General features: G+C 67.2%; 120 protein-coding genes and 3 pseudogenes (2 of these 123 running past the window's edge). 42 read left to right on the forward strand and 81 right to left on the reverse strand.

Translation table 11 applies throughout. The annotated features are described in order from the left end of the window. From ON20_RS23130 to ON20_RS23185, 12 genes are all read right to left on the reverse strand, one after another. A partial coding sequence (locus ON20_RS23130; RefSeq protein WP_169332373.1) for a histidine phosphatase family protein occupies nt 1-613 on the reverse strand: 613 nt, incomplete at its 3' end. Nucleotides 614-774: 161 nt separating this feature from the next. Further along, complete coding sequence (gene hemL, locus ON20_RS23135) at nt 775-2,112, reverse strand: glutamate-1-semialdehyde 2,1-aminomutase (RefSeq protein ID WP_040838872.1); 1,338 nt, start codon at nt 2,110-2,112, stop codon at nt 775-777. A gap of 121 nt (nt 2,113-2,233) precedes the next feature. Further along, the gene (locus ON20_RS23140) at nt 2,234-2,521 is read right to left on the reverse strand and encodes a hypothetical protein (RefSeq protein ID WP_157228961.1); all 288 of its coding nucleotides are present in this window, start codon (nt 2,519-2,521) and stop codon (nt 2,234-2,236) included. Beyond that, on the reverse strand, nt 2,514-2,780 hold the full coding sequence (locus ON20_RS23145; protein ID WP_040838563.1) for a hypothetical protein: 267 nt from the start codon (nt 2,778-2,780) through the stop codon (nt 2,514-2,516). The genes ON20_RS23140 and ON20_RS23145 overlap by 8 nt, the downstream gene beginning before the upstream one ends. Beyond that, a complete protein-coding gene (gene mce1N, locus ON20_RS23150) occupies nt 2,777-3,289 on the reverse strand; it encodes a transport-regulating membrane protein Mce1N (protein ID WP_040838564.1) in 513 nt (170 codons plus the stop codon). The genes ON20_RS23145 and mce1N overlap by 4 nt, the downstream gene beginning before the upstream one ends. A 407-nt stretch (nt 3,290-3,696) precedes the next feature. Then, on the reverse strand, nt 3,697-4,170 hold the full coding sequence (locus ON20_RS23155) for a hypothetical protein (RefSeq protein WP_040838565.1): 474 nt from the start codon (nt 4,168-4,170) through the stop codon (nt 3,697-3,699). Between the two features lie 2 nt (nt 4,171-4,172). Beyond that, entirely contained in the window at nt 4,173-5,150 is a 978-nt protein-coding gene (gene hemB, locus ON20_RS23160; protein WP_040838874.1) for a porphobilinogen synthase, read from the reverse strand. A gap of 532 nt (nt 5,151-5,682) precedes the next feature. Further along, nucleotides 5,683-7,245, reverse strand: coding sequence for a bifunctional uroporphyrinogen-III C-methyltransferase/uroporphyrinogen-III synthase (locus tag ON20_RS23165; protein WP_040838567.1), 1,563 nt, complete (start codon nt 7,243-7,245; stop codon nt 5,683-5,685). Beyond that, nucleotides 7,242-8,288 (reverse strand): hydroxymethylbilane synthase, encoded by a 1,047-nt coding sequence (hemC, locus tag ON20_RS23170; protein ID WP_040838875.1) that lies wholly within the window; start codon nt 8,286-8,288, stop codon nt 7,242-7,244. The genes ON20_RS23165 and hemC overlap by 4 nt, the downstream gene beginning before the upstream one ends. 26 nt (nt 8,289-8,314) lie before the next feature. Beyond that, entirely contained in the window at nt 8,315-9,748 is a 1,434-nt protein-coding gene (locus ON20_RS23175; protein WP_040838569.1) for a glutamyl-tRNA reductase, read from the reverse strand. Beyond that, nucleotides 9,745-10,788: a redox-sensing transcriptional repressor Rex gene (locus tag ON20_RS23180; RefSeq protein WP_040838570.1), complete on the reverse strand. Its 1,044-nt coding sequence runs from the start codon at nt 10,786-10,788 to the stop codon at nt 9,745-9,747. The genes ON20_RS23175 and ON20_RS23180 overlap by 4 nt, the downstream gene beginning before the upstream one ends. Nucleotides 10,789-10,992: 204 nt before the next feature. Continuing rightward, nucleotides 10,993-11,241 (reverse strand): glutaredoxin family protein, encoded by a 249-nt coding sequence (locus tag ON20_RS23185; protein WP_174361929.1) that lies wholly within the window; start codon nt 11,239-11,241, stop codon nt 10,993-10,995. 202 nt (nt 11,242-11,443) lie between these two features. Here ON20_RS23185 and ON20_RS23190 point away from each other — a divergent pair, with 202 nt between their 5' ends. Next, a complete protein-coding gene (locus ON20_RS23190) occupies nt 11,444-12,412 on the forward strand; it encodes an HAD family hydrolase (RefSeq protein WP_040838877.1) in 969 nt (322 codons plus the stop codon). 27 nt (nt 12,413-12,439) lie between these two features. Here ON20_RS23190 and ON20_RS23195 read toward each other — a convergent pair whose 3' ends face one another. The 9 genes from ON20_RS23195 to ON20_RS23230 form a co-directional block, all read right to left on the reverse strand. Further along, complete coding sequence (locus tag ON20_RS23195; RefSeq protein WP_040838572.1) at nt 12,440-13,450, reverse strand: lysophospholipid acyltransferase family protein; 1,011 nt, start codon at nt 13,448-13,450, stop codon at nt 12,440-12,442. Continuing rightward, nucleotides 13,447-14,478, reverse strand: a complete 1,032-nt coding sequence (locus ON20_RS23200; RefSeq protein ID WP_051163211.1) for an NAD-dependent epimerase/dehydratase family protein — start codon at nt 14,476-14,478, stop codon at nt 13,447-13,449. The genes ON20_RS23195 and ON20_RS23200 overlap by 4 nt, the downstream gene beginning before the upstream one ends. A gap of 220 nt (nt 14,479-14,698) precedes the next feature. Next, on the reverse strand, nt 14,699-14,800 hold the full coding sequence (locus ON20_RS34745; protein ID WP_003402602.1) for a 30S ribosomal protein bS22: 102 nt from the start codon (nt 14,798-14,800) through the stop codon (nt 14,699-14,701). Between the two features lie 267 nt (nt 14,801-15,067). Then, complete coding sequence (locus tag ON20_RS23205) at nt 15,068-15,298, reverse strand: helix-turn-helix domain-containing protein (protein ID WP_086009055.1); 231 nt, start codon at nt 15,296-15,298, stop codon at nt 15,068-15,070. 163 nt (nt 15,299-15,461) lie between these two features. Continuing rightward, nucleotides 15,462-16,280: a pyrroline-5-carboxylate reductase gene (proC, locus tag ON20_RS23210; protein ID WP_040838575.1), complete on the reverse strand. Its 819-nt coding sequence runs from the start codon at nt 16,278-16,280 to the stop codon at nt 15,462-15,464. Between the two features lie 65 nt (nt 16,281-16,345). Further along, the gene (locus ON20_RS23215; protein WP_083865158.1) at nt 16,346-17,236 is read right to left on the reverse strand and encodes a thioesterase family protein; all 891 of its coding nucleotides are present in this window, start codon (nt 17,234-17,236) and stop codon (nt 16,346-16,348) included. 117 nt (nt 17,237-17,353) lie between these two features. Beyond that, the gene (locus ON20_RS23220; protein WP_051163146.1) at nt 17,354-18,304 is read right to left on the reverse strand and encodes a sugar phosphate isomerase/epimerase family protein; all 951 of its coding nucleotides are present in this window, start codon (nt 18,302-18,304) and stop codon (nt 17,354-17,356) included. An 11-nt stretch (nt 18,305-18,315) separates the two neighbouring features. Beyond that, nucleotides 18,316-20,019, reverse strand: a complete 1,704-nt coding sequence (locus ON20_RS37665) for an Rv0497 family membrane protein (protein ID WP_040838577.1) — start codon at nt 20,017-20,019, stop codon at nt 18,316-18,318. Further along, nucleotides 20,016-21,047 (reverse strand): Ppx/GppA family phosphatase, encoded by a 1,032-nt coding sequence (locus ON20_RS23230; protein WP_051163148.1) that lies wholly within the window; start codon nt 21,045-21,047, stop codon nt 20,016-20,018. Before ON20_RS23230 ends, ON20_RS37665 begins: the two co-directional genes overlap by 4 nt. A gap of 65 nt (nt 21,048-21,112) precedes the next feature. Here ON20_RS23230 and ON20_RS38050 point away from each other — a divergent pair, with 65 nt between their 5' ends. From ON20_RS38050 to ON20_RS23240, 3 genes are all read left to right on the forward strand, one after another. Continuing rightward, complete coding sequence (locus tag ON20_RS38050) at nt 21,113-21,301, forward strand: hypothetical protein (RefSeq protein WP_218002595.1); 189 nt, start codon at nt 21,113-21,115, stop codon at nt 21,299-21,301. Between the two features lie 140 nt (nt 21,302-21,441). After that, complete coding sequence (locus tag ON20_RS23235) at nt 21,442-22,302, forward strand: DUF3109 family protein (protein ID WP_051163150.1); 861 nt, start codon at nt 21,442-21,444, stop codon at nt 22,300-22,302. Nucleotides 22,303-22,405: 103 nt separating this feature from the next. Further along, nucleotides 22,406-22,753, forward strand: a complete 348-nt coding sequence (locus ON20_RS23240) for a hypothetical protein (RefSeq protein WP_040838579.1) — start codon at nt 22,406-22,408, stop codon at nt 22,751-22,753. Between the two features lie 67 nt (nt 22,754-22,820). Here the strand turns inward: ON20_RS23240 and ON20_RS23245 are convergent, their stop codons facing one another. The 5 genes from ON20_RS23245 to ON20_RS23265 all read right to left on the reverse strand — a co-directional run bounded on the left by ON20_RS23245 (nt 22,821) and on the right by ON20_RS23265 (nt 30,638). Then, the gene (locus tag ON20_RS23245; protein ID WP_040838581.1) at nt 22,821-23,510 is read right to left on the reverse strand and encodes a winged helix-turn-helix domain-containing protein; all 690 of its coding nucleotides are present in this window, start codon (nt 23,508-23,510) and stop codon (nt 22,821-22,823) included. Then, nucleotides 23,507-24,760 (reverse strand): sensor histidine kinase, encoded by a 1,254-nt coding sequence (locus tag ON20_RS23250; RefSeq protein WP_040838583.1) that lies wholly within the window; start codon nt 24,758-24,760, stop codon nt 23,507-23,509. The genes ON20_RS23245 and ON20_RS23250 overlap by 4 nt, the downstream gene beginning before the upstream one ends. 252 nt (nt 24,761-25,012) lie before the next feature. Beyond that, entirely contained in the window at nt 25,013-27,067 is a 2,055-nt protein-coding gene (locus ON20_RS23255) for a CocE/NonD family hydrolase (RefSeq protein WP_040838585.1), read from the reverse strand. Nucleotides 27,068-27,789: 722 nt separating this feature from the next. Next, entirely contained in the window at nt 27,790-29,373 is a 1,584-nt protein-coding gene (locus ON20_RS23260; protein ID WP_218002596.1) for an NAD(P)H-hydrate epimerase, read from the reverse strand. Nucleotides 29,374-29,405: 32 nt separating this feature from the next. Further along, nucleotides 29,406-30,638 carry a helix-turn-helix domain-containing protein gene (locus ON20_RS23265; RefSeq protein ID WP_083865160.1) on the reverse strand — a complete coding sequence of 411 codons (1,233 nt, stop codon included), beginning with the start codon at nt 30,636-30,638 and terminating at the stop codon, nt 29,406-29,408. Between the two features lie 128 nt (nt 30,639-30,766). Between ON20_RS23265 and ON20_RS23270 the strand changes: the two genes are divergently transcribed. From ON20_RS23270 to ON20_RS23275, 4 genes are read left to right on the forward strand one after another with little or no spacing between them, the layout of a single operon-like run. Continuing rightward, a complete protein-coding gene (locus ON20_RS23270; protein ID WP_040838589.1) occupies nt 30,767-30,985 on the forward strand; it encodes a hypothetical protein in 219 nt (72 codons plus the stop codon). After that, nucleotides 30,982-31,134 (forward strand): hypothetical protein, encoded by a 153-nt coding sequence (locus tag ON20_RS36685; RefSeq protein ID WP_157228962.1) that lies wholly within the window; start codon nt 30,982-30,984, stop codon nt 31,132-31,134. Before ON20_RS23270 ends, ON20_RS36685 begins: the two co-directional genes overlap by 4 nt. Then, complete coding sequence (locus ON20_RS36690; RefSeq protein WP_157228963.1) at nt 31,134-31,283, forward strand: hypothetical protein; 150 nt, start codon at nt 31,134-31,136, stop codon at nt 31,281-31,283. The genes ON20_RS36685 and ON20_RS36690 overlap by 1 nt, the downstream gene beginning before the upstream one ends. Then, on the forward strand, nt 31,280-31,639 hold the full coding sequence (locus ON20_RS23275; protein ID WP_040838590.1) for a hypothetical protein: 360 nt from the start codon (nt 31,280-31,282) through the stop codon (nt 31,637-31,639). The genes ON20_RS36690 and ON20_RS23275 overlap by 4 nt, the downstream gene beginning before the upstream one ends. 61 nt (nt 31,640-31,700) lie before the next feature. Here the strand turns inward: ON20_RS23275 and ON20_RS23280 are convergent, their stop codons facing one another. The 5 genes from ON20_RS23280 to ON20_RS23300 all read right to left on the reverse strand — a co-directional run bounded on the left by ON20_RS23280 (nt 31,701) and on the right by ON20_RS23300 (nt 36,451). Further along, a complete protein-coding gene (locus tag ON20_RS23280; protein ID WP_040838891.1) occupies nt 31,701-32,438 on the reverse strand; it encodes a phosphoglyceromutase in 738 nt (245 codons plus the stop codon). Nucleotides 32,439-32,626: 188 nt separating this feature from the next. Further along, nucleotides 32,627-33,517 (reverse strand): ROK family protein, encoded by an 891-nt coding sequence (locus ON20_RS23285; protein ID WP_040838592.1) that lies wholly within the window; start codon nt 33,515-33,517, stop codon nt 32,627-32,629. Nucleotides 33,518-33,592: 75 nt separating this feature from the next. Further along, on the reverse strand, nt 33,593-34,105 hold the full coding sequence (locus tag ON20_RS23290; protein ID WP_040838894.1) for a type III secretion system chaperone family protein: 513 nt from the start codon (nt 34,103-34,105) through the stop codon (nt 33,593-33,595). Between the two features lie 26 nt (nt 34,106-34,131). After that, nucleotides 34,132-35,490 (reverse strand): D-inositol-3-phosphate glycosyltransferase, encoded by a 1,359-nt coding sequence (gene mshA, locus ON20_RS23295; protein ID WP_040838594.1) that lies wholly within the window; start codon nt 35,488-35,490, stop codon nt 34,132-34,134. Nucleotides 35,491-35,629: 139 nt separating this feature from the next. Then, nucleotides 35,630-36,451, reverse strand: coding sequence for an alpha/beta fold hydrolase (locus ON20_RS23300; protein ID WP_040838595.1), 822 nt, complete (start codon nt 36,449-36,451; stop codon nt 35,630-35,632). Nucleotides 36,452-36,572: 121 nt separating this feature from the next. Here ON20_RS23300 and ON20_RS23305 point away from each other — a divergent pair, with 121 nt between their 5' ends. Beyond that, on the forward strand, nt 36,573-37,310 hold the full coding sequence (locus ON20_RS23305) for an SDR family NAD(P)-dependent oxidoreductase (RefSeq protein WP_040838596.1): 738 nt from the start codon (nt 36,573-36,575) through the stop codon (nt 37,308-37,310). Between the two features lie 71 nt (nt 37,311-37,381). Here ON20_RS23305 and ON20_RS23310 read toward each other — a convergent pair whose 3' ends face one another. After that, on the reverse strand, nt 37,382-38,458 hold the full coding sequence (locus ON20_RS23310) for a UDP-N-acetylmuramate dehydrogenase (protein ID WP_083865184.1): 1,077 nt from the start codon (nt 38,456-38,458) through the stop codon (nt 37,382-37,384). A gap of 57 nt (nt 38,459-38,515) precedes the next feature. Here ON20_RS23310 and ON20_RS23315 point away from each other — a divergent pair, with 57 nt between their 5' ends. The 4 genes from ON20_RS23315 to ON20_RS23330 all read left to right on the forward strand — a co-directional run bounded on the left by ON20_RS23315 (nt 38,516) and on the right by ON20_RS23330 (nt 41,318). Further along, nucleotides 38,516-39,019, forward strand: coding sequence for a DUF2505 domain-containing protein (locus tag ON20_RS23315; protein ID WP_040838597.1), 504 nt, complete (start codon nt 38,516-38,518; stop codon nt 39,017-39,019). A gap of 128 nt (nt 39,020-39,147) precedes the next feature. Beyond that, nucleotides 39,148-39,663 (forward strand): DUF2505 domain-containing protein, encoded by a 516-nt coding sequence (locus ON20_RS23320; protein ID WP_040838598.1) that lies wholly within the window; start codon nt 39,148-39,150, stop codon nt 39,661-39,663. After that, nucleotides 39,633-40,544, forward strand: coding sequence for a class I SAM-dependent methyltransferase (locus ON20_RS23325; RefSeq protein WP_245547418.1), 912 nt, complete (start codon nt 39,633-39,635; stop codon nt 40,542-40,544). Before ON20_RS23320 ends, ON20_RS23325 begins: the two co-directional genes overlap by 31 nt. 45 nt (nt 40,545-40,589) lie before the next feature. Next, nucleotides 40,590-41,318, forward strand: a complete 729-nt coding sequence (locus tag ON20_RS23330; RefSeq protein ID WP_051163154.1) for an LmeA family phospholipid-binding protein — start codon at nt 40,590-40,592, stop codon at nt 41,316-41,318. 47 nt (nt 41,319-41,365) lie between these two features. Here the strand turns inward: ON20_RS23330 and deoC are convergent, their stop codons facing one another. After that, the gene (gene deoC, locus ON20_RS23335; protein ID WP_040838600.1) at nt 41,366-42,034 is read right to left on the reverse strand and encodes a deoxyribose-phosphate aldolase; all 669 of its coding nucleotides are present in this window, start codon (nt 42,032-42,034) and stop codon (nt 41,366-41,368) included. A gap of 202 nt (nt 42,035-42,236) precedes the next feature. On the opposite strand from deoC, the gene ON20_RS23340 reads away from it, so the two are divergent. Together ON20_RS23340 and purU are read left to right on the forward strand one after the other, a co-directional pair. Then, on the forward strand, nt 42,237-42,794 hold the full coding sequence (locus tag ON20_RS23340) for a GNAT family N-acetyltransferase (protein WP_040838601.1): 558 nt from the start codon (nt 42,237-42,239) through the stop codon (nt 42,792-42,794). A 67-nt stretch (nt 42,795-42,861) separates the two neighbouring features. Continuing rightward, nucleotides 42,862-43,752, forward strand: coding sequence for a formyltetrahydrofolate deformylase (gene purU, locus ON20_RS23345; RefSeq protein ID WP_040838900.1), 891 nt, complete (start codon nt 42,862-42,864; stop codon nt 43,750-43,752). Between the two features lie 13 nt (nt 43,753-43,765). Here the strand turns inward: purU and ON20_RS23350 are convergent, their stop codons facing one another. The 10 genes from ON20_RS23350 to ON20_RS23395 form a co-directional block, all read right to left on the reverse strand. Next, nucleotides 43,766-44,329 (reverse strand): vitamin K epoxide reductase family protein, encoded by a 564-nt coding sequence (locus ON20_RS23350; RefSeq protein ID WP_040838902.1) that lies wholly within the window; start codon nt 44,327-44,329, stop codon nt 43,766-43,768. Continuing rightward, nucleotides 44,329-45,054: a DsbA family protein gene (locus ON20_RS23355; RefSeq protein ID WP_040838602.1), complete on the reverse strand. Its 726-nt coding sequence runs from the start codon at nt 45,052-45,054 to the stop codon at nt 44,329-44,331. The genes ON20_RS23350 and ON20_RS23355 overlap by 1 nt, the downstream gene beginning before the upstream one ends. Nucleotides 45,055-45,250: 196 nt before the next feature. Next, entirely contained in the window at nt 45,251-46,093 is an 843-nt protein-coding gene (locus tag ON20_RS23360; protein ID WP_040838603.1) for a polyphosphate kinase 2 family protein, read from the reverse strand. A gap of 30 nt (nt 46,094-46,123) precedes the next feature. Next, complete coding sequence (locus ON20_RS23365) at nt 46,124-46,879, reverse strand: ESX secretion-associated protein EspG (protein ID WP_040838605.1); 756 nt, start codon at nt 46,877-46,879, stop codon at nt 46,124-46,126. Then, complete coding sequence (locus tag ON20_RS23370; protein ID WP_040838607.1) at nt 46,876-47,442, reverse strand: hypothetical protein; 567 nt, start codon at nt 47,440-47,442, stop codon at nt 46,876-46,878. The genes ON20_RS23365 and ON20_RS23370 overlap by 4 nt, the downstream gene beginning before the upstream one ends. Next, complete coding sequence (locus ON20_RS23375) at nt 47,435-47,869, reverse strand: hypothetical protein (protein ID WP_051163156.1); 435 nt, start codon at nt 47,867-47,869, stop codon at nt 47,435-47,437. Before ON20_RS23375 ends, ON20_RS23370 begins: the two co-directional genes overlap by 8 nt. 144 nt (nt 47,870-48,013) lie before the next feature. Next, entirely contained in the window at nt 48,014-48,643 is a 630-nt protein-coding gene (locus ON20_RS23380) for a class I SAM-dependent methyltransferase (RefSeq protein WP_040838609.1), read from the reverse strand. Further along, complete coding sequence (locus tag ON20_RS23385; protein WP_040838610.1) at nt 48,640-49,896, reverse strand: saccharopine dehydrogenase family protein; 1,257 nt, start codon at nt 49,894-49,896, stop codon at nt 48,640-48,642. The genes ON20_RS23380 and ON20_RS23385 overlap by 4 nt, the downstream gene beginning before the upstream one ends. 24 nt (nt 49,897-49,920) lie before the next feature. Further along, nucleotides 49,921-51,324 carry an ABC1 kinase family protein gene (locus ON20_RS23390; RefSeq protein ID WP_040838906.1) on the reverse strand — a complete coding sequence of 468 codons (1,404 nt, stop codon included), beginning with the start codon at nt 51,322-51,324 and terminating at the stop codon, nt 49,921-49,923. Between the two features lie 127 nt (nt 51,325-51,451). After that, nucleotides 51,452-52,174: a TetR/AcrR family transcriptional regulator gene (locus ON20_RS23395; RefSeq protein ID WP_245547422.1), complete on the reverse strand. Its 723-nt coding sequence runs from the start codon at nt 52,172-52,174 to the stop codon at nt 51,452-51,454. 227 nt (nt 52,175-52,401) lie between these two features. On the opposite strand from ON20_RS23395, the gene ON20_RS23400 reads away from it, so the two are divergent. The 5 genes from ON20_RS23400 (at nt 52,402) to ON20_RS23420 (ending at nt 56,590) form a co-directional block, all read left to right on the forward strand. Beyond that, nucleotides 52,402-53,745, forward strand: a complete 1,344-nt coding sequence (locus ON20_RS23400; protein WP_040838908.1) for a DUF445 domain-containing protein — start codon at nt 52,402-52,404, stop codon at nt 53,743-53,745. 162 nt (nt 53,746-53,907) lie between these two features. Then, entirely contained in the window at nt 53,908-54,399 is a 492-nt protein-coding gene (locus ON20_RS23405) for a helix-turn-helix domain-containing protein (protein ID WP_040838613.1), read from the forward strand. Then, nucleotides 54,396-55,070, forward strand: a complete 675-nt coding sequence (locus tag ON20_RS23410; RefSeq protein ID WP_040838614.1) for a heparin-binding hemagglutinin — start codon at nt 54,396-54,398, stop codon at nt 55,068-55,070. The genes ON20_RS23405 and ON20_RS23410 overlap by 4 nt, the downstream gene beginning before the upstream one ends. Nucleotides 55,071-55,163: 93 nt before the next feature. Continuing rightward, nucleotides 55,164-55,460, forward strand: coding sequence for a DUF2516 family protein (locus tag ON20_RS23415; RefSeq protein ID WP_086009056.1), 297 nt, complete (start codon nt 55,164-55,166; stop codon nt 55,458-55,460). A 92-nt stretch (nt 55,461-55,552) separates the two neighbouring features. Next, nucleotides 55,553-56,590 carry an alpha/beta fold hydrolase gene (locus ON20_RS23420; RefSeq protein ID WP_040838615.1) on the forward strand — a complete coding sequence of 346 codons (1,038 nt, stop codon included), beginning with the start codon at nt 55,553-55,555 and terminating at the stop codon, nt 56,588-56,590. 75 nt (nt 56,591-56,665) lie between these two features. On the opposite strand, the gene ON20_RS23425 is transcribed toward ON20_RS23420, so the two are convergent. From ON20_RS23425 to aceA, 5 genes are all read right to left on the reverse strand, one after another. Further along, on the reverse strand, nt 56,666-57,736 hold the full coding sequence (locus ON20_RS23425; RefSeq protein WP_245547424.1) for a S1C family serine protease: 1,071 nt from the start codon (nt 57,734-57,736) through the stop codon (nt 56,666-56,668). A gap of 214 nt (nt 57,737-57,950) precedes the next feature. Then, nucleotides 57,951-59,003: an NAD(P)-dependent alcohol dehydrogenase gene (locus ON20_RS23430; RefSeq protein ID WP_040838618.1), complete on the reverse strand. Its 1,053-nt coding sequence runs from the start codon at nt 59,001-59,003 to the stop codon at nt 57,951-57,953. A 217-nt stretch (nt 59,004-59,220) separates the two neighbouring features. Beyond that, the gene (metE, locus tag ON20_RS23435) at nt 59,221-61,557 is read right to left on the reverse strand and encodes a 5-methyltetrahydropteroyltriglutamate--homocysteine S-methyltransferase (RefSeq protein WP_040838620.1); all 2,337 of its coding nucleotides are present in this window, start codon (nt 61,555-61,557) and stop codon (nt 59,221-59,223) included. 98 nt (nt 61,558-61,655) lie between these two features. After that, nucleotides 61,656-62,531 (reverse strand): 3-hydroxybutyryl-CoA dehydrogenase, encoded by an 876-nt coding sequence (locus ON20_RS23440; RefSeq protein ID WP_040838622.1) that lies wholly within the window; start codon nt 62,529-62,531, stop codon nt 61,656-61,658. 260 nt (nt 62,532-62,791) lie between these two features. Further along, nucleotides 62,792-64,078: an isocitrate lyase gene (aceA, locus tag ON20_RS23445; protein ID WP_040838624.1), complete on the reverse strand. Its 1,287-nt coding sequence runs from the start codon at nt 64,076-64,078 to the stop codon at nt 62,792-62,794. Nucleotides 64,079-64,858: 780 nt separating this feature from the next. On the opposite strand from aceA, the gene ON20_RS23450 reads away from it, so the two are divergent. Continuing rightward, nucleotides 64,859-65,863 carry an XdhC family protein gene (locus ON20_RS23450; RefSeq protein ID WP_040838625.1) on the forward strand — a complete coding sequence of 335 codons (1,005 nt, stop codon included), beginning with the start codon at nt 64,859-64,861 and terminating at the stop codon, nt 65,861-65,863. A gap of 81 nt (nt 65,864-65,944) precedes the next feature. Further along, the gene (locus ON20_RS23455) at nt 65,945-66,877 is read left to right on the forward strand and encodes a hexose kinase (protein ID WP_083865186.1); all 933 of its coding nucleotides are present in this window, start codon (nt 65,945-65,947) and stop codon (nt 66,875-66,877) included. Here the strand turns inward: ON20_RS23455 and ramB are convergent. The 14 genes and pseudogenes from ramB to lpdA all read right to left on the reverse strand — a co-directional run bounded on the left by ramB (nt 66,870) and on the right by lpdA (nt 78,114). Beyond that, nucleotides 66,870-68,276, reverse strand: coding sequence for an acetate metabolism transcriptional regulator RamB (gene ramB, locus ON20_RS23460; protein ID WP_040838626.1), 1,407 nt, complete (start codon nt 68,274-68,276; stop codon nt 66,870-66,872). The genes ON20_RS23455 and ramB overlap by 8 nt on opposite strands. A gap of 64 nt (nt 68,277-68,340) precedes the next feature. After that, the gene (locus ON20_RS23465; RefSeq protein ID WP_040838627.1) at nt 68,341-70,170 is read right to left on the reverse strand and encodes an acyl-CoA dehydrogenase; all 1,830 of its coding nucleotides are present in this window, start codon (nt 70,168-70,170) and stop codon (nt 68,341-68,343) included. Between the two features lie 170 nt (nt 70,171-70,340). Then, the gene (locus ON20_RS23470) at nt 70,341-70,541 is read right to left on the reverse strand and encodes a hypothetical protein (protein ID WP_040838629.1); all 201 of its coding nucleotides are present in this window, start codon (nt 70,539-70,541) and stop codon (nt 70,341-70,343) included. Further along, nucleotides 70,514-71,404, reverse strand: a complete 891-nt coding sequence (locus ON20_RS23475) for a nuclease-related domain-containing protein (RefSeq protein ID WP_051163158.1) — start codon at nt 71,402-71,404, stop codon at nt 70,514-70,516. Before ON20_RS23475 ends, ON20_RS23470 begins: the two co-directional genes overlap by 28 nt. A gap of 96 nt (nt 71,405-71,500) precedes the next feature. Further along, complete coding sequence (locus tag ON20_RS38055) at nt 71,501-71,752, reverse strand: hypothetical protein (protein ID WP_218002597.1); 252 nt, start codon at nt 71,750-71,752, stop codon at nt 71,501-71,503. Further along, entirely contained in the window at nt 71,749-72,126 is a 378-nt protein-coding gene (locus tag ON20_RS23485; protein ID WP_040838632.1) for a VOC family protein, read from the reverse strand. Before ON20_RS23485 ends, ON20_RS38055 begins: the two co-directional genes overlap by 4 nt. 165 nt (nt 72,127-72,291) lie before the next feature. Continuing rightward, complete coding sequence (locus tag ON20_RS23490; RefSeq protein ID WP_040838917.1) at nt 72,292-72,837, reverse strand: carboxymuconolactone decarboxylase family protein; 546 nt, start codon at nt 72,835-72,837, stop codon at nt 72,292-72,294. 110 nt (nt 72,838-72,947) lie between these two features. Continuing rightward, a complete protein-coding gene (locus tag ON20_RS23495) occupies nt 72,948-73,643 on the reverse strand; it encodes a polysaccharide deacetylase family protein (protein ID WP_040838634.1) in 696 nt (231 codons plus the stop codon). A gap of 12 nt (nt 73,644-73,655) precedes the next feature. Then, a complete protein-coding gene (locus tag ON20_RS23500) occupies nt 73,656-74,498 on the reverse strand; it encodes a patatin-like phospholipase family protein (protein ID WP_040838635.1) in 843 nt (280 codons plus the stop codon). Nucleotides 74,499-74,761: 263 nt separating this feature from the next. After that, complete coding sequence (locus ON20_RS23505) at nt 74,762-75,547, reverse strand: ADP-ribosyltransferase (protein WP_040838636.1); 786 nt, start codon at nt 75,545-75,547, stop codon at nt 74,762-74,764. Nucleotides 75,548-75,801: 254 nt separating this feature from the next. Next, nucleotides 75,802-75,960 (reverse strand): annotated as a pseudogene (locus ON20_RS39130) (oxidoreductase dimerization domain-containing protein); the annotation flags it as partial. 30 nt (nt 75,961-75,990) lie between these two features. Then, nucleotides 75,991-76,107: pseudogene (locus ON20_RS40650) on the reverse strand (polysaccharide deacetylase family protein); the annotation flags it as partial. A 113-nt stretch (nt 76,108-76,220) separates the two neighbouring features. Beyond that, nucleotides 76,221-76,619, reverse strand: a complete 399-nt coding sequence (locus ON20_RS23515) for a hypothetical protein (protein WP_051163160.1) — start codon at nt 76,617-76,619, stop codon at nt 76,221-76,223. 94 nt (nt 76,620-76,713) lie between these two features. Next, nucleotides 76,714-78,114 carry a dihydrolipoyl dehydrogenase gene (gene lpdA / locus ON20_RS23520; RefSeq protein WP_040838639.1) on the reverse strand — a complete coding sequence of 467 codons (1,401 nt, stop codon included), beginning with the start codon at nt 78,112-78,114 and terminating at the stop codon, nt 76,714-76,716. 266 nt (nt 78,115-78,380) lie between these two features. Between lpdA and ON20_RS23525 the strand changes: the two genes are divergently transcribed. Then, the gene (locus ON20_RS23525; RefSeq protein WP_040838921.1) at nt 78,381-80,465 is read left to right on the forward strand and encodes a prolyl oligopeptidase family serine peptidase; all 2,085 of its coding nucleotides are present in this window, start codon (nt 78,381-78,383) and stop codon (nt 80,463-80,465) included. Here ON20_RS23525 and ON20_RS23530 read toward each other — a convergent pair. Then, nucleotides 80,425-81,672 (reverse strand): MFS transporter, encoded by a 1,248-nt coding sequence (locus tag ON20_RS23530; protein WP_040838640.1) that lies wholly within the window; start codon nt 81,670-81,672, stop codon nt 80,425-80,427. The two genes, ON20_RS23525 and ON20_RS23530, sit on opposite strands and share 41 nt — an antisense overlap. Nucleotides 81,673-81,828: 156 nt before the next feature. Between ON20_RS23530 and ON20_RS41265 the strand changes: the two genes are divergently transcribed. The 3 genes and pseudogenes from ON20_RS41265 to ON20_RS41275 all read left to right on the forward strand — a co-directional run bounded on the left by ON20_RS41265 (nt 81,829) and on the right by ON20_RS41275 (nt 83,052). Further along, entirely contained in the window at nt 81,829-82,329 is a 501-nt protein-coding gene (locus ON20_RS41265) for a helix-turn-helix domain-containing protein (RefSeq protein ID WP_245547426.1), read from the forward strand. A 142-nt stretch (nt 82,330-82,471) separates the two neighbouring features. Further along, nucleotides 82,472-82,876 (forward strand): annotated as a pseudogene (locus ON20_RS41270) (RNA-guided endonuclease TnpB family protein); the annotation flags it as partial. Between the two features lie 17 nt (nt 82,877-82,893). Then, nucleotides 82,894-83,052 (forward strand): zinc ribbon domain-containing protein, encoded by a 159-nt coding sequence (locus ON20_RS41275; RefSeq protein ID WP_498043798.1) that lies wholly within the window; start codon nt 82,894-82,896, stop codon nt 83,050-83,052. Between the two features lie 127 nt (nt 83,053-83,179). Here the strand turns inward: ON20_RS41275 and ON20_RS23540 are convergent, their stop codons facing one another. The 12 genes from ON20_RS23540 to ON20_RS23595 form a co-directional block, all read right to left on the reverse strand. Beyond that, on the reverse strand, nt 83,180-83,839 hold the full coding sequence (locus tag ON20_RS23540; protein WP_040838641.1) for a hypothetical protein: 660 nt from the start codon (nt 83,837-83,839) through the stop codon (nt 83,180-83,182). A 9-nt stretch (nt 83,840-83,848) separates the two neighbouring features. After that, nucleotides 83,849-84,049 carry a hypothetical protein gene (locus ON20_RS23545; RefSeq protein WP_218002598.1) on the reverse strand — a complete coding sequence of 67 codons (201 nt, stop codon included), beginning with the start codon at nt 84,047-84,049 and terminating at the stop codon, nt 83,849-83,851. 599 nt (nt 84,050-84,648) lie between these two features. Then, a complete protein-coding gene (locus tag ON20_RS23550) occupies nt 84,649-85,509 on the reverse strand; it encodes an alpha/beta hydrolase family protein (protein WP_040838924.1) in 861 nt (286 codons plus the stop codon). Nucleotides 85,510-85,613: 104 nt separating this feature from the next. Continuing rightward, nucleotides 85,614-86,246 carry a TetR/AcrR family transcriptional regulator gene (locus ON20_RS23555; RefSeq protein WP_040838644.1) on the reverse strand — a complete coding sequence of 211 codons (633 nt, stop codon included), beginning with the start codon at nt 86,244-86,246 and terminating at the stop codon, nt 85,614-85,616. A gap of 1,258 nt (nt 86,247-87,504) precedes the next feature. Further along, entirely contained in the window at nt 87,505-87,921 is a 417-nt protein-coding gene (locus tag ON20_RS23560; protein ID WP_040838646.1) for a PIN domain nuclease, read from the reverse strand. Beyond that, complete coding sequence (locus ON20_RS23565; RefSeq protein WP_040838926.1) at nt 87,918-88,136, reverse strand: type II toxin-antitoxin system VapB family antitoxin; 219 nt, start codon at nt 88,134-88,136, stop codon at nt 87,918-87,920. Before ON20_RS23565 ends, ON20_RS23560 begins: the two co-directional genes overlap by 4 nt. 236 nt (nt 88,137-88,372) lie before the next feature. Continuing rightward, the gene (gene groL / locus ON20_RS23570) at nt 88,373-89,998 is read right to left on the reverse strand and encodes a chaperonin GroEL (RefSeq protein ID WP_040838928.1); all 1,626 of its coding nucleotides are present in this window, start codon (nt 89,996-89,998) and stop codon (nt 88,373-88,375) included. A 212-nt stretch (nt 89,999-90,210) separates the two neighbouring features. After that, nucleotides 90,211-90,504: a DUF222 domain-containing protein gene (locus tag ON20_RS23575; protein ID WP_040792852.1), complete on the reverse strand. Its 294-nt coding sequence runs from the start codon at nt 90,502-90,504 to the stop codon at nt 90,211-90,213. A 95-nt stretch (nt 90,505-90,599) separates the two neighbouring features. Next, the gene (locus tag ON20_RS23580; RefSeq protein ID WP_040838648.1) at nt 90,600-91,406 is read right to left on the reverse strand and encodes a Clp protease N-terminal domain-containing protein; all 807 of its coding nucleotides are present in this window, start codon (nt 91,404-91,406) and stop codon (nt 90,600-90,602) included. Between the two features lie 57 nt (nt 91,407-91,463). Next, the gene (locus tag ON20_RS23585; RefSeq protein WP_040838650.1) at nt 91,464-92,402 is read right to left on the reverse strand and encodes a CDP-alcohol phosphatidyltransferase family protein; all 939 of its coding nucleotides are present in this window, start codon (nt 92,400-92,402) and stop codon (nt 91,464-91,466) included. Next, nucleotides 92,402-93,127 carry a phosphatidylserine decarboxylase gene (locus ON20_RS23590; RefSeq protein ID WP_040838651.1) on the reverse strand — a complete coding sequence of 242 codons (726 nt, stop codon included), beginning with the start codon at nt 93,125-93,127 and terminating at the stop codon, nt 92,402-92,404. The genes ON20_RS23585 and ON20_RS23590 overlap by 1 nt, the downstream gene beginning before the upstream one ends. Before the next feature lie 133 nt (nt 93,128-93,260). Beyond that, the gene (locus tag ON20_RS23595) at nt 93,261-93,533 is read right to left on the reverse strand and encodes a GlsB/YeaQ/YmgE family stress response membrane protein (protein ID WP_040838930.1); all 273 of its coding nucleotides are present in this window, start codon (nt 93,531-93,533) and stop codon (nt 93,261-93,263) included. A gap of 231 nt (nt 93,534-93,764) precedes the next feature. Here ON20_RS23595 and ON20_RS23600 point away from each other — a divergent pair, with 231 nt between their 5' ends. Beyond that, on the forward strand, nt 93,765-94,811 hold the full coding sequence (locus ON20_RS23600) for a beta-ketoacyl-ACP synthase III (RefSeq protein ID WP_040838652.1): 1,047 nt from the start codon (nt 93,765-93,767) through the stop codon (nt 94,809-94,811). Here the strand turns inward: ON20_RS23600 and ON20_RS23605 are convergent. After that, complete coding sequence (locus ON20_RS23605) at nt 94,786-95,238, reverse strand: SRPBCC family protein (RefSeq protein ID WP_040838654.1); 453 nt, start codon at nt 95,236-95,238, stop codon at nt 94,786-94,788. The two genes, ON20_RS23600 and ON20_RS23605, sit on opposite strands and share 26 nt — an antisense overlap. Before the next feature lie 200 nt (nt 95,239-95,438). Between ON20_RS23605 and ON20_RS36700 the strand changes: the two genes are divergently transcribed. The 10 genes from ON20_RS36700 (at nt 95,439) to mnhG (ending at nt 105,167) form a co-directional block, all read left to right on the forward strand. After that, nucleotides 95,439-95,597, forward strand: coding sequence for a hypothetical protein (locus ON20_RS36700; RefSeq protein WP_157228964.1), 159 nt, complete (start codon nt 95,439-95,441; stop codon nt 95,595-95,597). 171 nt (nt 95,598-95,768) lie between these two features. Next, a complete protein-coding gene (locus tag ON20_RS23610; protein ID WP_040838656.1) occupies nt 95,769-96,122 on the forward strand; it encodes a UBP-type zinc finger domain-containing protein in 354 nt (117 codons plus the stop codon). 112 nt (nt 96,123-96,234) lie between these two features. After that, nucleotides 96,235-96,699 (forward strand): hypothetical protein, encoded by a 465-nt coding sequence (locus ON20_RS23615; protein ID WP_040838658.1) that lies wholly within the window; start codon nt 96,235-96,237, stop codon nt 96,697-96,699. A gap of 37 nt (nt 96,700-96,736) precedes the next feature. Further along, nucleotides 96,737-98,986: an AAA family ATPase gene (locus ON20_RS23620; protein ID WP_174361925.1), complete on the forward strand. Its 2,250-nt coding sequence runs from the start codon at nt 96,737-96,739 to the stop codon at nt 98,984-98,986. Between the two features lie 182 nt (nt 98,987-99,168). Next, complete coding sequence (locus tag ON20_RS23625; RefSeq protein WP_040838662.1) at nt 99,169-101,985, forward strand: Na+/H+ antiporter subunit A; 2,817 nt, start codon at nt 99,169-99,171, stop codon at nt 101,983-101,985. A 52-nt stretch (nt 101,986-102,037) separates the two neighbouring features. Continuing rightward, nucleotides 102,038-102,439 carry a Na(+)/H(+) antiporter subunit C gene (locus tag ON20_RS23630; RefSeq protein ID WP_040838663.1) on the forward strand — a complete coding sequence of 134 codons (402 nt, stop codon included), beginning with the start codon at nt 102,038-102,040 and terminating at the stop codon, nt 102,437-102,439. Beyond that, a complete protein-coding gene (locus ON20_RS23635; RefSeq protein ID WP_040838665.1) occupies nt 102,436-104,031 on the forward strand; it encodes a Na+/H+ antiporter subunit D in 1,596 nt (531 codons plus the stop codon). Before ON20_RS23630 ends, ON20_RS23635 begins: the two co-directional genes overlap by 4 nt. A gap of 16 nt (nt 104,032-104,047) precedes the next feature. Then, on the forward strand, nt 104,048-104,566 hold the full coding sequence (locus ON20_RS23640; RefSeq protein WP_040838932.1) for a Na+/H+ antiporter subunit E: 519 nt from the start codon (nt 104,048-104,050) through the stop codon (nt 104,564-104,566). Further along, a complete protein-coding gene (locus ON20_RS23645; protein WP_040838666.1) occupies nt 104,563-104,823 on the forward strand; it encodes a monovalent cation/H+ antiporter complex subunit F in 261 nt (86 codons plus the stop codon). The genes ON20_RS23640 and ON20_RS23645 overlap by 4 nt, the downstream gene beginning before the upstream one ends. Further along, nucleotides 104,820-105,167, forward strand: a complete 348-nt coding sequence (mnhG, locus tag ON20_RS23650) for a monovalent cation/H(+) antiporter subunit G (protein ID WP_040838668.1) — start codon at nt 104,820-104,822, stop codon at nt 105,165-105,167. The genes ON20_RS23645 and mnhG overlap by 4 nt, the downstream gene beginning before the upstream one ends. On the opposite strand, the gene ON20_RS23655 is transcribed toward mnhG, so the two are convergent. The 5 genes from ON20_RS23655 to napA all read right to left on the reverse strand — a co-directional run bounded on the left by ON20_RS23655 (nt 105,127) and on the right by napA (nt 109,489). After that, entirely contained in the window at nt 105,127-106,452 is a 1,326-nt protein-coding gene (locus ON20_RS23655) for a phosphatase PAP2 family protein (protein WP_051163218.1), read from the reverse strand. The genes mnhG and ON20_RS23655 overlap by 41 nt on opposite strands. 128 nt (nt 106,453-106,580) lie before the next feature. Beyond that, entirely contained in the window at nt 106,581-107,729 is a 1,149-nt protein-coding gene (locus ON20_RS23660; protein ID WP_040838670.1) for a glutamate--cysteine ligase, read from the reverse strand. Between the two features lie 11 nt (nt 107,730-107,740). Then, a complete protein-coding gene (sodC, locus tag ON20_RS23665; protein ID WP_040838672.1) occupies nt 107,741-108,421 on the reverse strand; it encodes a superoxide dismutase[Cu-Zn] in 681 nt (226 codons plus the stop codon). Between the two features lie 111 nt (nt 108,422-108,532). Continuing rightward, nucleotides 108,533-109,123, reverse strand: coding sequence for a LytR C-terminal domain-containing protein (locus ON20_RS23670; protein WP_040838674.1), 591 nt, complete (start codon nt 109,121-109,123; stop codon nt 108,533-108,535). 18 nt (nt 109,124-109,141) lie between these two features. Beyond that, nucleotides 109,142-109,489: a nucleoid-associated protein NapA gene (gene napA / locus ON20_RS23675; protein WP_040838676.1), complete on the reverse strand. Its 348-nt coding sequence runs from the start codon at nt 109,487-109,489 to the stop codon at nt 109,142-109,144. A 352-nt stretch (nt 109,490-109,841) separates the two neighbouring features. On the opposite strand from napA, the gene ON20_RS23680 reads away from it, so the two are divergent. Further along, nucleotides 109,842-110,429, forward strand: coding sequence for a peptide deformylase (locus ON20_RS23680; RefSeq protein ID WP_040838678.1), 588 nt, complete (start codon nt 109,842-109,844; stop codon nt 110,427-110,429). Continuing rightward, nucleotides 110,422-111,429, forward strand: coding sequence for an N-acetylglutamate synthase, CG3035 family (locus ON20_RS23685; protein ID WP_051163162.1), 1,008 nt, complete (start codon nt 110,422-110,424; stop codon nt 111,427-111,429). The genes ON20_RS23680 and ON20_RS23685 overlap by 8 nt, the downstream gene beginning before the upstream one ends. A gap of 46 nt (nt 111,430-111,475) precedes the next feature. Then, nucleotides 111,476-112,312 carry an exodeoxyribonuclease III gene (locus ON20_RS23690; protein WP_040838681.1) on the forward strand — a complete coding sequence of 279 codons (837 nt, stop codon included), beginning with the start codon at nt 111,476-111,478 and terminating at the stop codon, nt 112,310-112,312. A 109-nt stretch (nt 112,313-112,421) separates the two neighbouring features. Continuing rightward, a protein-coding gene (locus tag ON20_RS23695) for a homogentisate 1,2-dioxygenase (RefSeq protein ID WP_040838683.1) crosses the window boundary here: on the forward strand, nt 112,422-113,599 show its 5' portion. 19 nt of this gene lie beyond the right edge of the window; 1,178 of the gene's 1,197 nt are visible here — the first part of the coding sequence; the start codon lies at nt 112,422-112,424; the stop codon falls past the right edge of the window. Next, on the forward strand, nt 113,588-113,599 hold the start of the coding sequence (gene fahA, locus ON20_RS23700; protein WP_245547429.1) for a fumarylacetoacetase. 1,239 nt of this gene lie beyond the right edge of the window; the window shows 12 of its 1,251 coding nt (coding positions 1-12); the start codon lies at nt 113,588-113,590; its stop codon lies beyond the right edge, outside the window. The genes ON20_RS23695 and fahA overlap by 31 nt, the downstream gene beginning before the upstream one ends.

The following is a 113,599-nucleotide window of genomic DNA, read 5'->3' on the forward strand; positions in this document are numbered from 1 at the left end:
CCCCGGTCACCCTGGGGTTCGAACCGCCCGCGGGCTCGGAGTAGACGATATCCACGAGCGTCTCCCCGTGGTACACCAGGGAAGTGAGCGAGGCCAGCGAACACTGCCGCTGCCGCGGATCGTGCCACAGCCGCTGTCCCTGCAGGAACCGGCGCAACGTCCAGACCGGCAGCTGATGCGAGACCAGCACCGCCTCCCGACCGACCGCCTCGACCCGCGCCTTGTTCACCGCGGCCAGCATGCGGTGCGCGATCTGCAGATACGGTTCGCCCCACGACGGGGTGAACGGGTCGCGCAGCTTCCACCAGTGCCGCGGTTTGCGCAGCGCCCCGTCCCCGACCGACACCCGCAGACCCTCGAAGGTATTGCCCGCTTCGATCAGGTTCTCGTCGGTGCGCACCGACAGACCGTGTCGGGCGGCGATGGGTTCCGCGGTTTCCTGGGCGCGCTGCAGCGGCGAGGCGATGACCACGGCGATATCGTGGTCGGCCAATACCCGAGCGACGGCCCCGGCCTGAGCGCGCCCGGCGACCGACAGACCGAATCCCGGCAACCGGCCGTACAGGATTCCGCGGGGATTGTGTACCTCGCCGTGCCGGAGGACGTGCACGATCGTCTCGACGGCCTCCGGGTCGGTGCTGTCACCGACCGCCGCCCGTACCGGGTCGGCGGAGACCTCGGCGGCGGTACCCGCGGCGATCGGACCGGGGTGGCCGGTATCGCCGGATTCGATGTCGGTGGACAGGGCGGGTTCGCGCTCGGAATCGGACTGGCTCACGCGCGGGTTCCTTCGGGTGTCGCGCTCGCGGCCGCTCGAGCGGCGGCGGGCAGGGCTGCGGCGATACGGTCGAATGCGTCTTCGTCGAGCGCCGCGGACACGAACCATGCCTCGAACGCGCTCGGCGGCGCGTACACCCCACCGTCGAGCAGCGCGTGGAAAAAGGCCGGATAACGCCAGGTCTGACTCGCCTTGACGGAGGCGTAGTCGTGAACCGGGGTATCGGCGAAGAACACGCTCACCATATTGCCTGCGAACTGGACCCGGTGCGGCACCCCCGCGTCGGTGAGCGCCTCGGTGAGCAGAATGCCGAGCCGTTCGCTGTGCCGGTCCAGTGCCGTGTACACCGCGTCGTCGGCGGCCCGCAGCGTGGCCAATCCGGCCGCCACGGCCACCGGGTTACCCGACAGGGTGCCCGCCTGGTAGACGGGGCCGAGCGGAGCCAGACGATCCATCACCTCGGCGCGGCCGCCGAACGCCGCCGCGGGGAGACCGCCGCTCATCACCTTTCCGAAGGTGAACAGGTCGGCATGCACCGATTCCAGGCCGTACCAGCCCGAACGGCTCACCCGGAAACCGGTCATGACCTCGTCCATGATGAGCAGGGCACCGTGTTCGGTGGTGAGCCTGCGCAGACCGGTATTGAATCCGGGCAGCGGCGCGACCGCGCCCATATTGCCCGCCGCGGCCTCGGTGATCACGGCGGCGATCTCCCCCGGATACGCGGCGAACGCGGCGGCCACGGCGTCGAGATCGTTATAGGGCAGCACGATGGTGTCGGCCGCCTGGGCGCCGGTGACCCCGGGCGAGGTCGGCAGACCGAAGGTGGCGACCCCGGAGCCGGCCTCGGCGAGCAGCGCATCCACATGCCCGTGGTAGCAGCCGGCGAACTTGATGATCTTGGCGCGTCCGGTGTGGCCGCGGGCGAGCCGGACGGCGCTCATGGTGGCCTCGGTTCCGGAGTTCACCAGCCGTACCTTCTCCACCGGCGCGACCCGTTCGACGATGAGTTCGGCCAGCTCCACCTCCGCTGCGGTCGGGGCACCGAACGACAGCCCGTCCACCGCGACCCGCCGCACCGCCTCGATCACTTCCGGATGAGCGTGCCCCAGGATCATGGGACCCCAGGAACACACGAGATCGACATACTCGTTGCCGTCGGCATCGGTGAGGACGCAACCCCGGGCCGAGTTGATGAAACGTGGGGTACCGCCCACCGAACCGAAGGCCCGAACCGGGGAATTCACCCCGCCGGGGACAACTGATTCGGCTCGTCGGAAGAGCTGATCGGAAACCGGCACCTTTACCTCGGCCGCGCGCGGAGAAGAACTCACGGCCTCCAGTTTGGCAGCCTGGCTCCGCGACGTCGACGACAGGGTGTAGTGCGAGTGACACGCGTCGCGGTCCATTGTCCGCGGACGCCGAGGAACGCGGCCCGTACCGTCCGCCCGGCGTCTAGGTGTATCGACAGGGCGCCGCCGCCCAGACGGTACGCAGCCGGCACATGAGGTCGTTGTGGACCGCCGCCGACCCGGTCTCGGGCAGCAGCCCCGGTGCGGCCGTTGTCGGCTCCGGGCACGGCACGGCGAGCGGCCCCGGTGCGGCGGTCGCGAAGCCGGCGCCGCACCCGAGCACGGCGGCCATGGCCGTCATCGCGGCGCAGCATCCGAAGGACACGGCCGGATATCGCACCGCCGACAGACCGCGCCCGGCCGCGACGAAGGCGCGGATGCCCCTAGACATTCGGCATACCCCCGCTACCGCGTACCGGCCGTACCGCTCGGATGAGCGTGTCGAGCGCGAACAGGGCGGCACCCGTCGCCAGTGCCACCGCTGCGAACAGCCAGGGACCCGCGTACCGGGCGGCGGCGAAAGCCGGGATATCGCCCCGGACCGGGAACTCGGTGACCTGCACACCCCGACTCCAACACAGCACCGCGCCGACGCCGCAGAGTACCGCGACCGCGAACTCGAGGGCCGTCACGACAGCGGATCTGTTCACCGGTCTTCTCCTCGCTCTTCGATCGGTTTCTCCGAGGTGTCGACAGTCGATGCCTCGACCAGCGTGGTGAGCGCGGCACGGAGGTCGCGATGGTCCCTGGCCCAGGTCCGCACGAGCGCCCCGTCGGTCCGGCGCAGCCCGATACCGGTGCGCCGACGGGGCACCCCGGACAGTTCGCCGAGCACCCGCGCGTCCTCCCACGATCCCTCGCCGGGCCGCAATTCCGCCGTCGGGGGCAGAACCGCCGCGATCGAACTCACCGGCAGCGTTTCGGTGCCGTTGCGCAGGGTCGTCTCGGTGAGTTCGACGCCGACATGGGTGCGAGCCGCGATCACCTGCACCACGACGAAACCCGCGATGAGCACCGCGCAGAAGGCCAGGGCGAACCAGTGCGGCCTACCGCCGGTCGCGAGTTCCAGCAACAGAATGAGCAGGCACAGCATGGGACCGTAACAAACGGTGCGCCAACGACCACCCGGCTCATAGAAGAGCACCCTCTCGACGACCACAGTCCCGCTTCCCCCGCGAGCACGACTCACGCATACCCTCCGATTCCCCGCAGTCGAACTCTCCAGCGACGACCACATCTGTGCCACCGGAACACGAGACCTGGAAGCCGCGAACATGGCGCGCCGAAGGCGCGGCCATACTACTGTCAGCCGATCAGACCTGGAATCAACAGCACCGCCACGGTGAGGAGTCCGAACAGGATCAGCAGGCTCAATACGAGCAGATCCCGCCGAATGCTCTGTGGCTGCTGGATCACCACTCGCATTGCTGCCTCCGATCCCCGGACCCGGACCACTGTCCCTACGGACAGACGACCGACCACCGGCTGCGCGTCTCCTGTGACAGCCCTCACTGTACATCCAGGAATATCCGAAACAAACTTCGCGTTCGGTATCGGGGATACCCATCAGCGGCGGGCTTGGAACCAGTTCGCCGCATCTTTGCGGTGACACAGGTAGATCGCCCCGCCCGCCAAGACGGCCTGAACGATCGACGCGGCGCCCGCGACCAGCGACGCGAGCCCGCCGATCGCCTCGATGGCGAGCAGCGTGCCAATGCCCGTGAGCACCAGCCACACCCCGGCGAAGGTCAGCACCGTCCGGGCCCACATCCGTCCCTTGCCGAGTTGGTGCACGATCAGGACACCGAGCGCAGCGAACCCCAGGCCGAACACCCCGGCCAGGACGAACGCCATGGTCACCAGCAGATCGACACCCGCCGGAGTGAACTGCGCGTCGGTCGTACGCAGCTGCTCCACCATATCCGCGACGAATTCCTCCCGCCGCCCCACCGCGTCCGCGAGCGACGCGATCAACTGAACCACTCCGAGACCTATAACCCCCCACCACAATTGGCGCGCGGTGGCGACATCCGCCGGCATACTCACGACAGCCAGCGCGCAGCCTCGGCGGCCCAGTAGGTGAGCACGATGTCCGCGCCCGCCCGGCGGATACCCACCAGTGATTCGAGGATCGCGGCGCGGCGGTCGATCCACCCGTGCTCGGCGGCGGCGGTGATCATCGCGTACTCACCGGAGATCTGATAGGCCGCGACCGGGACGGTGGAGCGATCCGCGACGTCGCGCAGAATGTCCAGATAGGACATGGCCGGTTTGACCATCACGATATCGGCGCCTTCGGCCAGATCCAGCTCCAGTTCCCGGATGGATTCCCGGCGGTTCGCGGCATCCTGCTGATAGGTGCGCCGGTCGCCCTGCAGCGATGAGGCCACCGCTTCCCGGAACGGACCGTAGAAGGCGGAAGCGTACTTGGCGGCATAGGCGAGGATGCCGGTGTCGATCCATCCGGCAGCGTCCAGGCCCTCCCGGATCGCGCCCACCTGGCCGTCCATCATGCCGCTGGTACCGAGCAGGTCCGCCCCGGCCTCGGCCTGCGCCACCGCCATCTCCACATACCGCGCCACCGTGGCGTCGTTGTCCACCGCGCCCGCGGCGTCCAGCACCCCGCAGTGGCCGTGGTCGGTGAACTCGTCCAGACACGTATCGGCCATGACGACCGTCGCCTCGCCGACCTCGGCGGACAGAGCGCGTAACCCGCGGTTGAGAATGCCGTCCGGATCGGACGCCCGGCGGCCGAGCGGATCCTTGTCCTCGGGCCGGGGTACGCCGAACAGCATGAGCCCTCCGATACCGGCGCCGACCGCCTCGGCCGCGGCCCTGCGCAGCGAATCCATCGAATGCTGGTAGACGCCGGGCATCGACCCGATCTCGCGCGGTTCGGCCAAACCATCGGCGACGAACATCGGCAACACCAGGTGCCGCGGCTCCAGGCCGGTCTCGGCGACCAGCCGCCGCAGCGCCGGGGTGCGCCGCAGCCGCCGCGGCCGTTCGATTCCCGTCATCATGGCTGTATCTTATGGCTGTGTTGTTTGGCCCGCGCATTCGCGCGGGCGGGTTCGCGGCCTCCAGGTCTCGTGTTTCGGCGCCCGAGACTCGTGTTTCGGCGCATGCGCTTCGGGCGCCGAAACACGAGACGACCCCATACGGGGCCGCGACGGCGCGGCCCCGTGTGGGGTCGGTTTCTGTACGGACCTTGCGTTGCGGTGTGAAGGGGCGGGGCCGCGAGGGCGTTCGGCGGCGTAGGGATATGGTCGGCCTTCTCCGCCTTGGGTATGGTCCGCTCGACCTGCTGGTGGAGGGGGCTCCATGGTGTGGGCGTTGGTTGGCAGTGGTCGTGCGGGCGGGGGCAGGCCGTAGCCGTCGAGCGGAGGGTTCGACGGCTACGGGTCCCACATCTTTCCCGGCGATGAATCTGCGCCTGGCCACTCCGTCGAGCGGAGGGTACGACAGCGCGGACGGCGGGCAGGTTGTGACCGGTGCTCGCGAGCGGTCGATAGAGCACGCCTGCGTGGGTAGGGCTCGGCAGGGCGACGCTTACCGACTGCGGCGGCTCTTCTTCCGCGGCGGGGGCAGCAGGCCCTCGGCGCGGAGTCGGGCCGCGTGCTCGGCCAGGGCTTCCACCAGCGGGCCGACCTGGGCGACCTCGGGCTGCACATCCACCCGCAATCCGAACTCGACCGCGGTTTCGGCTGTTTTGGGGCCGATACAGGCGACGATCGTGCGCGCGTGCGGTTTGCCCGCGATACCGACCAGGTTCCGGACCGTCGACGAGGAAGTGAACAGCACCGCGTCGAAACCGCCGGTCTTGATCATTTCGCGGGTCTCGGCGGGCGGCGGCGAGGCGCGCACGGTGCGGTAGGCGGTGACATCATCGATTTCCCAGCCGCGGTCGCGCAGACCCTCGGCCAGGGTTTCGGTGGCGATATCCGCGCGCGGCAGCAGCACCCGGTTCACCGGATCGAACACGTCGTCGTAGGGCGGGAAATCGGCGAGCAGCCCCAGCGAGGATTGTTCCCCGCTGGGCAGCAGTTCGGGCTTGATGCCGAACGAGCGCACCTTGTCGGCGGTGGCCTCGCCGACGCAGGCGATCTTCACTCCGGAAAACGCCCGAGCGTCCAGACCGAACTCGGCGAACTTCTCCCATACCGCGCGGACGGCGTTGGTGGAGGTGAACACCACCCACTGGTAACGACCGTCCACCAGGCCCTTGACCGCGCGCTCCATCTGGGCGGGGCTACGCGGCGGCTCCACCGCGATGGTGGGCACTTCCTTCGGGATCGCGCCGTGCATGACCAGCCGCTCGCTCATCTCCGCGGCCTGGTCCTTGGTGCGTGGCACCAGCACCGTCCAACCGTAGAGGGCGCGCGATTCCCACCACGACATCTTCGACCGCTGCGATACCGCCTTGCCGATGGTCACCACCAAGGGGCCGACCAGTTCGGACGCGGCACTGTTCAGAGTGGCCAGCGTGGCTTCGATGGTGCGCTGCTGGCGGGTGGTACCGCGGATGGTCACCGCCACCGGGGTCTGCGGGGCCATTCCGTGTTCGACCAGTGCGCTCGCCGTTTCGGCCAGATGCCCGGAGGTGGCGTGCAGTACCAGCGGGCCGGGCGCGGCGGCCAGCGCGGCCCAGTCGACCTCACCGCGCACATCGGCCTCGGTATGGCCGGAGCCGAGGGCGATACCGGCGTAGGCCGGCACCGCGGAACCGGCGGGCAGCCCCGGCAGCACCTCGAAGACGATATGCGAGCGGGTGACAGCGGTGACCTCGGCGATCACCGCATCGGTGGTGAGCGGGTCACCGGAGACCACACGCACCACATCGTGTCCGGCCTTGGCCTCCGCGATCAGCGTTTTGGCCACCTCGGCCGGCTCGCCCAGCGCGGGGCGCACGTCCACCAGAGGCTCCCCCTCGGGTCCCGGCTCCACCGCCGTCCCGATCAGGGCTAGTACGCCGGCATCCACATCGGGATCGGTGAACGCGAGCGTGGCCCGGCCGAGCACCTCACGTGACCGGAGGGTCAGCAGGGCCGGATCGCCAGGGCCCGACCCGACGAAAAGGATCCGCCCCGGATGCTTCTTGCTGGCTCGACTCATCGGTTGTTCTCCATGGGACTGGGTTCGGTGAAGTCCGTGGCGGTGTTCTCCCCCGCCGGGAGGGTGCCGGCCTCCGCCGGTTCGAGTGCGGTCGCGAGCAGTTCGCGAGCACCTAGATCCAATAGTTCACGGGCCAGTGCACGACCGAGCTCGGCCGCGTCGGCGGGTGTGCCGACCACCGAGGCCCGCAGCACATCGGAACCGTCGACGGCGACGGCACAGCCGCGCAGCGACAGCTCCTCGACGATCCGCCCCTCGTCGTCGAGCGATTCGACGACCTCGGCGATCGCCCCGACGGGCGCGGTGCACCCCGCCTGCAGTTCGGCGAGCAAGGCCCGCTCGGCCTCGACCGCCGCACGGGTGGCCGCGTCGTCCAGACCGGCCAGCACCGCAATCAGCTCGCTGTCGTCGGCCCGGCACTCCACGGCGAGCGCTCCCTGCGCCGGAGCGGACAGCATCTGTACCGGCTCCAGCGCCTCGGTGACCGCGTCCAGCCGGCCGATCCGGGCCAAACCGGCCCTGGCCACCACGACGGCGTCCATTTCGCCCTCGCCGACCTTGCGCAGTCGGGTGTCGAGGTTCCCGCGCAGCGGAACCACCTCCAGGCCCAGGCCGAGGGCCCGCAGCTGCGCGGCCCGCCGCGGCGACGACGTTCCCACGACGGCGCCGGGCGGCAGTTCGCCCAGTACCAGCCCGTCCCGGGCGACGAGCGCGTCACGCGGATCCTCCCGGGACGGGATGGCGGCGATGGTGAAACGGGGATCGGGGGCGGTCGGCAGGTCCTTGTACGAATGGACCGCGATATCGATCTCTCCGGCGGCGAGTTTGTCCCGCAACGCGGTGGTGAACACCCCGACGCCGATGTCCTGGACCGGTCCGCCGACCAGGTCGCCCGCGGTTTTGACCAACACCAGCTCAGCAGATTGGCCGGCCGCGATCAACGCATCGCGTACGGTGCCCGCTTGGGTGCGCGCGAGCAGGCTGGCCCGGGTACCGATACGCCACGGCCCGCGGCCGAATGGTGTCGTCGGCGCGGCGTCCATCACATCGCCTTCGCCCTGCACGATGGTCATACCGACTGCTCCTGTCCATCGTTGCCATGACCGGGGGTGAAATCATCGGCGAGAGCGACCCCGCCGTCCAGGCCCGGCCGGCCGACCCCGCCGTGCTCGGCACCGCGCGGACTGATCTCCATGGGCGCCGCCACCGCCTGCACCGCGCCCGGCTTGAGCTCGAACAGCTCTCGCAGCGCCTCGGCGTAGCTGTCACCACCGGGAGTGGTGGCCAGTTGTTTGACCCGGACCGTCGGGGCGTGCAGCAGCTTGTCCACCACCCGACGCACCGTGCGCGCTACCTCGTCGCGTTCCGGATCGGGCAGGCTCGGCAGCCGGGAGTCCAACCGCAACAGTTCGGCCTCGACCACTTCGGCGGCGCGCTGGCGCAGTGCGGCGACGGTCGGGGTGACCTCGGCCATCCGCTGTCCGGCGAGATACTTCGCGAGCTCATCGGCGACAATGGCCCGGGCCGCGGCGGTATCGCCGGCGGCTGCACCGGCGGCCGGGTCCCGCTGCAGGGTTTCGATATCGATCACGCTCACCCCCGGCAACCCGGCGACCGCGTGCTCGACGTCGCGGGGAAGCCCCAGATCGCAGAAGACCAATGGTCCCTGCCCGGATCGTTCACGGTCGGTCAGCGCGCGGTGGGTGTCGGCCAGCGTCACCACCGCGCCGACCGCGCCGGTACAGGTGACCACCACATCGGCCGCCGCCATGGCCTCGGTGAGCCGCGACAGCTCGCAGGCCTGCGCCGACACCCCGTGCGACTCCGCGGTGGCGGCCAGCCGCCGAGCCCGTTCCGGGGTGCGGTTGGCCACGATGATCCGGCCGATACCGGCCCGCGACAGATGCGCCACGGCCAGCCCTCCCATGGCCCCCGCGCCGACCACGGCCGCGGTCCGTCCGACCAACGACCCGAGCACCGCGGTGGCACGGTCCAGCGCGACCGATACCACCGACGCACCCGCCCGGTCGATCCCGGTCTCCGAGTGCACCCGTTTGCCGACCCGCAGCGCGTGCTGCGACAGTTCGTGCAGGGTGCGGCCGACCGCCTGCTGGGCGTCGGCGCCGGCGTACGCGCTGCGGATCTGGCTGAGCACCTGCTGCTCGCCGACCACCATCGAATCCAGACCGCTGGCCACCGCGAACAGATGTTCGGCGGCGGCCTCGCTGTAGCGGACATAGGCGTGGCGGGTGAGTTCGGGCAGCGGCAGTCCGGAATGCTTGGTCAGCAGCTCACCGACCTCGGCCAGACCGCCGTGGAAGGCGTCGACCACGGCATAGACTTCCACCCGGTTGCAGGTGGACACGATCATCGCCTCGGAGATATGGCTGGACGCGAGCATGCGGTCGATCAGCTTGGGGCGGTCGGTATCGGTGACCGCCACCTTCTCCAGCACCGACACGGGGGCGCTGCGATGAGATATGCCGACGAGAAGAACGCTCATGGTGTGCACACCGATCCCTTGCTGGTTGGCTCCGTTGCCGAATGCGAGGTCAACTGGGCGGACGGCGCCGCACAGGGGGTATGTCCGGCGGGCCCTGGTGTTGGATGCGCGGGCACCCGGCGGGCGATGCGGCCGGAACCGGTCAGCGGATGCGCCGCGGCGGCATCACCCCGGTCGGTCGCGCGTTCCGGTACAACACCCTCCGCGGTCGCATTGTTCGCACGTGAGGGGGAGTTTTTCGCCACACCGTCCCGGCTCGGCACCGCCCCGCGCGGATTTCGCCCGGCGCTGTGGGTCCCGGCCCCGGCTTCGTCCGGTTCGGCCGCCAGGTGCTCGGGGTCGGCGTTGCGCACCCGCTCGAACGACAGCATCTGCATCTCCACCGCGAGATCCACCCGCCGGATCTCCACATTCGACGGGGCCACCAGCGCCCGGGGAGCGAAGCTGAGAATGGACTGCATCCCGGCGGTCACCAATTCGTCACACACCCGTTGGGCCGCGTCGTCGGGCACCGCGATCACCGCGATCGTCGGACGCAGGGACCCGACCGCCGCGGCCAACTCGGCGACGTCGCGAACCCGCAGTCCGGAGATCTCCTGGCCGATCACGGCCGGATCGTTGTCGAGCAATCCCACCACGGTGAACCCGCGCCGCCGGAACCCGCGATAGCCGACCAGCGCCCGCCCCAGGTTCCCGGCACCGATCAGCACCACCCGGTGTCCGTCGGACAGCCCGAGAACGTCCTCGATCCGGGCACGCAGCCGGGCCACGTCGTAGCCGACACCGCGTACCCCGTTGGGTCCGAGGAAGGAGAGATCCTTGCGAAGCTTGGCGGAATTGACACCCGCTGCGACAGCGAGTTCTTCACTCGATACGATGGCCACACCGTCGTCGCTCAGAGCGGCGAGGACCCGAAGATAGGTGGCCAACCGGCCCACCGTGGCCTGGGGGATATTCCGCGAACTGCCGCCTTCGGGGCCGACGCTCGGCTGCAGAGCCCTGCGGGAGACGCCACTCGGCGTCTCATGCTGCTCTGTCACGTCCTCGGCTCCTCATCCGGCCCGACCAGGGCTGGGATCGTCGGCGACCTCCGCCGCGAGCGCACTGCGGTGGCGGGGTCGGGTATCGGGTTGATTCACCGCGAACCGGCGGTCTGGGTATCGCCCGGCCCGCGGGTCGCGTGCCACCACCGTAACCGCTTGTGAAGCCCTGCACAAAGTCGGTGAAATTGGCCTCATTTTCGCTCAGCGGCTCAGGTCGGTGCGCAATCGCGCCTCGTCGACATCGAAATAGCTGTGTTCCCGACCATCGAGCAGTACCACCGGCAGCCGGTCGCCGTACTCCGCGCGCAGCGCCGGATCGGTAGCGGCGGCCACATCCACGTCCACAGTGTTCACCGTCACTCCGAATTCGGAGCAGATCACACGCAGCTGTTCCAGTGCTCGATCGCACATACCGCAGCCGGCTCGGGTCAGCAGGGTTACCTCGTGCACTGTCGGATTGGTACCGGTCCGATTGGTCATAGCGCTATTAAAACGCTCGGAGACCCGGGGGTGGGCGTGCCATCCGTACCTGACCGGCACCGAATCCGGTTAGTGTGGACGTGGTTCGCGCGAATGGGCGGAGGTACTGGTGCCGGAACGATCAAAGGCGGTAAAGACCGGATTCATCGCGGGCCGGTTCGGTGAGTTTCCGGTGCGCTGGAATCTGGGGCCGCTCGGTCAGGGGCTGACCGAGCAGCTGGCGCGTATCTCGCGCAGTCCCTTCGGGCCGAGCGAGGAAGAGGTCCGAGCCAATCTCGCCGGCGAGGCCAGCGCCGATGCCGCGCTGGCGCTGCAGGACGCCGAACGCGCCGGCGGTATGGGACCGGAGCGACCGGAGGTGCCGCGGGACCTGACCGCGGCGGCATTCTTCGACGTGGACAACACCATGGTGCAGGGCGCGTCGATCGTGCATTTCGCCCGCGGCCTGGCCGCCCGCAATTATTTCAAAACCTCGGATCTGGTGGATATCGCGTGGAAACAGGTGAAGTTCCGCGTCACCGGCAAAGAAAACAGCACCGATATGGCGTCGGGCAAGGAGAAGGCCCTGGCCTTCATCGCGGGCCGCTCCACCGCCGAACTCGCCGCCCTCGGCGAGGAGATCTACGACGAGATCATCGCGGACAAGATCTGGCCGGGCACGCGCGCGCTCGCACAAATGCATCTCGATGCCGGCCAGCAGGTGTGGCTGGTCACCGCCACTCCGGTAGAGCTGGCGCAGGTGATCGCCAAACGACTCGGTCTGACCGGCGCCCTGGGCACGGTGGCCGAAAGCGTGGACGGGAAATTCACCGGCCGGCTGGTCGGCGATATCCTGCACGGCCTCGGCAAGGCCCATGCGGTCCGCGCCCTGGCCATCCGCGAGGGGTTGAACCTGAAACGCTGCACCGCCTACTCGGACAGCCATAACGACGTGCCGATGCTCTCACTGACCGGCACCGCCGTCGCCATCAACCCGGATTCGGACCTTCGCGAGGTCGCCAAGGCCCGCGGCTGGGAAATCCGCGATTTCCGCACCGGCCGCAAAGCGGCGAAGATCGGCGTGCCCACGGCGCTGGCCCTGGGCGCCGCGGGGGGCGCGGTCGCGGCGGCAGTCACCCGCCGCCGCGAGAAAAGCCTCTGATCGGCACAGCGATGCCGCGTAGGTCTCTCAGCCGGTGAAGACGTTGCGGCGCCTGGTGAGAAGTTTGTAGAGCGTCTGCTGGATGGTTTCCCGCACCTGGTCGGTGACCTCGAACATCGTCATCGGATCGTCGGCGTCCTCGACCTCGAAATGGCCGGTGGTGATCGGGGTGCCGAATTCGATGTACCACTTCGACGGCAGCGGGATCGCGCCGAGCGGTCCGAGATGCGGGAACAGCGGTGTCACCGGGAAATAGGGCAGTCCGAGCAGCCGGGCCAGCGGCTTGATATCGGCCAGTTTGGGATAGATCTCCTCGGACCCGACGATCGAGCACGGGATGATCGGCACCCCGGTACGCACCGCGGCGGCGACGAATCCGCCGCGGCCGAAACGCTGGAGTTTGTACCGGTCGGTGTACTTCTTGCCGACGCCCTTGAATCCCTCCGGGAACACCCCGGTCAGTTCGCCGGAGCGCAGCAGGCGTTCGGCATCGGGGCGGCAGGCCAGGGTATGTCCGGCCTTACGGGCCAGCGCACCGAGCACCGGCAGTTCGAAAACCAGATCGGCGGCGAGCAGGCGCAGCGCGCGCTGTTTGGGATGGTGGTCGTGGACGGCCAATTGCAGCATCAGCCCGTCCAACGGGACCGTGCCCGCGTGGTTGGCCACGATCAGTGCCCCGCCGGATTCCGGGACATTGTCCATTCCGCTGACCTGCACGCGGAACCAGTGTTCGGCGAGTGGGCGCAGCGCGGGCAGCAGCGCCGATTCGAGCAGATGCTCGTCGAATCCGAATTCGTCCACCTGGTAGTCGCCGGTGAGGCGTCGGCGGGTGAATTCGGCCGTCTTGGAGATCTGCTTCCCGAGTGCGCCGCGCATCAGATCCGATAGTGAATGCGGCTCCGCCGGCTCCTTGGGCAGACGCTCGGTCAGCGAGGTGACCGGCTTGGCGGACCGCCCCTGCCAGTCGCGCGCCGGAGGACGGGGCCGCGGCGCGGAGGTGAGATCGTGCAGTTTGATGACCTTGGCTGAATGGCTCATGAATGTGCTCCCGTACCGGCCCCGAGCAGGCCGAGCAGTTTCTGTTCTGCGGCATCGATCCATGCGGGATCGATGACGGGTCGCAACGCTGCGCCCCCTATGAGGTCGTCGAACGCCTGGACCGATGTCCAGCGCGGCGCGAAATCGAGCTCGACGCGCATACGCGTGGTGTCCAGACCACAACCGAAATGAAAGTAGTCGAGCTGTTCGGCACTGAAGTCACGCATCACCGGACCCATCAGTGTTCGCCCTACGGTGCGGAACATCGCCCACGGTACCGGCAATGGCACCCGGCCGGACCGACGTACCGCCTGCGAGAGCGCGAGCGCACCGTCACCAGCAATATTGTAAGTGCCGCCCGGGCCGTGGAAAACCGCGTGTACCAAGGCGGCGACGGCATCCTCCTCGTGCAGGAACTGCAGCCGCGCGTCCCGGCCCAGGACAGTGGGTGTCAGCGGGGAACGGAGATACTCGGCGGCCCGGCCGGCCAGCCCCGGTCCCACCACCGGGGCCAACCGCAGCGTCAGGGTGGCGATATCGGGGCGGCGACGCGCCAGACCGCGCAGATAGCCCTCGATTTCGATCATGTCCCGGGCGAACCAGCCGCGAGGCGGCACACGGGCGCTCATTTCCTCGGTGAATTTCACCGGGTCCCGGGCGCTTCCCCCGTATACCGCCGAACTGGAGCGCAAAACCACCCGGCGCATGGTGGGCGTTTTCTGGCAGGCCGCGAACAGTTGCATCGCGCCGAGGACATTCATATCCTTCATTGCTGCCCGACCGCCGCCGGACCGGGGCTGCGACAGTATCGCGGTATGGACCACGGTATCCACGTCGTATCGCCCTATCACCTTGCGGATCAAAGGATTACGAATATCGGCGCGTACGAATTCGGCGCGGCCCATTTTACGTCGCAGCTCGGGGCTCGGCGAAACCACATCGACCGCCACGATCCGTTCGATATCGGATCGCTGGGCGAGTCGACACACCACATTGCCGCCGAAGAACCGACTCGCGCCGGTCACCATCACGACATCGGGCGTGTATATGGGGTTGTCTTCACCGTTCACCTGCACCGAACCGTCCCACCTCGAGCATCGAACCCCCGCTCACTAGTCCGTTACCAGAGTAGTCATCACGTGCACCGCCGCAGAGGGCATTAACCAGGTTCTAACGCCGACTTCAGCGGCTGGAAATACAACGAAAAACCCGCCACCAGATGGTAGCGGGTTCTCCGGCTCATCGGGCCTACTTGCCGAGTTTGCGCCGCTGGACGCGGGTACGACGAAGCAGCTTGCGATGCTTCTTCTTCGACATACGCTTACGGCGTTTCTTGATCACAGAACCCATAGGGCGTTCCTCGCGTTCTCTCTACTGTGTCGAATTGGCGGCTTCGCTACCCCTTCGCGGTTACGCGTTGCTACCGACTCAGGGGCCGACGCTCAGCCACCACGCGCACGCGCTCGCGTACGCCAACGGTCCGGCTGCTCGGCAGGCCTCATTCTCGGTGTTCACCGCCGCACGACACGCACAACCCGGGCTGCGCGATGGATAGGCGCGCGAACACGAAACCGAAGATCTATCGTACCGGCCTGCCGAGCCGGGTCGGAAATCGGATCATCCTGCGTCGAAGTAGGACGTTTCGAGATATTCGTGGACCGCCTTGGCGTGTACCCGGAACGATCTGCCGACGCGGACCGCCGGCAGTTCTCCCGAGTGCACCAGCCGGTACACCGTCATCTTGGACACCCGCATCAGATTCGCCACTTCGGCGACGGTGAGAAATTGCGTACCACCGCCGAGTATCGGTTGCCCTTGCGACGAACCACCGCTGCTGTTCGCAGACATCTTGTTCGAAGACATCATCGCACCACTGACCTCCGGCACGTCCGCGCCGCCGGCTTCCCCACCAGCGGAACAGACACGCACGTGCTCACTGAAGCTTAGCGGGACCAGTGGGGTTACTGCGACGGGAGTGAGAAAACCGGTTCATACGCTGGGCACCGGTCGGTCACTCGGCGGACGCGCCCTGTTCCACGGAACGCTGTTTGGCCGCATGCAGCGCCTCCATGAAGGCCGAGCGGATGCCGGCGCGCTCGAGTTCCCGCACGGCCGCCGCGGTGGTTCCCGCCGGGGAGGTGACCGCCGCCCGTAGGTCCACCGCGGTCTGACCCGATTCCTCCAGCATGGCCGCCGAGCCGAGCATGGTCTGCACGACCAGACGGGATGCGGTGTCGCGGCTCAGTCCCAGACCGACCGCGGCTTCCACCATCGCCTCCACCACGAGGAAGAAATAGGCCGGTCCCGAACCGGACACCGCGGTCACCGCGTCCATCTGTGTCTCGGACACCACCGCGACCTCGCCGACCGCCTCCAGCATCTCGGTGACCAGTTTCATTTGCTCACCGGTGGCGTATCGGCCCGCGGCCGCCACACTCATTCCCTGTCCCACCAGCATCGGGGTATTGGACATCACCCGGACCACCGGGAATCCCGCGGGGAGTTTGGCCTCCAGCCGGGCCGTGGGCACACCGGCCGCCAGCGATACCAGGACCTGATCCCGGTCTCCGCCCAGTTCGGATTTCGCGAGATCGGTGAGCACCCCCTCGACGTCGAGCGGTTTGACCGCGATCACCAGCAGGTCGGCTCCCACCGCCGCGTCGTCCACCGCACCGGTCACCCGCACCCCGAACCGATTCGCGATCAGTTCGGCCCGGTCCGTGTGTGTCTCCACCACGACCAGGTTCTTCACCGCGTATCCGGCCTCGAGCAGCCCCGCGACCAGCGCCTCGCCGATCCGACCGCCACCGATCACCGCAATTCTCGTCATGGGGACCAAGGCTAGTCGGGTGGCGGTCGAATGCCGGCCCCGGAGGCGGAACCCCGGGTAGCCGCTCAGCTCGAGGGGAGAAAGGCGAGCTGGCGACTCTGCGCGACCAGGGCCCCGGTGGAGTCGAGAACGATCTGGTCACAGTCGAACATCCGGCCGCCGATCTCGTGTGCGGTCGCGATGACCCGCAGCCATCCGGGGGCGGGCCGGCGCCGCAGATAGGTGGTCATCTGCACGGTGGGCGCCCATCCGAAATGCCCGAGGTTCATCGGCACCGGCGGACTTATATCGGCGACCATCATGGCCAGATAGGCCGCGATATCTGGGGCGGCCTGGTCGCCGGCTCGGGGACGCACCCACATCCGCATCCGCGGCACACCCTGCTCCGCATCGATGAACGGGGCCCATTCCCGGTCCAGATACAACTCCATCCCGCGGGCGACGTGCACGATCCGGCCCATGGACGACCCCGGTTCGTAGCCGATGGCGTCGGGGCCGGGCTCGACCGGCAGATCGGTATGTTCGGGGGCGTACTGCGGCGGGGCCTGCGCGTCGTCGAGCCGGCCGAAGGTGAAGGCGGTGCGCACCAGGGAGCGGTCCCGCTGGATCAGCTCCACATCGGCGAGGCAGATCTGCCGGCCCACCTTGCGGATGTTCACCTCGAAGTCGACCTCGCCGGGTTCCGGGGCGCCGAGGAAGTCGGCGCTGGCGGCAATCGGTCCCATATCCGCGCGGTCCGGTTCGACGGTGCGCAGCCATCTGGTGGCGGCGGCGGCCGAGGTGGCGACCATGGTGCCACCGTGCACCTTGGAGCCGATGGTCCAGATATCGTCGATGAAACCGCGGTAGCGTCCGACACCCGGCTCGGCCGCGGCCAGTTCGGTCAATGTGCACACCCGGCCGAACGGCGCGTCAGGGCTCACCACATCGATATCGGGGCTCAGCTCCGTCGTCATCGGCACTCCTGTTTCGTCGGACCGCTCTCCGTTACCGGGGGTTCGTACGCCTTCCAATCTTGGTACAGGCCGGCTTCCGTGTCTCGTATGGGCCCCGTGTCCTCCATCACGAACGCGTTATCCGGCGGTATCATGTTCCGGCTCGGGCACTTTCGGTTCACTCGACAGCGATACCGGGGCGGGCCCGGGGTCCAGATGGGTTCGGGCGAAGGTCAGGGTTCGCCGCAGCATATCCGCTCGATCAACGGCGGTACGCGCGTTCTGAGTATTGATCTCGGCGACCACATGACCGGTGAAACCGGTCCGGGCCAGCGCCGCGCACACCTCGGCGCACGGCTGGGTGCCCTCCCCGGGCACCAGATGTTCGTCGTGCGCGGCCCCGCGCCCATCGGCCAGGTGCAGGTGAACCAGGCCCGAACCCATCCGCGCAGCCAATGCCGAGGCGTCCATTCCAGCGGTCGCCGTATGCGACAGATCCAATGTGTAGTGCCGGAACCCGGTATCGGTCGGGTCGTAGGACGGGCTGAACGCGGTGACGGCGAGACCGGGACCGCCGCGACGTTCCATACGCCGCATCGCCCCCTTCCGGCGACCGAACAGCGTATCGGCCCGCATGGGAAACATATTCTCCACCGCCACCGACACGGAACTGTCGCGCTCCAATTCGGCCACCTGCGCGGCGAAACCCTCGGCATAGCGCCGCTGCCAGCGAAACGGCGGATGCACCACCACGGTATCGGCGCCGAGTGCCTCGGCGGCGCGTACGCTGCGCGCCAGCTTGGACACCGGGTCCGCGCCCCAAACCCGCTGCGAGATCAGCAGGCACGGCGCATGCAACGCGAGCACCGGCATCCCGTACTTGTCCGCGTAACCCCGCACGGCGTCGATATTCTGGCTGGCGGGTTCGGCCCACACCATCAATTCGATGCCGTCGTAACCGATTTCGGCGGCATAGCGAAAAGCCGCCTCGGTGTTCTGCGGATAGACCGAGGCGGTGGACAGACCGACTTTTATGCGCCGCGATGCCACCGTATTCGTACCGTCACCCGGCGAGAAATTCGCCACCATCGCTCCCTCACTCAGCCCGTACTGAGCAGAAAGGCCAGCGGTCCCAGCGTCACGAAAACGCCGACGAACACCGCGATGACGGTGCTGAGAATATCGTCGGTGCCACGCAGGATACGCACCAGCGCCACCAGACCGAGAATCACCACCATCGCCAGTGCGAGCGCCACCCACGGCAGCATCTCCCACATCTGCTCGAAGCCCTTGAACAACAACATGCCCGCGATCGCCGCCCCCAGGCTCTGGCCGCCGAGCACCAACCACTGTCGGCGCGTGTCATCGGAGGCGACCTGCCGGGATTCCGATCGGTTCGTGAGTTTGGACCGAGTGACGGCGAACCTGTCATTCCACGACGACATCGCCTGTGATACCCGCCCGAATCGCCCCGTCCCGGTGTCCTCGAACGAATCCAGGTCGAACTCACCGGAGTCGTCATCGTGGATTCGGCGCCGGCCAGGCCGGCCGAGTACCTCGGTCGCGTAGGTATCGGGATATCCGGACTCGGCGAAATCCGCGTCGAGGAGATCGGGGTCTTCGTCCACTACGGCCGGAACGGGGCCGCCGCCCCGCCCACGCGGACCCCGGCCCGGCCCGATCCGGCCGGCCTGTTCGCGCAGCAGTTCGCCCGCGACCGTATCACCGGCGATGAGCTGCTGGCCGTGGTCCTCCATCGACCACGCGGCGGTGGGTTCACTCTCGAACCGTCCGGACGGTTCGTCGACCGGCGCATCGAGACGGCCGTCATGCGCCGGCCAGTGGGGTGGTTCGCTGTCCAGAGGCGGGGGAGTGTCCGCGCGTCGACGCCGTGGCAGTGCCGGACGCGGATCGCTCTCGGGGCCGAAACCGGGGGTCCACGGTTCATCGGCCCCGTCCGGATCGGACCCGTACGCCGGGGGCGGCGGGTCCACCGGCCCCGGTTCCGGACCGAAACCGCTGTCATCCTGGGCGGCTTCGGCCGCCTCCGCGGCGCGCCTGCGGGCCGCACGACCCCCGCCGGGCGGTTCGGGCGGACCGGTTTCCCACGGCACGGGTGCCTCGGCGGCGCCTTCCCACCCGTCCGCGTCGAATTCGGTGGCCCCGTATTCGTCGAGGTCGTCGTCGGGGTCGGCACGCCGACGACGTCGCCCTCCCGGACGGGAACCGTCATCCGCCGACCCGTACGACTCGATCCCGAAGTATTCCGGGGTGAAGGCCTGTGGGACGCTGTCGAATTCGCCATCCCGGTACCGGGAGCGCCGCGACCTCGTGGACGGTTCCCCGGACTGTTCGGTGGAATCCGATGGATACGGTGCAAGCGGGTCGTACCGGGCGATCGGGCCGGACATAGGTGACATTCCCGAGTCCGGCAGGTCGTACAGGCCCGTGGGCCCCCTATTGCCGTCCGTTCCGGGCGCGGCATGGGAGCCGCGCGCGGAGTCCGTCCCCGGCGTGCCGTAACCGGACGAGACCTCCCCGCCGATACCGGTGGCGCCGTACCCGCCGGCGGCATCGGCGTCGTGGTCGGAGTCCGTCCGATGCGACGACGAGGCGTCGTCGTCGTTGTCGGGCGCCGAATGCGCCGAACGCCGGCCACCCCCGGACCGGATATCGCCGGCCAGATCGGCCACCGAGATGCCGCGTCCGGCACGGCGCCGCCGACCACCCCCGGACGCCGCGCCCGACTGTCCATTGCGCGCGAGTAGTTCCGCGACGGACAGCTGTTGGGATTCCTCACTCATGACGGCACCGTTTCGATCGGGCCCTGCGACACGCCATCGCCGGGTATCAGCTCGCTGCCCTCGGCGGCCGATCCCGGTGCGCTCGCCATCGGCAGTCCACCGTCCATATCCATATCCAGTTTGCGCAGAATCAGCCCTTCGCGCAGCGCCCAGGGACAAATCTCCAGGCTATCCAGTGACAGCGCTCGCATACCCGCCTCCGCAACCAGGGCTCCGGCCACCAGTTGCTGTGACCGGTCGGCGCTGACGCCTTCCAATTCCGCGCGGTCCGCCGCCGTCATCCGGGAGATGAAGGCGATGAGCTGGCGCAGCCCCGAAATGGTCAGTGTACGGCGCACCCGGGGTCCGGCGCCCGACGGCGCGGCACCGGTGAGCCGGGCCAGCGACCGGAAGGTCTTCGAGGTTCCGACGGCCAGGTCGGGTTTTCCGGCAGCGGACAGCTGCTTGGCGGGTTCGCCCAGTTCCGCGTTGAGCCAGTCGCGCAGTATGGCGATCCGCCGTTTACTCGGCGGATCCTCGGGCAGCCATTTGCGGGTCAACCGACCCGCGCCCAGTTGCAGGGACAGCGCCACATCGGGTTCCTCGTCCCCGCCGTTGCTCATCTCCAGCGAACCGCCGCCGATATCCAGATTGAGGATGCGTCCCGCGCTCCAGCCGTACCAGCGACGTACCGCCAGGAAGGTGAGCCGGGCCTCGTCCACCCCGGACAACACCCGCAGGTCCACACCGGTTTCGGCCCGTACCCGAGTGAGCACCTCGTCGGAGTTGTTCGCCTCACGCACCGCCGAGGTGGCGAACGGCATGAGCTCGACACAGTCCGAGGTCTTGGCGAGCGCGGCCAGATCGGCCACGGTATCGATCAGTCGGCGGGCTCCTTCGGCGGTTATCCGCCCCTCGTCGTCCATGTTCTCCGACAGCCGCAGCGTCGCCTTCGTGGAGCTCATCGGCATCGGGTGACCACCTCGGTGCGCGTCCACCACCAGCAGGTGAACGGTATTGCTGCCGACATCGAGTACCCCTAGACGCACATGAACACGGTACTGGGTGAACCTGAACCACTGCCCGGGCGGCCGAAGTGCTAGCGTCAAGGGTTGTGACCAGCGAACGTAGCGCGCAAGCCTCCGCGTTCGGGTGGAAGTTGGCGCATCCGGCCACCTTCGGACACGCTGCACTTGTCGCCGCCGGGCGGGCGGAGACGCTGAACGCCTGGGGAGGCCAGGTAAAACCATTGTCCGCTATGGCACCGGCCGGTGAGGCAGGAACCCATCGAGGTGCCACGTGAGCGGCACGGCAGAAACCCCTGGCCTTCGGACCGGAGAGGATGTCGAGTCAGGCGCAACCGCGAGCGGCGACCGGACCAGTGCCTCCTCCGGTGACCGGACCGGCAGGGATCCCGTCCGGTCGCCGGCTCGGGCCCCCAAGATGCGGCCCTCGCAGGAGGTGCCGCTGGACTTCCCGCGTGAATGGCTCGAGTTCCTCGATCCGGCCGATGACGAACACCTGATCGTCGCCGACCTGACCTGGTTGACCTCCCGCTGGACGTGTGTTTTCGGCACGCCCGCCTGCCAGGGCATCCTCGCCGACCAACCGAACGCCGGCTGCTGCACCCACGGCGCGTTCCTCACCGACTCCGACGACCGCAAACGGCTGCGGGAAGCGGTGAAAATGCTCACCCCCGACGACTGGCAGCTGATGGAGCAGGCCCGGAACGAGAAGGGCAAGATCGGCCGCAAGGGCTATCTCGAAAGGGACGAGCTGCCCACCGGACCGGCCGAGCGGACCCGCCGGGTGGATAACGCCTGTATCTTCCTGAACCGACCGGGTTTCCCGGGCGGCGTGGGCTGCGCCCTGCACATCATGGCCCAGCGCCTCGGTGTCCCACCGCATACCGTCAAACCGGATGTGTGCTGGCAGCTGCCGATCCGCCGCGTCCAGGAGTGGGTGACCCGACCCGACGGGGTGGATATCCTGCGCACCACCATCACCGAATTCGATCGTCGCGCATGGGGGCCGGGCGGCGTCGATCTCGACTGGTACTGCACCGGCTCACCCGACGCGCATATCGGTAACCGCCCGGTCTGGCAGGCCTACGGCCCCGAACTGACCGAACTGATCGGCGAACCCGCCTATCGAGAACTCGTCCGGCAGTTGCAGCGGCGCAAGGGCCTCGACATCATCGCGGTGCATCCGGCCACGGTACGGGCACAGCGCAAGGAGGCAGCGCGCGAAGCGGGTAGTAAACGGGCCCGGCCGGTGAAGATCATCGGGCTCGAGCCGCGCTAGCGGCCGGATGGTGCCCGTGCGCCCCTGGACACCGGCCCCCGCACCCGATCGATACGACCAGGCCCTGCGACGCCGTATCGATGCCAACCCGTAACGTAGTGGTATGACCCGCGTCGCGTCGATCATGGCCGCAGCCGTATTGACCACGGCCGGCGCCACCCTGTCCATGCTTCCTACGGCAGCCGCCGACCCGGAGGCGTCCGCCGACCCCACCCGGTTCTCCGACCGCACCGCCGAGTTCGTCCCCGCCGACAGCCCGGACGCTGTCGACGCCCGGTCCACCGGCCGGAAGCTGATCGTGAGCCCACACGGCACCGATCGGAAGATCGTCTGCCGCGGCAACGGCACCACGGTCCCTCTCTACGACTGCATGCAGGAGGACCTGTTGGGGTGGACGATCCTGCACCGAACCGAGACCCCGCTCGGCGAGGTCTGGCTCCACCTGCCCTGACCTGCCCGGGCCGAGCAGGCCGTATCTCTCCTGCCATATCGGTGGGGCACGAGCGAGCGCTGACCGCTCATGCCTCCAGCTTGTAGCCCAGGCCCCGGACGGTCACCAGATGCTCCGGACGCGCCGGGTCGGCCTCGATCTTCGAGCGCAGCCGCTTGACGTGCACATCGAGTGTCTTGGTGTCGCCGACATAGTCCGCGCCCCACACCCGGTCGATCAACTGACCCCGGGTGAGGACCCGACCGGAATTACGGAGCAGGTATTCCAGGAGGTCGAATTCCTTCAGCGGCAGGGTCACCGGCTTGCCGTTGACCTGCACGGTGTGGCGATCCACATCCATGCGCACCGGACCGGCCTCCAGGACGCCGTTCTCGCCGCCGCTGTCGAGGTCGTCGCTCGCGCCGCGACGCAGTACCGCCCGGATCCGGGCGATGAGTTCCCGCGCGGAGTACGGCTTGGTGACATAGTCGTCCGCGCCGAGTTCCAGGCCGACCACCTTGTCGATCTCACTGTCGCGGGCGGTGACCATGATCACCGGTACCCCGCTGCGAGTACGCAGCTGTTTGCAGACATCGGTACCGCTCATTCCGGGCAACATCAGATCCAACAGCACGATATCGGCACCGGACCGGTCGAACTCGGCGAGCGCGGAAGGCCCGTCCCCCACCACCGTGACCTCGAAACCCTCCTTGCGCAGCAGGAACGCGAGCGGATCGGCCAGCGATTCCTCGTCCTCGACGATCAATACACTCGTCATCTGCGAGCCTCCACACCATTCGTTCGGCCCGGTCCCGAGGGGCGCGGGCTGTTTTCTCTCTTGATCGGCGCGGGCCGCTCCGCCAAGGACTTCGCGGGCCCGTCGACGGCAGCGTCGGATTCCAAGTGGGCGGGTATGCGCAAGGTGAACGTCGAGCCGGTACCCAACTTGCTCCACAGGGTGATCTCACCGTTGTGGTTGGCCGCCACATGTTTCACGATAGCCAGCCCGAGACCGGTGCCACCCGTGGCGCGCGAGCGGGCCTTGTCCGAGCGGAAGAAGCGCTCGAACACCCGCTCCTGATCTTCCTTGGCGATACCGATACCGCGGTCGGTGACGGCCATCGCCACATAATTCCCGCGCATGGAGCGGCTCACCGAGACATGCGAGCCCCGTGGTGAATAGTTGATGGCGTTCTCCACCAGGTTCGACAGCGCGGTGATCAGCAAGGTTTCGTCGCCGAGCACCTCGAGCCCGCTGGGCTTGTCGGTGCTGACGGTGATCCCGGCGGCCTCGGCGGCGGTACGAGAGCGATCGACGGCCTGCGCGACGACAGTATCGACATCGACGACTTCGAGTTCCGGCAGTTTCTCCGCCCCCTGGAGCCGTGACAGCGCGATCAGCTCGGTGACCATCTTGCCGAGGCGGCTCGATTCCGCCAGCACCCGCTCACCGAAGTGGCGAACGGCCTGGGGATCGTCGGCCGATTCCAATAGTGCCTCGGCCAGCAGGCTCATCGCGCCGACCGGAGTTTTGAGCTCATGGCTCACATTGGCCACGAAATCGCGCCGGGTGGCCTCCATTCGGGCCTGTTCGGAATCGTCGTCGGCGAACAGGACCGTGAAGCTGGTCTCCTCCGGCGACAGCGGACGGGCGACACCGCGCACCGCGATCCGGCCGCGACCGGGGGTGGGATTCTTGGCGGTGAGATCGAACTCCGCGGACTCCCCGGTGACCAGTACTTTCTCCACCGCGGCCCAGGCGCGCTCGTCGAGCAGCCGGTTGCGGACCAGGCCGAGTTCCTCGGCCCGCGGATTGACCAGCACCACGTCACGGTATTCGTCGACGACGGCGATTCCGCTCTCGGAGGCGAGCACGATCAGGTCGAGCACCTGCGACATGGTCAACCCGGAATTGGCCTGCCTGCGCGCGGCCTGCCGGGCGTTCACATAAGGGATGACCAGCCCACCGACAGCCAGTCCGACAACAGCCGCCAGGACTGCCAGCAGTACGGCCTGGGGAACGCTCACATCAAGAATCGTACGGTTGCCACCGGACAAACCAACTCCGGGTTGGTGATGTTTCGCGCAGGTCACAGGCGATTTCAATGGCGTTGTCCGGGTGTTCACTCATTGTTCGGGCTGAGCCGGTTTACCCGCGTTGACACCGTGTTTCCCGGACCGGCCGCCCCCGATACAGCGATCCCGCCACGCAGCACACGGCGGGATCGCTGTCTGTTCACATGTGACGAGAATCGCCGCAACCGGTAATCCGCGTGCCTGTCACCAACCGGGAGCACCGAGCACGGCAACGTTCAGGAAGCTCGGGCGGTTCGGGTCGAGTTGCAGATGCTGCGGCTTCAGTCCGGTATCGACCAGCATGGGTAGGATCGGCAGCCCCTTCGGGAAGTTGCCCGCGTAGATGTCCACCCGAAGCCGGTGTCCGGGCTCCAGTTTCGCCTCGATCGCCGGAATCGCGATATCGAGGGTGGTGAGCTCGCCGGGTACGGTCTGCCTGCGGTGTTCGATGGACAGGAACGGGCGCGGATCGATGTAGTCGCCATTGGCCGACCGGCTACTGAGGGAGTCGTCGATCTCCCGCAGCGAGGCCATGAGCTGTCCCGAGGACAGCACCCGGGACTGTCCGTCCGGCGCCACATCGTTCACGGTGACCACCCAGTACCCGTCGGCGGCGTCCTGCACCGTCTCGAGCCGCACCGCCGACGGTCCGGAGATCTCGACCGCCTCGCCGACCGGGGCGCTGGTGAAGGTGAGGCCGTTCGACTCCTGTATCCGCGAATCGGCGCCGCAGGCATTGATGACCGACACCAGACCGGCGGTGGCCTGGGCGGCGTCGTTGGAGCACAGACCGGTCAGGCCGGGGGCGATGGTCAGCCGGGCCGGGGTGCCGTCGGCCGCCGGGGTGAGCGAACCGTCGTGCACGCTGTGCCCGGCGGTGCCGCTGGACGCGGCCGTCAGATACATACGCCGGTATTCGGCCCGCCGCTGCTCCGGCGCGCTCTCCCCGAAACCGTCCTGAGTGACCCAGTCGCCACCCTGTTGTCGCAGGGTCACCGGCCCGTACCCGTCGATCCCGTTATCGATGCCCTTGAGCCATTTGTCGAACCAGGCCCGCTGCAGCACGTCCAGCCGCGGCGGCAGCCCCGGTCCGCTCGTCTCGCTTCCGGAGTTGATGTGGTAGGTATCGCCCATCAGCAGCTGTTTCTGCCCGGGCGGCAGCGGGATCCGGTTGTAGATCTGGGATTCGGAGTAGGTGAACAGGTCATGCCAGCCACCCGTCACGAAGGTCGGCACCCCTATCCGCGCCGGATCGCCCAGCCAGGCCTGCCGGTCGGCGCTGCCGGCGCGGATCATGTCCTGGAGTCGAGGGTCCAGATCCTCGACCCTCGGCGTGGTGTAGGCATCGAGGAAGACGTCCAGATAGGTGAACGGTGAGGACAGTCGGTCGTGCAGCCACTTCTGGTCGAAGGTCCCGATGAGTATCGACTGCACATCCGGGGTCCACTTGGTCAGGTTGATCCCGGCCAACCACAGCGGGATGAAGTTGAAGCCGAAGCCGCCACCGGGGATGAGCACGTCCTGGACCAGGTCGCTGCCGGGGACCACGGGGAAGATCGCCTTCAGCGCGGGCGGGTGCTGTTCGGCGGCCTGCAACTGGTTGATCCCCGAATACGACATACCGCTCATCCCGACCCGGCCGTCGGACCACGGCTGCCGCGCCGCCCAGTCGATCACCTCCACGGTGTCGCGCTGTTCGCGCTGCCGCAGCATATCCCAGACACCATGGGAGAACCCGGTACCGCGCACATCCACCACGACCTGCACATAGCCGCTCTTCACCAACTGCCGGTCGACGGCGAAGTTGCGCAGCGCCCCGCCGCCGAGGGCCTTGGTCAGATCGGTGAGGCCGGACAGCGGGGTGCCGGTCATATCGAAATCGCGGGCCATCTGCGTGAGCGCGTCGGACAGCCCCGGAACGGAACCGGCGTGGTCGACCAGGTTCGAGGCCAACTTGGTGTAGGGCGTCATATTGACGACGACCGGGGTCCGGGTATCGATCGGCCGACTGGCGGCATCGGCCGGACGGTACATATTCGCCTTCAGCACGGTGCCATCGCTCATGGTGATCGGCACGTCCCAGGTGATGTGGATATTCGGGTACTGCTGAGGGCCGTTGTGAGTCGCCGCCCACCGGGCTCCCGCCGCTCCCCCGTCCGGGCCGGTGGGCGTCGGCGCGGCGGATGCGCTGCTCCCCAGCAGCGGAGCCAACAATACGGTGGCCGCCAAGGCGACCGTGGCTCGTAGCACACACTTCATTCGGCGTGACCCATCTCTCGGATTGGTCGGGCGTCCGAGAGAATACCCGGCCTTACCGGTCGGTAAGGACAAACGGTTGCGCAACCACGGCAATTCGGATCGCACACAAACGCAAACCGGTGCGACGGTGGTGTCACAGAAGAAAAGCGCCTGGCCGCCGCTACTCTTCTCCAGCGAGCTTGGGCCACAACCACGCCGAGGGCTCACCTTTACCGGCTTTACACCGCACCACGGTTGACAGCTCTATGTTCAGGCGCTCGGCCAATAACTCTTGGGTGAACCCCAGAGCTTTATGACGCTGCGTGAGACCACAACGTGCCCCACACCCCACAGCGCGAGCCATAGCCCTAGCCTTTTTGTTGCTCTATGGCTTCGAAAATTCCTATGTCGGTTTCTTTCTGCCATTCTGGCAGTTCATTCCAGTCAGCAACATATGCCGGTTTCGGATCCAGAAAGTGCTTGTATATCTGCCCAATCCAGCACAAAGCAACGAAACGGCCTTTTGTTCCCGCGTAAGCTTCGAAGTGTTACCAGAAGTGGTATCGATGAATTCCGCAACCTGCCGATAGACAGCGGCGGCGCTTTCACGCTCCCATTCTGGCGTATCCTCCCACGGTGCGATGTAACTCGGCTCGGGTTCGCCGGGGTAATGCTTTGCTACCCCATCAATCCAAGCTTCGCGGAATATGCGACCATACTCGAGCGACAACTGAGCTCCTCCTTTAAATGGTTGAAACACCACTAAGATTAGAAATTCTTGCGCTCATCTGACTGATTGGGGAATCTCCAATAAGAGGATTCAGGTGACTTTGCAGGGCGAGCAGGCGCCCGATTACCTCAGGGGTGGCCTCGGCGACTGCGGTTGCGGTGAGTGGGCCTCCGGCGCGGCGTTGGTGGGCGAGAGCGGCGGCGCGACCGTGGATGCTCGCCGCCATCTCACCGGCGTCGAATGCGTCGAGCCCTGCCGCCATCAGCGCGCCGGCAATACCGGCCAGCACGTCGCCGGCGCCCGCGGTCGCCAACCATGGTGGCGCCTCGGCCTGGCTGGCGACGAACCCGTCAGGTTGCACGATCAGCGTCGCCGCGCCTTTGACCAGCACCGTTACGTCGAGAGCACGCGCCACCACGCGACCGAAATACGCCGGCCGCGCCTCTATGTCGGCACGGGAGGCGGGGATGTCGAGCCATCCCAGGATGCGGGCCATCTCGCCGGCGTGCGGGGTGAGAAGCACCCGATCGGACGAGGCCACCCGGTCACCGGCGGCGCGGCGGCGCACACACGCTTCGAGGGCGCCGGCGTCCACGACGCACGGGAGACCGGAGGCGAGCGCGGTCTCGATTGCCTTGTCCTGGTCCTCGTCGTCCTCGACTCCCGACCCGAGCAGCCACGCCTGAACCTGCCCGATACCCGGGACGGCTTCGGGCACTGCGGACAGCACGTGCGCGGTGACGCCGGGCGGGCCGACGAACCGCGCGATTCCGGCAGCGCCCGACTGGACGGCGCCGAGGACGACGAGCACCGCGGCACCGGGGTAGGTGTCGGATCCTGCAACGACTCCGAGGACACCCCGGGTGTACTTGTGCGCGCCCGTGCCGGGAATGGGCCAGAGGGCGGCGAGCTCGGCGGCGCCCAGGCGGCGAACAGTGGGGGCGACCGTCAGAGGGGGCAATCCGACATCGACCAGGCGCACGGTTCCGGCGGCATGGCAACCGGGTGGTAGCAGTGTGCACGGTTTCGCTGCCGAGAACGTCACGGTGACATCGGCTTTCACATGGGGCCCGCTGATTTCACCTGTGTCGGGGTCGACGCCCGAGGGCAGGTCAACAGCAACCACGGGCACACCGGACGGGATAGCAGCGACCAGCTCAGCAGCGCGGCCTCGCAACGCGCCGGAGCTGCTCTCGCCGATAATGCCGTCGACGACAAGGTCGGCACGTGCGAGCGCCTCGGTACCGGCAGCCGGGTCATCGACGCGAACGACGTGGCCTCCGGCAGCGAGCATCGCACTGACGCCGGGCTCATAGGCGGTGTCCGCGACGAGCACCGCGGTGACGAGCGCGCCGCGGCGACGCAGTCGCGGGCCGGCGAGCAGAGCGTCGGCGCCGTTGTTGCCGGTGCCGACAAGCAGCACCACTCGGCGGCCGTAGATACCGCCGGAGCGATCGGCGAGCACTTTGGCGCAGATGGTCGCCAGGTGTGCCGCGGCGCGGCGCAGCAGGCGGTCGTCGGGGCCCTTACGGGCCAATTCGGTTGCCACCGCGGCGAGCACATCAGTGGCACGGTAGGCGGTTGAGCTTGTCGTCACCCGAGTCATTCCACCAGACGGACGTAGCGGTGTCAGTCGTCCAAGATCAGACGGCAGCGCTTGGCCAACCCGCGGGCATGTGGGCGAGCACGCGCATGGTCGCGCACCAGGATCTCGCGCACCAACTCGCGCACGAGGGTCGAGTCGTGCACCTCGTCAGCGCTGATCTTCTCGGCGTCGAGCAGAGCCAGGACCGCGGCCTCGTCCTCTTTGCGTTGCACGTAGCCACGGGCCGCGTCGACCAGCACCCGTGAGCGGCGTTCCACCGACGGCACACGATCGACATCGACCCGCGAAATCTTGTCGACAACGGCGTCGTGGTCACCGAGTTCGGCGGCGATGGCAATGCCGTGGATGTCGACATTGCCCGCGCCGAACATCGTCCATGGGTCGTATTTCGTGCCAAGTGCCCGCGCAGCCTCCTCCGCGGCCCGATAGAGTGCCCATGCCTTACCCGACTCGTCGGACTGCGCCGACGAAATAGCCGCCGCCAGGTTGAGCATTCCGAAGTCGGCGAGCAGATCGTCATCGGACGGGTCAACGTCGAGACGGCGGCGCAGCTCGTCTGCGGCGGCGAGGCACACCCGTGTTGCCTCCTCCTGCTGGCCGGCCCGGCGGAACGAAGCGGACATGGCCCATGCGCCGAGTGCCAGCAGATGCGGATCGTCGGCCTCGCGTGCGCTCTGCACCGAGCGCTCAGCCGCCACCCACGCGAGTTCCGCTTCGGGTAGATGATGCAGCCATATTCGCGTGATCTGCCAGGTGCCGGCAAGGATTCGGGCGGCTCGGCGTTTGTCCTCGGCCGTGAGGTATGCCGCGTTCGCGTCGAGAATCAAATCGGGCAGGACACGGCCCACAGCGCCGTGCGCGGTCGGCAAGGTGTGCCACGTCGTCCACGCTCGTGCGACCCGCGCGCCGATGTCCTCGAGCTCGGCCGGTGGAGACGACGATGGCTGGACGATCGGTAGGGCTGTACGCATCATGACCTCCCGGACCGCGGCAACCTGATCTCGGCGCGGTGATGGGCCAGGAGTGAGGCTTTCGAGGGGTCCTCCGAGCAGGTCCGGCAACGTGCACCGGCATACGTTCGCGATGTTCACGAGGTCGGTGAGCCGCTCGGCGTGGCGGATGCCGCGCTCGACCTGGGAAAGCCAGGGAACGGACTTCCCGATTGCCGCGGCCAGCTGCATTTGCGACAGGCCGGCGGCATCTCGGTAGATGGCGATGCGGCGACCTATTCCCTGGACAAGGGGTTCAGAACTCATACCACAAGCGTACAGAACAAAGCTGATATTTTTGTATCAGTTTTCGGGTCCTCGGATACTTAATGTGAGGTACGGCGCCCGACTGGGCGACTCACCACACCACAAAACGACACGCACCGAGGTCTCCCATGACTGAGATCCACGACCCCGCCGCCGAAATGCGATCGGGCATATGGGCGCCTGGATGGCCCCATGAAAAACCGGACACGCCGTTCACCACGGCCGCAGCCCACGCCGCCTGGCAAACACACAAGGACTGCGGCCTGGAATGCGCCCGCAAACGGGCAGCCCTGGACACACTCGTCGCGGCCGGCGTGGTCGTCCTCGACACGGGCAGGACGCGATGAACCGCGGCGACGAGCAGTCCCGCCAAGACTGCGAACTGCCTGCCGAGCCGATCGGGCTCGCCCAGGCCAGGAGGCTGCTTGACCTACACGAGGGCCACAACTGCCCACACCTGCACAGCGTCCTCACCCACATCACGGCGGTGATGTGATGACCCTGCCCCAACGCCCCCGGCTCGACGAGCAGATCAAGGGTCGGATGTCGCTCCTGCCGTACGTGCCACATGCCGTCATTCTCACCAAGGTCATCGACCGCCTGCGCGCACTGGACAACACACCCGACCCCTTGGAGGTCGCGTGACCGACGAGGACCCTGCACCGGCCATCGCTTACCTGCGCACCGACCTCACCAGCTGCGAGGAATTCGACATTCGCCGCGTCGAACGACTCGCCCTGCGCCTCGGCTACAAACTGCGCGAAACACTGTGCACCGATAACGGATTGGCCGGAATTGCCTCACTCGAGGAACATATCCGACATCACGAGGCCGAGGCGGTGTTCGTACCGACCGCCGAACATCCGGAGGGGCACTTGGACCGGATAGTGAAGAAGGCGGATGTGATCGAGCTGGGCGGCGAATGCCATGCCCGATGGAACCCGATTGCCGAAGTCATAGGGGACGCGATCCTGACACGCAATCACCGGGCCGAACCCTGAAACGACAAAGATGCCCCTGACGATCCAGGGTCGGCCGGGCGCGTGCGAAGAATTCCGGGCGCTACCGGCCGCCCTGGCTCGCCACGGCGGCCGCACCGGCCGCGGCGGCCTCCGGATCCAGGTATTCGCGCGGGCGCACCGGGCGCAGTTCCTCGTCCAGTTCGTAGCGCAGCGGAATACCGGTGGGGATGTTCAGCCCCGCGATCTCGGCATCGGAAATCCGGTCGAGGTGTTTGACCAGGGCGCGCAGCGAATTTCCGTGCGCGGCGACCAGTACGGTCTTTCCGGTGCGCAGTTCCCGGGAAATGGTCGACTCCCAGTACGGCACCATCCGGTTCACCACGTCGAGCAGGCATTCCGTGCGCGGCACGTCGGTACCGGCATAGCGCGGATCGCCTTCCTGGCTGTATTCGTCGTCGAGTTCGATGGGCGGCGGCGGGGTGTCGTAGCTGCGCCGCCACAGCATGAACTGATCCTCGCCGTACTTGTCCCGGATCTGCGCCTTGTTCTTACCCTGCAGCGCGCCGTAGTGACGTTCGTTGAGCCGCCAGTCGCGGACCACCGGGATCCAGTGCCGGTCGGCGGCGTCGAGGGCGATATTCGCGGTGCTGATCGCTCGGCGCAGCAGCGAGGTATAGGCGATATCGGGCAGGACACCATGCTCGGCCAGCAGTTCCCCGGCCCGTTTACCCTCGGCGATGCCCTTGTCGGTGAGATGCACATCCACCCAGCCGGTGAACAGGTTCATGGCATTCCATTCGCTCTCGCCGTGGCGCAGCAACACGAGGGTGTACGTCATGCGGGCCATCCTGCCATGAGATCGGCGGCCACCGTTCAGGGCCTCTACCAGGCCGCCGGCCCGAGCACGCCCGTTCGGCGGCCCCGCTCGCGACCGTCTCCCCTCGGTCGACGCCGAGAACCACACCGCCGCCTGCCGGCCGGCTTCGGAGGCAGAGTCACCCGAAAAGTCCTCGCGGGATTCGGCCGCTACCGACCATCGCCGACCGCGAGAATCCCGGCCCCGGCCAAGGTCGCGCCCCCGGGCAGTTCCGAGGGCACCACCCGAAGTCCGCGAGTGAAGACCAGCGCCGCATGCCTCGCGACGGCGGCACGCAGCGGACGCCACAGCGCATCGCCCGACCTGGCGAAGCCCCCACCGACCACGATCCGATCGATATCGAGCAGCGCCGCGGCCGAGGCCATGGCCTGACCGAGCGCGGTACCGGCTCGTTCCATGGCCGCCAAGGCCACCGGTTCCCCGGCGGCCGCCGCGGCGGCCAGTTCCGCGCCGCTCTCCCCCGGCCACCCCTGCGCTCGTGCCCACCGCACCGACGACATACCACTGGCCACCGCCTCCACACACCCCACTCCACCGCAGGCGCACGGCACATCCTGACCCGGGACCACGATATGACCTATATGCCCGGCATTGCCGGTGCGTCCCACGGCAACCCGCCCGTCCAGCACGATCCCACCGCCGATACCCGAGGACACGGTCAGCGCCAGTCCGTTGGCGACACCGCGCAGCGCGCCCCACCGGTGTTCGGCCAGCGCCAGGCAGGCTCCGTCGATGGCGAAACGGACCTCGGCATCCGGAAACAGGTCCCGGACGGAGTCGACGATCGCGAATCCGGATCGCCACTCCGGGATATTGAGCGCGGACGTTACGCCGGTCGACACCTCGACCGGGCCCGCCGAACCGATACCCACCGCCCTCACGGATGCACTGTCGGCCACCTCGACCAGCAGCGCGCGACACGCCTCCCATACAGCGGAACGCGGAACCGGGGCCTGCCGCACAGCCTCGACCCGCCCCGTCGGATCGACCCGCGCCGCAGCGAATTTCGTCGCGCCGATATCCAGCGCCAGGGCCGTCATACACTCTCCTACCAGACGAGACCGCTACCCGGCCGCGCGCCGGCGAGGTCCGGCTCGATCGCCCTGCCGAACGGCTCAGGGTTTATCGGACGAATCCACCAGATGTTCGAAGGCCCGCAGGTTGTTCAGCGACTCCCCCCGCGACACTCGCCATTTCCATTCCCGCCGAATGGATTCGGCGAATCCGAGTTCGAGCAGGGTGTTGAAGTCCGCGTCGACGGCCTCCAGCACCTGGCCGAATATCCGGTCGAGTTCGTCGGGAGTGACGGCGTGGTGGGGCATCCGGCCGATCAGATAGATATCACCGACCCGGTCCAGCGTGTAGGCCACACCGTAGAGCCGACGATTGCGGCGCAGCAGGAATTTGTAGACACCGCCGAAATTCTCGTCGGGCTTACGGCAGACAAAGGATTCGATCCGCACGCCGTATGTGCCGACGGTGAGCATGACATTGGTCTCGAGCTTTCGCTCCCCGGGCAGTACCGCCACGAAGGTGTCCTCGGTGGGCCGGGTGTATTCGATCTCACGGTCACGTAGGGTGTCGTCGATCACTCGCGCGACACCCGACGTATCGGGTGCCGAATCGATCGGATCGTGCGGTGCCGTTCCGTCGCTCAACGCCGTGCTCCCGTCCGGCGCCGCCACAGCGCCCGCGATTTGGCCTGACCATCGCCGAGAATAGCGGCGGCGCGCTCGTGTCCGGCGCGGCGCCTGCGCTCGGCCAGCGCGGTTCGGTAGCTGTTCAGCAGCCCTTCGGCGGTGTGTTCCCAGGAGAAGTTGGCCGCGTGCTCGGCCGCGTTCGAGCGCATCCACGCCAGCCGGGCGGGGTCGTTCAGCAGGTACTCGAGGGCATCCGCCCATTCGGGGATGCGGTGGCCGGCTACCAGCAGACCGCTGTGCCCGTGCCGGACAGCGGTGCCGAGCCCGCCGACATCGGCCGCCAGCACCGGGGTTCCGCCGGCCTGGGCCTCGACGGCGACCAGCCCGAACGATTCGTTGTAACTGGGTACCGCGACCAGATCGGCGGCACGGTACACCTGCACCAGCCGATCCGGCGGCTGCGGTGGCAGGAAGGTCACGTGATCGGCGATACCGAGCGTGGCGGCCAGCTCGATCAGCGCGTCGGGCCGTTCCAATCCGGTTCCGGACGGTCCGCCCACGATGAGCACCCGAAGCCGTCGCCACGGCGCCCGACGCAGTACTTCGGCGGCCGCCCGTACCAGCACGTCCGGGGCCTTCAACGGCTGGATACGCCCCACGAACGCCACGACCTGCTCATCCGCGGCCAATCCGAATTCGGCGCGGGCGCGGTCTCGGTCGCCGGGTCGGTAGCGGTCGAGATCCGCGCCCGGCGGCACCACGTCGATCCGGTCGTCGGAGGCCCCGTACAGGTCGATGAGCTGCCCGGCCTCCCGAGCGGTATTGGCGACCAGCCGATCCGCCTCCGCGATCACCTGTTTCTCCCCGATCTCCCGGGTAGCGGGTTCGGGGCTGTCCCCCTCGGCGAGTGCGGCGTTCTTCACCGCTGCCAGGGTGTGCGCGGTATGGATCAGCGGGACACGCCAGCGGTCCCGGGCCAACCAGCCGACCTGACCGGACAGCCAATAGTGCGAGTGCACCAGGTCGTAATAGCCGGGCAGCTGCCGCGCCTCCTGCCGCAGTACCTCGGCGGTGAACGGACACAACTGGGTGGGCAGGTCGTTCTTGTCCAGTCCCTCGAACGGACCGGCCACGACATTGCGGACCAGTACGCCCGGGGCCGCTTCCTGCACCGGAGGCAGGTCCGACGAGGTGGCGCGGGTGAAGATCTCGACCTCGGTGCCTCGCCGGGCCAGCTGGATCGCGGTCTGCAGCACGTAGACGTTCATTCCGCCCGCGTCACCGGTTCCGGGTTGCGCCAGGGGTGAGGTGTGCACCGTCAACACGGCTATTCGATTCGGCCGTTGTTCCGGGCGCTGACTCACGATGTCCATAGTGCACGGTGCAACACGCGGCCCCGCCGCACGCATCCCGATCAGTGATATTGATAACATCACAGATTTCGGTTATCCGAAATCGGCCGGTGGAGCCCTTGAAATATCGCCGACCGCTATGAATTCACCACGGTCGGGGTCACAGCCCCGCGACGAACTCGTTCACCTCGGCCACAAACCGGTCCGTGTCCTCGACGAACAACCCGTGCTGCGCCCCGTCCCAGACGGAGAGGGTACCGCGCGGAGCGGCCTCGGCGATATGACGGCCGTTGCCCAGGGGAACGACCGGATCGGCGGAGCCATGCAACACCAGCACAGGAATATCGAGCCCACGCAGGGTCTCGGTATTGTCGACCGTCCGGACGAACAGCGCCTTGCGGACGAACGGCGGGGTGGCCATGCTCGCGCCGAACATCCGCTGCGCGATGGCGCCCTTGTCCCGTCCCGGACCGGTATTGGCGTCGCCGAAGGCCGCGAAACCGCGCAGCGCCTTGCCCGGACTCTCCTCGAACACCGCGGGCATCGCCTGCCGGATGACCTCCCCGACCTCCGCGCCGGGCACCCCGGGACCGATATTGGCCATCGCCCCGGTGTAGACGACACCGGCCACCGCGCCGGTTCCGTACGCGGTGAGGTAGTCGCTGATCACCAGGCCGCCATACGACCAGCCCAACAGCACGGCCCCGGAATCGATCGACTCCGCGGCGAGCACCGCCGCGATATCGGCGGCCCAGTTCTTCGGATCGTCGTATCCGGTGGCCGGCGCTCCCGAGTAGCCGTGTCCGCGCAGATCGAGCGCGACCACCCGGAACCGCTCGGCGAGTTCCTCGGCCGCCCGGCCCCAGCAGCGCAGATCCGCCGACCATCCGTGCACCAACACCAGCGGACGAGCGTCGGTGGGACCGCTCACCCGGTAGACGATGCTGGTTCCATCCGCGCTGAGCGTTTCCCGAAGTGCCATGCCGGCATGTTATCCGTCGTTCCTTCGGGGCCGCGGTGGCCGGCGCACCTACGCCCGCGCTACTGCCCTCCGCGGACCGGCGCCGGACCGGCCCCGGCAGCGCCTCCTAAGATCGGGCCCCATGAGCACACGCACCGCTGTCGTTACCGGGGCCAGCTCGGGTATCGGTGAGGCCACCGCCCGCGAACTCGCGAAACAGGGCTATCACGTATATGTGGGCGCCCGCCGCGTAGACCGGCTGCGACGGCTGGCCGACGAGATCGGTGGCACCGCCCTGGAACTCGACGTCACCTCCGACGAATCGGTGCGCGCCTTCACCGAGGCCGTCGAAACGGTGAACGTTCTGGTCAACAATGCGGGCGGCGCCAAAGGACTGGCCCCCGTCGCCGACGCCGATCTCGACGACTGGCGCTGGATGTGGGAAACCAACGTCCTGGGCACGCTGCGTGTCACCAAGGCACTGCTGCCCGGGCTCATCGCCTCCGGCGACGGTCTGATCGTCACCATCACCTCCGTCGCCGCCTTCCATGCCTACGACAACGGTTCCGGCTACACCTCCGCCAAACACGCCCAGGCCGTTCTGCACCGCACCCTGCGCGGCGAACTGCTCGGCCAACCCGTCCGGCTCACCGAGATCGCCCCCGGCGCGGTGGAGACCGAATTCTCCCTGGTGCGGTTCGGCGGCGACGCCGAACGCGCCGCGAAGGTGTACGAGGGGATCGATCCGCTCGTCGCCCAGGACATCGCCGAACTCGTGGCGTTCGTCGCGAGCCGGCCGCCGCACGTCAATCTGGACCAGATCATCGTCCAACCGCGCGACCAGGCCGATCCCGGGCGGTTCGCGCGGCGGACCTCCTGAAACACCCGGTATCACCGCGGGTTACGATTTCGGAGGTATGACCTCCGCAGATCGGGACATACCGGATTCGCTTACAGTTCCACCCCGACCGTCACCGGCTCCGGAACCAATTCGATCCCGAAACGCTCGGCGACACCGTCGCGCACAGTACGTGCCAAGGCGACGAGATCGGCGGCCTTGGCGGTACCCCGATTGGTGAGGGCCAGGCTGTGTTTGGTGGACAGCCGGGCAGGGGCATCGGGTCCGGGGAAGCCCTTGGCGAAACCGGCGCGTTCGATGAGCCATCCGGCGGAGAACTTCACCCCGCCCTCCACCGCCCACGTGGGTACCGGTACGTCTGCTCCCACCTGGTCGCGGATGGCCGCGGATACACGTTCGACCTCGGCGGCGGGGACGACCGGGTTGGTGAAGAACGAGCCGGCGCTCCAGGTGTCGTGGTCGCCTCGGTCGAGCACCATCCCCTTACCGGCGCGCAGCGCGAGTACTGTGGCGCGGACCCGTGCGGCGGGCCGGGACTCGCCCTCCTCGGCGTCGAGCGTGCGAGCCAGTTCGCGATAGCGCAGGGGCGCGGAGGCGCCGGATGGGTCGAGGGCGAATTCGACGGCGAGCACCACGGCGTCGTCGCGGTGTTTGAGACGGCTGGTGCGGTAACCGAATTCGAGATCGTCGGGACTCACCCAATGCGTTTCACCGGTGGCCCGGTCCAGCAGTCGGACCCGACGGAGCAGTTCGGCCACCTCCACCCCGTAGGCGCCGACATTCTGCACCGGCGTCGCCCCGGCCGACCCGGGAATCCCGGACAAGCACTCCAGCCCCCCGAATCCGGCCCGGACGGTTTCCGCGACCACATCGTCCCAGACGGCGCCCGCTTCCGCGGTGACACGGTCGGCACCGAATGTCACCCCGGTGGAGGCGACCCGCACCACAACCGCGGGTACCTCGTCGTCGCCGACCAGTAGGTTCGAGCCGCCGGCGAACAGCAGCACCGGCACTCCGGCGGCATCCAGGGCGCGGATGGTGGCCACGAGCGCCTCGGTGCTCGCGCATTCGGCGACGGTGGCCGGACCGCCGACCCGCAGGGTGGTCAGTTCGGCCAGCGGCACCGCGGGCCGGACCCGCGCACCGGTTCCGGTCAGCAGGTCGCGCAGTTCATCCGTTGAGGCAACCCGAGAAGTTCGCACGTCCAGACGGTAGCGTGTCGGTTCATGGCTACACCGCTGGCGTATACGGCTCGATACATCCACCCCGTTGCCGTCGTACGAGTCGCCTTCGCCGACGAGCAATATTGGAAAGACCGGATCGCTACGGTCGGCGGGCCGAATGCCCGGTTCGTCTCGCTCACGGTCGGTGACGACCACGGTCGGGTCGAGACGGTGCAGTACATCCCCGCCGAGCTGCTGCCCCAGGCCGTCAGCGCGATCCACCCGGGCGACCTGGTCATCCCGCGCGTCGAAACCTGGGCCGGCGGCCGGGAAGGCACCTTCGAGGCCCGCGTGCAGGACGCGCCCGCCGAGGCGCGTGGCACCATCATCGCCGTCGACGAGCCCACCGGCGCCGTAGCCACCATCCAGGGCACCGTGACGGTGAAGGTCCCGCTGTTCGGCAGGAAGATCGAAACCGTCCTGGCCGAACGCCTCACCGAGCTGCTGGACTCCGAGACGGAGTTCACCAACAGCTGGATCACCGAGCGCGGCATCGTCGCGAGCTGACCGATCCATCTCTCCACCGCGACGGGCCCCACCATGGACGGACGGTGTCCGGCAGCGGTAGCGCGGCAGGACCACACAGGGCGCCCGGTCATGCCCGGGCGTTACCGCTGCCGGTAACGTAACCGCCCATGGCCCGCCGACTGGACTATTCCGCCCGCTACCCGCTGCACACCACCAAGGAGCTGTACGCGGCGCTGTCGACCCGGGACTACTGGGAGGCCCGGATCGAGGAGATGCGGAAGTACTCGCCCAACGAACTGGTGCACCTCGAGGTGACCGAGGCGGGGATCAGTATGGTCTCCCACCACATCCTGCCGCGGGAAACTCTGCCCGAGATCGCGCAGACCGTGATCCGCAAGGACATGGTGATCACCCGCAAGGAGCATTTCGGACCGTTCGAGCCGGAAGTGGAAGGCAGCTACGCGGCGTCCATTCCCGCCGGTCCGGGCAGCCTCAGCGGCACCATGCGCCTGTTCTCCACCGATACCGGCTGCACCCTGCGCATCTCCTCGGAGGCCAAGGTGTTCATCCCGATGGTCGGGCCGCGGCTGGAGCAGCTCGTGCTGGTGAACCTGGTGGATCTCTTCCGGGCCGAGGCCGAAGTTACGCAGAAGTGGCTCGACGAGCACAAGCCCGTCGGCTGAGCGAACCCGTAGGCAGCATTACCCGCGGTACCACCGGAATCAACCGCCTGCGCCGCAGCGACCGCCGGCTGGTCCACGATCCCTTGGTCGGCGCCCGCCTACGTGATGCCGCCGACCCGCTGGTGGTGGACCTCGGTTACGGCGCGCAACCGTGGACCACTCTGGAGCTGGCCGCCCGACTGCGGCGTATCCGCCCGGATGTGCGGGTCGTGGGTCTGGAAATAGACCCGACCCGCGTAGTGCCGCCCCGCGACGGCGTCACCTTCGCCCGCGGGGGTTTCGAACTCGCCGGGCTGCGGCCGGTGCTGGTGCGCGCCTTCAATGTGTTGCGGCAGTATCCCGAATCCGCGGTGGCCGACGCCTGGGCCACCGTCCGGGCGAATCTGGCGCCGGGCGGTCTGCTCGTCGACGGCACCTGCGACGAACTCGGTCGGCGCTGCGCCTGGGTGCTGCTGGACGACACCGGTCCCCGCTCACTGATTCTGGCCTGGGACCCGTTCGCCGTCGAACGGCCCTCCGATATCGCCGAACGGCTGCCGAAGGCGCTGATCCACCGCAATATCCCCGGCGAACGCGTGCATACGCTGCTCGACGCGGCCGATCGGGCCTGGGCGCATGCCGCCCCGCAGGCGGTGTTCGGGCCGCGGGTGCGCTGGCGTGTCGCGGTGGATATCCTGCGCGACCAGGGGTTTCCGGTACACGATTATCGCCGCCGGTTACGCGACAATGTGCTGACCGTGCCGTGGTCTACGGTGGCACCCCACCATCCGGTCGCGGACCGATTCCCGCGGGTCGGAATCGCCGAACCATCGGGCTGTGCTCGATATCACATTCACCTTCGGGACGGCCGGTGCGGCGGCCCGGTCACCGCACACCCATAACCGGGCCTCATAACGGACACAGAAAACTCGGGAAGAATCTGTTCCATGCCTCTCCAGACCCGCTCCACTCCGAAGGCCGGTCGCCGCCGTACCGTGCTGATCGCCCTGATCAGCACGGTCGTCCTGCTGGCCGGCGCGCTCGTCGCGGGCGAGGCCTACGCCCGGCATACGGTGGCGAGCTGTATCAGCAGCCAGTTCGAGAAAGAGATGGGCTCCAGGATCAAGGTGGGATTCGGGCCCAAACCCCTGCTCGTCACCTGGATCGACGGCAAGCTGTCCTCGATGACCGTGGACAGCGACGACGCCGACTTCGGTCCCGCCGCCGGGATGCAGGTGCACGCCCGATTCAACCATCTCGATGTCTCCAACAGCAGCACCAGTGGAACCACCATCGGCAGTTCCTCGGCCGATGTCAGCTGGAGCAACGAGGGGATCACGCAGACCCTGAAAGGCCTGGTCTCCGATGTGCAGTCCGTTCCCGACGCCGGGCAGCTGAACATGCAGGTGTTGGGCGGACTCGGCACCCTGCAGGCCGTCCCGCAGATACGCGACGGCAAGGTGGACGTGCAAGTCTCCTCGGCCCGCATTCTCGGGATCGGGATACCGAACGATCTGGCCGAGGGCGTGGTCGACCTGATGACCGAGAGCCTGCAGACCTACCCGCTGGGCCTGGAGCCGACCGAGCTACGGGTCACCGACAACGGTCTCGAGGTGGATCTGCGCGGCGGCCCCACCCAACTGCCCTCGGGCGACAGCAGCGACACCACCTGCTGATATGTGACGCCACATGGACCGCTTCCGGGGCCTGCGCTCGGCCGCCGTCAATCGGCGAACCCGCCCAGCACGGCCCGCGAATGCGACAGTCCGAGCCGGGTGGCTCCCGCGGCGACGAGTTCCGCGGCCGTCTCCGCGGTGCGGATTCCGCCGCTGGCCTTGACTCCGAGCCGCCCACCGACGGTCTCGGCCATCAACCGCACCGCGTGCACGCTCGCGCCCCCGGCGGGATGGAAACCGGTGGATGTCTTCACGAAATCGGCCCCCGCCTGCTCGGCGGCCCGGCACGCCCCCACGATCGCCTCGTCGGACAGGGCCGCGGATTCGATGATCACCTTCAGCAGTGCCCGATCGGAGATCGCCTCCCGCACCGCGACGATATCGGCCAGAACGGCGGAGAAGTCCCCTGCCACCGCGGCCCCCACGTCGATCACCATATCGATCTCACCGGCCCCCTGTTCCACGGCCAGCCGGGCTTCGGCCCCCTTGACCAGCGAATGGTGTTTCCCGGACGGGAAGCCGGCCACCGTGGCCACCACCAGTCCCGGCGCTCGCACCGGCAGCATGGCCGGAGAGACACAGATCCCGTATACCCCGAGTTCGCGGGCCTCGGTCACCAACGCCGTGATATCGGCGTGCGTGGCTTCCGGCGTCAGCAGGGTGTGGTCGATCATGGCGGCCACTTCGGCCCTGGTGAGCGACGGGAAATCAGCCATGAGGTGAGAGTCTGACATACCGTGCTTGATGCGCCGCCTCCCGGCGGCGTGGGTCGGGGCCCTGCTACCTCGGGTCTTTCCTCCCTCCGCGACGCCGCTCCGATTGGTCCGGACCCGAGGCGGGCCCCGATCGGGCGAATTCGATTGCGCACCTCGGACGCATCGGAGCACACTCGGTACAGCCCGGGAGGAGTAGACCACGTTGCTGATCCGACGCGAACGCGCCGGCGATTCCGACGCCATTGCCGCCGTACACCGCAGTGCCTTCGCCCCGCACTATGCGGCCCATGCCTCGGTCGGCGGGACCGACCCGGACGGCGCCGTTCCCGCAGACCCGCCGGAGATCGCGCTCCTCGACCGTCTGCGCAGCGATCCCGGCTGGATGCCGACCCTGTCCATGGTCGCGGTGGAACACGATGACATTGTCGGGCACGTCTGTCTCACCCGCGCCGGCGTCGGCCCGTTCCCGGTCCTGGCACTCGGCCCCATCGGTGTTCTGGCCGACCGGCAGGGCCGGGGTATCGGCTCGGCGCTCATGCACGCCGCCATCGGCGCCGCCGACGCCCTCGACGAACCCCTCATCGGCCTGCTCGGCAGTCTCGACTACTACCCGCGGTTCGGGTTCGTCCCCGGTGACCGGCTCGGCATCCATCCAGACGAACCGGACTGGGCCGACCATTTCCAGATCCGTCCGCTCAGCGCCTACGAGGACCGCATCATCGGGGATTTCCACTACGCCGAGCCGTTCTACGAACTTTGAGTGGCCCCGCCGTCGCCGCGCGTACCGGCCGGCTGCGCACTCCCGCGTCACTGGCAGGATGAGCCGCATGGTCTTCGCCGTACCCGCTTCCGACGACCGCCGGTACGTCCTCACCATGGGCTGTCCGGACCGGCCGGGCATCATCGCCACGATCAGCTCGTTCATCGCCGACTTCGGCGGATCGATCGTGGAGGCCGGCTACCATTCCGACCCCGATACCGGTTGGTTCTTCACCCGGCAGGCGTTGAAGGCGTCGACCGTGCCGTTCGGGGTGGACGAACTGCGCAACCGGTTCGCCGCGATCGCCGCCGAGCTCGGTTCGGCCGCCGACTGGCAGGTGCACGATTCCGGTGTCCGCCGGCGCGCGGTGCTGCTGGTCAGCAAGGAAGGCCACTGTCTGCACGATCTGCTCGGCCGTGCCACCTCCGGTGAGCTGCCCGCCACCATCGAGGCGGTGATCGGCAACCATCTCGATCTCGCCGAGATCACCGAGGCCCACGGCGTACCGTTCCACCACGTCCCGTTCCCGAAGGACCCCGCCGAACGCGGCCCGGCCTTCGATCGGGTGCGTGACCTGGTGGACGTCCACGACCCGCATGCGGTGGTCCTCGCCCGTTTCATGCAGGTTCTACCACCGCAGCTGTGCGACCACTGGGCGGGACGGGCCATCAACATCCACCACAGCTTCCTGCCGTCCTTCGTCGGCGCCCGCCCCTACCATCAGGCCTTCGCCCGGGGGGTGAAGCTGATCGGAGCGACCTGCCACTATGTCACCGCCGATCTGGACGCGGGCCCGATCATCGAACAGGACGTCGTCCGCGTCGATCACGCCGACGAGGTTCGCGACATGGTCCGGCGGGGCCGCGATATCGAACGAGTGGTTCTGGCCCGCGGACTGCGCTGGCATCTGGAGAGCCGGGTCCTGGTCCACGGCAACCGGACGGTGGTGTTCTCCTGACCGTGCGACCGGATCAGACCAGCGACAGCCAGTAGTCCTGGAATCGCAGGAACACCAGCAGCAGCACCACGGCGTAGAAGAGCGCGACGAACGTCCAGCGCCATTCCGCGACCACCCGCAGCGCCCCGCGATCGCCGCCCCACAACTGCTGGGTGATCACCGCGAGCAGCGGGGTGATGATCGCCCACACCACCATGCAGTACGGGCACAGGGCGTTGATCCGGTACAAGCTCTGGAAGATCAGCCAGCAGATGAACACGGTGCCCGCGGCCGTACCCAGCCACAGGCCCGTCCAGATCCACCGGGGGAACGCGAGACCGGCCACCGACAGAACCGCGATGGTCACCACCACCGAGAAGCCGACGACGCCGATGACCGGATTCGGGAAACCGAGCACCGCCGCCTGGTCGGTGGCCATCACCGAACCGCAGGACAGTACGGGGTTCAAACTGCACGACGGGACGTAGCCCGGCTCCTTCAGCAGTTTGAAATCCTCGATCGTCAGGACCAGTGCGGCGACCCAACCGGCCAGACCGGCGACCAGCAACACCCAAGCGGACCGGTGCGAGGTGCGGATCACCGGCCCGCGGCCCCCGCGATCGCCGACTGGAGTTCGCTCTGCTGGATCTGCTTGCCATCCACGAAAACGCTCGGCGTGCTGTTGATGCCCTCGTCCAGCAGCGCGTTCGACTTGGCCGCGATGTACTTGTCGTACTTGCGCTCGGCGATGCACTGGCCGATCGAGGCGTCGGTGTAACCGGCGGACTTCGCGATCTCGATCAGTTCGGTATCCGGCAGGCCGGCTCCGCCCTCGGCCGGCTGCCGCTCGAACATGGTCTGCAGCCACTTCTGGTAGTTGTCGGTCCCGGTATCGGCGACGCAGTAGGAGGCGTTGGCCGCGCGCGAGGAGTACTCCGTGCTCGAGGCGCGGTCCAGGAACGCCGCGATGTTGTACTCCACGGCCGCGGTACCGGCCGCCGTCGCCTGCTGCAACAGCGCGCCGTTGCGGGCCTCGAACATCTGGCAGGCGGGGCACTGTAGGTCGGCGACGACCCGTACGGTCGTCTTGGCGTCCGCGGAACCGATCCGGATGGCGCCGTTGTCGGTGGCCACCGCCGGGACCGGGCCGATATCGGCGACGGAGTCGGAGTCACCGGACTCGCGGAGAGCGAGTCCGACGCCGATGGCCGCTATCAGCACGATCAGTACGCCCGCCACCGCCACCTGAATCAGGATGGTGCGCCGGCGATCGGCACGCCGGGCCGCCTCCAGCGGGTTCGTCGGCCCCGGTTTCCTGCTCACCGTGTGTTCACCACGCCTTTCGCTCGGCTGCAAATCCCTGTACCGGCGATCCTAACGGGCCCGGCCGGACACCGGTCCGGCCGTGATCGGAGGCACACCCGGCCGGCGCGACCACCCGTCGCTCGGCACACCGCCACATCATTACCCGCCGACCTGAGAGTTTCCACAGATACCGCACCGGGCGGGCCGATTCGTCTCAGGCGTCGTCGAGCCGGCGCTTCTCCGTCTCGACATCGAAGGACGGGGCCGGCCACTCCAGCTTCAGGGCCTGGAGGGCCTCGATGAGCAGTTCGGTGACGGCCAGGCGGGAAAACCATTTGGCATCGGCGGGCAGGACATACCAGGGGGCGTGCTCGGTCGATGTGCGGTCCAGAACGGCCTGGTACGCCTCCTGGTAGGCGGGCCAGTAGGCGCGTTCGTCGATATCGGCCGGGTTGTACTTCCAATACTTGTCCGGGCGTTCCAGGCGCTCACGCAGGCGTTTCTTCTGCTCGTCCGGCGAGACGAACATGGCCACCTTCACCAGGGTCACACCGCCGTCGACCAGTTCTCGTTCGAAGGCATTGATCTCGTCGTAGCGTCCGCCCCAGACCGCCGGCGGGACCGAATTGTGCACGCGCACCACCAGGACGTCCTCGTAGTGGGAGCGGTCGAAAACCCCCAACTGCCCGCCACGCGGCAGCGCCTTGCGGATCCGCCACAGAAAGTGGTGGCGCAACTCCTCGGGGGTCGGCACCCCGAACGAGGCGTGGTCGACACCCTGCGGGTCCACCGAGCCGATGACATGGCGCACGATACCGCCCTTGCCGGCGGTATCCATCCCCTGCAATATCAGCAGTACGCTGCGGGAATCACCGGAACGGCCGTTGGCGTAGAGCTTCTCTTGGAGCTCGGCCAGCAGAAGCCGGCGTTCCGCGAGCAGCCGGAGGCCCCCGGATTTGTCACCGAGGAAACCGGGACGGGCCGAGGTGTCGATATCGGCCACTCGCAGACCATCGGCGCGCAGCGCGAGACTCGCCGGGGTCGTCCACTTCGCCATCGCCCAGAAGTATCACAGTCCCCGGCGGGTTCAACGAATCTGTGCCAGCATCGCCAGCTTGTCGGCGAAATCGGCGTCGCTGACCGGGATCAGCACCAACTCGTCGGTGGCGGTGAGCAGATAGCGCCCGTCGCCCTGGATATCGAGCCAACTGCGATGCCTGGTCGGCGGGGACATCGGGTTCTCCGGTTCGACGGTGACAGTGATGAACCCGCGCCCGTCGACCGGTTTGCGCAGGGTCTGGCGGAACCGGGCGGGACCGTGCTGTCCGTCGGATGCGGGCAGCGGCGCGTCGGTGAGCACCGCGTCGTGTGGTTCGCGCAGCGGGCCCAGGGCCCCGGGCGGCGCGCCGCCGATGATCCCGACGATCCGTTTGCCCAGGGCGCGGGCATGACACATCAGGACCGTCACGCCCTTCGACGTGGCGTGCAATATGGCGGCGTGATGATGGACGACGGCGGCGAAGACGAGAATGACCTCGCTGCCGGTATCGCCTGTCCGATCGCCGGCGCCGTTACGCGGTGCGGCGCCGGCGGTCGCGGAGACGCAGCGTTGCCCCGAGACGGTGATGGTGGTGGCATCGGAACGGGCGCACAGCATGAGGGCGGCCGCCAGGTCGGGGTCGGCTTGTCTGGCGAACCGCTGTGGTAATCGCAGGGCGGCGTATTCGGATTCGGTGCGCACGGTGGCGCTCGGAGCCAGATTGACCGGATAGGGACGCCGGTCCAGGCTCGTCTCATTGGCCCAGACGTAACTGAACTCGTCCGGGGTGAGTACCCATTTCACCGCCGCGGGCTCCCGCCGGGCTCGGGCTGCGCGGGAAATCGAGGGACACGGTCACCGGAGGCCGGGATGGTGGGGGTGTAGATATATGTCATCGTGTCCTGGGCTTCGGCCGTGGCCTCGGCCGCCGCGGTGTCGTGGTTCATTCTGCGTATTCCGCCGTGCACTGCCTCCGCCGCCGGGTCGTCCAGCGGGCGGTACGGTTCCGGCGCGGCGATGGCGGCCCGGATCTTCTGCGCGGCGTCACTGTTGCCTTCCATGAGTCGCTGCAGGGCACGGCACACCTCCTGGGTGTCGCGGCCCACCCGGATGAACTCGCGGGTCGCCTGCCAGGCCGCTTGCGCGGTCCGGCCCGACCACCGGCCGAATTCCCGGTCGGTGGTATCGGCGAAGGTCTGAAATGCCTCGGCCACCGTGTCGGCACTGGCCTGCCAGGCCGCCGCCGTGCGGCCGAGTGTGCTCGAATCGAGCGCTTGCACCGCCTCCCAGATCTCCTGATGGGTGTAGCCGTCGAAACGTTCGCGCTCTAACGCGTACGGCGGATCGACATCGGCGGAATCAACCATGGGCACCCCCTTCGTCCGATACGTCCGGCGGCGGTCCGGCCAGTTGCGCGGCGACCAGCGCGACAGCGGCCCGGTTCGCCGCGTCGGCCTCGGTGAATTTCTTGCCCGCGGCCAAATACGCCGCCTTGTACAACAGCGCCGTCTCCTGCAGCGCGGTGAGAGTGTCCAGATATTCGCCGGCCTTGGCGCCGAATCCTCGCGCCAGTGCCCGCCCGGTGGGCAGATCGGGAAAGCCGGACGTTCCGGGCAGCGTCGTGATCAGCTGTCCGCCCGCCCGGGCCCGATTCAGATCGTCGACCAGCACGTCGCAGGCCACCGCCAGGCGGGTGGCCACATCCTCGGCCAATTCGAATGCATCGCCACCCCCGGCGACAGCCGACGCATACAGTCGCCGGGCCGCGGCCTGCCCGATATCCGGTATCGCCATCTGCGTATCCCCCTTCCGCCCAGGCCTTTCCGCGTGTAAGGCGGGACTCTATCGGCCGGTAGCACGGATTGGCGTGACCTTCGGCGCGACGGCGATTCTTTCGTCTGTGATGTCGAGCACGGACACCCGTGGGGAAAGCGCCGTTCACTCCGGTTCGGCCGGGTGGACGGCGGTCAGGTACTGAAATGTCCGGTGCACCTGCTGCTTCACTTCGACAAGGCCGCATTCGGTGAACAGGTCCGGAAAGACGTGACCGTCGAATACCCGCAGATCGCTGAGACTTCCTGCGAACCGGGTGATTTCGCCGACGAGGCTGTCCGCGCGGTGGCCGGCTGTGATGGCGATACGGCCGCCGGGTGCCGGCACCCGGATCATCTCCCGGGTCGCGATCAGCGGGTCGGGGATGAGGTACAGCGCACCGAAACAGCAGGCCGCGTCGAACGTTGCGTCCGGAAAGGGAAGGTGTCGGGCGTCTCCGCGTAGATAGCCGACCCGAGGACCGGAATTGTCGGCGAGCGCGCGGGCCGGCATCGGCGGGGAGTGGTCCACCCCGACGGCAAAACCGTCCTCGGGCAGCCGCTCGCTCGGATGCCACGTGAAATTGCCCGGCCCACAGGCGATGTCGAGTACCCGGCGAGCGAAGTCCAATCGCAGCGTCCGGGTCGCGTACGTGGTGGTGCGGCCGGTGGCCAGATAGAAGACCGCCGGTCGCCACACCCGCTCGTACACCGCCGCCCACGCGGGGGCGTTCATGGTGCGTCGCGCCAGATTCATTTGCCCTGCAGGCGCTCCACTTCGATGGTGATGCCCGCGGCCCGCAGCCGTTGGGTGAGCGCGTCGCCCATGGCCGCGGCCGGGGTGAGCACCCCGGCCAATTCCGGTTGGCGGTCGGAGTCGAAGGCCAAGCACAGTCCGCTTTCGCCGAGCATGAGCGCGGTCGCCTTGTAGCCGGGGTCGCCGCTGCCGGCGAAGGTCGCGACATAGCGCGCACCCGAGGTCGTGCGGGTATAGGTCCGCATCCGGAACCAGCCGGTCTCCCGGCTGTGCTCGCTCGGGCCGGTACCCGGTTGGGGCAGCACCCGGTCCAGCAGTTTGCGTCCGGTCGAGAACCGCGACAGCAGACCGCCGGCCACCACACCCGCCGCGACGCCGCCGGAGATACCGGCCGCCACCAGCGGTGCGGCCGGGGACTTCCCGGCACTCATCACCTCGCGGTAGCGGAAGTTCTTGCCGTAGACCCAGCCGAGCAGGCCATTGCTGCGGCGCACGATCTTGGTGTTGTGCGCGGCCATGACGAAGCTGCCCACCCAGCCGTCCAGGCTCGGATCGATGGTGCCGGCCCGTCGTACGGTGGTCATATCGGGCTGCGGACCCAGATCGGGGTCCATAGCGGGGTCCGGGCTGAGCGAGTACGGCTCGGTGAGGACGGACCGCTTGCTCGGATCGACCGCGATGGCCTCCATCATGGCCCGGCCGGAATCGATGGTGCCGCCGCTTATGCCGCCCTTGAGCTCCGCGATCAGGGTGGTCTCGCCCAGTTCACCGGTATTGTCGGCGACCGTGCTGCGGTAGAGCCGGTAGACGCTCAGGTCCGAAGGGATCGAATCGTAGCCGCAGGAGTTCACGATTTTCGCCCCGGTGCGTACGGCTTCGTCGTGATGGCTGTCGACAGCGTCGCGGATGAACAGCGGTTCGCCGGTCAGATCGGCGTAGTGGGTGCCCGCCTTCGCACAGGCCGCGACCAGCGGCATACCGTAGCGCAGATAGGGACCGACCGTGGTGACGATCGCGGTGGTGCGGGCGGCCATGACGTCCATGGCGGCCTGGTCGCCGGTGTCGGCGACCACGAGTTCCCGGTCGGCGGCGCCGATTTCGTCCCGGACGGCGGTAAGCTTGTCGAGCGAGCGTCCGGCAAGCGCGATCCGCGCCCCCGCTGGGGCCGCTCCCAGTATGTACTGCGCGGTGAGCTTGCCGACATAACCCGTCGCACCGAATATGATCAGGTCGAATTCTCGTGTGTCTGCCATGACTCCCAGCTCCTCGAGCGGTGGTTACGCTTCGCGGCGTACGCCGCGAGCAGACGACCGGCGCTGCGCCAGCCATTGGTGGTGAATCCTGCCGAGCTCGGTGACCGGTGGCTCGTCGTAGAGCCATTCCCGGGCCATGCGATGCCAGTTACCGGTCGCCTCCAACTGGCCGAGCATGCCGAAGGTGAGGAAATCGGCACGACGGGAGAACAAATGCTCCGGCGGCAGGTTCTGCTGTTTCATCGCGTCGAATTCCCCGGCCCGTGGATCGACCGCCAGCAGGAAGGCGCCACTGGCGAGTTCGGGGGTAATGGTCAGTTCCTCGTCCACCAGACACCATTCCGAGGCCGCGAGCACGTATTCCAGGCATTCCTCGGCGCCGACCTGGTCGATCGATTCGATCACCCCGCGACGAACCATCAACTCGCGCAGATCTTCTGCGCGGTCCTCCGCCGCGGCCCGCAGACAGGTGATCTCGAACCGCACATGTTCGGGATCCATCCGGTTGAACAGACCGAAATCGAGGAACCCCACCCGGCCGTCGCCGGCGAGCAGCACGTTACCCGGATGCGGATCGCCGCAGAACTCGTTGAAGGTGAACAGCGATCCGACGTAGAAGCGGTAGATGATCTCCCCGATGCGGTCGCGTTCGGCACGCGGCAGCCTCCGGATGTCGTCGAATCCCTTCCCTTCCAGGTATTCGCTGACCAGTACCCGGCGCGTGCTCAACTCGGGCAGCGGCCGCGGGACGACGATGAACGGATGATCGGCGTAGAGGTCGGCGATCTCCCGCTGGGTCCGTGCCTCTTCCCGGTAGTCGAGTTCGGCCTCCATGTTCAGCCTCAGCTCGTCCAGGACCGCGGGTGTCACCCAGGGCAGCGCCGACTGCAGCACCCGGCGGAACATGGCCAGATTCTTCAGGTCCGCGCGCACCGCGGCGTCGATACCTGGGTACTGCACCTTCACCGCGACCTGTCGACCGTCGGGCAACCGGGCCGAGTACACCTGCCCGATCGATGCGGCCGCGATGGGCTCGGCGCCGAACTCGGCGAACACCGTAGCCGGCGAACGGCCGAAATCGTCCTCGATCACCTTGCGCATGGCCTCGAACGAGACGGTCGGTGCCGCGTTGCGCAGGACGGCCAGCCGTTTCTGGAACCGTTCCCGATGCGTCGACGGCACCAGGTCCATATCGAGCACCGACATCATCTGGCCCAGCTTCATGGCCACGCCCTTCATGGTGCCCAACACCATGACCAGCTGTTCGGTGCTGCGCAGGGTCGATTCCTCGGCCAACTGCGCCCTCACGGCCTCCGATCGCCCACGCATGGACAGTCGCGCGCGCTGTTTTCGCAACATGGAACCGGCCGCCACCGCCCCCAGTTTGGTGCCGCGGGCCAACCGGGATGTCGGCACTTGCTTCGCCATCGAGGTACCTCCGTTGGTGCCGACGCGCACGCGGGCGGGCGGCCCGGATCGGCCACCTTCTCCGTTCGGTTCAGACTAGCCAAACCCGCGTGGATGTCGAGCCGGCGAGGTTCGCCGAGCGGCGGGGTCAGTCCGTCCCGGCAGCGGCGGATTCGGGTACCGGGTCGGGCAGGATATGCGGCTGCTGGATGAACCGGGTGCGCGAACCACCGGCCTTGGCGATTCCCTCGATGGCGCTCCAGGCCATCATGGTCAGATAATCGATGACGTCTTCCCGAGGCATGGTCTTGTTGGTGGTCCACCAGTGGGTGGCCAGCTGGATCCCGCCGACCAGCACATAGGAGAACAGCAGGGCACCCTCGGTGTCGAAACCGCGCTTGCTCGCGCGTTCGACGATCACCGCCGCCACCACTTCGGCGAACAGCTTCTCGAAATCGGCCAGTGAAGAGGGGTCGCCGGAACCGTTGCCCATGATGAACCGGTAGACCTCGGGGTCTTCGTCCACCGCGCCCACGTATTCGGTGAGTGCCGCGTGCACCAGTTGGTATTCGTCGGCGTCCAGGTTGATCGCGCCGTAGACGCGCGGCATCAGGGTGATCTCGATGAATCGCTGCATGGCCGCGTTGACCAGGTCGCTCTTGTCCGAGAAATAGCGGTACAGCACGGTTTTGGACACGCCGATCTCGGCGGCGATCTCGTCCATTCCCGCGGTGCTGCCCCGGGCCCGGACGGCGGCGAGGGTGCCGTCCACGAGCTCTTCGCGCCGGTCGATCTTATGCTGGCGCCACCGACGTTTACGGCCGTCGGTTCGCGCGGTGCGCACCACCGAGCGCTCGGTGCGTTCCCCCATATCGACAAGGTCTTCGGTGGACAGCGTGGGCTCCTCGTTCGATATGTCCGAGCGGGGACGGCCCGCGCGGTCACACTTCGCTACCGCCGCCGGCCGCCGACTCCGCTCAGACTGTGGTCCGGTTCGGTTCGGCTGCGTTCACCAGCTTAGGCCCCGCACCCCCTCCAATGGCCGGTTTGGTGGCGAGTGACCCGCGGCACCGACCGATCGGCGCGGCGACCAGCAGAATGGAGAGCATGCAGACAGCTCCCGGCAACACCGCGGTCCTCGAGTCCCGTCCCGAGGGCTCCGCGACGCCGAGCGCCTTCGCCACGCTGACCGACGAGGCGGGTAAACGGCGCGACCTGGCGCGGATGAAGGTCGTCGCCACCGGGCTGCTCACCCTGGCCACCCTCGTCTACCTGGGGTGTCGGTGGCTGGAGATGCGTGGGAACGCCGGTGACTGGGTGGGTTATGTGCGGGCCGCGTCGGAGGCGGGCATGGTCGGCGCGCTGGCCGACTGGTTCGCGGTGACAGCACTTTTCCGGCATCCGCTGGGTCTGCCGATTCCGCATACCGCGATCATCCGCCGGAAGAAAGACCAGCTGGGCGCCAGCCTGGGCGATTTCGTCGGCACCAACTTCCTCTCGCCGGAGGTGGTGAGCGCGAAGGTGAATTCGGCGCGGATTCCGTGGCGGATGGGTCGGTGGATGGCCGATCCAGGGCATGCCGCGCGGGTGGCCCAGGAGAGTTCGACCATTCTGCGCGCGGTGGTGGGGGTGCTGCGTGACGAGGATGTCGAGCAGATCATCGACAACACCATCGTCAAGCGGATCGCCGAACCGCAGTGGGGTCCACCGATCGGCCGGGTGCTGTCGGAGCTGTTGGCCGACAACCGGCAGGTGGCGCTGCTGGATCTGCTCGCCGAGCGGGCGCATCAGTGGGCGCTGGGCAGCCAGGAGACGATCGACAAGGTCGTGATGAGCGAGGCCCCGCAATGGGCCCCGAAGTTCGCCAATCTGCTGCTGTCGGAGCGGATATATCGGGAACTGGTCACCTTCACCTGGAATGTCCGCACCACACCGGATCACGAGGTTCGGCTGGCGGCCAACCGCTTCCTGGAGGAGTTCGCGCACGATCTGCAGCACGATGAGGCGATGATCGCCAAGGCCGAACGGGTGAAATCGCAGATCATGGGCCGTGAGGAGATCACGGGCCTGGCCGAGGCGACCTGGCGGGCGGCCAAGCGGCTGATCCTGGAATCGGCCGACGACCCGAACAGCACCCTGCGGCGGAAGGTGGCCGAGAATGTCCAGCAGCTGGGTGAGCGGCTGCGCGACGACGACACCATGCGGGCAAAGGTGGACGACTGGGTCGAGCGGGGCGCACGATATCTCGCGGCGAATTACGCGGGGGAGATCGCCACCATCGTCAGCGATACCGTGGCCCGGTGGGATGCCGAGGAGGCAAGCAAGAAAATCGAAGTGCAGGTGGGTCGTGACCTGCAGTTCATTCGGATCAACGGCACGGTGGTGGGTTCTCTCGCCGGGCTGGCGATCTACACGGTTTCGCAGCTGATGTTCGGCGGCTGAGCGCCGGCCCCGGCATGAGGTTTCGCCTCGCCACACGGTGGCGGCGAAACCGCCCGGAGCCGCCGCGGCCGAATATCGACCGCAATACCGCTAGCAGAAGTGCTTGCTATTGCTAGCACTCTGCACTACTCTCGCAGATGTACAACCGCCAGAAGGTGAGTGATGGCCGACCAGCCCGAGGTTTCCGCTCAGTACACCGCCGATCCGGGGACCGGGTCCGGAGAACGGGGAGGCCGCGTGGTCAACGCGGCACACGACATCGGGAGTTTCATCAGGGCACAGCGGGAAGCCGCCCAGGTCTCGCTGCGTCAACTCGCTCAGCTGGCGGGGGTGAGCAATCCGTATCTCAGCCAGATCGAGCGCGGATTGCGCAACCCGTCCGCCGAGGTACTCACGCAGATAGCCAAGGCGCTGCGGATGTCCTCGGAGGTGTTGTACGTGCGGGCCGGCTACCTCGAGCAGCGGCCGCACAGCCCCGTCCGGGATGCCCTGCTGGCCGATACCGCGATCAGTGAACGGCAGAAGCAAGTGCTGCTGGACATCTACGAGTCGTTCCGTCGGGAGAACGGCGACGGCTCCGAGGGGAATGACCGGGACAGCGCTGTTCCGCGTATCACGACCGAGACTCCGCCACGCGAGGAGAACCACATATGACCGAGAAGCTCACCGAGAAATACCCCGCCAGCCGGCCGCTGCTCGCCACCGTGGGCGCCGGCGACGCCGTCTACGCCGCCGTGATCGACGCGGTGAACCAGGTGCGTGAACGCGCCGCGGCAACGGATGTGACCGCACGCGTAGACGAGGCCCGGGAGCGTTTCGCCGCCCTGCCCGCTGATGTACAGGCCCAATTCGAGACGCTGCGCAGGCAGCTGTCGGACCTGCCCTCGGAGCTGCCGGAGGATCTGGCCGAACTGCGGGAGAAGTTCACCGCCGAGGAGCTGCGCCGACTCGCCGAGCAGTACTACCGCCAGGTGCTCGACCTGTACTCGGATCTGACCGTCCGCGGGGAGGAGACCATCGAGCGGCTGCGCGCCAACCACCTGGTGGAAGAGCAGGTCGGCCGGGTCGAGACGCTGTACAAGGACGCGGCCGAGCGGGCCGAAGGGGTATTCGAGCGGGTCAACGGCCTGATGGGCCGCCCGGTCAAGGAATCCGCCGAGACTCCCGGGGCACCCATGGCCGAGAACCCGGTCGTCGAGGGCGAGGTGGTCGAGGTGGCCACCGAGACCGAGCCCGTGCCCGCTCCGAAGAAGGCGCCCGCCAAGAAGACCACCGCCAAGAAGACACTGGCGGCGAAGAAGACCACCGCCGCGAAGAAGGCCTGACGCCGAGCTTCGGCGGTGTCCGACACCGGACCCGTGGCGTCGGCGACGCCACGGGTCCGGCGTTGTTCGGGGCCTTGCTCTTATCATGAGGGAGTGGAAACGGTTCAGGGTTTGACCGGGCTGATCATGCTCGTGCTGTGGCTGGGTGCATTCGGCATGACCGTGTTCGCGCTGATTCACGCCGTCCGACAGCGGCCCGACGCGTTCACCGCGGTGGACAAACTGACAAAACCGATCTGGATGGGCATTCTCGGCGTAGCGCTGCTGATGCTGGTGCTCGCCTGGTCCGGCATGATGCTCTTCGCATTCGTCGCCGTTATCGGAACGGGTATCTACTTGGCGGATGTCCGACCCAAGGTGGACGAAATCCAGCGCGGTCCGCGCTGGTAGCCGCACTGCGGGCGAGATGCCCACGGTGCCTGCGCCGGCAGGCACCGGCTCCAGATGTTACTGTATCGCTCAGTAACACAAAGGAGTATCCGATGCGTGTGATATTGCCAAAAGCATTGGAGCGTCTCGCCGGTGAGATCCAGGGGCTGCTCGAAATACATCGCGCGAACCTCCGTTCGCGCAGCTACGCTACCGCCGCCCTGAATCCACCTACCGTCCCACACGAGGTGATTCCGGTCCGGGCCGCGGACGGCGCCCGGCTGCGGGTCCACGCCTACGGTCCCGCCGACGGCCAGATCATGGTGCTGATACACGGCTGGACCTGCTGCCTGGAGTACTGGAACCCGCAGATCAACGCCTTCGCCGAAAACTATCGGATCATCGCCTTCGACATGCGCGGCCACGGCGAAAGCGAACTCGGCGACGGACCGGTGGACTGCCACCGGCTGGCCGACGACCTGGCCGCTGTGCTGTCCGCGGTCCTGCGTCCCGGTAGACGGGCCGTCCTGGTCGGCCACAGCCTCGGCGGCATGACCCTGCAGGCCTGGGCGAGCAGCTACCCACAGCGGGTGGCCGAGCAGGCCGCCGCGGTGCTGCTCACCAACACCGGGCCACGCGAACTGGTCGCGGAGACAACCGTCGTCCCGCTGTTCAACCGCATGCTTCCGGGCCTGAACCGCGTATTCCCACTGCCCATGTGGCTGGCCCGACGCGGCCTGGGCGCGACGATCGTGTTTCCCCCCGTCGCCCCCGTGCGGTGGATTTTCGCCCGGCAGATCATGAGCCTGTCCGCCGACCGGGAACTGATCGAATTCGGTATGAACATCGTGCGCTCCTGCCCGGCCCGCGTGCGCGCGAAGTTCGGCCTGTTGCTGGCCGATATGGACCTCGGCGACGCCGCCCGAAACCTGGTGGTCCCGACCACCGTGGTGGCCGGTTCGGAGGATTTCATGACCCCGGTCCGGCATTCGGAATCGATCGTGAGTTTGCTGAAGGAAGCCGGCAGCCTGGCGGGCTTCGTGGTACTGCCGACGGGTCATCTGAGCAATCTGGAGATGATCGATCGGTTCAACGAAGAGCTGGGTCACGTACTCGATTCGGTACGCCATTCGGTGGAGGCCACCGGATAGCGTCCACCCGGCGCTCTCGCTCTCGGCCCGCGTCCGGGTGGCCGGCCGACGACCGAACCGCGTCGGACCGTACCGTCAGTGCGGTGTTCCCGCCGCGAGCACAACCCGGACGACGCGTTCGGCGCCATCCGGCGCGAGAACCCCGAGATACACCGTCTCGTCGGGTTTGCGGATATTGAGCGCGGCGCGCAGGGCCCGAGCGGTGGCGATCGCACGGCCGTCGAGCGACGTGATGATCTCGCCGTCGGCGAGACCGGCGATATGCGCGGGCAGCCCGGCGATGGCGATATCGACGCGGGCACCCGTGGGCGCGGCATCGGAGACCAGCACACCGAGTGTCGCGGTGGGGCCTATGTGCACGGCCTCGGTCGGAGTTCCGGAACGGATCTGGCGCACGATACGCATGGCGGTATCAATGGGCACCGCGTAACCGTTCGGCGGGTCCGCGGGCCGCCCATCCGGCGGCGGATCGCGATCGCCGGACGCCGCCGCGATCACCCCGACCACCGCACCGGTGTAATCGGCCAGCGCTCCGCCGGACTGTCCGGAGCTGACCGCCGCGGAGACCTCCACCATTCCGGTGAGCGCCTTGCGGGACAGGTCCGTCCCGTTCAAGGCCACAATGGTGCTGTCCAGATCGGTGACCCGTCCGCTGACCGCGGTGGGCGTCCCGCTGCCACCGGCATTGCCGATGGCCAGCACTTCATCGCTGATCCGCAGTCCCGCCGAACTGCCGATGCGGGCCGCGGCCAGCCCGGACGCGCCGGTGAGCGACAGCAGCGCGATATCGGCGCCGGAGTCGTAGCCGAGCACCGTCGCCTCGTACGCCGCACCGTCGGCGACCCTGGTGACCCGCACCGTTTTCGCGCCCTTCACCACATGATGGCTGGTGAGCACCTGGCCGTCGCCGCTCAGGACGATGCCGGAACCGGCCGCGGCGCCGAACGGCATGGTCGACGCGGTGATGTTCACCAGCACCGGGCTGATCCCCGCCGCGACCGCGACCGGGTCCAAGGGCGGCCGCGGAGCCGGTTGGGTGGCGACCGGTGGTTCGGCACGCTCGAACGTCCACCAGTCCGGAAGCCGCCCCGGATAGCCGAAGAACGCGGCGATGGCGATAAGCGCCACGAGCAGTGCCACGAACACGCGGCCACCGCCCGTCGGCCTTTCGGGGCTCGTGCCCCGCCAGTGGTCCTCCATGAGTCTCCGCCCTCACCCGAGCCCGAACACCCCCATTGTCTCCCGGACTCACGGCAACCCACCCGATTTCACCACCACGGGGAACAGTCGGACATCCCGGCGCGCTCGTGTGCACAAAGGCTGTGGAGATCTGTGCACAATCCTCCACAGCTCGCGGCAGTCAAATGGTGGCCGTGTCGATGACGAATCGGTACCGCACGTCACTGGCCACGACACGGTCGTAGGCCCCGTCGATCTCGTCGGCGGCGATCACCTCCACCTCGGCACCGATACCGTGCTCGGCACAGAAATTCAGCATTTCCTGGGTCTGCGCGATCCCGCCGATCATCGAGCCGGACAGCGACCGGCGGTACGAGGCCAGCGTGTGCGGCCGTACCTGTAGCGGCTGTTCGGGCAGGCCGAGAATCACCAGGGTGCCGTCGTGGCGGAGCAGTCTCATATAGCTGTCGATCGGCAGGTCCGCGGATACGGTGTTGATGATGAGATCGAACCGGCCGCGTAACTCCCGGAAGGCCTGCTTATCGCTGGTGGCGTAGTAGTGATGGGCGCCGAAACGTCTACCGTCCTCCTGTTTGCTCAGCGAATGGCCGAGTACGGTCACCTCCGCGCCGAGCGCGGCGGCGATCTTGACACCGATATGGCCGAGCCCGCCCATTCCGATGATCGCGACCCGCTTGCCCGGCCCCGCCTGCCAGTGCCGTAATGGTGAGAACAGGGTGACCCCCGCGCACAGCAGCGGCGCCGCCGCCGACAGATCGATCCCTTCGGGGATTCCCACCACGAAGTTCTCGGTTACCACGATCCGGGTGGCATAGCCGCCGAGCGTATGCCCGCCGGGCTGCACCGATTCGGGGACGCCGGTGTTGTAGGTCATAACGGCCCCCCGGGTGCAGTACTGCTCCTCCCCCGCCAGGCACGGCTCGCACACACCGCAGGAATCGACCATGCAGCCCACGCCCACCCGGTCGCCGACCCGGTGCCCGGTCACCGCGGAACCGACGGCCGCGACGATGCCGGCGATCTCGTGTCCCGGCACACAGGGGTAGCTGGTCCCTCTCCATTCGTTCCGCGCGGTGTGGATATCCGAATGGCATATTCCCGTGTATTTGATATCGATCAGCACATCGTGCGGACCGAGTTCGCGACGCTCGATGGCGACCTTCTCGAACGAGGAGTCCGGTCCGGCCATGGCGTATGCGGCAGCAGTACTCATGCGTTCATGCCTACCGCCGCATCGGTCGGTTCGCCAACGACGCCTGCGTCACATCGCCGCCGGCCACCGAGAGGCACCCACACCTCAGGCGATGTGCCCGGATATCGAGCGAGCAGTGGGTTCCGCAGTCGATGGCGGCCGGCGAACGCGCAACCGCCCCGGTCACCGAATCGTGCGCGGTGGCCGAGGCGGCTCGCTCGATATATCGGCTATCGACTCACTCGATGCTGTCCGAGCCCGCCGCGTCGCCCTCGGCCGTCTCGATCCGGCGCCGCACTCGCCGGGCGGCCGCCACCATATTGCGCAGCGACGGCTCCAACTGCCAGTAGTGCCGGGTCTTCAGCCCGCCGTCCGGATTCGCCCACAGTCGCTCGGGACCCACGGCCGAGGCCGCGGCGGAGAGCAGTTCGTCCAGCTCGTCGATATCCGGGATACGGGCCGACCGGCTTTCGTACACGCCGGGACCGACCCCGTGGCTCAGCCCGTGCCCGGAGGAGTAGTCCTCCTCCAGTGCCTTGAGCACCCATTCGATCGAGCGGGTGGCGACGATGGCGGTGACATCGGCGTCGAGCTGTTCGATCGCCGTCACGATCTCGGTGCGCCCGGAATACGGGATATGGGTGTGGATCTGGGTTTCCGGCGTGACGGCCGCGGTGGCCAGCCGGAACGCCGCGATCGCCCAGCGCAGATACTCCGCGCGGCCCCGCGGTCGGGGCGGCAACAGCTCCCGGAGCGCCGGCTCGTCGACCTGGATGATGGCGATACCCGCCTTCTCCAGATCGACGACCTCGTCGCGGATGGCCAGGGCCACCTGGTCGGCGGTCTCGTACAGCGGCTGGTCCTGCCGGACGAACGAACGCGCGATCATGGTGACCGGCCCGGTCACCATGCCCTTCACCGGCTTATCGGTGAGCGACTGCGCGTAGGCGATCCAGTCCACCGTCATCGGGGCCGGACGCGAGACGTCGCCGTATATGATCGGCGGCCGCACACACCGTGAACCGTACACCTGCACCCAGCCGAAATGCGTGGTGGCGAACCCGTCGAGCAGTTCGGCGAAGTACTGGACCATGTCATTGCGCTCGTGCTCGCCGTGTACCAGCACATCCAGACCGATATCCTCCTGCAACCGGATGGTGGCCGCGATCTCGGCCTCGATCCGCTTGCGGTATTCGTCGTAGGACAGCCGCCCCTCGCCCAGGTCGTGGCGGCCCTGGCGGGCCTCGGTGGTCTGTGGGAACGAGCCCAGCGTGGTGGTGGGCACCGGCGGCAGGCTCAGCTTCGCCTGCTGCGCGGTCCGGCGCACCTCGTACGGTTCGCGTTCACGCATCCGCGGGGTGACCGCGTACACCCGCTGCCGCACCGCGTGCTTCTGTTTGAAATGGACTTCGGACGGCCGCTTGCGCCATTTCTCCGAGGGTCCCTCGGTGAGTGCCTTCGCCAGCGAAACGACCTCTCCCACCTTCTGTTTCGCGAAGGCCAGGCGATCGGCGACATGGCCCTCGATATCGTATTCGGCGAGCACATCGTAGGGCACGTGCAGCAGGGTGGTACCGGTGGAGACCACCAGGTCCGGGCACACCTGGGCCAGTTCGTCGAGGTATTCCAACGTGACATAGCGGTCGGCCCGCCACACGTTCAACCCGCTGATAACGCCCGCGTACAACCGTTTGCGCCGGATACCCGGAACCTTCGCCAGATCCTCCGGCCGCATCCGGTACGAGGCCAGGTCCAGGCCGATGGCCTCCACACCTGTGCGCGCCAGGATGGTCAATGCCTCGCCGAAGTCTCCGTACTGCCCGGTGACCAACAGGCGCGGACGCAGCGGCGCCTTCGACAGCCGCTCGTAGGCCTTCTCGAACGCGGCGAGTTCGGCCTCCGTGCGTTCGGCAGTGAAACACGGTTCGTCCAGCTGCACGCAGGTGGAACCGCGTTTGGCCAGGATCTCGAACAGTTCTTCGTACACCGGCAGCAATCGGTCGAGCAGTTCGATGGTCTCGAATCCGGCCGATTCGCCCGGAACATGCCCCGCCTTCGACAGCAGCAGTAGCGACAGCGGACCCAACACCACCGGCCGCAGCTCGATGCCCTGTGCCTTGGCGCGGTCCCATTCGTCCAGCAGCGCTTCCGGATGCAGCGAGAATTCGGTGTCGGCGTCCAGTTCCGGCTGCCGGTAGTGGTAGTTGGTGCCGAAATAACGGACCAGTTCCAGCGGACGCAGGTCCGGGCGTCCCCGTGCCATCAGGAAATAGAAGTCCAGCGGGTGCATATCCTGCCGGAATTCCTCGAACCGGGACGGAACGGCGCCGAACAGCAGCGCATTGTCCAGGACATGGTCGTAGAAGGAGAACGTATTGCCCGGAACCTGGGTGAGGCCGGTGGCGGCCAGTTCGCTGAACTGCCGTTCCTGGATATCCCGGCCTACCGCGAGCAGCTCCTCCCGGGAACTCGACCCTCGCCAGTACGCCTCCAGGGCCCGCTTGAGCTCCCGGTACGGGCCGATCCGCGGATATCCCAGAACACTCGAACCGAATCCATCGCTGACGTTGACCATGCCGGATCCCTTTTAGGTGTGTTATCGGCGCGTCTGCGCGCACATATTGTCGACGGCGGGTCGGGTCCGGTAAACCGTCCCGGGCCCGACCCGATTGTTCAGCTCTTGTGGTTGTACTGGTAGAAGCCCCCGCCGGTCTTCTTGCCGAGCAGACCCGCCTCCACCATGCGCATCAGCAGCGGCGGCGCGGAGTACAGGGGTTCCTTGAATTCGGCGTACATGGAATCGGCGATGGATCTCACCGTGTCCAGGCCGACCAGATCGGTAAGTGCCAGCGGGCCCATCGGGTGGGCGCAGCCGAGCACCATGGCCTTGTCGATGTCCTCCTTGGTGGCGAAACCGGATTCCACCATCCGGATGGCCGAGAGCAGATAGGGCACCAGCAGGGCGTTCACCACGAAGCCGGACCGGTCGGCCGAACGCACGACCTCCTTGCCCAGGGTGCCGCTCGCGAAGGCTTCGGCCCGCTGCGAGACGGCTTCACTGGTCTTGAGGGTGGTGACCAGCTCCACCAGCGGCAGCACCGGTACCGGGTTGAAGAAATGCATCCCGACGACACGCTCGGGATTGTTGGTGGCCACCGCGATCTTCATGATCGGAATGGAGGAGGTGTTGGAGGCCAGCACCGCGTTCGGGTCGGTCACCACCTTGTCCAGTTCGGCAAAGATAGCGGTCTTGACCTTCTCGTCCTCCAGCACGGCCTCCACGACCAGCTGGCGGTCGGCGAAGTCGCCCAGATCGGAGGTGAACCGCAGCCGCCAGGCCGCCTGCTCACGCTCGCGTTCGGTGATCTTGCCACTGCTCACACCGCGGTCCAGCGACCGCAGAACCCGGGACCTTCCGGCGGCGGCCAGTTCCCGGGTCTGCTCGTACACCAGAACATCGACATGCGCCCGCGCGCACACCTCCGCGATTCCGGAACCCATCTGTCCGGCGCCGATAACACCGACGCGTTGAATCTTCTCGCTGCTCACGTCCCGCTCCTGCTGGTTGGTCTGGCCTGTCGGTGGCTGAGGTGAAGGTGTGCTCTGCTATGAGCGAGCCTTCGCCGGTCAAGTATTTCGGTTGTTTCCGCGCTCGGGGCGGAATGAATGGGATGAAAGGGATTGCCCTCCCCACTGGGGCTGTCAGCGGGGAGGGCGGTACACCCCTACCGGAGTAGTGGGCCATCGGTGTCCGTGGCGGAACCATCCCGCCGCGGACCCTGCGTGACCGGTACCGGTCACGGCGTTTCTCAGTGGAACTGACCCTCTTCGGTGGAACCCTTCAGGGCCGCGGTGGAGGTGTTCGGGTCCACGGTGGTGGCGATGGTGTCGAAGTAGCCGGCACCCACCTCGCGCTGGTGCTTGGTGGCGGTGTAGCCGCGCTCCTCGGCCGCGAACTCGCGCTCCTGCAGGTCGACGTAGGCGGTCATGCCCTCGCGGGCGTAGCCGTAGGCCAGGTCGAACATGCCGTAGTTCAGGGCGTGGAAGCCGGCCAGGGTAATGAACTGGAACTTGAAGCCCATGGCGCCGAGTTCCTTCTGGAACTTCGCGATGGTGGCGTCGTCCAGGTGCTTGCGCCAGTTGAACGACGGCGAGCAATTGTAGGCCAGCAGCTGGTCGGGGAACTCGCTCTTGACGGCCTCGGCGAACTTGCGGGCCAGCTCCAGGTCCGGAGTGCCGGTCTCCATCCAGATCAGGTCGGCGTAGGGAGCGTAGGCCTTGGCCCGCGCGATGCAGGGCTCGATGCCGTTCTTGACCTGGTAGAAGCCCTCGACCGTGCGCTCACCGGTGATGAACTGCCGGTCACGCTCGTCGACGTCGGCGGTGATCAGGGTGGCGGCCTCGGCGTCGGTACGGGCGATGACCACGGTCGGGACGTCGGCGACGTCGGCGGCCAGGCGCGCGGATGTCAGGGTGCGGATGTGCTGCGAGGTGGGGATGAGCACCTTGCCGCCAAGGTGGCCGCACTTCTTCTCCGAGGCCAGCTGATCCTCCCAGTGGGTGCCGGCGGCACCCGCGGCGATCATGGCCTTCTGCAGTTCGTAGACGTTCAGCGCTCCACCGAAGCCGGCCTCGCCGTCTGCGACGATCGGAACCAGCCAGTTGCCGACCGAGGTGTCGCCCTCGACCTTGGCGATCTCGTCGGCGCGTAGCAGCGCGTTGTTGATGCGGCGGACCACGGCCGGCACCGAGTTGGCCGGGTACAGGCTCTGGTCGGGGTAGGTGTGGCCGGACAGGTTGGCGTCACCGGCGACCTGCCAGCCGGACAGGTAGATGGCCTTCAGGCCGGCGCGCACCTGCTGCACGGCCATATTGCCGGTGAGAGCGCCGAGGGCGTGGATGTAGTCCTCGTTGTTGACCTGCTCCCACAGGATCTCCGCACCGCGACGGGCGAGCGTGTTCTCCTCGACGACGGTGCCCTGCAGCTTGGCCACCTGCTCGGCGGTGTAGTTGCGGGTAATGCCCTTCCAACGCGGGTTGGTGTCCCAGTCCTTCTGGATCTCCGCAGCGGTCCTGGGGGTGCCGGTAGTCGACATCGCGAGACTCCACTTCTTTGTTCGGTCGGTGCCATCCGGGGCGCGCGCCGTGAGCGTCGACCGAAGGTTTCTACTCATACTGCCGGAATGGCAATTCGCAGGCTTGCAAGGCCCATAGGGTGTACATCCACACGATGGCACATCTGGAAAACAGCGTCTACCTGTTGCTTATGTGAATCTAAGCTAGGTTTACTCGCCAGTTCGTTAAATTTGCAAAGTTTGCTTGCAAATTGCACGCCTAAAATCTACTCATGAGTAGCTCTGACATGGGATTTTAGCGTAACGCTCGTACGGTTTTCAGCGAGAGCCGACTCCGCCGCGCCGGCGCGGCGTACTGCACCGCTGTGAGCACCCTCATAACTGACGGCGACCACCGTCAGAAGCCGCGCCGTGGTCTTCGCGTGCCCTCCGCGCCCACACGCCGGCGATCTATCCGGTCCGACCGTCCGCCTTCACCTGCCGTCCCGAAACGACCCCGGCGACTCGATGCCGAATGACCGACCCCCTATCGAATGCCCCGTCGACGAGGCGGTCCGGTACCCGCGCCCGCGCGTTCGTCCACATGCCCGATTTCCTCCCGGTTCCTCATTACGGCGGAAAGATATTGTGGCCGGATACAACCCTTGTCCGGGTCTTCACTTACCGACCGGGCGAGATTTCCACAGCCGGCCACAACCCGCACCGAACAGCGCTATGGTGTGCGTCACGTGCGCGGTCATCGGTGACGGGGTGCCGATCGGTAGCGCCCGCCCGCCGACGCACGGGGGATCGGAGCTGTGAATGCGGGATATCGTCGACGACCTACTGCGGGTATGGCGTTCCGGCCGGACCGGCGGACTGGCCACCATAGTACGCACCGGTGGTTCCACCGAACTACCGGTGGGCACGGCCATGCTGCTCGATCCCGACGGTGGGGTATTCGGATCGTTCATGCTCAGTGGTGTCGAAGAGGCCGCCTACGAGGCCACCCTCCAGGCCGCCCACACCGGTCAGCGCGCACTGCACCGTTTCGCGGTACCCCACCCCGTTTCCGGTGCCGACAGCGGCGTTATAGACGTGTTCACCGAACCGTTCTCCAGATTCCATTTCCCGGAATTCCCGACGGTGGCCACCGAAATCGCGGCTCACCGCCGGGTCACCGTTTTCACCGTGGTCTGGAATACGGAACCGGAGATGATCGGTCAGCATCTGGTCACCGACAAAAGGCACAAGACCGAACTGGTGTCGCTGCCCCAGTCGGATATATTCGTCGCCTCCTTCGCCCCACCTCCGCAACTGATCGTCTTCGGCGCCAACTCCTATGCGGCGGCCCTGTCCACCCAGGCCCGACTACTCGACTACCGGGTCACCGTCTGCGACGCGCGGCCCAACTTCGCCGACCCCGATTCGTTTCCCGGGGCCGAGGTCGTGGCCGACTGGCCCCACCGGTACCTGAACACCCTCGCCGCGGGCGGCCGGATCGAATCCACCACCGCGATCGTGGTGGTGGCCCACGATCCGCAGTTCGAGCTCCCGCTGCTCACGGTGGCATTGCGACTCCCCGAGATCGGCTATATCGGCGTGCTCGGCTCCCCCTCCACCCACGCCCGGCGGATAGAGGATCTCAAGGCGGGTGGTTTCGACGAGGCCGTACTGGCCCGGTTGCACGCCCCGGCCGGAATGGATATCGGCGCCCTCACTCCGGCGGAGACCGCGGTGGCCGTCACCGCGGAAATACTGGCCGCCCGTAACGGGCATCCGGGCCGGATCGCCGTACCGTACGCCACCGAGGCGGTCGCCGGTTAGCCGGGACGGCCCGGACGAGATTCGGCGTCAATCGGTACCGGGCTCTGTTGCGCTGCCCGCTCGTCGGGGACAGTGGTTCTCGTGATCCTCACGGTGACAATGAATCCCGCCTACGATATGACCTACCGGGTCGAACACTTCGCGCGGGGACAAGCACATCGGGTCAGCTCGGTCGAGCAGCGCCTCGGCGGCAAGGGCATCAATGTGACGCGGGTGCTCAACCAGCTGGGACGCTACACCCGCGCCACCGGCTTCGCCGACCACGCCTTCGCCGCGGCGGCGGAACTGGAGATGCCGGTGGATTTCGTGCACGCACTGCCGTGGGTGCGGCGCACGGTGGTGATCAGCGAATCCGATACCGGGACGGCGACCGCCCTGTGGGAGCCGGGAGCCCGGGTGTCGAATCCGCATGCCGCCGAACAGCTGGCGGTGCGAGTGGCCGGGCTACTGCCCGATATCGCCGGACTGGTGATCGCCGGTTCGCTACCGGGTGGTATCGATGCCGAGCTACCCGCGCGGATCGCCCGCACCGCGGTGGCCGCCGGGGTGCCAACCATCTGCGATCTCGATGGGGAGGCCCAGCACCTGGCCGCCCGGGTACCGGGCGTGGTCCTCATCTCCAACCTCGTGGAACTGCATCGACTCACCGACACGCGCCCGGAGGCACCGGACGCGGTCGTGCGTGCGGTCCGGCCGCTCATCGCGGCCGGCGTGCGCGCGGTGATCGTGACCCGCGGCGCGCTCGGTATGGTCGCGGTCACCGAAGGCCGGGCATGGTCGGCGGGACTGCCCGAACCGCTGGTCGGGAACACCACGGGAGCGGGCGACGCAGCGACGGCGGCGGTCATCTCCGCACTGTCGGCCACCGCCGAACCCGACTGGCCGGCCCTGCTCACCGATGCCGTGGCGACATCCGCGGCGGCGGTCGTCATTCCGGTGGCCGGCGAGATAGACCGCCGGCTGCGGGACCATCTCGCCCCCACGGTGCGTATCGCGGAACTCGCCGCTATTTGAGGACGTACGGGGAAACCGAACTTCGGTGCTCGCTGATATCGAGCTTCTTGCCCAGCGGGGGGAAGGCCCGCTGGGGACAGTTGGCGCGATCACAGACCCGGCATCCGGCCCCGATCGGGGTGGCCGTGGCCTCCCGCAGATCGATCCCGTCGGCATACACCACACGTCCCGCGTGGCGCAGTTCGCAGCCCAGGCCGATGGCGAAGGTCTTGCTCGGCTGCCCGTAGCGGGTGGCGCGGCGTTCCACGGTCCGCGCGGCCCACAGATATTTGCGGCCGTCCGGCATCTGCGCGATCTGGGTCAGGATCTTGCCCGGGTAGGCGAAGGTCTCGTACACATTCCACAGCGGGCAGGTACCTCCGCTGGAGGAGAAGTGGAAGCCGGTCGCGGACTGGCGTTTCGACATATTCCCCGCGCGGTCCACCCGGACGAACGAGAACGGCACCCCGCGCAGTTCCGGCCGCTGCAACGTGGAGAGGCGATGACAGATCGTCTCGTAGCTCTGGGTGAAGAACGCCGACAGCCGTTCGATGTCGTAGCGGAAACCCTCGGCCACCTCGTGGAAGTAGGTATAGGGCAGCACCGTCGCTGCCGCGAAATAATTCGCGAGACCGAGCATGGCCAGTTTCCTGGTTTCGGCAGTGGCAAAATTTCCCTCGTCGACCAGCTTTTCCAACAGCTGCCCGCATTCGAAATAGGACAGTTCGGCGGCCAGTTTGAAGGCACGCTGTCCGCCCGAAAGGTGCGGGGCGATCTCCAATACCTGGCTCTCCGGGTCGTAGCGGTGCAGCACTCCTTCGCCGAGATCGATACGCTCCACGACACGCACCCCGTGGGCACGCAGCAGCCGGGGAATTTCGCCGTACAGGTCGCCGCCGTGGAACCGGATGCGGTTGGCCAACTCCTCGGCGGCGGCATCGAGTTCGTGGATGTAATTCTGCCGCTGGTAGAAATAGTCGCGCACTTCCTCGTGCGGTTTACTGATCGCCGCGCTGCCCGCGCCGTCGGCGAACCGGTCCTCCGTGGCGGCGGCCAGTTGGGCGCTGGTATTGCGGTAGCGATTGTGCATATTGACCAGGGCTCGGGCCATGCTCGGGTGCGCGGACACCATTTCCGCGATCTCCCGGGCATCGGCCTCGATACCCAGTTCCTGGTCCATCACCACTTCTTGCAGTTCGGCTATGAGCCGGGTGTCGTCCTGCGGGGAGAAGAACGTCGCGTCGACGCCGAAGACCTCGCTGATCCGCAGCAGGACCGGCACGGTGAGCGGACGCACATCGTGTTCGATCTGATTGAGGTAGCTCGCCGATATCTCCAACTGCTGCGCGAGGGCGACCTGGCTCAGCCCGCGCTCGGTCCGCAATTGGCGCAGCCGAGCACCGACGTATGTCTTGGCCATTCGTCCAGTCTATGACTGGATTCGCATCATGCAATAGCGGAATTAACAGCGATTGGCCATCGGGTCAAAAGGCCTCTTCCGGGAGATTCATGACATCGATATCCAGGGCTTCGATGATCTCCTTGACCCCGGTCAGGGTGGGCAGGACATTCCTCGCGAAGAACTGGGCCACTCCGACCTTGCCGGTATAGAAAGCCCGGTCCTTGTCCGAGGTGTCCTCGCTCAGCGCGGCGGCGGCGGCCTCGGCCTGTACCAGCAATCGCCAGCCGATGAGCAGGTCACCCACGGCGAGCAGGAAACGCACCGAACCGAGGCCGATCTTGTACAGCTGGGTGGGATCGGACTGCGCGGCCATGGCGTAACCGGTAAGCGAGGACGCCATCGCCTGGATATCGTCGAGGGCGGTACGCAGCAGGGCACGTTCGGTGCCGAAGCGACCGATGGTGGTGTCCAGGAATGCACCGATCCGCCCGGTGACGTAACCGAATGCCACGCCCTGGTCGCGCACGATCTTGCGGAAGAAGAAGTCCTGCGCCTGGATGGCGGTGGTGCCCTCGTACAGCGAGTCGATCTTGGCATCGCGAATGTACTGCTCGATCGGGTAGTCCTGCAGATATCCGGAGCCGCCCAAAGTCTGCAGCGATTCGGTCAGGTACTGGTAGGCCCGCTCGGAGCCGGCACCCTTGACGATCGGCAGCAGCAGATCGCCCACCCGCTGTGCCATCTCGGCATCCGCACCGGATACCAGCTCGGCGACGTCGGCGTTCTGGTGGGCGGCGGTGTAGAGGTACACCGCGCGCAGGCCCTCGGCGTAGGCCTTCTGCATGAGCAGGCTGCGGCGCACGTCCGGGTGGTGCATGATCGTGACCCGCGGCGCGGTCTTGTCCGTCATCCGGGTCATATCCGCGCCCTGCACCCGCTCCTTGGCGTACGCCAGCGCGTTCAGATACCCGGTGGACAGGGTGCCGCTCGATTTGACGCCGACCATCATGCGCGCGTTCTCGATCACCTCGAACATCTGCGCGATACCACTGTGGGTATCGCCGACGAGCCAACCCTGGGCCGGGATGCCGTGCCCGCCGAAGGTCAGTTCGCAGGTGGGCGAGGACTTCAGGCCCATCTTGTGTTCGACGCCCGTGACGAAGACACCGTTGCGTTCACCCAGTTCCAGGGTCTGCGGGTCGAAGTGGAACTTCGGCACGTAGAACAGCGACAGCCCCTTGGTGCCGGGGCCGGCGCCCTCGGGGCGGGCCAGCACCAGATGGAAGACGTTCTCGGCGGTATCACCCACGTCGGCGCCCGAGATGAAGCGTTTGACCCCCTCGATATGCCAGGTCCCGTCCGGCTGCTCGATCGCCTTGGCGCGACCGGCGCCCACATCCGATCCGGCATCGGGTTCGGTGAGCACCATGGTGCCCGCCCAGTGCCGTTCGAAACCGGCTGTCGCCCAGTGTTTCTGCTGCTCGTTGCCGATCCGGTACAGGACCGCCGCCATGGCCGCGCCCATATCGAAGAAGATCGCCGCCGGGTTGGCACAGGTGATCATCTCGTTGACCGCCCAGGCCAGCGCGGCGGGCGCGGGCGTACCGCCCATCCCCTCGGGTAGGCCGAGGCGGTGCCACCCGGCCTCCTGGACGGCCAACACGGTCTTGCGCAGCGGTTCGGGGACCTCGACAGTATGTGTCCGCGGATCGAAGGTGACCGGTTCCCGGTCGGCCGAGACGAACGATTCGGCGACCGGCCCCTCGGCCAGCCGTCGAACCTCGGCCAGGATGTCGCGAGCGGTATCGCTGTCCAACTCGCCGTAGGCCCCGGCATCGAGCAGTTTGTCCAGCCCGAACACCTCGAACAGGTTGAACTCGATATCGCGCACGTTCGCCCGGTAGTGGCCCACCGTGTCCTCCTCGACTGGTCCCTACGGCCACCCGGCCGCGTAGTGGCGGTTTTGACATCGTTCGAACGCCCGGTGTCATACACCACATTGCCCTACAACCGTGATGCCCATCCAGTTCACACCGGATCGGAACGGTTCCGCCCCTTCGAGATCCGGCGGGCCGGGACGGATCAGGCGGTGGCGGGTTCCTCCTCGGCGGCGGGTTCCTCCTCGGCGGCGGCCACATCCGCATCGAGCCGCTCTGATTCGATCTCCATCGGCCCGGCGGTCTCCCCGAGCCGTCGGGCGAGGACCGTGAGGCCGACACACGCTCCGTCCGAGGCATTCGCCTCGGACGGAGAGCTCAGCAGCCCCGCTGCAACGGCCAGCACGCCACCGGTGTCGTCGACGCGGGCGCGGTCACTTCGGGGGAGGGCGTGGTCGCGGCGGGATCGGTGTCCGGCCCGTCGGACAGCAACGCGGCGACGATCACGGCGAGCACCACGCACATGCCGAATACCGCGACCAGCGTGACCACCCAGCCCACGGTGGCCTGACCGGGCGTCGGTTCCGGAACCCGCTCCTCCGGCAGCGGTTTCGCCCGTTTCGTCTCCGGCAGTTTCTCCGCGAAACCCGCGGTCAGCAGTTCGTCGCGGGCGGGCGCCCACCCGGTGAGCGCGGTGGTGGCGGCACGCACCCGGTCGGCGGTCCACCGGGGTTCTCCGGGCGCGAAATTCTCCAGATAGATACGCAGTTCGGTGGAATCGGTGACATTGCCGACCACGACGTCCAGCCCGGGACGCACGCTGACCCGAGCCGGACGCAACACCGATCCGCGAAACGGCACCACGGCCACCGCGCCGCACAGATGTCCGGGATCGAATCCGGTGCGTTCGAAGGCCCGTTCCACCTCGCGCACCGAGTTCTGCACCATGGTGGAGGGGTCGGCGCCGAAGGCCAGATCGAGTTCGGCGTTCTCCGAGCCGACCTTCCACCGCCCGTCCGTGGACACCTCGAACACACCGCTTTGGCGCCGCCGGAATCCGACCACCTCCACGACGGTGATGCCGTGGACGGTGAAAATCACCGCGTCGATCTGTCTGGTGCCGCGGTCGGTACCGACACGCAGATCCACCATGGCCAGCCCGGCCGCCGGGAAATGCCGTAGGCATTCCACGAATTCCTCTTCGGCCGCGGTCAATTCCGCCCGATCGTCGACCTTCACCAGCATCGTGCACTCACCCCACCGCGCCACGACACGTGCTCATCCACCATCCGGCCCCCTCTCGAATAATGTCCCGGCAAATCTACTGGCACACCACCCATCCGGCCACCACACCGGTTTCTGCCCTCACAGCGAATCACATTGTGGCGTTATTGCACAGCAATACGCCACCGAAAGGCCGGAACGAATCCCCATTGGCGGTTGGCGATCGCCGACGCGATCCTCGTCGGGCGTGAGGGCGGTCCCGATCACCGGCTTTTCGTCGGTCCGGGCGCGGCCGGCCGCGCGGCGTACCCGTTTACCGCGCGCGATCGCGGTGGCCGGCGCGCCGAGCGGCCGCGCAACCGGGGCGCGTTCGAGCGGCCCGACGGTTGTCAAACCCACTCGACCAACTGGACGACGATGCCGTTGGGGTCCTCCATCTGGAAGTAGCGTTCACCCCATTCCTCGGTCTCGATGGGGGTGAGGATCGGGACTCCCGCCTCCCGCAGGCGCTCGTATTCGCCGTCGATGTCCTCCACCACGAAGACAACCAGCAAACCGTCACCCGCACTGCCCGCCGCCTTCGCGGGTTTGAAGGTGGGCAGGCCGGTGCGCAGATAGATGAGGTTCATTCCGGCGTCTTCACGGGCCAGGGAGACGAACCCGTCGGCCGACATCCGTTCGGTGAAGCCGAGATGGTCGATCACGAACTGCGCCGAGGCCCGCGGGTCGGGAACATTGAGCGAGATGGCGGATTCGGTGATGCGCATGGATTCTCCTGCCGTCAAAACTCCGTATGCCGTACAGCATACTTTGTACAGAGTTTTATCGGTTCCCGCATGGTGATCCGACTCACGCTTATTCGGGAGATCCCCCGACAGGACGCACTACGAGACCGGCCCGACTCGACGGGCGTATTCGGGCCGGACCCGTGCTCAGAACTCGTCGCGACGAATACGCAGGGTGGTGATGGTGGCGGCCAGACCGTCGTACTGGTTGACCAGCAGCACGATTTCGATCAGCCGGCGCTCGTCGTACCAACCGGCCAGACGCTCCCAAGCGGCATCATCGATATCGCGGGTCCGTACCAGCTGATCGACCGCGTCGAGCAGTGCCCGGTGCCTGTCCGACCAGCCGGGAGCGACCGGCCCGGAACGCACCCGCTCCAGGATTTCGGGCGTGACCCCGGCTCGGCGCCCCAGCCGGATGTGATGGTCCATCTCGTATTCACAACCGCGCAGATGCGCGACCCGCAGGATCACCAGTTCGGATTCGTGCCTACCGAGGCGACCACCCGGCATAAGCTTCCCGCCGAAGTGCAGCCAGCCGCGAAACAGCCCGCCGGTACGACCCAGTGTGCTGAACAGCTGCGCGTCCCCGGTACCCGACACCTGTGAAAGCACCCGCCACACAGCCCAGTTCAACGGTCCCAGCTCGCGCAGGCGACCCGGGCGAATACGTGGTTGCGACGTCGAAACCATCCGTTCCACCTCTCCAGCGATGTATACCGAACCCGCCGCGTGCGGGCGCGGTCCGCGTCCCGAACCTACCCGCACGGCACGTGTTCCCGTAGCCCGCACACCGCACGAAGTCAGCCGAGGAGCTCGGAAACCGTGACGAATCGGTAGCCGTCGGCCCGGAGTTCGGCGACGATCCGCGGAATGGCCGCCCGCGACGCCGCACCGCTGCCGTACATGGTGTGCAGCAAAATGATCGACCCGGGACGCACCCGCTCGACAGTGGCGGCGACGATATCGTCCGCCGACGCCCCGGCGGTCTCCGGCTCCACATCCCAGGTGACCGTCGTCCGGTCATGGTCGGACAGATAGCGGGGAAGCGCCCACAGTTTCTTGCCGTACGGCGGCCGAAAAGTGATCGGGCCCCGGTATCCGGTTTTGCGGATCTCGACATCGGTGCGTTCGACCTCGGCGGCGACGGTATCCCGCGAGACCAGCACCATACGCCGATGCGAATAGGTGTGGTTCCCGATTTCATGCCCGGCGGCCACGATCGCGGCACCCAGTTCCGGCCGGGCGGCCAGATCACGGCCGTTCAGATAGAACGTCGCCGGCACACCGGCGGCGGCGAGGATATCCAGTACGTGTGGGGCGCGTTCGCTCGGCCCGTCGTCCAGTGTCAACGCGACCACCTTCTCGGTGGTGTCGACCCGGTCCACCAATCGCCCGGCCAACTGGAAGGACCGCGAGTTCATCAACTGATACCCACCCACAAACAGCACCAGAACCGTGACAAGCCCCAGCGCCACACCGATGATCCACCGTCGCATTGCCGTTGTATATCAGTTGCCCGGCAATACTTCTCTCAGATGTGCGGCGGCCACACCGGCCTGACGTGCCCCGGCCTCGTAGGCGGGTCTCAGCGCGGCACCGGCGAAGAGGTCGACGCCGAAGGCGGTGATCGCGTCCGCGTCGGGAACGATGGAGATCACCCGGGCCGCACCGAGTTCGCGATCGGCCCGGGTGCGTGGGAAAAGATGCGCCAGCGGTTCGAGGATCACCACGGTATCGGCATCCGCGGCGAGGTCGGCGTTGATCGACGAACGAACGCCGCCGTCGACGTAGTGGCGCCCATCGATCAGAATCGGCGGGAACACACCCGGCACGGAGGTGCTGGAGGCCACCGCCTGGACCAGCGAGGCCTCGCCGGCGCGGGTCCACGGCCGCAACTCACCCGTGGTGAGGTCGACCGAGGTGACCACCAGGTCGTGGTCGGGCCAGTCGGCGAACCCGATCAGAGAGCCGATTCGAGCGATATGCGCGTCCTGGTCACCGGTCGCTGTCGACAGCGCCAGTTCGGCGGCCCGGCGGATCGCCTGCTCCCGCTCCGGCCCTCGGGTGCGCAGGAGGCCGGCGATCTCCAGCAGCGGACCGAACTCACGCTGTACGGGAACGGGCTCCGGGGGCGCCGGAGTCAGCAGACGGCTCAGGTCCCCATCTCCGGCCAGTACCGCACCGACAATCGCTCCGGCGGAGGTGCCGACGATCCGATCGGCCGTGGACAGCTCGATTCCCGTATCCCGCAGCCCGGCGGTCAGCCCCGCCAGCCAGGAGATACCGACCGGACCACCCCCACCCAGCACGAGCGCGGTTCGGGGCGAGTCGGGCGGCGACGCATCGGACATAGGGCCAACCTAACGACCTCGCCCTCGGCCGCGCGGCGGAAGAGGTGATGGTGCCGCCGTAGCAGGGATCAGTCGGGCCGCACGGCCCCGACCGTCCGAGCGATGATCTCGTCGACGCTCGGATTCTGGCCGGAATCCGGTTCGACATCCCAGGTGACGGTAATGCGGTCGTGGTCGGACAGATAGTCGGGCAGGGTACATGGTTCCTTGACGAATACGCTATCGGGCCGTGGCCCAAGCGCGCGTGCGGTCCGGCTTCACGCTCAGCTGCCAGGCGGAAGGATCCGAATCGCCGACGCCCACCTGTTGTCGTCGCCGCGATACGGTCTTTTGGTGAACTCGAAATCCAAATCACGGCCGAGCATTAGTTCCGCTTCCCAATTCATCCACGACAAATCGCCGATGTATATTGCCGGTGTACCAATGGGGACGTCGACCTCGAGATCAGTATCTCGGCCACGCGAGTATTTGACGGAATTGATCCCATCATGGTATAATGCCGTACTCACGTAGTCTTTGAATCGCCCACGGTCACCCGGGCGAATATCGGCAAGATCGCGGTCCGGGACGAGCCGGCCCGACTGAATGGATTTCCACACCTGCAGCCTTTCGGTCACCGGCTGAATCCGTACTATCTCGTCCAGCTGTTCAATACGTTCCCAAGTCGACTGATAAAATTTATACTCGCCGCGAAGAGCGGAATTGATGGCAGTGTCCGAACCCCCCGTGTAATGCCCTAACAGTTCCCGTTGGGCGGGGGTGAGTTGTGCAATGGCTCTACCCCATACCCGCTGCCCATACTCACGCGTTTCATTGATTGTGTGGAGAATCCGCGGCGGCGCAACCACAAGATTCGCGGGCCGCTCCGCGCCGCGGATCCGGCCTACGGCCTCGTGTTCGAGGTTGGTCGCGTGTTGCGGTACCCGCTTCAGCGGAAGATTGAGCCGCTCCCCGATCGTTTTGTGCAGGTCTGTCGCCGTCGTCAGGTTTTTGGATAGCTGCTGCGCGAGAGCACGCATCGTCGCCGCCAAGACCTCATGCTCGCGCACCTGCTCTTTCGCCGCCTCGTCCGCTCGTCGCGTAGCCGCTCCGCTGCAACCCTCAGGAAGGTAGAGCGATCAGACAAACAGACATCAATGGTAGCCGAATTCGGTTCAAATCGTCCCTTTTGCGTGATCGTTGCTCGTTCGGTTTCGAAAGCCGAGCCGAATCTCAGCGCAAAAGCTGCCGACAATGGGGTTTACCGCAAACCCGATCGGACCCCACGCTTTCGGCGCGGGTCGGATCGGGTGGCGACCAGCGATCAGAAGTTGATCATATGCCCGGCCATACCGTGGACGGCCTCCTCCAGGGCCTCGCTCGGGGTCGGGTGGGCGTGCACATTGCGGGCCGGCTCGTTGACGGTGAGATCCCACTTCTGCGCCAAGGTCGGCTCGGGCAGCAGTTCGCAGACATCAGGGCCGAACCAGTTCGACCGAGCGGCCAGGTCGCGGCCGTTCAGATAGAACGTCGCCGGCACACCGGCGGTGGCAATGATGCCCAGCACGTGTGAGGTGCGTTCGCTCGGGCCGTCCAGCGTCAGCGCGACCACCCTGCTCGGCGCGAGCATGGGTGCCCGACCACTGCGATATCGCCGTGGATCTGGCCGAACAAGGAAATAGGGCTCCCGACCGCAGCGGCATCCGCGGTCGGTGAACCGCGTCGTTCACCGCCGGCCGATACTCACCGGCCGCCCACGAACAACCGCGCGGGAAGGAAGAGCTCATGACCGGAATCGAACCGGACCGTCACCCCGTCCGGGCGCCACTGGACACTCCGCATCATCGGTGTGGAATTCCCGGCTATATCCACTCCGACCACGTGACCGTAGGACAGGCCTGGATCACGACTCACCCACACCTCGTCGGGGAGCCGACGCCGCAGCAGCCAACTCTCCCGCCGCGCCACTCCCACGTGGTAGATCGCCCCGTCGTATTCGACGTTCTCCGGCTGGGTGTCCGTCTCGCATATCTCGTGGTGTGAGAGCCAGGTATCGGCCGCGATGCCCGCACCGATGACGAGAGCCGTCGACATGGCTCCCGCGAGCGACCACACCCACCGGAACACACGCGCCACGGACATGCGGCCAGATTAACGGACCGCGCTCGCCCGGGCGCTTCGAGAAAAAGCGACCCGGCGCCGTGACAGCCACTGCGCCGGGTCGAGAAACCTCTGGTCAAAAGTTGATCATGTGCCCGGCCAGACCGTGGATGGCCTCCTGCAGGGCCTCGCTCAGGGTCGGGTGGGTGTGCACGTTGCGGGCCAGCTCGTTGACGGTGAGATCCCACTTCTGCGCCAAGGTCAGCTCGGGCAGCAGTTCGGAGACATCGGGGCCGATGAGGTGGCCGCCGATGAGCTCACCGTGGGTGTTGTCGGAGATGAGCTTGACGAAACCGGTGGCATCCCCCAGGCCGTGTGCCTTGCCGTTGGCGGTGAACGGGAAGGTCGCGACCTTCACGTCGTAGCCCTCGTCGCGGGCCTGCTGCTCGGTGAGGCCGAAGCTGGCGACCTGCGGCTGGCAGAAGGTGGCCCGCGGCATCATCCGGTAGTCGCCGAGCGTCAGGGTCTCCGCGCCGCCGATGGTCTCGGCGGCGACCACGCCCTGCGCCTCCGCGACATGCGCGAGCTGCAGTTTCCCGGTGACATCGCCGATGGCGTAGATATGCGGCACGTTGGTGCGCATGTAGTCGTCGATGGCGATGGCGCCGCGTTCGGTCACGACCCCGGTGTTCTCCAGGCCGTAGCCCTCCACCCGCGGCGCGAAGCCGACGGCCTGCAGCACCTTGTCGACGGTGACGGTTTCCAGCGCGCCCGTCTTGTTGTCCTTGATGGCGACGGTGACCTTGGAACCGTCGTCATCGATGGACTGCACGGCGGCACCGGTGGTGATGGTGATACCGAGTTTCTTGTAGGCCTTGGTGATCTCCTTGGACACATCGGCGTCCTCGTTCGGCAGCGCCCGGTCCAGGAACTCCACGATCCGCACGTCTACGCCGTAGTTGCGCAGCACGTATCCGAACTCCATACCGATGGCGCCCGCACCGACGATCAGGATGGATCCGGGCAGATCGCGGGTGAGGATCTGCTCCTCGTAGGTGACCACATTGGCGCTGAGCGAGGTGCCCGGCAACAGCTTGGTGACGGTGCCGGTCGCGATGATCACGTTGTCGAAGGTGATCGTCTCGGTGCCGCCCTTTGTGAGCTCCACCGAGATGGTGTTGGGGTCTGTGAACGTCCCCTTGCCGTCGTATTCGGTGATCTTGTTCTTCTTCATCAGGAAGTGGACGCCCTTCACGCGGCCGTCCGCGACCTTGCGGCTGCGGTCGAACGCCGCACCGAAGTCGAAGGACGCCTCGCCGGTGATACCGAACGTCTTCGCTTCCTTGGTGAAGATATGGGCCAGCTCCGCATTGCGCAGCAGGGCCTTGGAGGGGATGCAGCCCACGTTCAGGCATACGCCTCCCCAGTATTTCTGCTCGACAATAGCTGTTCGCAGGCCGAGTTGAGCGGCGCGGATCGCGGCGACGTAACCGCCGGGACCAGCCCCGAGAACGACGACATCATAGTGGGAAGTCACGGTGTCGAGCCTAACTCCGTCGGTCCGGTCCGGCTTACCCGGCTGCTCCTACCGGCGGGTTCACCGGGGCCGTCCTTCTGCCCGTCCGCGTCCAGGACGAGGTGGAATCCGCACGGAGAACGGAGCTCCGATTTTCAACGGCCGTTCGCCCGAGTCGTTGCCGCTGTCCACCGCCGACCACGTGCGCGGGATGGGTGGCCGACCGTACCGCGCAGCGGGCACGGGCTGCGACGGGCCGGCGACCACGGCTGGGCGACAATGTGGACATGAACGGCATCGAGGAGAGCGTGACCGACCCCTATCTCTGGCTGGAGGACGTGACCGGCGACCGGGCGCTGGACTTCGCCCGGGCCCACAACGAGGTGGTGGTGGAGAGGTTCGCCTCCAACGAGCGGTTCGAGACGTTGCGCGGCCGCATCCTGGACATGCTCGATACCGACGCCAAGATCGCCTACCCTGGCCGCCGCGGGCCGTGGCTGTACAACTTCTGGCGCGACGCCGCCCATCCGCGCGGGCTGTGGCGGCGCACCACGCTCGCCGAGTACGCCCGCCCGGCGCCGGAGTGGGATGTGCTGATCGACCTGGACGCGGTGGCGGCCGCCGAGGGCGAGAACTGGGTATGGGGCGGGGCGGGAGTGCTGCGGCCCGAGCAGACCCGGGCCCTGATCAGCCTGTCGCGCGGTGGCGCGGACGCCAAGGTGGTGCGTGAGTTCGACATCGAGAAGCGTGAGTTCATCGCGCCCGAGTCGGGTGGTTTCTTCCTGCCGGAAGCGAAGTCCCAGATCGGGTGGATCGATATCGATTCCGTGTATGTCGGCACGGATTTCGGGCCCGGTTCGCTGACCGATTCCGGGTATCCACGCATCGCCAAGCGCTGGCGGCGCGGCACTCCGCTCGCCGAGGCGGAAACGGTATTCGAAGGCGAAGCCGAGGATGTCGCGGTATCGGCCGGCTACGACCGGACACCGGGATACGAGCGGCATTACATCGGGCGGGCCACCGACTTCTTCAACGAGGAGGTGTATCTCCTCGGCGAGGACGGTTCGCTGGTCCATCTCGATATCCCCTCCGACGCCGTCGAATCCTGGTACAAGGACTGGCTGCTGGTGCGGTTGAAGTCACCGTGGGAGGTCGGCGGTACCACGTACCCGGCCGGCGCCCTGCTGGCCACCGGATTCCCCGAATTCCTGGCAGGAGAACGGGAATTCGAGATCCTGTTCGCACCGGACGAGCACACCTCGCTCCACGGATACGGCTGGACCGAGAATCACCTGCTGCTGGTCGCTCTGGAGGATGTGCAGACCAAACTGTACGTCCTCACCCCGGGGGAGCAAGGCGCGAGTGGCTGGCGAACCGAACCGCTCGCCGATACCCCGCCGATGGCCACCACCAGTGTGCTGAATCTCGATCCGCTCGACGGGGGCGACGATTTCATGCTCACCACCAGCGGTTTCACCACTCCTACGACATTGCTCGCGGGCACGGTGGGGTCGCCGCTGACCCAGTTGAAACAGGAACCGCATTTCTTCGGCGCGGAGGGGGTCGAGACCGAACAGTTCTTCGCCCGCTCCGACGACGGGACCATGATCCCGTACTTCGTGATCCGCCACCGTGATCGCCGCGGCACCGCCGGGCCGACCGTCATGTCCGGATACGGCGGTTTCGAGGTGTCCCGTACCCCCGCCTACAGCGGTGCGTCCGGTATGGGCTGGCTGGAACGGGGTGGCACCTGGGTGATGACCAATATCCGCGGCGGCGGCGAATACGGCCCGCAATGGCACACTTCGGTACAGAAGGCCAACCGGTACAAGGTCTACGAGGATTTCTCCTCCGTTGCCCGCGACCTGGTCGAACGCGGGATCACCACCGCCGCGCAGTTGGGGGCGGTCGGCGGCAGCAACGGCGGGCTGCTGATGGGCGTCATGCTGACCCGCTACCCGGAATTGTTCGGCGCCATCGTCTGCCAGGTGCCGCTGCTGGATATGCGCCGCTACCATCTGCTACTGGCGGGGGCGTCGTGGATGGCGGAATACGGCGACCCGGACAACCCCGAGGAGTGGGAGTACATCGGCAAATACTCCCCGTATCAGCGCGCGATGGCGACCGGCGCGGGCGCCGGATACCCGCCGATCCTGTTGACCACCTCCACCCGCGACGACCGCGTCCATCCCGGCCATGCCCGTAAGATGGCCGCGCTGTTGGAGGAACAAGGGCATCGCGTCTGGTACCACGAGAACATCGAGGGCGGGCACGGCGGCGCCGCCGACAACAAACAGTCGGCGTTCCAGGCGGCGCTCATCTACGAGTTCTTCACCCAGACGCTGATCGAGAACCGCTCGTCGGCGGAGTGAGACGCCCGGCGGGAAACGCGAAGACGAGCAGCGCGGCCACCGCCACCGCGGCCACGCATTCGATGCCCACCGAATCGAATGCCGGCCCGGTGGCGGTCATGCCGATGGGCACCCCCACCGCGTTGACGAACCCCTCGACGGAGCCGAACCGGGCCAGGTCGGACGTCGACAACCGCGCCTGGAGGAGCGCCTGCCAGACGATTCCGGCGGCCGATATGGCGAAACCTGCCATTACGCACCCCGCGAACAGGGCGATCGGGCCGAGCACGGTCCGATCGGAATAGCCGGCGACCGCCCCGGCTTCACATGCGACGGCGCCGGTCATGGCCACGGCGGCAAGACGCCAACCGAATCTGCGCAGGGCCGCGACCAGTGACAGCGAACCGGCCAGACTCGCCACCGCCGTACCCGTCGTCAGCATCGCCCACAATCCGGCACCGCCGTTTGCGCCCACCGTGAGTGTCGGTCCCGCCACCGCCACCATTCCGATGACGAACGAGACCGTGAACCACAGTCCGACCGACCATCCGAGCCAGGGCTCGCGGCCGACAATCGCCCGAAACGACCCGAAATCATCGGATGTTTTATCGGGATTTTTCCCGGCCGGTGCGCCGGGATTACACATCCTCGCCCGGCGCGCATAAACCAAGGCGAGGATATTCAGGCCGAAGGTGGCCGAATCGAGCAACAGAATCCAGAAGAATCCGAGTGCCTCGAACAGAATCACCGCTGCCGCCGGCCCGATCAGAACACTGATATCCAGGATGACGGCCAGGATGGCATTTGCCGGGCGCAACTGTTCGGCAGACACGATCTCCGGCAATGTCGCCGCCGACGCCGGACCGTAGAACGCTGTGGCGACACCGTACCCCGCGGCCGATACCGCCATGGCCGGCGAATCACCGGCCACCACGAGAAACAGCGCCAGCCCGGCCTGCGCCCCGATGCGGGCCAGGTCGGCGAGGATCATGACCGCGAATCTGTCGTATCGCGACGCCACCGTCCCGGCCAATGGGACGCACAGAAACCGGCCCACCCACAAACTCACCAGCACGACGGACAGCGCACCCGAGCCGCCGAACCGCTGCACCGAGTACACCGCGAACGCGACGGGGATAATGCCATCGGTCAGGGCGGAGCACGCACTGCCGATACAGATCCCGCGGAAGGCCTGGCCCCGCAGCGGCGCGGTCGCGGTGTCGAACACGTCTCGGATGGAACCCCCATACAGCGGATTTGCGGTCGACGGTGCCGCGCGTCAGGTCATTGTGGCCGAGGCCGCCGGCTCGCGCCAGGTAATTTGGCCTCCTGAGGGCATCTCCGATGTACGGCTTCAGCCGCGCGAACCCTCTCGTCGGTCGGGATGACCGGAGAACGTAGCGCGCAGGCACGGTCCTTCAGGGCCAGGACAGCGCCTCGAGTCGGTGACAAACCGTGGCGCTATCGTGTCGGCCATGGGGAGAAGGTGATCAAGCGAGCATACAAGTACCGCTTCTATCCCACTCCCGAACAAGCCGACCAGCTCGCCCGCACCTTCGGGTGTGTCCGGTACGTGGACAACCGGGCACTCGCGGAACGTTCCCGCGCCAGGAGCAGCGCCGCATCTCCTATGCCGAGTCGGACAAGATGCTCACGGCCTGGAAACGCGACCCCGACACTACGGGGCTCACCGGGCCGTCCAAGGGTCCGTTGCAGGCGGCGCCGCGGAATCTGCAAGCCGGGTTCGACAGGTTCTGGCGCAAGCAGGGCGGGTATCCGAAGTTCAGGAAGAGGGGGAAGTCGAAGGACTCGGCCACCTACTTCGCGAACTGCTTCGCCTACCGCAACGGGCAGATCACGCTCGCCAAACAAGCCGAACCGCTGAACAGCCGGTGGTCGCGTCCGCTACCGGAGGGCGCGCGGCCGTCGCAGGTCACGGTGTCGAAGGATGCGGCGGGCCGCTACCACATCTCGATCCTGGTCGAGGAAACGATCCACGAGCACGCCCCACCGACGCCACGGTGGGGGTGGATGCGGGAATCACGTCGTTGTACACGCTCTCCACCGGGGAGAAGGTGTCCAACCCCCGGCACGAGAAGCGCGACCGCGCCCGGCTCACCAAGGCGCAGCGGGTGTTGTCGCGGAAGCAGAAGGGCTCGGCCAACCGGACCAAGGCACGGTGGAAAGTCGCGCGGATTCATGCGCGGATCACCGATCGTCGCCGCGATCATCTGCACAAGCTCTCGACTCGATTGGTGCGCGAAAACCAAGTGATCGCCATCGAGGATTTGAGTGTGCATAACATGGTCCGCAACCGCTCGCCGGCACGAGCGATCTCGGACGCGAGTCGGTCTCGGTTCCGGTCGATGCTGGAATACAAGGCCGACTGGTACGGGCGCACCGTGGTCGCGGTGAACCGGTTCTACCCGTCGTCGAAAACCTGTTCGGTGTGTGGTCGGATCAACGATGCGATGCCGTTGCACGTCCGCACTGGGAATGCCCGTGCGGGGCTTGTCACGATCGGGACGTGAACGCGGCGAGGAATATTCTTGCGGCCGGGCCGGCCGTCGAGGCCTGCGGAGATGGTGTGAGACCGCCCCGCAGTTGATGCGGGGAGGCAACCGTCGGTGAAACAGGAACACTCTGCCGTGAGGCAGGGAATCCCCATCCTTCAGGACGGGGAGGAAGTCAACACGGCAATACCGGCACCGCAGGTGTGCTCATCCAAGAATTCCTCACCCCGCTGCCGGCCGATGGCCGCGCGGCACGGTAACGGCATTTTTCTCCGGGTCCGGAGTCGAACTCCAGCCCCACAAAGGTGAGAATCCCAGCACAACGCACGGAAGCAACAGACCTCCCACGCCGACCGCCAAAGCTGGACGAACACCTAAGGTTTCCGCGGCAGCGCCCGCGGTGGCCGCTCCGGTGGGTGCGGCCACCGCGGAAATCCACCGCATCGATGCGCTCACCCGAGCCGGTGAGTCATCCTCGGCGGCCGGCTGTCGTATCGTCCGCTGCACGACGTTGTAGCCCACCAGACACCCGGTCACCACGGTAACGCCGATCATCACCGCCGGAAGCCGCAGTTCGTCCCACATCGGAACAACCACAAGGGCGTAACAGGGAGCACACATCGCCGCGAAACACATCAGCGCACGCCCATCTCCCCAGCGCCGGCCGAGCCCCAGGGCCACCGGCCCCCCGACCGATCCACCGAGCGCGCCAACACCGCCGACAAGCCCGATCAGACTGGGACTCCAACCCAGTGATCGGGCCAGATACACCAGCCATATCGCCGAGATATAGGCCAGAAAGCAATTCGTGACCGCATTGGCCGGCGCGATCGATCGCAGAATGGGATCGACCATGACATACCGCAGGCCGGCGACGACCAACCGCCATGTCTACTGCCGTCGCACATGCGGGAAAGGCTCTTCGTCTACCCGGATGAGCCTCAGCACGACGGTCAGCAAGGCGACCATTGTGATGGCCACCGCCAACGATGCGTGACCACCGATCGTGGCGAAGAACCAGCCGCCGGCGACCGGGCCGATGAATTGCGCGACGGACTCCGAGACACCGAATTTGGCATTCGCCGAGCGCAACCGCGGCGACGATACCAACAACGGGGGTGAGGCTCTGAAAGGCGATCGGATTGACGACCCGGGCCGATTCGGACAGAAAGTCGACGATGTAGAGCGCATACATCGTCGTCGTACCCAGACGACCGGTGTACGAGAACATACCCAGCCACACCGCGACCTCGGCGAGGTTCGCGTAGACCATCGACCGCCATCTGCCGAACTTCTCCACATACGCACCGGCCTGCAGGGTGAACAGCAGGCGCGGTAGCAGCCCGCAAAAAGTCAATGCAGCGGCCTCACCGGCCGAAGCGCCGATTTCGGCAACGGCGGGCAGGGCCAGACCGAAGGGAAGGTAGGCCCCACCTAGCCCGCCTATGGTCTGCGCAAACCAGAAGACATTGAAGCGGGCGTCCACACCGGCCCGCGAAACACTTGTCATTAGGAATCCCACCGCCGCCGAGATCGTCATGGTCTCGGTGGAACCTTCGTAAGCTTCAGACATTGTCAATCACCCCCACCCCCGGAATATGCCATCACGGCATTGTCAACGTTAACGTGAGCAACACTGTGGCACAAGGACTTTCATAAGACGACCGGCAAGGGCCGCTCTTCGTGTCGGCTCAGCGGTCGCGCAACCACTTCTCGATATGGTCGACGGTGCTGCGCGGATCTTGGATCCAGCCATTGTGGCCGAGGGCGCCAGGTTCGTGCCAGGTGGTTATATCCGCGTGGGGCAGCTTCTCCAGTAGGTGCCGGGCCGAAGACGGTGGGGTGAGGTCGTCGTCGGACATGGTGATGGACAGAACGGGCAGCTTCAGGCGCGCGATGCGTTCCTCGTAGTCGATATCGGCGCCCACCGGGACGAAGCGGCCGGTACGGGCCAGCCGCGCCCAGTCGGAGACGAGCACCTTGGATTGCCGTCCGAAACCGGCCGGGCCGAGCCGGTCGCCGGGCCAGACGCCGGCGAGGTTGGCGGTCAGGGAAACCGCGGCGGTACCGACCAGCATGCCGGGACGGACGAGCCCGCGGTAACCACGGTAATACGGTGTGCCGGAAGCGATCAGGATGAGACCGCCGAGCCGGCCGCGGATCCGGGCCGCGTACATGACGGCGAGCTGGCCGCCCAGACTGTGCCCCAGCAGGTAGGGGGTGCTGTAGGGAAAACGGGTCCGTACCACTTCGAAGATCGCCGGGAAATCCACTGATACCAGCTCGTGGTAGCCGTAACTGCTGGTGGCATCCGGTTTGGGGGTGCTGTCGCCGTTACCGCGCAGTTCGCCGATGGCCACGTCGAAACCACGTTTGGCCAGCTCACGAGCGAAATACAGATAGTACTCGGCGGGCACGCCCAGGCCGGGCACCATCACCACGACGGGACGCGGCGTATCGGGTGTGACCGGGTGTCGGTGCACGCCCGAAGCCGAGACCAGCCGCACCGGAACGGTGCTGCCATCCGGCATCTGGATCGGGACCGTCTCCACCACGCCCAGCCTAATGCGCGCCGCGGGGTATCGGACGCCGACAAACCGCGCGGAGTGTCGGCGCGGGTGCACCCGATCCACCCCACCGGACCTCGGTTGTGCCGTCAGGCCGCGACGGCACCCATGAGTACCCGGCTGAGCACCCCGATGACCTCGTCCATCGGACGGCGCGGCTCCGCACCGCTCCACTCATCGACCACATAGTTGATCGCGCCGATCACAGCCAAGGCCCGCAGGTCGTAGTCACCGGCGGGAATCGCGCCCTGCTTCGCCGCATCCTCGACGATGCCGGTGAGCAGGACCCCCCACTCCCGGCGCGATTCCATCCGCCTCTTCTCCGCCTTGGGGCCCGCGCCGACCACCTCGACCAACGCGACCCTGGCCCGGCGTGGATCGGTTCCTATGGACTGCACATAGGCCCGTACCGCGGCGGTGATGTTCTCGCGTGCGCTCGCTCCGGCGTGCTCGTCGAGCGCGGCCAGTACCGCGTCCCGGGACTCGCGATCGATCAGATCGAACAGTTCCAGTAGTAATGACTCGCGCCCGGTGAACTCCTCGTAGAACTGACGCGACGATAGTCCGGCGTCCTTGCAGATGGCGCCGACCGAGCTATTGGCATAGCCGTCCCGAGCGAAAATCGTCAGCCCGGACTCCAAAAAACGCGCACGCCGTTGCCGCTGCCGGTCTTCTACGGGCTGTCCGGCGTACTTCCGCCCCGAATTCACATCCTGTGACATCGACGCAAACAATACAGAATGGCCCGATCTTCTCGTCACCGATCGGGCCTGTCCGGGCAGCAACGACCCCGCGCCGCAACCGAAAACGGCCGGACGCAATGGGGTCGCCGTATTCGTACCAATGTGACCATACCGGCCGCTACGCCGATGCGCCCTATTTTAGAGGGAAATACTAGAATAATTTTCTTATTGCAATATATGAAATACCGGGAACGATACGGCGATCCGGGAGACGAGTGGGAGCAACCGGCCACCCGGTTGTCCTCGTCTATCTCTGCTATACGCATGACCGCGGCGAGCGTTACAGGGTGCGCGGCTCCGATATGTCCCGGCGCGGAATCTCGACGCAGGCGTCACGAGCCACGGTGAGCCTTACGAGCCCTGTACTCTGGCCACCCATGGTGGCTCCATACACCCGCTGCTTCCTCGACCAGCGCGACAATTACGTCGCCGACTTCCGGATCGAGTTCCTCACGCCCGCCACGCCAAGGGCCTGCCGGATCGACTCGCAGCCGGTCGGTGATCCCGCACCACACAGCGAACCCGTGCACGGTGTCGACCTTGCGTGCCTACGCACGCGCCAGTGCGCGCACTGTCTCGTGCCCCATCGGGTTGTAGCGGGTCCGCACAGGCGCGATCGTTCTCGCCAGGAGTGATCGCAATAAGTCTGCGCGGCCAACTCGCGCAGGCTCAGGCCCCGCTCGGCACGAGGCCGGTGCGGTTCGTTCGGGGTTCATACCTGGCAAACGTGCGGCAGTTGTCCCCAATGTCCTCAGCCCTGCGGCTTCGGTTTGCCCAGCAGACCTTGAAGCCGGCGTAACCGTATCCACAGCTCCCGCCAGGTGGTGACGTGGATACACCACCAGCGCACCATATTTTGAGGATCGAATCCCGATGACCGAGTTTCACGCAGACCCTGCCGCCGAAGCACTACCTGTCGAAGTGCCGCCGCCCAACCGCGCGATGGCGTCCGCCCTCCGCCTGTGGAATGAGGGCCGATGCTACGACCGCAGCGTAGTAGAGCGTATCGCCGCAGGTCTCCGCAATCTCGATACACCTCGCCGTACAGATGGACCCATGTGTCCAACAGGAGGTCGACGGCGTCATCACCCGCTGGAGAGCGGCGCATCCGGCGTGCACGCCGTGACGTACCCGGATCGGGTGCCGGCGGTCGCGTATCTGCGCACCGAGAAAGAACGGTATCGCTACCACGATGAGACCGAGTGAACACGGTCGGAGTGACCGAAGTGTTCGGCGGTCAGCCGGAAGTACCGGTCACGAACGCCACCTGTTGCCCGGTAAGCCTGGCAATAGCCGCGAAATCCTTGTCCTCGCACAGGATTGTGAGCCGGCTGTGTTCGGCGGTCGCCGCAATGAGAAGGTCCACCGGACCGGCCGAGCGGTGTGTTCCCCGCTCGGTCATCAGCTGCTGAATCTCCTCGGCACGGTCGTAGGCCCGGTCGGGCATCGGGGTCCAGCCGAACAGGTCACGCAGTAATCGCCGCTTCTCGAGTCGGTCGGTCAGCGATCGGGACGAGTACAGGAATTCGAGTTCCACGATCGGGCAGGTGGCGATCACTCCTGCGGCCAGCTGGTCGGCCCATGCCTTCCGGTGGGGTTCCTGGAGAATTCGGAATAGCCCGGAAGTATCGATGAGGTAGATGGCAGGGGTCACCGGCGGTAGGCCGCCTTGTTGGCGAGGAATTCGTCGAAGTCTCCTCGGTCGGCCATCTCACCGAGGCGGGCGAGAGCGCGCATGCGGACCAGCCGTTGGCCGACTTCGCGCAGAGCGGCATTGACCGTGTCCTTCTTGGTCTTCGTGCCGAGCACCTCTGCGGCGATCGCCAGCGCTTCGTCATCGATTTCGATCGGCGTCTTGGAAAATCCCATGATCACCCATTTCCTCAGGATATCTCCGATATCTGATATAGACACCTAGGATATCCCAATACTGAGGCGGTGCTCGTCGCACCGGCGTATCCGTGGGGGATCGCCGAAGGAGCCAGGTCGATCAGCGGACGATGGACCAGGCCGAAGCCCAGGCCGATGTCGGGATGCCCGAAGGCCGGCCCACCTCGGAGGGTGGACCGGCCTTCGGTTCGAAAGGTGTTGCCGGGAAGCGGGACTCAGAAGTCCATGCCGCCCATGCCGCCGGTCGGGTCGGCGGCCGGGGCCGCGTTCTTCTCCGGCTTGTCGGCGACGACGGCCTCGGTGGTCAGGAACAGGGCCGCGATGGAGGCCGCGTTCTGCAGGGCCGAACGGGTGACCTTGACCGGGTCGGCGACGCCGGCGGCCAGCAGATCCTCGTATTCGCCGGAGTCGGCGTTCAGGCCGTTGCCGGCGGGCAGGCCGGCGACCTTCTCGGCGACCACGCCGGGCTCGAGGCCGGCATTGAAGGCGATCTGCTTCAGCGGAGCCGACAGGGCGACCTTCACGATGTTCGCGCCGGTGGCCTCGTCACCTTCCAGCTTCAGCTCGTCCAGCGCCGGGGCCGACTGCAGCAGGGCCACGCCGCCACCGGCGACGATGCCCTCTTCGACGGCGGCCTTCGCGTTGCGGACGGCGTCCTCGATGCGGTGCTTGCGCTCCTTGAGCTCGACCTCGGTGGCCGCGCCCGCCTTGATGACGGCGACGCCGCCGGCCAGCTTGGCCAGCCGCTCCTGCAGCTTCTCACGGTCGTAGTCGGAATCGGAGTTCTCGATCTCGGTGCGGATCTGTGCGACCCGACCCTTGATGGCCTCGGCGTCGCCGGCGCCCTCGACGATGGTGGTCTCGTCCTTGGTGACGACGACCTTGCGAGCCTGGCCGAGCAGCTCGACACCGGCGGTCTCCAGGGAGAGGCCGACCTCTTCGCTGATGACCTCGCCACCGGTCAGGATGGCGATATCGGCCAGCTGCGCCTTGCGGCGGTCACCGAAGCCCGGGGCCTTGACGGCGACGGACTTGAACGTGCCGCGGATCTTGTTCACGACCAGGGTCGACAGGGCCTCGCCCTCGACGTCCTCGGCGATGATCAGCAGCGGCTTACCGGCCTGGATGACTTTCTCCAGCAGGGGCAGCAGGTCCTTGACGGTGGAGACCTTCGAGCCGACCAGCAGGATGTACGGGTCCTCGAGGACCGCTTCCTGACGCTCCGGGTCGGTGACGAAGTAACCCGAGATGTAGCCCTTGTCGAAGCGCATACCCTCGGTGAGCTCCAGCTGCAGGCCGAAGGTGTTGCTCTCCTCGACGGTGATAACACCTTCCTTGCCGACCTTGTCCATGGCCTCGGCGATCAGCTCACCGATGGACGCGTCGCCCGCGGAGATACCGGCGGTGGCGGCGATCTGCTCCTTGGTCTCGACCTCCTTGGCGGTGTCGAGCAGCTTGGCGGTGACGGCCTCGACGGCCTTCTCGATACCGCGCTTCAGGCCCAGCGGGTTCGCGCCGGCCGCGACATTGCGCAGGCCCTCGCGCACCAGCGCCTGGGCGAGCACGGTGGCGGTGGTGGTGCCGTCGCCCGCGACATCGTCGGTCTTCTTGGCGACTTCCTTGACCAGCTCGGCGCCGATCTTCTCGTAGGGATCCTCGAGTTCGATCTCCTTGGCGATGGACACACCATCGTTGGTGATCGTGGGGGCGCCCCACTTCTTCTCCAGAACGACGTTGCGACCCTTCGGGCCCAGCGTCACCTTGACCGCGTCGGCAAGGCTGTTCAGGCCCCGCTCGAGGCCGCGACGGGCCTCTTCGTCGTACGCAATTGTCTTGGCCATTGCGGTGAGATCCTCCAAGTAATGAGGCTGACACATAGAGTGACCGCCCTGTCGGGTCACCCCAGCTTCGCTTGGCCAGGCTCGGTGCCCGCGACGGACGACCGGGGTGTCATGTACCCGATCTCACCGTCCCGACCTGGCACTCACAAGTCGAGAGTGCCAAAGCCATTATTAGCACTCGAGGGATGCGAGTGCAAGGTAGTTGCGACTCGCTATAGCACGTCGGTGACCCGCAGAGCCAAGGCCAGAAAGGCATCGGCGCGCCGCTCCTCCGGGGTCCGCGGTTCCCCTTCCTCCACGGTGACGAACTCGGCGTCGTGAAGCAACAGCTCCGCTTCCACTCGCATGATGGCCCGGATGAACGGTGGAGCCACTTCCGGGGGCAGATCCCCGTTGACGACATAGCTCCCATCGGCCCGCGACTCCGTCGACACATACGACAGCGCGCGCAGCAGATCCTCCCGGCGCTCCCCCGCCACCAGGTCGGAGTCCGTGTCATCCGCCATTGCTATAGATTACCGGGCGCCTCGACGTGAATGCGCGCGCCACAGACGGAAGGGCGGGGTATTTCGATGCACCCCGCCGCCGTGCACCCTCCGGGTCACTTCTCGGCGGCCGCACCCCGCTCCCGTTCCGCCACGATCTGGCCGAGCACCTCGAGCAGCCGCGATTCGATCGCCGATTTTTCCAGCCCGAGCCCGGACAGCAATCCCGTCCCGTTCTCGTTCTCGAGCAGCGCCAACAGGATGTGTTCGGTGCCGATGTAGTTGTGCCCGAGTCGCAGGGCCTCGCGGAAGGTCAATTCCAGGGTCTTCTTGGCCGCCATATCGAACGGAACGAGCCCCCGCATGTCTCCCGAGGTGGTCGCGGCACGCAGCGCCGTACCGGTGAGCTTGTCCGACGCGTCGGCCTCGGCCTCCGGCGTCAGCGCCTCCCGGATGGCCGCGGAACCGAGCGCCTCCGCCGAGACCCCCTGATCGAAGATCAGCCGCGCGGCCAAGGCGTCGGGTTCGGACAGCAGGCCCAGCACAAGATGTGCCGGTCCGATCTGTTTGCCGCCCGAGATACCAGCGGCCTCCTGCGAGGCCACGACGACGGCCCGGGCACGCTCGGTGAACTTGGCGAAACCGGCATTGGGATCCATTGTCGCCGCCGCGGGATCACTGGGCGCCTTCGGCACGAACCGCTTCTGCGCGGCCTGCTTACTGACCCCCATGCTCGCGCCGATCTCGGTCCAGGAGGCGCCCGCGCGCCTGGCCTGGTCGACGAAGTGGCCGATCAGATGGTCGGCCACCTCACCGAGGTGATCGGCGGTGACCACGGCGTCGGAGAGTTGCTCGAGCACATTGTCGGGACGGGCTTTCTTGATGGCCTCGATGAGGTCGTCCAAACGTACAGAAGAAGACATGCGTCAACCATAAGTTGACGCATGCCTTCCCGTCAACCCTGAGTTGACGAGAGGGAGTCAGCGTCCGACGTCCTCCCGATCGCGTTTCCCTCCGGGCCGGCGCAACCGCAACCGCGAGTCGCCGCGCAGCACCGGCCGGCGGATATCCGGGCGGCGTAGCGCCGGCCGGCGCAACCCGGCTATCCGTCCGTCGGCACGCCGATCGGCCCGCCGCTGCGCCCGCCGTTCGGCGGGTTTGTGCTGCCAGGTCTCCGGCCGTGCCGCCACCCAACGCTGCGAATACCAGGCGAACGGGATATGCCCCAGATACAGCACGATCAACACCAGCAGGAGAACCACCGGATAGGTCACCAGCGCGGCCCCGGCCAGGGCGACCAGCACCAGCAGCCCGGCGGCGGCCTGCGGTGCCACCGACACCGACTTCAGCGCCAATGTCGGGATGGTGCTCACGCACAGCGCGGCGGTGCAGATGGTCCACGTTGCCACCACATAGAAATTGGCCCACCACCCGTCACCCAACTGCTGGTACAGCGCGATCGGCGCCAGGGCGATGAGCGCGCCCGCCGGCGCCGGAACGCCGACGAAGTAATCGCGTGCCCAGTCCGGCCGGGTGTCGTTGTCCATCAGGGTGTTGAACCGGGCCAGCCGCAGCACGATGCTCACCGCGAACATCAGCGCGATGATCCACCCGGCGCCGCTGTCCTCGTCGAGCAACGCCACATACAGCACGAGCGCCGGCGCCACCCCGAAGGAGATCGCGTCGGACAGCGAATCCAGCTCGGCGCCGATCTTGCTCGTGGCGGACAACAGCCGGGCCAGACGCCCGTCCAGGGTGTCCAGAACGGCCGCGGCGCCGATCATGGCCAGCGCGACCCCCCACTGTCCCTCCAGGCCGAATTTCACCGCGGACAGCCCGGAGCACAGCGCCAGAATGGTGATTATGCTCGGCAGCAGCCGGATCGATCGGCGCCGCCGTCCCTCGATGATCTGCTCCATCACGCGTCGGCGGACGGCAGTACCGCCAGCACCGTCTCCCCTCCGATGGTGCGCTGCCCGAGATCGACGAGCAGTTCGGTGCCTTCCGGGAAATAGGTGTCGACCCGTGAGCCGAAGCGGATCAGGCCATAGGTGTCGCCGATGGTGAGCACATCACCCGGTACGGCGTCGCAGACGATCCGGCGGGCCAGCAGCCCGGCGATCTGCACCACCACGACCCGCTGCCCCGTCATGGTCTCGATGACCATGCTGTTGCGCTCGTTCACCGTACTGGCCTCGGGCAGGTCCGCGGAACGGAACTGTCCGCGCTGATGCCGTACGGCGCGTATGGTGCCCGATACGGGGGTTCGCTGAACGTGGACGTCCAATACGGAGAGGAAGATGCTCACGCGCGGCAGCGGACGATCGCCCAGGCCCAGTTCGGCGGGCGGTACGGCCGTGTCTACCAGGGCGACCTCTCCGTCGGCGGGCGCGACCACCACGCCGCGGCGGTTGGGGGGCACGCGGCGGGGGTGGCGGAAGAACGCCGCGCATGCGGCGGCGGCCACCAATCCGGCCCGACGCACCCAGCGGCGTTTACCGCCGAGAACCGCGGCGGCCAGCGGCGCTGCCACGAACGGCAGCCCGGCCGGATGCAGCGGCGGGATCGCATGGCGCACCAGATCGACCACATGGCCGAGGCCGGTGCGTTCGGGCGTGCCGGGCGGGGTGGGACGGCGTGCCACAGACTCCTCTTTCGTGTTCGGTGCGGTCTCCGCGCCTGTTCGGCCGGGACACCACCATTGCGGTGGCGACCCGGCCGTACGGGTAGGCGCAGGCGATCACACCTTACGCGCTTCGAGTCGGTGGCACCCCGCGTCAGGCAACCGGCCTACGTCCGGTCACCAACTTCACCAGGAACAGCAGAATCACCGCCCCGGCCAGGCAGGTGAAGAAGCTGAACCACAAGCCACCGCCCTCGACGTCGACGCCGAGCAACTTGAGCAGGAATCCGCCCAGTAGGCCGCCTACTATGCCGACTACGATATTGAGCAGAATGCCCTGCTGCGCGTCGGTTTTCATGATCTTGCTGGCGATCCAACCGGCGATTCCGCCGATGATGATCCACCCGACGATACCGAGACCGAGCATATTGTCCTCGCTCCACACTAGTTGGGTCACGCCACGGCGATGGGCGCACTGTGGGGATACCCGGCGAGGATGAGACAAACCGCGTTGCGCTGTTCGAACTTCGAGCTAATATGAGGGTGCCTCATGTCTACGGATTGCCCAACACCGGTGTTCGCACCGACTCCAGGTGAGGAACCACATCGAACTCGGGGACGACCCGGCGGCACCGCCGCAGGTACATAGGAGACGATCATGGCCGCTCGACTCGCCCAGACGACCGGGGCACAGCACACCGCGATCCTGGGACTGGGAGTATACCGCCCCGCTCGGGTGGTCACGAACGACGAGGTGGCCGGCCAGATCGACTCCAGCGACGAATGGATACGCACCCGGTCGGGGATTCGCACCCGACGGTTCGCCGACGATACCGAGACCATCCGGTCGATGAGTGTCGCGGCGGCCCGCGGCGCACTGGAATCGGCCGGTATCGCCACCGACCAGGTCGACTGCGTTATCGTCGCGACCTCCACCCACCTACTGCTCACCCCCGCCGCGGCACCGCGTATCGCCACCGAGTTGGGGATGAACGGCGCCGCGGCCTTCGACATCTCGGCGGGCTGCGCCGGGTTCTGCCACGCCCTGGCCATGGCGTCGGACCTCGTGCGGGCGGGCACCTCCACGCATGTGCTGGTCATCGGGGTGGAGAAGCTCACCGACACCGTCAACCCGAAAGACCGCTCCACCGCCTTCCTGTTCGCCGACGGCGCCGGCGCGGTAGTGGTGGGCCCGTCCGAGGTCCAGGGCATCGGGCCCACCGTCTGGGGTTCGGACGGCACCCAGCACCGCGCCATCCGCCAGGACAAGGACTGGCTCGAGTTCTTCACCGAAATCGAGGAGAAGGGCCTGGACGCGGTGCGCCCCTATCTGGCGATGGAGGGCACCGCGGTATTCCGCTGGGCCGCACATTCGCTGGAGAAGGTCTGTCGGGACGCGATCGACCGGGCCGGGCTGGCCACCGAGGAATTGGACGCGATGATCCCACACCAGGCCAACGGTCGGATCATCGAGATCATGGCGCGCGTATTGAAACTGCCGGAGAACTGCGCGCTGGCCAACGATATCGAGGAGACGGGGAACACCTCCGCCGCCTCGATCCCATTGGCCATGGAGGCCCTGCTGCGTACCGGCCGGTCGAAGCCGGGCGATACCGCACTGCTCATCGCCTTCGGCGCCGGGCTGTCCTATGCCGCGCAGGTGGTGACGCTACCGGAGTTCAGTTCGTCTCGGCCGCTGCCTTGATCTTGGTGAGGGTTTCGTCCATTCCACGCAGCAGCGTCTCCTCGAACGCGGTCTCGCCACCGAGCACGAGGGCGATCGCCTTGTGGGAGAACGCCGTGGTCCCGTTGGGCATGTCCCGACGCTCGACCAGGCGGGTACCGGTCTCGGTGGGCTCCAAGGTGTAGCTCCAGACCGACCGGTTCTGGTTGACCCGGAAGGCCAGGGCGTGGTTCGGCTCGTAGCGCACGATACGGGCCGTGGTGGGCCAGAATTTCCATCCGTCGCGGTTGAGGTTGACCGTCCAGGTGCCGGCCCGCGGACGGCCCAGGGTGATCATCCGAACGCACTGCGGACTGAATTCCGGCATCCTTCGCGGGTCGGACACCACAGCCCAAACCCGCTCCGGGGACGCGGCGATATCAATACTGGTTTCCAAGTTCTTCGGCAACGCTGCCTCCGGGTACGCGAAACTGCAAGTATCGGAAAGGGTAGCGACAGGCGACGGATGGGTCACGTTCCGGCCGGTCGGCTACCTCTCGAACAGGCGCCGCGGGCACAATGAAAAAGGCACTCCACTCGGTTGCCGCGTTCTTTCGCCAGCAAGACACAGTCACCGGCAAACATTCAGCAAATGTAAGGTGATGGGCCGTGAACCTTCGCTCGCTACTGCGCCGCCGATCCACCGAGCCATTGCCGCAGCTGCCTGTCATCGAGCCCGAGGAGGCAGCCCGAGACCGTATCGATGAGCGGCTGGAACGGCTGCTCACCCCCACCGAATTGGATATGGTGCTCCGGCACCGCGTCTGAACCCAGACGTCCTATCCGAAATCATGGCGTCCGACGTCCGCACGTCGGACGCCATGTGCATCGGGGGAGAACCCGCCGCGTATACCGTGGTCATCGGACCGTCGTGTCGGTACCGTTGGTATACGCCGCGCACGGGTCCGCGCCCGATATCCATCCTCCCAGGAGACGGTCATGAGTCAAGTCGTCGCAGGTATCGACCCGGACGTACCACCCAGCGGCCCCGGCTGTGTGGAATGCGAGGCCACCGACGGCTGGTGGGTACATCTGCGCCGATGCGCGGAATGCGGGCATATCGGCTGCTGCGACAGCTCCCCTGCCCAACATGCCACCGCGCACGCACGAGAAACCGGCCACCCGTTCGTACAGAGTTACGAGCCCGGTGAGAACTGGTTCTGGAACTACCAGACCGAACAGATGTACCACGGCGGGCCGGAGCTCGTCCCGCCGCGCAACCATCCTGTCGAACAGGGCGTACCGGGTCCGCGCGGCCGGGTACCCGCCGACTGGCAGGCCCATATCCACTGATCGCTTCCGCCCGGTCCGGCCCCACTACCCGAAGGAAGACGCCGAGACCACCCGGTACTCTGCAGCGGACGCGTCGGAGGCTCCGGCGCCGCGAACCACCGGGAAGCACGTGATGAAGCGAATTTCTTCAGTCGTCGTCTCGGCCACTGCAGCACTCGCACTGCTGCTGGCCGGTTGCGGATCGGACGAGGAGGCCGGCGAGGCGAGTGATCTGCGCAAGGGCGTAACCGCGACCACCGAAACGGCCGATACCTCGAATACCACACGGCCGAGCGAATCGACGGAGCCGGAATCCGAACCGAAACCACCGGCGAACGCCGAAGAACCGCGGACCCCGGCCACCGAGACGGACGCGGACACCCCGGCCGCGGCCTCGGACACCACCTGCGCCGAATTCAAGGCCCTGGACGAAGACGCACAGAAGGCGCTGGTCGAGCGGATTCTCGCCGACCACCCGGAAAGCTCCTTCGCGGGCAGCCCGAACGTCGCGCTCGGTACCGCGAAACTGGTCTGCAATGCCGGCGGCCTCACCGATACGCCGGTGGCTCTCGCCGCGGGCCTGATCCCGGAAAACTAGCGACACCTCCCGGCCGGGTCCGGGCAGAATGGTCACGATGGCTGAACTGGCACTGACCGCCCGACTGAACTCCTCCGCCGCCGATGCGCGCCGCGGCGTGGTCCGGCTGCACCCAGAGGTACTGGCCGCCCTCGGGCTGCGCGAATGGGACGGAATAACCCTCGTGGGATCGCGACGCACGGCCGCGGTCGCCGGACGGGCACCGACCGGGACACCCGCCGGGACGGTCCTGCTCGACGATGTGACGCTCTCCAACGCGGGGCTACGGGAGAACGCAACCGTGGTGGTGTCACCCGCGACCGTCTACGGGGCCAAGCGCGTCGTGGTGAGCGGATCGCGGTACGCCGCCCGCTCCATTCCGGCCGCGACCCTGCGCCAGGCACTACTCGGCAAGGTGGCGACCGTCGGCGACACCGTCTCATTGCTCCCCCGCGATCTCGGCCCCGATATCCCGGCGTCGGCCGCGAGCCTGGCGCTGTCCCGGGCGTTCGGTATCGCCTGGACGTCCGAATTGCTCACCGTGGTCACCGTCGACCCGACGGGTGGGCCGGTGAGCGTCCAGCCCAATACCTGCGTCGAATGGAGCATGGGCGCGATTTCCGGCGCACCCCTGCCCGACGACGCCACGGGTGTGACAGCGCGACGGGCGGCCCCGGGCGGTCCCGCGGGCAACGGGGTATCCGAATCCCCCGAGGCGCCAACGATATCGACGCCTACATCCCCGGGGACGCCGGTCTCGGTGGACGACCTGGCCGGTGTCCGTACCCAGGCGGCCAAACTCGGCGAATGGCTCGGTCTCGCACTCGACGAACCGGAACTGCTGAAAACCCTCGGCGCCTCACCGCATCTGGGGGTTCTCATCACCGGACCGGCCGGGGTCGGCAAGGCCACCCTCGCGCGGGCGGTCACGGCACCGCGGCGCATCGTCGAACTGGACGGCCCCTCGGTCGGGGCCGCCGAGAGCGGCGCACGTCTGCGCGAAGTCGCCGCGGCGGTCGCCGAGGTCGGGAGCGGACAGGGCGGAATCCTGCTCATCACCGATATCGACGCGCTGCTGCCCGACCCGGCCGAGCCCGTGGCCACGCTCATCCTGGACCAACTGCGCGCGGCGGTGGCCAAACCGTGCGTCGCGCTGCTGGCCACCACCGCCCATCCCACCTCGGTGGATCCGCGGCTGCGCGCCCCCGACCTGTGCGATCGGGAACTGACCCTGCCCCTGCCGAACACGACGGTGCGCAAGGCCCTGCTGGAACAGTTGCTGCGCAAGGTCCCGACCGGCGAGCTGCGATTGGATGAGATCGCGGCCGGCACCCCCGGCTTCGTGGTGGCTGACCTGGCGGCGCTGTGCCGGGAAGCGGCGTTGCGGGCGGCCTCGCGGGCCAGCCGCGAGAAGGCCACCCCGAAACTGACCCATGAGGATCTGGCCGGCGCGCTCGAGGTGATTCGGCCGCTGTCCCGGTCGTGCACCGAAGAACTGGCCATCGGCAGCCTCGGCCTCGACGACGTCGGCGATATGGCGGAAACCAAACAGGCACTCACCGAAACCGTGCTGTGGCCGCTGCGACACCCCGATTCGTTCGCCCGACTCGGTATCGAACCCCCGCGGGGTGTGCTGCTGTACGGTCCGCCCGGTTGCGGGAAGACCTTCCTGGTCCGAGCCCTGGCCGGAAGCGGCCAGCTCAGCGTGCACGCGGTGAAGGGCGCCGAGCTGATGGACAAATGGGTCGGCTCCTCCGAACGCGCGGTGCGGGAGCTGTTCCAGCGGGCCCGCGACTCGGCGCCGTCGCTGATCTTCCTGGACGAGGTGGACGCGCTGGCGGCTCGGCGTGGCCAGAGTTCCGATTCCGGCGTGGGCGATCGGGTGGTCGCCGCGCTGCTCACCGAGCTCGACGGGGTGGAGCCGCTGCGCGATGTGGTGGTGCTCGCGGCCACCAACCGGCCGGAACTCATCGATCCGGCGCTGCTGCGGCCCGGCCGGCTGGAACGGCTGGTCTTCGTTCCACCGCCGGACGCCGCGGCCCGGCTGGCCATCCTGCGCACCGCGGGCCGCTCGGTACCCCTGGCCGCCGAGGTGGACCTGACGACGCTGGCCGAGGAACTGGACGGATACTCGGCCGCCGACTGCGCCGCGCTGCTGCGCGAGGCCGCGCTCGCCGCCATGCGCCGCGATGTGGATGCGGCCGATATCACAGCAGACGATATCGCCGCTGCCCGTCGAGCGGTGCGTCCCTCACTGGACCCTGACCAGGTGGAATCGCTGCGCCGCTACGCCGAAACCCGCAGCTGAGACCCACCGCACCCCGATACCCGCTACGCGGTGACCCGCGGTCGGCGATTCATGCTGCCGGGTTGCTATGCCCATCCCCACACCAGATTTTCCGGGGCCACGCCGCCGGCAGCGCATAGGATTGCTGGGGAAAGCCGAAGAAAACCGCGCCACCCCGCCGTATCGACCAGACGGAGTGAAGTTTGCTCGCCATCCTGCTAGCCCATGCCCTGGCCGCGATGGCGACTCCACTCGGGGTGCGGGTCCTGGGGCGGAATGTCTTCTTCCCGCTGGCACTGGTCCCGCTGGGCGGACTGGCCTGGGTGGCCACGCACTGGAACGAAACGCACGAGGTTCGGTTGGCCTGGGCACCGGCCATCCGACTGAACCTCGACCTTCGGTTCGACTCATTGGCGGCCGTCATGTGCGCGCTGGTGCTCGGCATCGGCGCACTCGTGCTGGTCTACTGCGCCCGCTACTTCGACGACGACGAACCCCGGCTCGGCGCGTTCGCGGGACAGCTGGTGGCCTTCGCCGGAGCCATGTTCGGCCTGGTGACCAGCGACAACATGCTGCTGCTGTACATCTTCTGGGAAGCGACGACGGTACTGTCCTTCCTGCTGGTGGGGCATAATTCCGAACGTACCGACAGTCGCCGGGCGGCCATCGGGGCACTGCTGGTGACCGGCGCGGGCGGGCTGGCCATGCTGGTCGGCATCGTGATACTCGGGCAGGCTGGCGGCAGTTATCTGCTCTCGGATCTGTTGGCGGCCGAACACCGGCCCGGTGGTGTCGCGGTGCATATCGCGGTGGTGCTGATCCTGGTCGGCGCGCTGAGCAAATCCGCCATCGTGCCGCTGCACTTCTGGTTGCCCGGTGCCATGGCCGCGCCCACTCCGGTCAGCGCATACCTTCACGCCGCCGCCATGGTGAAGGCGGGTGTGTATCTCGTGGCGCGGCTCGCGCCGGCCTTCGCCGACGACCCGGTATGGCATCCGCTGGTGCTGATCCTCGGAGTGGCGTCGATGGTGCTGGCGGGCCTGCGTGCCATGCAGGTCTCCGACCTGAAACTGGTACTCGCCTTCGGCACGGTGAGCCAGTTGGGGTTTCTGGTCCTGATGGTGGGTATCGGCACCCCCGAGGCCGCACTCGCGGGTGTCGCGCTGATCGTGGCGCACGCCCTGTTCAAGGCGTGTCTGTTCCTGGTCGTCGGCATCATCGACCACGGGGCGGGGACCCGCGACCTACGCGAGCTCAGCGGACTGGGCCGGCGCGCACCGCTCCTGTGCGGAGTGGCGGTGCTCGCCGCGCTGAGTATGGCCGGTATCCCACCGCTGTGGGGGTTCGTGGCCAAGGAGAGCGCATTGGGCGCGATCCTCGATGCCGAAACACTGACCTTCCCGGTCCGCACCATGCTCTGCGCGGGCGTGGTGTTCGGTTCCATGCTGACCGTCGCCTACAGCGCCCGGTTCATCTGGGGAGCATTTGCCGACAAACCCACCCGCACCGACGTCTCCGCGGACCGCGAACCCCCCGCGACGTCCTGGCATCCCCCGGGTCTCTGGCTGTTCGCCCCACCCGCGCTGCTCGCCGTGGCGAGCCTCGGCGCCGGTCTCGCCGCACCGTGGATGGACCGGCTGCTGCGGCCGTATGCGACGACGCTGCCGGGCATACCGGCCGCGAAACTTGCGCTCTGGCACGGTTTCACCGGGCCGCTCGTGCTCACCGCGAGCATTGTCGCCGTCGGGGCCGCCCTGTTCGCGATACGCGGACTCTTCGGCGAATCCTCGACCCTGCTGGGCAACGCCGACCGTGCCTACGACGCCGTCCTGCACGGCATGGACCGGATATCGCTGCGCCTGACCGGCTCGGTGCAGCGGGGTTCGCTGCCGCTCAACCAGTCGATCATCCTCGGCGTCCTGGTGATCCTGCCCTCCGTCGTACTGGCGGCGGGCACCCGGACCGGGGTGCGGCTGCGGTTGTGGGACTCCCCGCTGCAACTGGTGATCGGGGCCGTCATGATCGCCATGGCGTGCGCGGCGACCGTCCTGCGCAACCGGCTGGCCTCCGTTCTGGTGGTCGGCCTCACCGGCTACGGCTGCGGGGTGATCTTCGCGTTGTACGGCGCGCCGGACCTGGCATTGACCCAGTTCCTGGTGGAGACGCTCACCCTGGTGGTGTTCGTCCTGGTGTTGCGGGCCTTCCCGGCCGAGATCGGCCCCGAACGGCAGACCGGGTTCCAATTCCAGCGGGCCGTGCTGGCGATCGCGGTGGGTATCGCGGTGCCGGTGCTCGGTGCCTTCGCCTTCGCCGCCCGGGATACCGAACCGATCTGGCAGCGTATCCCGGCCGCCGCCTACGACTACGGCGGCGGGAAGAACGCGGTCAATGTGCTGCTGGTCGATATCCGCGCCTGGGACACCCTCGGTGAGATATCGGTCCTGGTCGTAGCGGCCACCGGGGTGGCGTCACTGGTGTTCCGCAGCCGGCGCTTCGGACTACCGCCCCGGGCCGCCGACGCCCCGGGCTACCGGCCCGAGTTGGTGAGCTGGCTGCCCGCGGGCCGATTGGTGGACCGACGGGAGCGGTCGATGGTCCTGCAGATCACCACCCGACTGATGTTCCCCACCATCATGGTGCTGTCGGTGTACTTCTTCTTCTCCGGCCACAACGCCCCGGGCGGCGGTTTCGCGGGCGGACTCACCGCCGGTTTGGCGCTGGTGCTGCGCTATCTCGCGGGTGGACGGTACGAGTTGGGCGAGGCGCTGCCGGTGGATGCCGGTCATCTGCTCGGTGCCGGGCTGACCCTGGCCGCGGGCACCGCCACGGTATCGCTGCTTCTGGGAGCGCCACCGCTGTCCTCGGCGATTCTGGAGGTGACGCTGCCGCTGCTCGGCCATATCAAGCTGGTGACCTCGCTGTTCTTCGATCTGGGCGTGTACCTGATCGTGGTCGGCCTGGTCCTGGACGTGCTGCGCAGTCTCGGTGCGCGCCTCGACGACGAGTTGTCGCCCTCATGAGCGGCCGATACCGGCAGGAAACAGCCGGCGCGAGCACGGAAGGCGACCGAGCATGAGCTACGAGCCGGTCGGTGTGAACCTGACCCTGCTGGTCGTCATCGGCGTGTTGGTGGCGTGCGGGGTCTACCTGCTGCTCGAGCGGACCGTATCGAAAATGCTGCTCGGCATCCTGCTGCTCGGTAATGCGGTGAACCTGCTGATCCTGACCATGAGCGGCGCCGACGGAAAACCACCGATCAAGGACGCCCCACCCGGTGCCGAGTACCACGAGATGGCCGACCCGCTGGCCCAGGCCCTGGTACTGACCGCGATCGTGATCACCATGGGGGTGGCGGCGTTCGTGCTCGCCCTCGCCTACCGCTCCTACATCCTGACCACCAGCGAACAGGCGGGCAGTGATTCGGAGGAGGCCGAGACCGGCACCCGGCGCGAGCAGGAGGACCCCGAACAATGAGCCTGCCACACGAACTGCTCGCCGGCCTGGCACCGCTGCCGATGCTGGTTCCGCTGCTGGCCGCCGCGGCCACGCTGGTGTTCGGCCGCCGGCCGCACACCCAACGGCTGCTGGCCCTGGTCGCGCTCGGCATCCTGGTCACCGTCTGCGGTCTCCTGCTGTATACGGCAGACCGGGACGGCACCACCGCTGTCCAGGTGGGCGGCTGGGAAACCCCGATCGGAATCACCATCGTGGTGGATCGGTTGTCGGCCGCCATGCTGGTGGTGTCGTCGATCGTGCTGCTCGCGGTGGCCGTTTACGGTGCGGGGCAGAATATCCGCGACCGCGCCGCCCGACAGCCCACCTCCATCTTCTGGCCCACCTATCTGGTGCTCAGCGCCGGTGTGTCGATGGCCTTCCTGGCCGGGGACCTGTTCAACCTGTTCGTCGGCTTCGAAATCCTGTTGGTGGCCTCGTTCGTCCTGCTCACCTTGGGCGCGACCGCGGAACGTATCCGGGCGGGTGTGGCATATGTGATGGTTTCGATGGTGTCGTCACTGATCTTCCTCATCGGTCTCGCCGTCGTCTACGGGGCAACCGGCACCCTGAACTTGGCCCACTTGGCGCTGCGCATGTCGACTCTGCCGGACGGGGTGCGCTACGCGGTGTACGCGGTGCTGCTGGTGGCGTTCGGAATCAAGGCGGCAGTGTTCCCGCTGTCGAACTGGCTGCCCGCCTCCTACCCGACCGCTCCCGCCCCGGTCACCGCGGTGTTCGCCGGATTGCTCACCAAGGTCGGTGTGTACGCCATCATCCGCACCTACACTCTGCTCTTCCCGGACGGCGGATTCGGCGCCGTGCTGCTCATCACCGGACTGCTCACGATGCTGATAGGCGCACTCGGCGCACTTGCGCAGAACGATATCCGCCGACTGCTGTCGTTCACGCTGGTCAGCCATATCGGCTACATGATGTTCGGGGTGGGGCTTGCGGGGGTGGCCGGACTGTCCGGCGCGGTGTACTACGTCGTACACCACATTCTGGTGCAGACCGCGCTGTTCCTGGTGGTCGGAATCATCGAACGGCAGGCCGGGTCGGCATCGCTGCGGCGGGTCGGCGGCCTGGCCGTGGCCAGTCCCGTACTGGCACTGCTCTTCCTCGTGCCGGCGCTGAACCTCGGTGGTATTCCACCGTTTTCCGGGTTCATCGGCAAGGTCGCGCTCCTGCAGGCCGGAGCGCAGAACGGCAGCGTACTGGCCTGGGTGTTGGTCGGCGGTTCGGTACTGACCAGCCTGCTCACGCTGTATGTGATGGCCCGGGTATGGAGCAAGGCGTTCTGGCGCCCCCGCGAACAGGCGCCGGAGGGCCATCTGGCCGCGGCCGCGCTTCCCTCGCTGGTGGAGGACAGTACGGACGTGCTCTATGACGAACGCGTCGATCCCGGCCGGTTGCCGGCGCTCATGGTGCTTCCGACGGCAGCCTTGGTCGCCGTGGGACTGTCGCTGACGGTGTGGGCGGGCCCGATACTCGGTATCGCCGATCGGGCCGCCGCGGATCTGCGCGACCGGAGCCCGTATATCGGTGCCGTCCTCGGAGGAGAACCGCGATGAACCCACGGAGCCGCCGGTGAACCGGGAAAAGCTGGTATGGGTCGGGGTGCTGGTCTGGCTGACGGCGGTCTGGGTGGCGCTGTGGGGAAAGGTCAGCGTCGCCAATGTGTTCGGCGGACTGGCGGTGGGCCTGGTGATCATGGTGGCCCTGCCGCTGCCGCGGGTACCGGTGCGCGGCAGGGTGCGGGTGTTGCCGCTGATCCAACTGGCCGGGGTGAGTATCTACTACGCCCTCGAATCGAGTCTGCAACTGGCCTGGTTCGCGATACGCCCGACTCCACCGCCCATTCCGGGCGTACTGCGGGTGCGCTTCCGTTTCACCTCGGACCTGGTGATGGTGCTGTGCATCAACCTGCTGAACCTGATCCCGGGCACCATGGTGCTGGAAGTCGATCGGGAACGCCGTGTGGTGTACGTCCATGTCATCGATGTCGGCAGCGAGGCGGCGGTGGAGAAGTTCGTCCGCACCAACCGGCGGTTGGAGCGGCTGTTGATCGCCGCGTTCGAACGTCCATCCCCGGAGGTGAGTCCATGATCGTCGTAGCCGTGGTGGCCGCGGTCCTGCTCGGCGCGGCCGCTCTGATCACCACATACCGCATCCTGGCGGGACCGAACACCCTCGACCGGGTGGTGGGTATCGATTCCCTCATCGCCATGGCCATCTGCGGGCTGGCGGTATGGGCCGCCTACAGCCGGGACACCTCCGTGGTGCCCGGGACCGTGGCCCTGGCGCTGGTCGGTTTCCTCGGGTCGGCCGCTGTCACCCGCTTCCGCGTTCGGGACGACCGATGAGCACCGTATCGACCTGGGTCTCCGGCACCCTCATCATCATCGGCGCCCTGCTGACGCTGACCGCGGCCATCGGCATCGTCCGCTTCCCGGACACCCTCCTTCGAATGCATTCGGCCACCAAACCGCAGGTCGTCGGCCTGATAATGGTGCTGATCGGCACGATCATCCGGGTCTACGGCGACCCGAACGTTTGGATGCTGGTACTGGTGGGGCTGTTCACCCTACTCACCGCCCCGGTGATCGCACACCTGCTCGGCCGCACCGCCTACCGGGAACAGCGGCACCGCGACGGACTGCTCGCGGTCAACGAACTCGGGGACGAGATGGAGCGCCGGTCACGGTGAGCCGCCCGTCGAGCGGTCCGGGTTCGGTCCGCCGGCCGGCGAACCACGTCGTGTAGTAGCCGGCGGCCACCCCGGCCGGCAGCGCCAACACCACCGTTCCGGCCACGACCGGGTAACCGGCCATCGACACCGCGAGGAACCGGTAGCTCACCAGCAGCACCGCCAGGACCGTCGCGCCGGCCCCCACCAGCCGGATGCGGAACCAGCCCCACCCGCGTTCCGGTTCGCGCAGCGCCGAATCCACCGTCAGGCACAGCACCGCGCCCGCGACCAGGTCGACCCCGTAGTGGTAGCCGAAGCCCAAAGTGGCCGCGAGGGTGGCGAAAAGCCAGAAGGCGCCGCCCCAGCGCAACCACCGCGGCGCGGATGTGCCGCCGATATCGCGACGGGTGTGCAGAAAGACCGCCAGCGCCCAGGCGGTGTGCATGGACGGCATACAGTTGCGCGGGGTCACGGCATCGAACGGCAGGGCCGCGGGATAACGGTCGATCGGCGGCAGCACCCCCGGCCAGTAGTTGCCGAGTTGGAGACCGTGCCCGTCGGCACCGTAGACGAACATCGGCCCGACCACCGGGAACAGCAGATAAACCAGCGGCCCCACCAGCCCGAGCACCAGAAAGGTGCGCACCAGATAGTGGCTCGGCCACCGCCGGCCGTCGGCCACCCGGCGCAACTGCCATACGGCGACCACGATCGCGGCCACCGGCAGTTCGATATAGACCCAGTGCAGCACCGCCTGCACCGCCGGTCCCAGTGTTTCCAGCACCCGGCCCATCACCCAGGACGGGTCCCCGAGCGCGTGGTCGGCCAACATGACGTATTCGTCGAGTACCGTCGGCCGAACGTCGATGGTGAGATGCAGCCAGACATCGCCCACCTTGGTGGCAAGGATCAGCAGCGCCCCCAGGGCCGCCGCGTGCAGAGCGGTGCGCCGCCGTCGACCATGCCACCGCAGCCAGGCCACGAGCGTCAGTCCGGTGAGCACGAGCACCGGCCCGTTGCCGACGGTCAGCGGTTCGCCGGCGGCGAACCGGATTCCGGCATATAGCGCGTCGAGTCCCACCGCGGCGGCCAGGGCGACGACCCGGTCCCGTACCGAGAGGCCGATCAGCGCGAGCACCAGCCCGGCCCACGGCACAGTCATGGATTTGGGGGTGCCCGCATAGTCACGCCACAGGCTCTCCAGCGGCCCCTCGTATCCCCGCCATAACGCCACCGATTGCAACACCACCAACAGCACCGGTACGGCGGCGACGGTGACAACCCGAATTCCCCGTGGCGACAGGCGTAAATTCCGCGCCGCGGATCCTGCGTCGGTATTCGGGTCTTCGACTAACACTCGCCTATCGTAAACGGCGGGTGAACGCAGCCTTCCCGCACTGCTGAACAGCAGCTTTCACTCCGGCGGACCGCTTATTGCTCCAGTTCCTTGACCAGCGCGTCCACCACCGCCACCAGGTCCCCCTGGGAGGCGGCGGCCACCTTGCGCTGCCGCTGGTAGTTCGCTCCGCGGCGGGGGATCTCGGCCACCATGGCCAGTTCGCCGACACAGTCCAGTCGCCGCGCGGTCGGTTCCAACCGTTCGAGCAGATCATCGAGATCCTCGGTGACCAGACGCTCGTTACTGTCGGAGTCCACGATGACGATGGCCTCCAGACCGTAACGCGCGGCCCGCCATTTGTTCTCCTGCACATGCCACGGCGGCAGCATGGGCAACTCCTCCCCGTTCTCCACCCGCCGGTCCAGATCCACGATCAGACAGTGGATGAACGCGGCCAGCGCGGCCAATTCCCGGGCAGTGGAGGTACCGTCGCAGATCCGCACCTCGATCGTGCCCCATTTCGGCGCCGGTCGGATATCCCAGTGCATTCCCCCGAGTTGTTCGAACACACCGGTTTTCAACTGGTCGTGCACGAAATGCTCGAATTGGCGCCAGTTCTCGAACTGGAACGGCAGGCCCGCGGTGGGCAACTGCTGGAACATCAATGCGCGGTTGCTGGCGTACCCGGTATCGGAACCTGACCACATGGGCGAGGACGACGAGAGGGCGAGCAGATGCGGATACGACAGCAGTAGCGAGTTCAGGATCGGAAAGACCTTGTCCCGGTGCGAAACTCCGACATGGACGTGCACACCCCAGATCAGCATCTGCCGACCCCACCACTGGGTGCGTTCGATCAGCTCGTCGTAGTGCGCGGTCCGGGTGAGCTGCTGGGTGGACCATTGGGCGAACGGATGGGTGCCCGCGCAGAAGAGGTCGACTCCGAGCGGATCGGCGGCCCGACGTACCGTGTGCATGGTGCCGAGCAGGTCCTCGACGGCCGCACCGACGGTGTCGTGCACCCCGCTGACGATCTCCACCGTATTGCGCAGCAGCTCCTTGGTGACCTGAGGGGTGCCGTCGTGCGCGCGGAGTTCGCCCACCTCGTCGAAGACCGCCGCAGCGGTATTGGACAGGTCACGGCTCACCTTGTCGACGAGCGCGATCTCCCATTCGATACCGATGGTCGGGCGAGGCGACCCCCGGAAGTCAACCGGTTCGACCTGTGCCCCACCCGCCATCGCGCACCAACCTATTCGACCACACCGCAGGCGACGCGCCCGCCGGCGTCTCCCGTGGAGAGGGTGTTCTCATCGGGGCCGGTACCGCCTTCGCGGTTGTAACGACCGGGGATATTGCCGAAGTTGTCGGAGCCGGCGTGGACGATGAGCGCCTTGCCGCGCAGCTGGTCCAGGGTGACCGCGTCGCTGGTGGTGACCAGGTATCCCTTACCGTCGCCACGGACCTGCAGCGAGGTCATATCGCCGCTGGACGGGTGGGCATTGGTGGCACCGACCTGCAGGTGTCCACCCGCGGACAGGAAGTCACCGGGCGCCCCACCGGCCGGCGGGGCGGAGTTGGGCTCGCATTTACCGTTCTGATGGAAGTGCAGACCGTGGAAACCGGGGGTGAGGCCGTGCGCGTCGACCGTGAGACGCACATGGTCGCCCTCTTCGGTGATCTGTGCTGTGCCGACCGACGAACCGGACGGATTGCGCAACTCGACCTTCGCGCCCCCGGCTCCCGGCGCACCCTCCTCGGTGCTGTGCTCGCTCCCGGCCGGGGCGGGCGAGCTGGTCCATACCGGTGGAGTGGTCCCCGTGACATCACTGGACTCCTGACTGTTGGAGCAGGCGACGAGACCGAAGGCCGCGACAGCCAGCACCGGGGTCACGCTCCGCCATGATGGGCGACGAGTTGTGGACGATGCCATCGGGGAACTCCTTTACGAGTACCGAGTTTATCGAGCAGAACGGGATGAACACGATCGTTTACCGGACACGATGATGCCATGTTCGACAATGCCGCCCGCCGGCGGCGCGGATCATCTGCCCGTGACCACGACCACGACCCCGGTGCCGTCGCTCAATCCGGGGATCTTGGGGGCCGTGGTGGCGCCGAGATCTGCCGCGACTGCCTCCGCGGCCTCTCGCTCGCCCGGTTCGCTGCCGTAGTACACGGTGGTGGTCGGGATGATGGAACCCGCATAGTTGCCGGTAGAGGTATTGGTCCAACCGCGGCCGGCGAGTTCGGAGGCGGTATCGGCGGCCAGGCCGGCGACCGTGCTGTTGTTGAGTATCCGTACCGGTGTGGCCCGGTCCGCCCCTGAGGCCGACGGTCTCGCCGTGGTGCTCGTCGTGTCGGTGGGGGATTCGGCGGCCACGCCGGGCGTGCTGGTCGCGGTCACCGAACCGCCCGTGGTACTCGCCGCCGCACCGGTCGTGGTGCGCGCGGGTACCTGGGGCACCACACTGGTGGTCGTCGGTCCGGCGGCTTCGGTGTCGTCCGAGTTCTCGGAATCCGCACTGGTCAGCGACATCGCGCCCAGACCGGCAAAGGTGATGGACAACGCGATCAGAACCATCGCCAGTGCACGCAGCGGCGGTCCACCGGAGCCAGGGTTCGAATTGCTCACCTGGTGGAGCCTAGCGCGTCAGACCTGGAAGCCGAGACGCCGCGCGGCACGTGCCTTCTGCCTACTCGCTCGGAGCCTGCGCAGACGCTTGACCAGCATTGGGTCGGCGGCCAGCGTCTCGGGGCGGTCGACCAGGGCATTGAGCACCTGGTAGTAGCGGGTCGGCGACATACCGAACAGCTCGCGGATGGCCTCTTCCTTGGCGCCCGCGTATTTCCACCACTGCCGCTCGAAGGCCAGGATCTCGTGTTCGCGGCGGGACAGCCCGGTGTCGTACTCGTCGCCGGGCGCCGGGTTCGGGACATCCGCACCCGCTGAAGGGCTGCTCTGGGTTGCGGGAAGATCCCGCGCCGCTGCGCCGTCCATCTTGCTCCCTCGCCGATTGACCTCCTCCCCTCCTGGAGAGGAGGGATCCCAACCCTCGCGAGTTGGGTTTCCTGTTTCATCGCAGGCAGCCGGCAGGGCGAGCCCTGCACGGTCTTATGTCCGCTCCGCAGGCGTTTCGTGTCTCCGCTGGCCCGGCGGCGACGTTTCTGGAGCGTACCAGATGCGGTAGGCCTCCACCCGAACACGGAGGGCTATGCGCTACGTTCCTCGGCCACCGTGTTGTCTGCCTCGAAACATTGAACCACGCGTGTCCCACAGAAACGCCCTCCTCGCCCCACGCGTGTCCACCCGCGCTCGGCGGGATCCCGACGGGCACGGCAATAATTGCCTCATGTCAATCCTGCCCATCGTCATCGTTGGCGATCCTGTTCTACACCGCCCGACCGAGCCGGTGACCGAGACACCGGAGGAACTGGCCGGGCTGATCGCGGATATGTACGAGACGCTGGAGGCCGCCAACGGGGTCGGGCTGGCCGCCAATCAGGTGGGAGTGCCCAAGCGTTTGTTCGTCTACGACTGCCCCGATCAGGCCGACGACGGTACGGTGACCCGGCGCCGCGGGGCAGTGATCAATCCGGAACTGGAGACCTCGGGGATCCCGGAGACCATGCCGGACCCGGATCACGACGAGGAGGGCTGTCTGTCGGTGCCCGGCGAACAGTTCCCCACCGGTCGGGCCGACTGGGCTCGGGTCAGCGGGACCGATGAACACGGCAATCCGGTGCAGATCGAGGGCAAGGGGTTTTTCGCCCGCATGCTCCAGCACGAAGTGGGACACCTGAATGGGCAGCTGTATGTGGATGTGCTGATCGGCCGGAACGCCCGGGCGGCGAAGAAGGCGATCAAACGGAATGGCTGGGGTGTGCCCGGCCTGAGCTGGCTGCCCGGTTCCGATCCGGACCCGTTCGGGCATGACTGATCCGGGGAGCGTCGAATCCACGGGTGGACTGCCCGATATCCCGCTGGGTCGTCGGGTCGTGCTGCGCTACCGGCTGCCCGCGGGTTACGCACAGTCGTACACCGATGTGATCGGTATCCTCACCTCGCTCGATCCGCCCACCGTCCGGGCCGCCGACGGGAATCTGGTGACGGTGTCGCCGGATGAGGTGGTGGCGTTGAAGGCATTGACACCCCGACCCATCCGAACCGGAGAGATCAGGGCCCTCGAGGCCGCGGCGGCGAACGGCTGGCCGGGAACCCAGCACGCCTGGATCGGCGGTTGGCTGCTGCGCGCCGGACACGGCTACACCCGACGTGCCAATTCCGCGCTTCCGCTGGGAGATTCGTCGGGACCGGCACAACTGACCACGGACGTACTGCACCGGATCGGCGCCTGGTACACCGCGCACGGGCTGCCGGTACAGCTGGCCCTGCCGGATCGGCTGGCCACCGTACCCCCGGGATGGAACAGCTGGGGCGAGACCACTGTGCTCGGCATCGACGTGGACAATTTCGTCCTACCGCAGGGGCCATCGATGGTGCGGATCGCTCCGGCACCGGATGTGGCCTGGTTGGAGCTGCACCGGTATCGCGGAGACGAGCCGAGCGGGCATCTCCCCGCGGTACCGCTGCCGGAGGTGTTGACCGCGGTGCGCGGCGGTGAGGTGGGCTTCGCCGCGCTCGGACTGCCGAAACCGATCGCGATCGGCCGCGGAGCGGTCACCGACGCCCCCGACGGGCGGCGCTGGGTCGGGCTGTCGTGTGTGGCGGTAGCGTCCGAGCACCGACGGCACGGTCTGGCCGGTCTGGTGTGCGCGGAGCTGGTCCGCTGGGGTCGCGACCGCGGGGCGACACATGCGTATGTGCAGGTCGGCACCGATAACTCGGCCGCGCTCGCGCTGTATCGCGATCTCGGTTTCCTCGACCACCACAGCTACCGCTACGCCGTACTCGGGACACCTCCGCCGTCGGACCGGTAACTCCGCCGAGCCGCAGACCGCCCCCTCGACAGACAAGGAACACCCCGTGCGCCTGGCCACCTGGAACGTCAACTCGATCCGCTCTCGCGTGGACCGGGTGACCGCCTGGCTGGAACGCCAGGACATCGACGTCCTGGCCATCCAGGAGACCAAATGCCGGGACGACCAGTTCCCGTTCGAGCGGTTCGACGAGCTCGGCTACGAGGTGGCGCATGTGGGCCTGAACCAGTGGAACGGGGTCGCCGTCGTTTCCCGGGTCGGCCTCGAGGACGTGGAACTCGCCTTCCCCGACCAACCCGGTTTCGACCGCGCCGCCGAGGAGTCGCTGATCAGCACCCCGGTCGTCGAAGCACGGGCGATCGGCGCCACCTGCGGCGGGATCCGCGTGTGGAGCCTGTACGTGCCCAACGGTCGCGCCCTGGACGATCCGCACTACCGCTACAAACTGGACTGGCTCGCCGCCCTGCGCGGCAACGCCGAACGCTGGCTGCGGGAAGATCCACGGGCCAGGCTCGCGCTGGTCGGCGACTGGAATATCGCCCCCACCGACGAGGATGTGTGGTCGCCGGAGTTCTTCGCCGGCAAGACCCACGTCTCCCGACCGGAACGCGACGCCTTCACCGCCATTCTCGACACCGGTTTCACCGATGTGATGCGCCCGTTCGCTCCGGGCCCCGGCGTCTACACCTATTGGGACTACACCCAGCTGCGCTTCCCCCGGAAAGAGGGGATGCGTATCGATTTCATCCTCGCCTCTCCCGCCCTGGCCGACACCGTCACCGACTCGCAGGTCGACCGCGAGGAGCGCAAGGGCAAGGGCGCCAGCGACCACGCCCCGGTGATCGCCGAATTCGGCGACGCGGTGGTTACGTCCGGTATCTGAGCGGTTCGGCGTCGAGCGTGACACCGAACCGCCTCGCGCACGACCGGAGCGGAAGCTGAGGCGGGCCTACCATGGACAGTGGCTGTCCGTCCGTTCTGCGGGAGGTGTCATGGCTTTCTATCGACAGGTGGGGGCGGTGCCGCCGAAGCGGCATACCCAGCACCGTGACGGGCGAGGGCGGCTCTACTACGAGGAACTGGTGGGGGAAGAGGGCTTTTCCGGGGATTCCTCGCTGCTGTATCACCGGGAGCTGCCGCCGGCTATCGTCGACTCGACGGTGTGGGAGCTGCCGGATCAGACGACGACACCGAATCATCCGCTACGGCATCGCCATCTGCGGCTGCACGAACTGTTCCCCACGGATACGCCGGCGGCCACCGACCCGGTGACCGGGCGGCGGCTGTTGCTCGCCAATGCCGATGTACGGCTGCTGTACGTGGTCGCCTCGGGTGCGTCGCCGCTGTACCGGAACGCCATCGGGGACGAACTGGTGTACGTGGAATCGGGTGCGGCGGAAGTGGAGACGGTTTTCGGTGTGCTCCCGGTGCGGCAGGGCGATCAGGTGCTCCTGCCGCGTGCGACCACGCATCGCTGGGTGCCGAACGGGACGGAACCGCTGCGCGCCTATGTGATCGAGGCATCGAGCCATATCACGCCGCCGCGTCGGTACCTGTCGAGGTTCGGTCAGCTACTGGAGAATTCGCCGTATTGTGAGCGCGATCTGCACGGTCCGGTCGAACCGCTGACGGCGGAGGGAACGGATATCGAGGTACTGGTGAAGCATCGCGCGGCGGGGCAGGTGGTGGGCACCCGGATGGTGTACGCGACCCACCCGTTCGACGTGGTGGGCTGGGATGGGTGCCTGTATCCGTTCACCCTCGGTATCTTCGATTTCGAGCCGATCACCGGCCGGGTACACCAGCCGCCGCCAGTTCATCAGGCCTTCGAGGGAATCAACTTCGTGGTGTGCGATTTCGTACCGCGCAAGGTCGACTATCATCCGCTGTCGATCCCGGTGCCGTACTACCACTCGAATGTGGATTCCGACGAGATCATGTTCTACTGCGGCGGGGACTACGCGGCGCGGCGAGGTTCGGGAATCGGCCCGGGTTCGGTGTCGGTGCATCCGGGTGGATACGCGCACGGCCCGCAGCCAGGTGCCTACGAGGGCGGTATCGGGGCGGAGTTCTTCGACGAACTGGCGGTCATGGTGGACACCTTCCGGCCACTACAGCTCGGGGAGGGAGCGCTGGCCTGTGAGGACCCCGGGTATGCGTGGACCTGGTC

The sequence above is a fragment of the Nocardia brevicatena NBRC 12119 genome, assembly GCF_000308495.1.
Lineage (GTDB): Bacteria > Actinomycetota > Actinomycetes > Mycobacteriales > Mycobacteriaceae > Nocardia > Nocardia brevicatena.

What these genes read in the sequence shown, in the direction of transcription:
- ON20_RS23620 (WP_174361925.1), top strand. Translation starts at nt 96,737, where the DNA reads ATGGCTGAACTGGCACTGACCGCCCGACTGAACTCCTCCGCCGCCGAT.
- ON20_RS23175 (WP_040838569.1), bottom strand. Translation starts at nt 9,748, where the DNA reads ATGAGCGTTCTTCTCGTCGGCATATCTCATCGCAGCGCCCCCGTGTCG.
- mshA (WP_040838594.1), bottom strand. Translation starts at nt 35,490, where the DNA reads ATGGACATCGTGAGTCAGCGCCCGGAACAACGGCCGAATCGAATAGCC.
- ON20_RS23315 (WP_040838597.1), top strand. Translation starts at nt 38,516, where the DNA reads ATGGCTACACCGCTGGCGTATACGGCTCGATACATCCACCCCGTTGCC.
- ON20_RS23430 (WP_040838618.1), bottom strand. Translation starts at nt 59,003, where the DNA reads ATGAGTACTGCTGCCGCATACGCCATGGCCGGACCGGACTCCTCGTTC.
- ON20_RS23635 (WP_040838665.1), top strand. Translation starts at nt 102,436, where the DNA reads ATGAGCCTGCCACACGAACTGCTCGCCGGCCTGGCACCGCTGCCGATG.
- ON20_RS23585 (WP_040838650.1), bottom strand. Translation starts at nt 92,402, where the DNA reads ATGGAGCAGATCATCGAGGGACGGCGGCGCCGATCGATCCGGCTGCTG.
- ON20_RS23270 (WP_040838589.1), top strand. Translation starts at nt 30,767, where the DNA reads ATGACTGAGATCCACGACCCCGCCGCCGAAATGCGATCGGGCATATGG.
- ON20_RS23410 (WP_040838614.1), top strand. Translation starts at nt 54,396, where the DNA reads ATGACCGAGAAGCTCACCGAGAAATACCCCGCCAGCCGGCCGCTGCTC.
- ON20_RS23575 (WP_040792852.1), bottom strand. Translation starts at nt 90,504, where the DNA reads ATGGCGGATGACACGGACTCCGACCTGGTGGCGGGGGAGCGCCGGGAG.
- ON20_RS23630 (WP_040838663.1), top strand. Translation starts at nt 102,038, where the DNA reads ATGAGCTACGAGCCGGTCGGTGTGAACCTGACCCTGCTGGTCGTCATC.
- ON20_RS23165 (WP_040838567.1), bottom strand. Translation starts at nt 7,245, where the DNA reads ATGAGTCGAGCCAGCAAGAAGCATCCGGGGCGGATCCTTTTCGTCGGG.
- ON20_RS23370 (WP_040838607.1), bottom strand. Translation starts at nt 47,442, where the DNA reads ATGGTTGATTCCGCCGATGTCGATCCGCCGTACGCGTTAGAGCGCGAA.
- purU (WP_040838900.1), top strand. Translation starts at nt 42,862, where the DNA reads ATGGTCTTCGCCGTACCCGCTTCCGACGACCGCCGGTACGTCCTCACC.
- napA (WP_040838676.1), bottom strand. Translation starts at nt 109,489, where the DNA reads ATGGACGGCGCAGCGGCGCGGGATCTTCCCGCAACCCAGAGCAGCCCT.
- hemC (WP_040838875.1), bottom strand. Translation starts at nt 8,288, where the DNA reads ATGGACGCCGCGCCGACGACACCATTCGGCCGCGGGCCGTGGCGTATC.
- ON20_RS23500 (WP_040838635.1), bottom strand. Translation starts at nt 74,498, where the DNA reads ATGTCCGATGCGTCGCCGCCCGACTCGCCCCGAACCGCGCTCGTGCTG.
- ON20_RS23525 (WP_040838921.1), top strand. Translation starts at nt 78,381, where the DNA reads ATGAACGGCATCGAGGAGAGCGTGACCGACCCCTATCTCTGGCTGGAG.
- hemB (WP_040838874.1), bottom strand. Translation starts at nt 5,150, where the DNA reads ATGACGGGAATCGAACGGCCGCGGCGGCTGCGGCGCACCCCGGCGCTG.
- ON20_RS23420 (WP_040838615.1), top strand. Translation starts at nt 55,553, where the DNA reads ATGCGTGTGATATTGCCAAAAGCATTGGAGCGTCTCGCCGGTGAGATC.
- ON20_RS23450 (WP_040838625.1), top strand. Translation starts at nt 64,859, where the DNA reads ATGCGGGATATCGTCGACGACCTACTGCGGGTATGGCGTTCCGGCCGG.
- ON20_RS23265 (WP_083865160.1), bottom strand. Translation starts at nt 30,638, where the DNA reads ATGAGTTCTGAACCCCTTGTCCAGGGAATAGGTCGCCGCATCGCCATC.
- ON20_RS23140 (WP_157228961.1), bottom strand. Translation starts at nt 2,521, where the DNA reads ATGTCTAGGGGCATCCGCGCCTTCGTCGCGGCCGGGCGCGGTCTGTCG.
- ON20_RS23255 (WP_040838585.1), bottom strand. Translation starts at nt 27,067, where the DNA reads ATGAAGTGTGTGCTACGAGCCACGGTCGCCTTGGCGGCCACCGTATTG.
- ON20_RS23240 (WP_040838579.1), top strand. Translation starts at nt 22,406, where the DNA reads ATGACCCGCGTCGCGTCGATCATGGCCGCAGCCGTATTGACCACGGCC.
- aceA (WP_040838624.1), bottom strand. Translation starts at nt 64,078, where the DNA reads ATGTCGACTACCGGCACCCCCAGGACCGCTGCGGAGATCCAGAAGGAC.
- ON20_RS23555 (WP_040838644.1), bottom strand. Translation starts at nt 86,246, where the DNA reads ATGTCACAGGATGTGAATTCGGGGCGGAAGTACGCCGGACAGCCCGTA.
- ON20_RS23400 (WP_040838908.1), top strand. Translation starts at nt 52,402, where the DNA reads ATGGAGAGCATGCAGACAGCTCCCGGCAACACCGCGGTCCTCGAGTCC.
- ON20_RS41265 (WP_245547426.1), top strand. Translation starts at nt 81,829, where the DNA reads ATGACCGGAGAACGTAGCGCGCAGGCACGGTCCTTCAGGGCCAGGACA.
- ON20_RS23390 (WP_040838906.1), bottom strand. Translation starts at nt 51,324, where the DNA reads ATGGCGAAGCAAGTGCCGACATCCCGGTTGGCCCGCGGCACCAAACTG.
- ON20_RS23195 (WP_040838572.1), bottom strand. Translation starts at nt 13,450, where the DNA reads ATGAGCCATTCAGCCAAGGTCATCAAACTGCACGATCTCACCTCCGCG.
- ON20_RS23235 (WP_051163150.1), top strand. Translation starts at nt 21,442, where the DNA reads ATGCGGCCCTCGCAGGAGGTGCCGCTGGACTTCCCGCGTGAATGGCTC.
- ON20_RS23215 (WP_083865158.1), bottom strand. Translation starts at nt 17,236, where the DNA reads ATGACGACGGAGCTGAGCCCCGATATCGATGTGGTGAGCCCTGACGCG.
- ON20_RS23595 (WP_040838930.1), bottom strand. Translation starts at nt 93,533, where the DNA reads ATGCTCGGTCTCGGTATCGTCGGGTGGATCATCATCGGCGGAATCGCC.
- ON20_RS23375 (WP_051163156.1), bottom strand. Translation starts at nt 47,869, where the DNA reads ATGGCGATACCGGATATCGGGCAGGCCGCGGCCCGGCGACTGTATGCG.
- ON20_RS23680 (WP_040838678.1), top strand. Translation starts at nt 109,842, where the DNA reads ATGTCAATCCTGCCCATCGTCATCGTTGGCGATCCTGTTCTACACCGC.
- proC (WP_040838575.1), bottom strand. Translation starts at nt 16,280, where the DNA reads ATGACGAGAATTGCGGTGATCGGTGGCGGTCGGATCGGCGAGGCGCTG.
- ON20_RS23220 (WP_051163146.1), bottom strand. Translation starts at nt 18,304, where the DNA reads ATGGTGGCGAATTTCTCGCCGGGTGACGGTACGAATACGGTGGCATCG.
- ON20_RS23395 (WP_245547422.1), bottom strand. Translation starts at nt 52,174, where the DNA reads ATGGGGGAACGCACCGAGCGCTCGGTGGTGCGCACCGCGCGAACCGAC.
- ON20_RS23490 (WP_040838917.1), bottom strand. Translation starts at nt 72,837, where the DNA reads ATGGTTTCGACGTCGCAACCACGTATTCGCCCGGGTCGCCTGCGCGAG.
- ON20_RS37665 (WP_040838577.1), bottom strand. Translation starts at nt 20,019, where the DNA reads ATGAGTGAGGAATCCCAACAGCTGTCCGTCGCGGAACTACTCGCGCGC.
- ramB (WP_040838626.1), bottom strand. Translation starts at nt 68,276, where the DNA reads ATGGCCAAGACATACGTCGGTGCTCGGCTGCGCCAATTGCGGACCGAG.
- ON20_RS23285 (WP_040838592.1), bottom strand. Translation starts at nt 33,517, where the DNA reads ATGACGGCCCTGGCGCTGGATATCGGCGCGACGAAATTCGCTGCGGCG.
- ON20_RS23610 (WP_040838656.1), top strand. Translation starts at nt 95,769, where the DNA reads ATGAGTCAAGTCGTCGCAGGTATCGACCCGGACGTACCACCCAGCGGC.
- deoC (WP_040838600.1), bottom strand. Translation starts at nt 42,034, where the DNA reads ATGGCTGATTTCCCGTCGCTCACCAGGGCCGAAGTGGCCGCCATGATC.
- ON20_RS23200 (WP_051163211.1), bottom strand. Translation starts at nt 14,478, where the DNA reads ATGGTGACCGGCGCGAGTCGGTTCTTCGGCGGCAATGTGGTGTGTCGA.
- ON20_RS23685 (WP_051163162.1), top strand. Translation starts at nt 110,422, where the DNA reads ATGACTGATCCGGGGAGCGTCGAATCCACGGGTGGACTGCCCGATATC.
- sodC (WP_040838672.1), bottom strand. Translation starts at nt 108,421, where the DNA reads ATGGCATCGTCCACAACTCGTCGCCCATCATGGCGGAGCGTGACCCCG.
- ON20_RS23155 (WP_040838565.1), bottom strand. Translation starts at nt 4,170, where the DNA reads ATGCCGGCGGATGTCGCCACCGCGCGCCAATTGTGGTGGGGGGTTATA.
- metE (WP_040838620.1), bottom strand. Translation starts at nt 61,557, where the DNA reads ATGGTCAACGTCAGCGATGGATTCGGTTCGAGTGTTCTGGGATATCCG.
- groL (WP_040838928.1), bottom strand. Translation starts at nt 89,998, where the DNA reads ATGGCCAAGACAATTGCGTACGACGAAGAGGCCCGTCGCGGCCTCGAG.
- ON20_RS23405 (WP_040838613.1), top strand. Translation starts at nt 53,908, where the DNA reads ATGGCCGACCAGCCCGAGGTTTCCGCTCAGTACACCGCCGATCCGGGG.
- ON20_RS23645 (WP_040838666.1), top strand. Translation starts at nt 104,563, where the DNA reads ATGATCGTCGTAGCCGTGGTGGCCGCGGTCCTGCTCGGCGCGGCCGCT.
- ON20_RS23330 (WP_051163154.1), top strand. Translation starts at nt 40,590, where the DNA reads ATGCCTCTCCAGACCCGCTCCACTCCGAAGGCCGGTCGCCGCCGTACC.
- ON20_RS23615 (WP_040838658.1), top strand. Translation starts at nt 96,235, where the DNA reads ATGAAGCGAATTTCTTCAGTCGTCGTCTCGGCCACTGCAGCACTCGCA.
- ON20_RS23305 (WP_040838596.1), top strand. Translation starts at nt 36,573, where the DNA reads ATGAGCACACGCACCGCTGTCGTTACCGGGGCCAGCTCGGGTATCGGT.
- ON20_RS23565 (WP_040838926.1), bottom strand. Translation starts at nt 88,136, where the DNA reads ATGGGATTTTCCAAGACGCCGATCGAAATCGATGACGAAGCGCTGGCG.
- ON20_RS23485 (WP_040838632.1), bottom strand. Translation starts at nt 72,126, where the DNA reads ATGCGCATCACCGAATCCGCCATCTCGCTCAATGTTCCCGACCCGCGG.
- mnhG (WP_040838668.1), top strand. Translation starts at nt 104,820, where the DNA reads ATGAGCACCGTATCGACCTGGGTCTCCGGCACCCTCATCATCATCGGC.
- ON20_RS23360 (WP_040838603.1), bottom strand. Translation starts at nt 46,093, where the DNA reads ATGGCGAAGTGGACGACCCCGGCGAGTCTCGCGCTGCGCGCCGATGGT.
- ON20_RS23300 (WP_040838595.1), bottom strand. Translation starts at nt 36,451, where the DNA reads ATGGCACTTCGGGAAACGCTCAGCGCGGATGGAACCAGCATCGTCTAC.
- ON20_RS23280 (WP_040838891.1), bottom strand. Translation starts at nt 32,438, where the DNA reads ATGACGTACACCCTCGTGTTGCTGCGCCACGGCGAGAGCGAATGGAAT.
- ON20_RS23495 (WP_040838634.1), bottom strand. Translation starts at nt 73,643, where the DNA reads ATGCGACGGTGGATCATCGGTGTGGCGCTGGGGCTTGTCACGGTTCTG.
- ON20_RS36690 (WP_157228963.1), top strand. Translation starts at nt 31,134, where the DNA reads ATGACCCTGCCCCAACGCCCCCGGCTCGACGAGCAGATCAAGGGTCGG.
- ON20_RS36685 (WP_157228962.1), top strand. Translation starts at nt 30,982, where the DNA reads ATGAACCGCGGCGACGAGCAGTCCCGCCAAGACTGCGAACTGCCTGCC.
- ON20_RS23580 (WP_040838648.1), bottom strand. Translation starts at nt 91,406, where the DNA reads ATGTCTTCTTCTGTACGTTTGGACGACCTCATCGAGGCCATCAAGAAA.
- ON20_RS23380 (WP_040838609.1), bottom strand. Translation starts at nt 48,643, where the DNA reads ATGAATCTGGCGCGACGCACCATGAACGCCCCCGCGTGGGCGGCGGTG.
- ON20_RS23205 (WP_086009055.1), bottom strand. Translation starts at nt 15,298, where the DNA reads ATGTCTGCGAACAGCAGCGGTGGTTCGTCGCAAGGGCAACCGATACTC.
- ON20_RS23385 (WP_040838610.1), bottom strand. Translation starts at nt 49,896, where the DNA reads ATGGCAGACACACGAGAATTCGACCTGATCATATTCGGTGCGACGGGT.
- ON20_RS23320 (WP_040838598.1), top strand. Translation starts at nt 39,148, where the DNA reads ATGGCCCGCCGACTGGACTATTCCGCCCGCTACCCGCTGCACACCACC.
- ON20_RS23600 (WP_040838652.1), top strand. Translation starts at nt 93,765, where the DNA reads ATGGCCGCTCGACTCGCCCAGACGACCGGGGCACAGCACACCGCGATC.
- ON20_RS23660 (WP_040838670.1), bottom strand. Translation starts at nt 107,729, where the DNA reads ATGGCGGGTGGGGCACAGGTCGAACCGGTTGACTTCCGGGGGTCGCCT.
- ON20_RS23515 (WP_051163160.1), bottom strand. Translation starts at nt 76,619, where the DNA reads ATGTCCGTGGCGCGTGTGTTCCGGTGGGTGTGGTCGCTCGCGGGAGCC.
- ON20_RS34745 (WP_003402602.1), bottom strand. Translation starts at nt 14,800, where the DNA reads ATGGGTTCTGTGATCAAGAAACGCCGTAAGCGTATGTCGAAGAAGAAG.
- ON20_RS23245 (WP_040838581.1), bottom strand. Translation starts at nt 23,510, where the DNA reads ATGACGAGTGTATTGATCGTCGAGGACGAGGAATCGCTGGCCGATCCG.